General features: G+C 69.4%; 98 protein-coding genes, 1 tRNA gene and 1 other annotated feature (1 of these 100 running past the window's edge). Of the genes, 38 read left to right on the top strand and 61 right to left on the bottom strand.

Translation table 11 applies throughout. The features are described from left to right. The 6 genes from IBL26_RS03555 to IBL26_RS03580 all read left to right on the top strand — a co-directional run. Positions 1-194, top strand: a 194-nt coding sequence (locus IBL26_RS03555; protein WP_187783084.1) for a hypothetical protein, incomplete at its 5' end; no start/stop codon positions are given. Between the two features lie 161 nt (positions 195-355). Next, positions 356-859: a large-conductance mechanosensitive channel protein MscL gene (gene mscL, locus IBL26_RS03560; RefSeq protein ID WP_187783085.1), complete on the top strand. Its 504-nt coding sequence runs from the start codon at positions 356-358 to the stop codon at positions 857-859. Positions 860-949: 90 nt separating this feature from the next. After that, entirely contained in the window at positions 950-1,342 is a 393-nt protein-coding gene (locus IBL26_RS03565) for a metallopeptidase family protein (RefSeq protein WP_187783086.1), read from the top strand. Between the two features lie 5 nt (positions 1,343-1,347). Beyond that, complete coding sequence (locus IBL26_RS03570; protein WP_187783087.1) at positions 1,348-2,019, top strand: CDP-alcohol phosphatidyltransferase family protein; 672 nt, start codon at positions 1,348-1,350, stop codon at positions 2,017-2,019. After that, entirely contained in the window at positions 2,016-2,987 is a 972-nt protein-coding gene (locus IBL26_RS03575; RefSeq protein ID WP_187783088.1) for a phosphatidate cytidylyltransferase, read from the top strand. The genes IBL26_RS03570 and IBL26_RS03575 overlap by 4 nt, the downstream gene beginning before the upstream one ends. A 4-nt stretch (positions 2,988-2,991) precedes the next feature. Next, positions 2,992-3,702 (top strand): lysophospholipid acyltransferase family protein, encoded by a 711-nt coding sequence (locus IBL26_RS03580; RefSeq protein WP_187783089.1) that lies wholly within the window; start codon positions 2,992-2,994, stop codon positions 3,700-3,702. A gap of 277 nt (positions 3,703-3,979) precedes the next feature. Here IBL26_RS03580 and IBL26_RS03585 read toward each other — a convergent pair whose 3' ends face one another. From IBL26_RS03585 to IBL26_RS03605, 5 genes are all read right to left on the bottom strand, one after another. Continuing rightward, on the bottom strand, positions 3,980-4,597 hold the full coding sequence (locus IBL26_RS03585) for a uracil-DNA glycosylase family protein (RefSeq protein WP_187783090.1): 618 nt from the start codon (positions 4,595-4,597) through the stop codon (positions 3,980-3,982). A 263-nt stretch (positions 4,598-4,860) separates the two neighbouring features. Further along, positions 4,861-5,331, bottom strand: coding sequence for a copper chaperone PCu(A)C (locus tag IBL26_RS03590; RefSeq protein WP_367615363.1), 471 nt, complete (start codon positions 5,329-5,331; stop codon positions 4,861-4,863). A gap of 58 nt (positions 5,332-5,389) precedes the next feature. Then, positions 5,390-5,755 carry a hypothetical protein gene (locus IBL26_RS03595; RefSeq protein WP_187783091.1) on the bottom strand — a complete coding sequence of 122 codons (366 nt, stop codon included), beginning with the start codon at positions 5,753-5,755 and terminating at the stop codon, positions 5,390-5,392. A gap of 157 nt (positions 5,756-5,912) precedes the next feature. Further along, a complete protein-coding gene (gene thpR / locus IBL26_RS03600) occupies positions 5,913-6,482 on the bottom strand; it encodes an RNA 2',3'-cyclic phosphodiesterase (protein ID WP_187783092.1) in 570 nt (189 codons plus the stop codon). A 4-nt stretch (positions 6,483-6,486) separates the two neighbouring features. After that, positions 6,487-7,161 carry an arylesterase gene (locus IBL26_RS03605; RefSeq protein WP_241748972.1) on the bottom strand — a complete coding sequence of 225 codons (675 nt, stop codon included), beginning with the start codon at positions 7,159-7,161 and terminating at the stop codon, positions 6,487-6,489. Between IBL26_RS03605 and IBL26_RS03610 the strand changes: the two genes are divergently transcribed. The 4 genes from IBL26_RS03610 (at position 7,160) to mntP (ending at position 12,105) form a co-directional block, all read left to right on the top strand. Continuing rightward, positions 7,160-7,903: an ABC transporter ATP-binding protein gene (locus tag IBL26_RS03610; RefSeq protein WP_187783094.1), complete on the top strand. Its 744-nt coding sequence runs from the start codon at positions 7,160-7,162 to the stop codon at positions 7,901-7,903. The two genes, IBL26_RS03605 and IBL26_RS03610, sit on opposite strands and share 2 nt — an antisense overlap. Next, positions 7,900-10,422, top strand: a complete 2,523-nt coding sequence (locus IBL26_RS03615) for an ABC transporter permease (RefSeq protein WP_187783095.1) — start codon at positions 7,900-7,902, stop codon at positions 10,420-10,422. The genes IBL26_RS03610 and IBL26_RS03615 overlap by 4 nt, the downstream gene beginning before the upstream one ends. Before the next feature lie 129 nt (positions 10,423-10,551). After that, entirely contained in the window at positions 10,552-11,331 is a 780-nt protein-coding gene (locus IBL26_RS03620) for a Bax inhibitor-1/YccA family protein (RefSeq protein ID WP_187783096.1), read from the top strand. Between the two features lie 207 nt (positions 11,332-11,538). Further along, entirely contained in the window at positions 11,539-12,105 is a 567-nt protein-coding gene (gene mntP, locus IBL26_RS03625; protein WP_187783097.1) for a manganese efflux pump MntP, read from the top strand. Between the two features lie 341 nt (positions 12,106-12,446). On the opposite strand, the gene IBL26_RS03630 is transcribed toward mntP, so the two are convergent. The 5 genes from IBL26_RS03630 to IBL26_RS03650 all read right to left on the bottom strand — a co-directional run bounded on the left by IBL26_RS03630 (position 12,447) and on the right by IBL26_RS03650 (position 16,744). Continuing rightward, positions 12,447-13,115, bottom strand: a complete 669-nt coding sequence (locus tag IBL26_RS03630) for a CarD family transcriptional regulator (protein WP_187783098.1) — start codon at positions 13,113-13,115, stop codon at positions 12,447-12,449. A gap of 335 nt (positions 13,116-13,450) precedes the next feature. After that, positions 13,451-13,783 (bottom strand): ferredoxin FdxA, encoded by a 333-nt coding sequence (fdxA, locus tag IBL26_RS03635; RefSeq protein ID WP_187783099.1) that lies wholly within the window; start codon positions 13,781-13,783, stop codon positions 13,451-13,453. 150 nt (positions 13,784-13,933) lie between these two features. Then, entirely contained in the window at positions 13,934-15,322 is a 1,389-nt protein-coding gene (locus IBL26_RS03640) for an FAD/NAD(P)-dependent oxidoreductase (protein ID WP_187783100.1), read from the bottom strand. Further along, the gene (locus IBL26_RS03645; RefSeq protein ID WP_187783101.1) at positions 15,319-15,621 is read right to left on the bottom strand and encodes a (2Fe-2S)-binding protein; all 303 of its coding nucleotides are present in this window, start codon (positions 15,619-15,621) and stop codon (positions 15,319-15,321) included. The genes IBL26_RS03640 and IBL26_RS03645 overlap by 4 nt, the downstream gene beginning before the upstream one ends. Beyond that, a complete protein-coding gene (locus IBL26_RS03650; RefSeq protein WP_187783102.1) occupies positions 15,602-16,744 on the bottom strand; it encodes an NAD(P)/FAD-dependent oxidoreductase in 1,143 nt (380 codons plus the stop codon). Before IBL26_RS03650 ends, IBL26_RS03645 begins: the two co-directional genes overlap by 20 nt. A gap of 133 nt (positions 16,745-16,877) precedes the next feature. Here IBL26_RS03650 and IBL26_RS03655 point away from each other — a divergent pair, with 133 nt between their 5' ends. From IBL26_RS03655 to IBL26_RS03680, 6 genes are all read left to right on the top strand, one after another. Continuing rightward, entirely contained in the window at positions 16,878-18,125 is a 1,248-nt protein-coding gene (locus IBL26_RS03655; protein ID WP_187783103.1) for a D-amino acid dehydrogenase, read from the top strand. A gap of 76 nt (positions 18,126-18,201) precedes the next feature. Beyond that, entirely contained in the window at positions 18,202-19,098 is an 897-nt protein-coding gene (locus IBL26_RS03660; protein ID WP_206684131.1) for a transporter substrate-binding domain-containing protein, read from the top strand. A gap of 64 nt (positions 19,099-19,162) precedes the next feature. Continuing rightward, positions 19,163-19,831, top strand: coding sequence for an amino acid ABC transporter permease (locus IBL26_RS03665; RefSeq protein WP_194443486.1), 669 nt, complete (start codon positions 19,163-19,165; stop codon positions 19,829-19,831). 16 nt (positions 19,832-19,847) lie between these two features. Then, a complete protein-coding gene (locus IBL26_RS03670; RefSeq protein WP_241748973.1) occupies positions 19,848-20,519 on the top strand; it encodes an amino acid ABC transporter permease in 672 nt (223 codons plus the stop codon). Positions 20,520-20,530: 11 nt separating this feature from the next. Then, the gene (locus tag IBL26_RS03675; RefSeq protein WP_277817291.1) at positions 20,531-21,319 is read left to right on the top strand and encodes an amino acid ABC transporter ATP-binding protein; all 789 of its coding nucleotides are present in this window, start codon (positions 20,531-20,533) and stop codon (positions 21,317-21,319) included. A 72-nt stretch (positions 21,320-21,391) separates the two neighbouring features. Further along, positions 21,392-22,291 (top strand): MBL fold metallo-hydrolase, encoded by a 900-nt coding sequence (locus tag IBL26_RS03680; RefSeq protein WP_187783104.1) that lies wholly within the window; start codon positions 21,392-21,394, stop codon positions 22,289-22,291. Between the two features lie 40 nt (positions 22,292-22,331). Here IBL26_RS03680 and IBL26_RS03685 read toward each other — a convergent pair whose 3' ends face one another. After that, positions 22,332-23,930, bottom strand: a complete 1,599-nt coding sequence (locus IBL26_RS03685; protein ID WP_187783105.1) for an ABC transporter substrate-binding protein — start codon at positions 23,928-23,930, stop codon at positions 22,332-22,334. 211 nt (positions 23,931-24,141) lie between these two features. On the opposite strand from IBL26_RS03685, the gene IBL26_RS03690 reads away from it, so the two are divergent. The 3 genes from IBL26_RS03690 to IBL26_RS03700 all read left to right on the top strand — a co-directional run bounded on the left by IBL26_RS03690 (position 24,142) and on the right by IBL26_RS03700 (position 28,462). After that, a complete protein-coding gene (locus tag IBL26_RS03690) occupies positions 24,142-25,848 on the top strand; it encodes a Hint domain-containing protein (protein ID WP_187783106.1) in 1,707 nt (568 codons plus the stop codon). Positions 25,849-25,893: 45 nt separating this feature from the next. Continuing rightward, positions 25,894-26,475, top strand: coding sequence for a deoxycytidylate deaminase (locus IBL26_RS03695; RefSeq protein ID WP_187783107.1), 582 nt, complete (start codon positions 25,894-25,896; stop codon positions 26,473-26,475). Between the two features lie 388 nt (positions 26,476-26,863). Continuing rightward, on the top strand, positions 26,864-28,462 hold the full coding sequence (locus tag IBL26_RS03700) for a peptide chain release factor 3 (protein WP_187783240.1): 1,599 nt from the start codon (positions 26,864-26,866) through the stop codon (positions 28,460-28,462). A 120-nt stretch (positions 28,463-28,582) separates the two neighbouring features. Here IBL26_RS03700 and IBL26_RS03705 read toward each other — a convergent pair whose 3' ends face one another. The 7 genes from IBL26_RS03705 to IBL26_RS03735 all read right to left on the bottom strand — a co-directional run bounded on the left by IBL26_RS03705 (position 28,583) and on the right by IBL26_RS03735 (position 35,365). After that, positions 28,583-28,954: a hypothetical protein gene (locus IBL26_RS03705; protein ID WP_187783108.1), complete on the bottom strand. Its 372-nt coding sequence runs from the start codon at positions 28,952-28,954 to the stop codon at positions 28,583-28,585. Between the two features lie 106 nt (positions 28,955-29,060). Next, positions 29,061-30,536 carry a SulP family inorganic anion transporter gene (locus tag IBL26_RS03710; RefSeq protein ID WP_187783109.1) on the bottom strand — a complete coding sequence of 492 codons (1,476 nt, stop codon included), beginning with the start codon at positions 30,534-30,536 and terminating at the stop codon, positions 29,061-29,063. Between the two features lie 73 nt (positions 30,537-30,609). Beyond that, positions 30,610-30,665 (bottom strand) — a sequence feature (sul1 is cis-regulatory element that is thought to sense ions involved in sulfur or methionine metabolism; They are found in Alphaproteobacteria). 16 nt (positions 30,666-30,681) lie between these two features. Further along, positions 30,682-31,764, bottom strand: coding sequence for a DUF2955 domain-containing protein (locus IBL26_RS03715; RefSeq protein ID WP_187783110.1), 1,083 nt, complete (start codon positions 31,762-31,764; stop codon positions 30,682-30,684). Next, the gene (locus tag IBL26_RS03720; RefSeq protein WP_206684132.1) at positions 31,754-32,866 is read right to left on the bottom strand and encodes an HlyD family secretion protein; all 1,113 of its coding nucleotides are present in this window, start codon (positions 32,864-32,866) and stop codon (positions 31,754-31,756) included. Before IBL26_RS03720 ends, IBL26_RS03715 begins: the two co-directional genes overlap by 11 nt. Continuing rightward, positions 32,867-33,403, bottom strand: coding sequence for a transporter suffix domain-containing protein (locus IBL26_RS03725; protein ID WP_187783111.1), 537 nt, complete (start codon positions 33,401-33,403; stop codon positions 32,867-32,869). It abuts the gene before it with no gap. 226 nt (positions 33,404-33,629) lie between these two features. Further along, a complete protein-coding gene (locus tag IBL26_RS03730) occupies positions 33,630-34,490 on the bottom strand; it encodes a DMT family transporter (RefSeq protein ID WP_187783112.1) in 861 nt (286 codons plus the stop codon). Next, on the bottom strand, positions 34,487-35,365 hold the full coding sequence (locus tag IBL26_RS03735) for a DMT family transporter (RefSeq protein ID WP_241748974.1): 879 nt from the start codon (positions 35,363-35,365) through the stop codon (positions 34,487-34,489). Before IBL26_RS03735 ends, IBL26_RS03730 begins: the two co-directional genes overlap by 4 nt. A gap of 290 nt (positions 35,366-35,655) precedes the next feature. Here IBL26_RS03735 and IBL26_RS03740 point away from each other — a divergent pair, with 290 nt between their 5' ends. Then, a complete protein-coding gene (locus IBL26_RS03740) occupies positions 35,656-37,293 on the top strand; it encodes a Na+/H+ antiporter (protein WP_187783113.1) in 1,638 nt (545 codons plus the stop codon). Positions 37,294-37,375: 82 nt separating this feature from the next. Here the strand turns inward: IBL26_RS03740 and aidB are convergent, their stop codons facing one another. The 4 genes from aidB to acnA all read right to left on the bottom strand — a co-directional run bounded on the left by aidB (position 37,376) and on the right by acnA (position 43,159). Continuing rightward, positions 37,376-38,209 carry an AidB family quorum-quenching N-acyl homoserine lactonase gene (aidB, locus tag IBL26_RS03745; protein ID WP_187783114.1) on the bottom strand — a complete coding sequence of 278 codons (834 nt, stop codon included), beginning with the start codon at positions 38,207-38,209 and terminating at the stop codon, positions 37,376-37,378. An 88-nt stretch (positions 38,210-38,297) separates the two neighbouring features. Then, positions 38,298-39,149 (bottom strand): metallophosphoesterase family protein, encoded by an 852-nt coding sequence (locus IBL26_RS03750; protein WP_187783115.1) that lies wholly within the window; start codon positions 39,147-39,149, stop codon positions 38,298-38,300. After that, entirely contained in the window at positions 39,146-40,072 is a 927-nt protein-coding gene (locus tag IBL26_RS03755; RefSeq protein ID WP_187783116.1) for a diacylglycerol/lipid kinase family protein, read from the bottom strand. Before IBL26_RS03755 ends, IBL26_RS03750 begins: the two co-directional genes overlap by 4 nt. 381 nt (positions 40,073-40,453) lie before the next feature. Then, positions 40,454-43,159, bottom strand: coding sequence for an aconitate hydratase AcnA (gene acnA / locus IBL26_RS03760; protein ID WP_187783117.1), 2,706 nt, complete (start codon positions 43,157-43,159; stop codon positions 40,454-40,456). Between the two features lie 106 nt (positions 43,160-43,265). Between acnA and ccmA the strand changes: the two genes are divergently transcribed. The 3 genes from ccmA (at position 43,266) to IBL26_RS03775 (ending at position 46,382) form a co-directional block, all read left to right on the top strand. After that, on the top strand, positions 43,266-43,868 hold the full coding sequence (gene ccmA / locus IBL26_RS03765; RefSeq protein ID WP_187783118.1) for a heme ABC exporter ATP-binding protein CcmA: 603 nt from the start codon (positions 43,266-43,268) through the stop codon (positions 43,866-43,868). After that, the gene (gene ccmB / locus IBL26_RS03770; protein ID WP_187783119.1) at positions 43,865-44,515 is read left to right on the top strand and encodes a heme exporter protein CcmB; all 651 of its coding nucleotides are present in this window, start codon (positions 43,865-43,867) and stop codon (positions 44,513-44,515) included. Before ccmA ends, ccmB begins: the two co-directional genes overlap by 4 nt. A 292-nt stretch (positions 44,516-44,807) precedes the next feature. After that, the gene (locus IBL26_RS03775) at positions 44,808-46,382 is read left to right on the top strand and encodes an ABC transporter substrate-binding protein (RefSeq protein ID WP_187783120.1); all 1,575 of its coding nucleotides are present in this window, start codon (positions 44,808-44,810) and stop codon (positions 46,380-46,382) included. Positions 46,383-46,583: 201 nt separating this feature from the next. Here IBL26_RS03775 and IBL26_RS03780 read toward each other — a convergent pair whose 3' ends face one another. The 4 genes from IBL26_RS03780 to tsaD form a co-directional block, all read right to left on the bottom strand. Continuing rightward, the gene (locus tag IBL26_RS03780; protein ID WP_187783121.1) at positions 46,584-47,654 is read right to left on the bottom strand and encodes a GGDEF domain-containing protein; all 1,071 of its coding nucleotides are present in this window, start codon (positions 47,652-47,654) and stop codon (positions 46,584-46,586) included. A 164-nt stretch (positions 47,655-47,818) separates the two neighbouring features. Further along, on the bottom strand, positions 47,819-48,802 hold the full coding sequence (locus tag IBL26_RS03785) for an NAD(P)H-dependent glycerol-3-phosphate dehydrogenase (protein ID WP_187783122.1): 984 nt from the start codon (positions 48,800-48,802) through the stop codon (positions 47,819-47,821). Then, positions 48,799-49,626: a 23S rRNA (adenine(2030)-N(6))-methyltransferase RlmJ gene (locus IBL26_RS03790; RefSeq protein WP_187783123.1), complete on the bottom strand. Its 828-nt coding sequence runs from the start codon at positions 49,624-49,626 to the stop codon at positions 48,799-48,801. The genes IBL26_RS03785 and IBL26_RS03790 overlap by 4 nt, the downstream gene beginning before the upstream one ends. Beyond that, positions 49,623-50,663 (bottom strand): tRNA (adenosine(37)-N6)-threonylcarbamoyltransferase complex transferase subunit TsaD, encoded by a 1,041-nt coding sequence (tsaD, locus tag IBL26_RS03795; protein WP_187783124.1) that lies wholly within the window; start codon positions 50,661-50,663, stop codon positions 49,623-49,625. The genes IBL26_RS03790 and tsaD overlap by 4 nt, the downstream gene beginning before the upstream one ends. A gap of 219 nt (positions 50,664-50,882) precedes the next feature. On the opposite strand from tsaD, the gene hemC reads away from it, so the two are divergent. The 4 genes from hemC (at position 50,883) to IBL26_RS03815 (ending at position 55,916) form a co-directional block, all read left to right on the top strand. Next, positions 50,883-51,881, top strand: a complete 999-nt coding sequence (gene hemC, locus IBL26_RS03800; RefSeq protein ID WP_187783243.1) for a hydroxymethylbilane synthase — start codon at positions 50,883-50,885, stop codon at positions 51,879-51,881. 179 nt (positions 51,882-52,060) lie between these two features. Further along, positions 52,061-52,819 carry a uroporphyrinogen-III synthase gene (locus IBL26_RS03805; protein WP_187783125.1) on the top strand — a complete coding sequence of 253 codons (759 nt, stop codon included), beginning with the start codon at positions 52,061-52,063 and terminating at the stop codon, positions 52,817-52,819. Then, positions 52,816-54,645 carry a hypothetical protein gene (locus IBL26_RS03810; RefSeq protein WP_187783126.1) on the top strand — a complete coding sequence of 610 codons (1,830 nt, stop codon included), beginning with the start codon at positions 52,816-52,818 and terminating at the stop codon, positions 54,643-54,645. Before IBL26_RS03805 ends, IBL26_RS03810 begins: the two co-directional genes overlap by 4 nt. Further along, positions 54,645-55,916, top strand: a complete 1,272-nt coding sequence (locus tag IBL26_RS03815) for a heme biosynthesis HemY N-terminal domain-containing protein (protein ID WP_187783127.1) — start codon at positions 54,645-54,647, stop codon at positions 55,914-55,916. The genes IBL26_RS03810 and IBL26_RS03815 overlap by 1 nt, the downstream gene beginning before the upstream one ends. 264 nt (positions 55,917-56,180) lie before the next feature. Here the strand turns inward: IBL26_RS03815 and IBL26_RS03820 are convergent, their stop codons facing one another. Next, a complete protein-coding gene (locus IBL26_RS03820) occupies positions 56,181-56,621 on the bottom strand; it encodes a hypothetical protein (RefSeq protein WP_187783128.1) in 441 nt (146 codons plus the stop codon). Between the two features lie 87 nt (positions 56,622-56,708). After that, complete coding sequence (locus IBL26_RS26055) at positions 56,709-58,901, bottom strand: DUF4214 domain-containing protein (RefSeq protein ID WP_187783129.1); 2,193 nt, start codon at positions 58,899-58,901, stop codon at positions 56,709-56,711. Positions 58,902-59,080: 179 nt separating this feature from the next. Here IBL26_RS26055 and IBL26_RS03830 point away from each other — a divergent pair, with 179 nt between their 5' ends. Continuing rightward, positions 59,081-60,745, top strand: coding sequence for a methyl-accepting chemotaxis protein (locus tag IBL26_RS03830; RefSeq protein WP_187783130.1), 1,665 nt, complete (start codon positions 59,081-59,083; stop codon positions 60,743-60,745). 97 nt (positions 60,746-60,842) lie between these two features. Here IBL26_RS03830 and IBL26_RS03835 read toward each other — a convergent pair whose 3' ends face one another. Beyond that, positions 60,843-62,093: a CaiB/BaiF CoA transferase family protein gene (locus IBL26_RS03835; protein ID WP_206684133.1), complete on the bottom strand. Its 1,251-nt coding sequence runs from the start codon at positions 62,091-62,093 to the stop codon at positions 60,843-60,845. Between the two features lie 96 nt (positions 62,094-62,189). On the opposite strand from IBL26_RS03835, the gene IBL26_RS03840 reads away from it, so the two are divergent. After that, on the top strand, positions 62,190-62,762 hold the full coding sequence (locus tag IBL26_RS03840; RefSeq protein WP_187783131.1) for a GNAT family N-acetyltransferase: 573 nt from the start codon (positions 62,190-62,192) through the stop codon (positions 62,760-62,762). A 451-nt stretch (positions 62,763-63,213) separates the two neighbouring features. On the opposite strand, the gene IBL26_RS03845 is transcribed toward IBL26_RS03840, so the two are convergent. Further along, complete coding sequence (locus IBL26_RS03845) at positions 63,214-63,912, bottom strand: dienelactone hydrolase family protein (protein WP_187783132.1); 699 nt, start codon at positions 63,910-63,912, stop codon at positions 63,214-63,216. A gap of 129 nt (positions 63,913-64,041) precedes the next feature. On the opposite strand from IBL26_RS03845, the gene IBL26_RS03850 reads away from it, so the two are divergent. Then, the gene (locus IBL26_RS03850; RefSeq protein WP_187783133.1) at positions 64,042-64,536 is read left to right on the top strand and encodes a flavin reductase; all 495 of its coding nucleotides are present in this window, start codon (positions 64,042-64,044) and stop codon (positions 64,534-64,536) included. A gap of 253 nt (positions 64,537-64,789) precedes the next feature. On the opposite strand, the gene IBL26_RS03855 is transcribed toward IBL26_RS03850, so the two are convergent. The 5 genes from IBL26_RS03855 to IBL26_RS03875 form a co-directional block, all read right to left on the bottom strand. Then, entirely contained in the window at positions 64,790-65,962 is a 1,173-nt protein-coding gene (locus IBL26_RS03855) for a hypothetical protein (protein WP_187783134.1), read from the bottom strand. Then, positions 65,929-67,110 (bottom strand): glycosyltransferase, encoded by a 1,182-nt coding sequence (locus tag IBL26_RS03860; protein WP_187783135.1) that lies wholly within the window; start codon positions 67,108-67,110, stop codon positions 65,929-65,931. The genes IBL26_RS03855 and IBL26_RS03860 overlap by 34 nt, the downstream gene beginning before the upstream one ends. Then, positions 67,103-67,846: a hypothetical protein gene (locus tag IBL26_RS03865; RefSeq protein ID WP_187783136.1), complete on the bottom strand. Its 744-nt coding sequence runs from the start codon at positions 67,844-67,846 to the stop codon at positions 67,103-67,105. The genes IBL26_RS03860 and IBL26_RS03865 overlap by 8 nt, the downstream gene beginning before the upstream one ends. A 303-nt stretch (positions 67,847-68,149) precedes the next feature. Beyond that, positions 68,150-69,376 carry a polyhydroxyalkanoate depolymerase gene (locus IBL26_RS03870; protein WP_187783137.1) on the bottom strand — a complete coding sequence of 409 codons (1,227 nt, stop codon included), beginning with the start codon at positions 69,374-69,376 and terminating at the stop codon, positions 68,150-68,152. A gap of 314 nt (positions 69,377-69,690) precedes the next feature. Beyond that, entirely contained in the window at positions 69,691-70,869 is a 1,179-nt protein-coding gene (locus tag IBL26_RS03875) for a BaiN/RdsA family NAD(P)/FAD-dependent oxidoreductase (protein WP_187783138.1), read from the bottom strand. A 259-nt stretch (positions 70,870-71,128) separates the two neighbouring features. On the opposite strand from IBL26_RS03875, the gene IBL26_RS03880 reads away from it, so the two are divergent. The 4 genes from IBL26_RS03880 (at position 71,129) to IBL26_RS03895 (ending at position 79,723) form a co-directional block, all read left to right on the top strand. Next, on the top strand, positions 71,129-73,987 hold the full coding sequence (locus IBL26_RS03880; RefSeq protein WP_187783139.1) for a ribonucleoside-diphosphate reductase subunit alpha: 2,859 nt from the start codon (positions 71,129-71,131) through the stop codon (positions 73,985-73,987). A gap of 26 nt (positions 73,988-74,013) precedes the next feature. Beyond that, positions 74,014-75,135, top strand: a complete 1,122-nt coding sequence (locus IBL26_RS03885) for a ribonucleotide-diphosphate reductase subunit beta (RefSeq protein ID WP_187783140.1) — start codon at positions 74,014-74,016, stop codon at positions 75,133-75,135. 505 nt (positions 75,136-75,640) lie between these two features. Next, positions 75,641-77,797 (top strand): anthranilate synthase component I, encoded by a 2,157-nt coding sequence (locus tag IBL26_RS03890; RefSeq protein ID WP_187783141.1) that lies wholly within the window; start codon positions 75,641-75,643, stop codon positions 77,795-77,797. A gap of 333 nt (positions 77,798-78,130) precedes the next feature. Further along, on the top strand, positions 78,131-79,723 hold the full coding sequence (locus IBL26_RS03895) for an ABC transporter substrate-binding protein (RefSeq protein ID WP_187783142.1): 1,593 nt from the start codon (positions 78,131-78,133) through the stop codon (positions 79,721-79,723). Positions 79,724-80,095: 372 nt separating this feature from the next. On the opposite strand, the gene IBL26_RS03900 is transcribed toward IBL26_RS03895, so the two are convergent. The 9 genes from IBL26_RS03900 to IBL26_RS03940 form a co-directional block, all read right to left on the bottom strand. After that, complete coding sequence (locus IBL26_RS03900) at positions 80,096-81,079, bottom strand: Bug family tripartite tricarboxylate transporter substrate binding protein (RefSeq protein ID WP_187783143.1); 984 nt, start codon at positions 81,077-81,079, stop codon at positions 80,096-80,098. A gap of 106 nt (positions 81,080-81,185) precedes the next feature. Then, complete coding sequence (locus IBL26_RS03905) at positions 81,186-81,944, bottom strand: aspartate/glutamate racemase family protein (RefSeq protein WP_187783144.1); 759 nt, start codon at positions 81,942-81,944, stop codon at positions 81,186-81,188. 7 nt (positions 81,945-81,951) lie between these two features. After that, positions 81,952-82,992: an amino acid ABC transporter substrate-binding protein gene (locus IBL26_RS03910; RefSeq protein ID WP_187783145.1), complete on the bottom strand. Its 1,041-nt coding sequence runs from the start codon at positions 82,990-82,992 to the stop codon at positions 81,952-81,954. A gap of 173 nt (positions 82,993-83,165) precedes the next feature. Then, the gene (locus IBL26_RS03915) at positions 83,166-84,431 is read right to left on the bottom strand and encodes an NAD(P)/FAD-dependent oxidoreductase (protein ID WP_187783146.1); all 1,266 of its coding nucleotides are present in this window, start codon (positions 84,429-84,431) and stop codon (positions 83,166-83,168) included. After that, complete coding sequence (locus IBL26_RS03920) at positions 84,428-86,083, bottom strand: thiamine pyrophosphate-binding protein (protein WP_187783147.1); 1,656 nt, start codon at positions 86,081-86,083, stop codon at positions 84,428-84,430. Before IBL26_RS03920 ends, IBL26_RS03915 begins: the two co-directional genes overlap by 4 nt. Beyond that, a complete protein-coding gene (locus IBL26_RS03925) occupies positions 86,080-87,300 on the bottom strand; it encodes a pyridoxal phosphate-dependent aminotransferase (protein WP_187783148.1) in 1,221 nt (406 codons plus the stop codon). Before IBL26_RS03925 ends, IBL26_RS03920 begins: the two co-directional genes overlap by 4 nt. 10 nt (positions 87,301-87,310) lie before the next feature. Beyond that, positions 87,311-87,661 (bottom strand): RidA family protein, encoded by a 351-nt coding sequence (locus IBL26_RS03930; protein ID WP_187783149.1) that lies wholly within the window; start codon positions 87,659-87,661, stop codon positions 87,311-87,313. An 11-nt stretch (positions 87,662-87,672) separates the two neighbouring features. Next, on the bottom strand, positions 87,673-88,584 hold the full coding sequence (locus tag IBL26_RS03935; protein WP_187783150.1) for an NAD(P)-dependent oxidoreductase: 912 nt from the start codon (positions 88,582-88,584) through the stop codon (positions 87,673-87,675). A gap of 15 nt (positions 88,585-88,599) precedes the next feature. Then, positions 88,600-89,319: a GntR family transcriptional regulator gene (locus IBL26_RS03940; RefSeq protein WP_187783151.1), complete on the bottom strand. Its 720-nt coding sequence runs from the start codon at positions 89,317-89,319 to the stop codon at positions 88,600-88,602. Between the two features lie 377 nt (positions 89,320-89,696). On the opposite strand from IBL26_RS03940, the gene IBL26_RS03945 reads away from it, so the two are divergent. Continuing rightward, complete coding sequence (locus IBL26_RS03945) at positions 89,697-91,958, top strand: bifunctional diguanylate cyclase/phosphodiesterase (protein WP_241748992.1); 2,262 nt, start codon at positions 89,697-89,699, stop codon at positions 91,956-91,958. A gap of 531 nt (positions 91,959-92,489) precedes the next feature. On the opposite strand, the gene galE is transcribed toward IBL26_RS03945, so the two are convergent. Together galE and IBL26_RS03955 are read right to left on the bottom strand one after the other, a co-directional pair. Beyond that, positions 92,490-93,485, bottom strand: coding sequence for a UDP-glucose 4-epimerase GalE (galE, locus tag IBL26_RS03950; protein ID WP_187783153.1), 996 nt, complete (start codon positions 93,483-93,485; stop codon positions 92,490-92,492). Positions 93,486-93,841: 356 nt separating this feature from the next. Then, on the bottom strand, positions 93,842-95,065 hold the full coding sequence (locus IBL26_RS03955) for an MFS transporter (RefSeq protein WP_187783154.1): 1,224 nt from the start codon (positions 95,063-95,065) through the stop codon (positions 93,842-93,844). Positions 95,066-95,370: 305 nt separating this feature from the next. Between IBL26_RS03955 and allE the strand changes: the two genes are divergently transcribed. Further along, positions 95,371-96,168, top strand: a complete 798-nt coding sequence (gene allE, locus IBL26_RS03960) for a (S)-ureidoglycine aminohydrolase (protein ID WP_187783155.1) — start codon at positions 95,371-95,373, stop codon at positions 96,166-96,168. A gap of 300 nt (positions 96,169-96,468) precedes the next feature. Here the strand turns inward: allE and IBL26_RS03965 are convergent, their stop codons facing one another. The 6 genes from IBL26_RS03965 to IBL26_RS03990 all read right to left on the bottom strand — a co-directional run bounded on the left by IBL26_RS03965 (position 96,469) and on the right by IBL26_RS03990 (position 106,427). Then, the gene (locus IBL26_RS03965; protein ID WP_187783156.1) at positions 96,469-97,572 is read right to left on the bottom strand and encodes a Kelch repeat-containing protein; all 1,104 of its coding nucleotides are present in this window, start codon (positions 97,570-97,572) and stop codon (positions 96,469-96,471) included. Between the two features lie 157 nt (positions 97,573-97,729). Then, positions 97,730-99,508, bottom strand: a complete 1,779-nt coding sequence (locus tag IBL26_RS03970) for a GMC family oxidoreductase (RefSeq protein WP_187783157.1) — start codon at positions 99,506-99,508, stop codon at positions 97,730-97,732. A gap of 3 nt (positions 99,509-99,511) precedes the next feature. Continuing rightward, entirely contained in the window at positions 99,512-101,113 is a 1,602-nt protein-coding gene (locus IBL26_RS03975; protein ID WP_187783158.1) for an ABC transporter substrate-binding protein, read from the bottom strand. 76 nt (positions 101,114-101,189) lie between these two features. Next, positions 101,190-103,367, bottom strand: coding sequence for a N,N-dimethylformamidase beta subunit family domain-containing protein (locus IBL26_RS03980; RefSeq protein ID WP_241748976.1), 2,178 nt, complete (start codon positions 103,365-103,367; stop codon positions 101,190-101,192). Continuing rightward, on the bottom strand, positions 103,364-104,956 hold the full coding sequence (locus tag IBL26_RS03985) for an ABC transporter substrate-binding protein (protein ID WP_187783159.1): 1,593 nt from the start codon (positions 104,954-104,956) through the stop codon (positions 103,364-103,366). Before IBL26_RS03985 ends, IBL26_RS03980 begins: the two co-directional genes overlap by 4 nt. A gap of 88 nt (positions 104,957-105,044) precedes the next feature. Then, positions 105,045-106,427 (bottom strand): aminotransferase family protein, encoded by a 1,383-nt coding sequence (locus tag IBL26_RS03990; protein WP_187783160.1) that lies wholly within the window; start codon positions 106,425-106,427, stop codon positions 105,045-105,047. A 162-nt stretch (positions 106,428-106,589) separates the two neighbouring features. Here IBL26_RS03990 and IBL26_RS03995 point away from each other — a divergent pair, with 162 nt between their 5' ends. Next, a complete protein-coding gene (locus IBL26_RS03995) occupies positions 106,590-107,363 on the top strand; it encodes a TetR/AcrR family transcriptional regulator C-terminal domain-containing protein (RefSeq protein WP_187783161.1) in 774 nt (257 codons plus the stop codon). Positions 107,364-107,839: 476 nt separating this feature from the next. After that, positions 107,840-108,442: a DUF938 domain-containing protein gene (locus tag IBL26_RS04000; protein ID WP_187783162.1), complete on the top strand. Its 603-nt coding sequence runs from the start codon at positions 107,840-107,842 to the stop codon at positions 108,440-108,442. Between the two features lie 65 nt (positions 108,443-108,507). Here the strand turns inward: IBL26_RS04000 and IBL26_RS04005 are convergent. From IBL26_RS04005 to murA, 9 genes are all read right to left on the bottom strand, one after another. Beyond that, positions 108,508-108,583: transfer RNA gene (locus IBL26_RS04005), tRNA-Phe, on the bottom strand. A 109-nt stretch (positions 108,584-108,692) separates the two neighbouring features. Continuing rightward, entirely contained in the window at positions 108,693-108,866 is a 174-nt protein-coding gene (yacG, locus tag IBL26_RS04010; protein ID WP_187783163.1) for a DNA gyrase inhibitor YacG, read from the bottom strand. Next, a complete protein-coding gene (locus tag IBL26_RS04015; RefSeq protein ID WP_367615364.1) occupies positions 108,856-109,893 on the bottom strand; it encodes a ribonuclease E/G in 1,038 nt (345 codons plus the stop codon). Before IBL26_RS04015 ends, yacG begins: the two co-directional genes overlap by 11 nt. A 53-nt stretch (positions 109,894-109,946) precedes the next feature. Beyond that, positions 109,947-110,573 carry a Maf family protein gene (locus IBL26_RS04020; protein ID WP_408901893.1) on the bottom strand — a complete coding sequence of 209 codons (627 nt, stop codon included), beginning with the start codon at positions 110,571-110,573 and terminating at the stop codon, positions 109,947-109,949. Further along, complete coding sequence (infA, locus tag IBL26_RS04025; protein ID WP_007003972.1) at positions 110,570-110,788, bottom strand: translation initiation factor IF-1; 219 nt, start codon at positions 110,786-110,788, stop codon at positions 110,570-110,572. Before infA ends, IBL26_RS04020 begins: the two co-directional genes overlap by 4 nt. A gap of 158 nt (positions 110,789-110,946) precedes the next feature. Further along, positions 110,947-111,273 (bottom strand): hypothetical protein, encoded by a 327-nt coding sequence (locus IBL26_RS04030; RefSeq protein ID WP_187783164.1) that lies wholly within the window; start codon positions 111,271-111,273, stop codon positions 110,947-110,949. 71 nt (positions 111,274-111,344) lie between these two features. After that, the gene (gene hisD, locus IBL26_RS04035) at positions 111,345-112,637 is read right to left on the bottom strand and encodes a histidinol dehydrogenase (protein ID WP_187783165.1); all 1,293 of its coding nucleotides are present in this window, start codon (positions 112,635-112,637) and stop codon (positions 111,345-111,347) included. Next, entirely contained in the window at positions 112,634-113,341 is a 708-nt protein-coding gene (hisG, locus tag IBL26_RS04040) for an ATP phosphoribosyltransferase (RefSeq protein ID WP_187783166.1), read from the bottom strand. Before hisG ends, hisD begins: the two co-directional genes overlap by 4 nt. A gap of 36 nt (positions 113,342-113,377) precedes the next feature. After that, on the bottom strand, positions 113,378-114,035 hold the 3' portion of the coding sequence (murA, locus tag IBL26_RS04045; RefSeq protein ID WP_187783167.1) for a UDP-N-acetylglucosamine 1-carboxyvinyltransferase. The gene runs 602 nt beyond the window's last position; the window shows 658 of its 1,260 coding nt (coding positions 603-1,260); its start codon lies beyond the right edge, outside the window; it ends in the stop codon at positions 113,378-113,380.

The raw sequence follows: 114,035 nt of genomic DNA on the forward strand, positions 1-114,035 counted from the left end.
CCGCCGGGGCCGCGACGGGCGCCGGTGTCGGCGCGCTGGGCGGCCCGGTGGGCGCGGGCGTCGGTGCCCTCGTCGGCGGTGGCGCCGGTGCGGTGACCGGCGCGACCACATCCCCCAGCGACGTCAATCTCGGCCGCCCCGTCTGGCGCGACCCGGAAGTGCGCACGCCGCTGGATAGCGACCGCCGCCGCTAAACCACGCCGTCTGGTGGGCGATTCCGGGGCATCCCGGCATCGCCCCCATGGCCGGAACGGGCTTTTTCGATCAGATCGATCACGTAACCGTCGTGGTCCTGTTACTTTACGAAGGCTTGTGATATCGGCCAACGAAGCGGTCTGACCGCACGGAGGATCCGATGAAGCCACCCATTCCGATTCGTGAGCCTGCCTGGCTGAGCGAGTTCAAAGCCTTCATCATGCGTGGCAGCGTGGTGGACCTGGCCGTCGGTATCGTCATCGGTGCCGCCTTCACCGGCATCGTCAACTCGCTGGTGACGGACCTGATCAACCCGCTGATCGGCCTGCTCATCGGCGGCGTGGACTTCTCCAACATCTTCTTCGTGCTCAGTGGCGAGCGCGGTCCTTCGCTGGAATCCACCCGTAACTCGGGTGCCGCCGTGCTGGCCGTGGGCGTGTTCATCAACGCCATCATCAAGTTCCTTATCGTTGCCATGGCCATCTTCTGGCTGCTGCGGGTGCTGACCAAGCTGCGCGTCCGCCAGGATGCCAAGCCCTCCGGCCCCAGCGCGCAGGAGAAGCTGCTGATGGAAATCCGCGACGAGCTGAAGGCCGCCCGCCAGGGTGGCAGCGCCCCGGTGCCGCCGCGCGGCGCGCCCGGCGACGACGCACCCCTGGCCTGAGGGGCAATTCCGCGTGAAAGGGTGGGTCCATGGCCCGCCTGCCACGCGGCTGGCAGGTGTGAAGGCAGCGGTGCGCTGATAGACTGGGCCATGCGCTTCCATCACCCCCCCTCCATCGAAGACCTGCAGGAAATGGCGGAGACGGCCTTCGCCGCGATCCCCCAGGAATTGCGGGAAGCCGTGCGCGGTACCGCCATCCTCGTCGAGGACCTGCCGGACGAGGAAACGCTGGAAGCCCTGGAGATCGAGCATCCCTGGGAGCTGACCGGCCTGTATCGCGGCACGCCGCTGACCGAGAAGTCGACGCTGGACGTGCCCTCCGGCCCCGACACCATCTTCCTCTACCGCGAACCGATCCTCGTCGAGTGGATCGAGACCGGAGAGGACCTGTTCCGCCTGGTCCGCAACGTGCTGATCCATGAGATCGGCCACCATTTCGGCTTCTCCGACGACGAGATCGCCCGCCTGGAAGGAGAGGGCTGAGCCCCATGCCCGAGGACAGCCCCGCCGCATCCCCCGCGCCTGGTGACCGTCGCCCCATCGCGGCGCGGGAACTGGCGCTCACCGGCCGCGTCGCCGCCTGGCTGATCCGCCGCAAGGCGTCGCCGGACGGGATTTCCATTGCCGGCATGTTGGCGGGGCTGGGGGCGGGGCTGAGCTTCGCCGCCGTCTGGTGGTACCCGCCCGGCGCCCGGCTCTTCTGGTTGCTGGGCGCGGCGCTGGTGCAGACCCGGCTGCTGGCCAATCTGTTCGACGGCATGGTGGCCGTGGGGCGTGGCATCGCCTCTCCCCAGGGCGAGCTGTACAACGAGGTGCCGGACCGTGTCTCCGACACCGCCATCCTGCTCGGCCTCGGCGTGGCCGCCGGTGGCAATTGGGGCCTTGGCCTCGCCGCCGCGCTGGCGGCCATGGCCACCGCCTATATCCGTGCCGTCGGCAAGGCCGCCGGTGCGCCCAGCGACTTCTCCGGCCCCATGGCCAAGCAGCAGCGCATGGCGCTGGCGACGGCCCTGGGCGTCTGGTGCGCGCTGACGCCGCTCTCCTGGCAGGTAGCCTTCGGCTGGCACCTGGCCGCCTGGGTGCTGGCCGTCATCACCGTACTGGCCAGCGTCACCGCCTGGCGCCGCCTCTCCCACACCGCGAAGGCCCTGGCCCGATGAACGACGCGTTCGCCCACCCCGTCACGGTGGGCATCGTCGCCGCCACTGGCGCCGTGCTGTTGCTGGCCGCCCTCGTCATCGGCGGCATGACGCTGCTGGGGCGCGGCACCCCGGCCTTCCGGCGGGAGCTGTGGCTGCGCTACGGCTCCTGGCTGGTGCTGCTGCCCTTGATGTTCGGCCCGGTGCTGCTGGGCAAGGCCTGGACCATCGGTGCCGTCACCATCCTGGCGCTGCTCTGCCTCAGCGAGTTCGCCCGGGCCACCGGCCTGTTCCGCGAATACGTCACCACCGCCGTCGTCGCGCTGGGCATCCTGGCGGTGAACTTCGCCGCGCTGGACAACTGGTACCGTTTCTTCGTTGCGCTGTGGCCGCTGACGACCGTGATCCTGCTGGTGGCCACCATCCCGCTGGACCGGCCCGCCGGCTACATCCAGCGCAATGCCCTGGCGATCTTCGCCTTCATGCTGCTCGGCGTCGGGCTCGGGCATCTCGGCTACATGGCCAACGATCCCGGCTACCGCCCGCTGGTGCTGATGCTGCTGGCCGCCATCGCGCTGAACGACGTCGCCGCCTTCACCTGGGGCAAGCTGATCGGCGGCCGCAAGCTGCTGCCGAACACCAGCCCCAACAAGACCGTCTCCGGCGCCGTCGGCGCGCTGTGCACTACCACGGCGCTGGTGGCCTTCCTCGGCCACCTCATCTTCGCCGGCACCGCGATGGACCACTGGGCCCTGCTGCTGTTCCTCGGCGTGCTGGTCAGCGTCGCCGGGCAGTGCGGGGACCTGATGCTCTCCTCCATCAAGCGGGACATCGGCATCAAGGACATGGGTGCGGCGCTGCCCGGCCATGGTGGCATCATGGACCGCTTCAACAGCCTGCTGCTGGTGGCGCCCGCGGTGTTTCACCTGATCAACTACGTGGTCGGCATCGGTGAAGGCCAGCCCACCCGCGTCCTGACCGGCGGCTGAGCCCATGGACTGGCAGCTCCGCCCCGCCCGCGACACGGAGCTCTCTCCCGTCGCCCGCCTGCGCAGCCACTCGCGCGAGGTCGGGCTGGCCGGCGCGGTGGTGCAGGGCCTGTGGCGGCGCGGGGTGCGAAGCTACCTTCGGCTGTTCCACCAACTCGACGTCGTTGGCCGGGAAAACCTGCCCGCCGACACGCCGTACATCCTCATCGCCAACCATAGCAGCCACCTGGATGCGATGAGCCTGGGCGCCATGCTGCGCGGCCCGGCGGCGCGGCGGGCCTTCGCCCTGGCGGCGGGGGATGTGTTCTTCGGCTCCGTCCGCTCCTCCGCCTTCGCCGCCTGGGCGGTCAACGCCCTGCCGGTCTGGCGCAAGCGCACCAGCTCCAAGGACCTGAATGGCTTGCGGGAACGGCTTGAGCAGGACCAGTTGGTCTACATCCTGTTCCCCGAAGGCACCCGCAGCCGCAATGGCGAGATGGGCCGCTTCCTGCCCGGCATCGGCGCGCTGGTGGCCGCCGGCCCGGTGCCCGTGGTGCCCTGCTACCTGGAAGGTGCCTATGCCTGCTGGCCCGCCAGCCGCCGCTACCCACGCCCCGGCAAGCTGCGCCTGACCATCGGCGCGCCATTGGAATTCTCCGCCATCGCGAACGACAAGGCCGGTTGGATGGAGATCGCCCGCCAGTGCGAACAGGCGGTGCGGGGGCTGAAGGGCTAGGCTCTACGGCTGGTGGCTTTGAAGCGAGGCGGGAAGGCCGGGGAAGGAATTCCCCGGACCCCTTCTTTTATTTTTTCGAGTTTTCACGCGGGCCTGAAAGGATGCGCTTGAGCGACGGCTGGGTGCGCCGGAGGTCCTAGACCTCCGGCGACTGAGGGTTCAGCCCTTGTGGCCTTGAATTCAAAATCATCAGTTGGGCCCACTCTCGGTCCTGAAGTGCATCGCCAAACTCGGAGAAGAAAGATGGGGCCGGGGGAATTCCTTCCCCGGCCTGCCTTCATCCTTTCGTCGAACCTCCATCATCCCGCAACGCCTGCCCAACGGCCTGCCGCAACGCTGGCAGGATTTCCGCCTCGAACCAGGGCCGCCGCTCCGCCCAGCTTCGCGTGCGCCAGGAGGGGTGGGGCAGGGGGAAGCGTCCGTCGGCAAGGGGGGCCGCGAAGTTCTGCACGGTCTCGCCCAGCGCGGCGGCCGCCTTGCGGCCCAGATGGGCGCGGATGGCGTAGGTGCCGACCAGCAGGGTCAGCCGCACCTGCCGCATCGGCCTGATCAGCCGGTGGTGCCAGAGCGGCGCGCATTCCGGCCGGGGCGGGGCGTCTCCGCCGGCGGCCAGCCGGCCAGGGTAGCAGAGGCCGGAGGGCACGATGGCGAGCAGGCCGGAATCGTAGAACTGGCTGCGGTCCATCCCCAGCCAGTCGCGCAACCGGTCGCCGGATTTGTCGTGCCAGGGAATGCCGCTGAGATGCGCCTTGGTCCCCGGCGCCTGGCTGATGATCAGCACGCGGGCCGTCGGGCTGACCTGGAAGATGGGCCGCGGCCCGAGCGGCAGCACCGGGGCGCAGAGCGTGCAGCGGCTGGCGGCGGTGGCGGCTTGGTCCAGTGTCTCGGCAGGCATGGGGGAGAGATGGCGCCGGAATGGGCGGGCGGAAGCCCGGGCCGGCACGGCCCAGTCCGGCCCTTGGCGCATGGGACGCAGTGCCAGGCCAGGGAAGGCGTGGCGCTACAGCGATGCTTCCTGATCCCGCCGTTGGGTTCCGCCCACGGCCAGATGGCGCTTGGAGCAGACCTCCATCAGGTGGGATCACCTGATGGAGTAAAGATGCTGTTCAAGACAACAAGCGAGAGCATTTGGAGTGAGCCTGGGCGAACGCAGGATGCTCAGTGGTGCTGGTGCCCGCCGCCGCGTGCGCCGGCGGCTTCCACCGCCAGCTCCACCTGCACTTCGCCCGCCTTCTCGAACACCAGCGTCAGCGGTACGCGGTTGCCCTGCACCAGCGGCTGCTTCAGGCCGATCAGCATGATGTGGAAGCCGCCAGGGGCCAGCGCGACCTCGGCGCCCGCGGCGATCTCGATGGCCTCGACGGGACGCATCCGCATCACGCCGCCTTCCAGGCTGGCGGTGTGGATCTCCACCGCGCGGGCGATGTCGGCGCGGGCGCTCAGCAGCCGGTCGGCGGTGGCGCCCTTGTTGGTCAGGGTCAGGTAGCCGGCGCCGGTGACGCCGACAGGGGCGGCACGGCTCCAGGGGTGGCCGATCTCGATCTCCCCGGCCTTGTAGCTGTGCGCGAGGACGGGGGTGGCCAGGCTCAGCGCGGCCAGGCCGGCGAGCAGGAAGCGACGATGGATCACGGAAAGGCTCCGTTGGAAAAAAGACAGGCGACTGCGGCAGAGGGGACGAAGGTGTGGCTCAGCCTACGGGTGGCGCGCGGGCCGCGTAGGGACCGGCATCCCGGCCGGGCAAGGGCGCCGGCCCCGGCTGCCACCCGGGCGAGGCAGAGGCGACGACGAAGCCCGGCACCGGCAGTGCCAGGGCAAGCGGCACCGGCCCCTGCGGCGGGCTGTGGCAAATCGCGCAGCCATCGGCGCCCTGATGCGCCAGCGGATGGTCCGGCTCGGCGGAAGGGCCGTAGCGCAGGCCATCGCCGCCGGTGCAGATTGGCGTCGCCGTGGCGCGGGCCAGCCGCTCCAGGCAATGCGCGGGCGCGGCCACGCCCTGCGTGATCAGCAGGAAGGCCAGCAGGCGCAACAGGAACAGGTGCAGGCGGCGAATCATGGCGTTGCGCGCAGTGATGCGGGAAGGTCGCCCCGACCGCAAGCTGCCGATGCATGGCGAAGGTCGCGCTGCGGGCCATCCGGGCGAAAACGCCGGGTTGCGGCCACGGAAGAACCGCCGGGGAGGCGCGCCCCGGCGTCACGCCGGATGAGGCCGGCTATTCGTCCTCCGCCCGCACCGGCGCCAGCGCGCCCTCCAAGGCGTAGTCAACCTCCGGCACGTAATGCGCCTGCTCCTTCCCAAGGCGGGAGGAGAACAGGCAGAAATGGTCCATCCGCTCGGCCGGTGCGCGGAACAGGTTATGCGCCTGGACGAAGGCGATCAGCTTGTCCGGCGCTGCCTTGTCGGTCCGCGCCAGGGTGACGTGCGGGGCGAATTTCTTCCGCTCCGGCGGCAGGCCGGCGCGTTGCAAAGCAGTCTCCACCTTCGATTGCAGGTGCAGCAGCCGCTCGCAGCGCTCGACGCCGACATAAAGCGAGTGGATGCGCCCGGCCTTCTCGAACACATCCAGCCCGCGCAGGGTCAGGTCGAACGGCTTGGCGCGGATGGTGGCCAGCGCCTCGTCCAGTTCGTCGGCCAGCACGTTCTCCACCTCGCCGATGAAGCGCAGGGTCAGGTGGTAGTTCTCGGGCGGTACCCAGCGCGCGCCGGGGATGCCGCCGGCCAGCCCGGCCAGTTGTTCCTTTAGGCCCTCGCCGATCGGCAGGGCGACGAACAGACGCACCATGGCATCACGCTCCCCGCGTCTTGCTGAGCAATTCCCGCACCGCCGGCATCATGCGGCGGACCATCTCCGCCACGCCGTCCGGATTGGGGTGGATGCGGTCGGCTTGGTTGAGCGCCTGCTCCCCGGCCACGCCCTCCAGCAGGAAGGGGTAGAACACGATCTCGGGATGCTTCTTCGCCAGGTTCTGGAAGGTCGCGGCGAAATCCCGGCCGTAATCGGCCCCTAGGTTCGGCGGCGCCAGCATGCCGGCCAGCAGCACCGGCAGGTTCTTGGCCTTCAGCCGGGTCAGGATATCGTCCAGGTTGGCCTCGCTCGTGGCGGGCGGCAGGCCGCGCAGCCCGTCATTGCCGCCCAGCGCCACGATCACCGCATCCGGCGCATCGGCCAGCGCCCAGTCCAGCCGCGCCTTGCCGCCGGCGGTGGTGTCGCCGGAGACGCCGGCGCCGATCACGCGCACCGACTGGCCGGCTGCCTTCAGCGCGGCTTCCAGCTTCACCGGCCAGGCCTCGGCCTCCGGCAGGCCGTAGCCCGCCGTGATCGAGTCGCCCAGGATCATCAGCTTGAGCGGCGCGGGCTGCGCCTGGGCAGGCCCGCGCGGTGCCGTGGCGGCGGAAAGTAATATTCCGATACCGAAAGCGGCCTTTTGCAGCGCGGCACGGCGGCCCACCTTGTGGTTCATGTCCATCGCCACGAACCCCATCCGAACCTCCTCCGCCAGACACGATGGCGCCCCGCCACTCATCCGCGCACGGGACCTCTCCCTCAAGGTGGTCGCCGCAGGGGGGGAGGTCAACATCCTCCGCGGCATCGATCTCGACGTGGGGAAGGGGGAGGCGGTGGGCATCGTCGGTCCCTCCGGTTCCGGCAAGACGTCGCTGCTGATGCTGCTGGCGGGGCTGGAACGGCCGACGGGCGGCAGCCTCTCGGTCGCCGGCGCCGAGCTGCCGAAGCTGGACGAGGATTCGCTGGCGCGCTTCCGGCGGGACCAATTGGGCATCGTCTTCCAGGCCTTCCACCTGATCCCGACCATGACGGCGCTGGAGAACGTGGCGGTGCCGCTGGAATTCGCCGGCCGCAAGGATGCGTTCGAACGTGCGGGCAAGGCGCTGGCGCGAGTCGGGCTCGGCCACCGGCTGGACCATTACCCCGGCCAGCTTTCGGGCGGCGAGCAACAGCGCGTCGCCCTGGCCCGCGCCGTGGTGGCCGAACCCTCCCTGCTGCTGGCCGATGAGCCGACCGGCAACCTGGACCGCGCCACCGGCCTGATGGTGATGGACCTGCTGTTCGAGATCCGAGCCCAACTCGGCACCACCCTGCTGCTCATTACCCACGACCCCGCCTTGGCGGATCGCTGCGAGCGGCAGCTTTCCATGGCCGACGGGCTGGTCACCGGTGACAGCCGCGTGGCCGACGCGGCATGAGCAGCCATCTCTCGCTGGGTCTGCGCTTCGCGCGGCGGGAGCTGCGGGGCGGTCTGAAGGGCCTGCGCATCGTTCTGGCCTGCCTGGCACTGGGCGTGGCGGCCATTGCCGCCGTCGGCGCGCTGCGCGCCGCCACCGAGGCCAGCCTGTCCGAGGACGGCGCCCGCATCCTGGGCGGCGACCTCTCCGTCCGCGTTACCTACCGGCCGATGCCGCAGGAGGCGCGGGACTGGATCACCCGCCACGGCGGCCGCCTCTCCGAGATCGTCGAGATGCGCGCCATGGCCATCGCGCCCAATGGCGAGCGCACCCTGGTGGAGCTGAAGGCGGCCGACGCGGCCTACCCGCTCTACGGCGCGCTGGAGCTGGACCCGCCCAATGCCGCCCTGACGCCCGAGGCCCCCGGCACCCCCGCCGGCGTGGCGCTCGAGCCGCTGGTGGCGGAGCGGCTGGGCCTGAAGGTGGGCGAGCGCCTGCGCATCGGCGAGGAGAGTTTTGTCCTGGCCGCGCTGATCCGCGTGGAGCCGGACAAGGTGGCGACGCCCGCCCTGCTGGGCCCGCGCGCGCTGATCCCGCTGGGCGCGCTGCCGGCCACCGGGCTGATCCAGCCGGGCAGCCTGGTGCAGTACGAATACCGCATCGCCCTGCCGCCCGGCGTGGCGCCGCGCAGCTTCGCGCGCGACTTCCAGGCCGCGCATGACGATGGCGGCTGGCGCGTGCGCGACGCTACCCAGGCCGCCCCCGGCGTGAACCGGATGCTGGACCGCGTGGCCTCCTTCCTCATCCTAGCCGGGCTGACGGCGCTGCTGGTCGGCGGCATCGGCGTGGCCACCGGCGTGCGCAGCTGGCTGGACCAGCGCGCCCGTACCATCGCCACGCTGCGCTGCCTGGGCGCGCCGGCCGGCACGGTGTTCGCCACCTACCTGATCCAGGTGCTTGGGCTCTCCGTGCTCGGCATCATCCTTGGCCTGGCGATCGGGCAGGGACTGGCGGTGCTGGCGGCGCAGATGCTGGCCGCCGCCCTGCCGGTGCCGCCGCGCCTGGGCTTCTACCCGGCGCCGCTGGCCCTGGCGGCGCTGTACGGGCTGCTGACGGCGCTGTCCTTCTCGCTCTGGCCGCTGGGCCGTGCGCGGGAGATCCCGGGCGCCGCCCTGTTCCGCGACACGGTGCAGCCGCGCACCGGCCGCCCGCGCCTGTCGCTGCTGCTGGTGAACGGCCTGGCGGTGCTGGCCCTGGTGGCCCTGGTGGTCGGCACGGCCGAGCAGCCCTTCTTCGCCCTGGCCTTCTGCGGCGCGGCGGCGGCGACGCTGCTGCTGTTCCGCCTGGGTGCCAGCGCCCTGATGGGGCTGGCCAAGCGGGTGAAGGCGGGGCAGCGGCCGGCACTGCGGCTGGGCCTGGCCAACCTGCACCGCCCTGGCGCGCCGACGGCGCTGCTGCTGGTGGCGCTGGGCATCGGCCTGACCACGCTCTCCGCCCTCGCCTTGATCGAGGGCAATCTGCGCCAGCAGATCAGCAACCAGATCCCGTCCCAGGCGCCGAACTTCTTCTTCATCGACATCCAGTCCGACCAGGTGACGCAGTTCGACCGCCTGACCACCGGCCTGCCGGGGGTGGAGGAAGTGAAGCGCGTACCCTCCCTCCGCGCCCGCATCGTCTCGGTGAAGGGTGTGCCGGCGGACCAGGTGCAGACCACGGGCGACAGCTCCTGGGCACTGCGGGGCGACCGCGGGCTGACCTATGCCGCGACTCCGCCGGACGGCACCCGCGTGGTGGCCGGGCAGTGGTGGGCGCCGGATTATAGCGGCCCGCCGCTGGTCTCGCTGGACGCCAACCTCGCCCAGGGCTGGGGCGTCGGCCTGGGCGACGAGATCGTCGTCAACGTGCTGGGAAGGGACATCCCGCTGAAGATCGCCAGCCTGCGGCAGATCGAGTGGCAGGGGCTGGGCATCAATTTCGTCCTCGTCGCCTCGCCTGGCCTGCTCTCCTCCGCGCCGCACACGCATATCGCCACCCTGCGCGGCGACGTGGCGCAGGACGCGGCCGTGCTGCGCGCGGTGACGGATGCCTTCCCCAATGTCTCCGGCATCCGGGTGCGGGATGCGCTGGATGCGGTCTCGGCGCTGATGGAGCGGCTGGGCACGGCGATCTCGGCGGTGGCGGGCGTCACGCTGCTGGCGGGCGGGCTGGTGCTGGCCGGGGCCATGGCCGCCGGGCAGCGCCGCAGGGTGCGCGATGCGGTGGTCCTGAAGGTGATCGGCGCCACGCGGGCGCAGATCCGCAAGGCCTGGATGGTGGAGTTCGGCCTGCTCGGCTTCACCGCCGGCACGCTGGCCGCTGCCATCGGTACCGCCGCCAGTTGGGGCGTGGCACGATTTGTCATGAAGACGGAGTGGGTATTCCTGCCGTGGACCCTGGCTATCACCGTGCTGGGCTGTACGGTGCTGACCCTGGCGCTGGGTTATGCCGGCACCGCGCTGGCCTTGCGGGTGCGGCCGGCCCCCCTGCTACGTAACGAATGAGTAAATTCGGCCGGATAGGGTAGGGAAAGAGCAAGGCTCCCGCACGAATCCGATTGAACGACATTACGGATAGTCCATATTGGATCATCATGCGGGCCCTTAGCCCGCGTTGGAGGAGTTATCGCCGCTATGGCCTTTGGTAACGATTACCGTACCACGGGCGCGCCTGGCTGGGGCCGCGCCGCGACCACCGATGCCGCTGCCCTGGATGCCGGGCTGCGGGCCTACATGCTGCGCGTCTACAACTGGATGGCCTCCGGCCTTCTGGTGACCGCGATCGTGTCCTACGTGATCGCCAATACCAGCCTGTCCGAGCTGTTCTTCAACGTCGTGCGCACCCCGCGCGGCCTGGCGACGCAGCCGACGATGCTGGGCCTGGTCGCCATGTTCGCGCCGCTCGCCTTCGTGCTCGTGCTCTCCTTCGGTGTGAACCGGATGAGCAAGACGTCGGTGCAGGCGCTGTTCTGGGTATTCTGCGCCACGATGGGCGCCAGCATGGCGAACATCTTCGTCGTCTATGTCGGCGCCTCGGTGGCCAGCACCTTCGCCGTCACGGCCGGCATGTTCGCGGCTGTCAGCCTGTACGGCTACACCACGAAGACCGACCTGACGAAGATGGGCAGCTTCATGATGATGGGCCTGATCGGCATCATCATCGCCGGCGTCGTCAACATGTTCATCGGCAGCGGCCCGCTGGCCCTGGCGATCAGCATCATCGGCGTCATCGTCTTCGTCGGCCTGACCGCCTACGACACCCAGCGCATCAAGGCGGACTACATCGAGTACGCCTATGCCGAGGGCACCGACGGCGCCGCCAAGCGCAGCGTGTTCGACGCGCTTGGCCTGTACCTGAACTTCATCAACCTGTTCCAGTTGATGCTGCAGTTCATGGGCGTCCGCCGCGACTGATCCCGCACCAGCGGAACCGAGACGAGCCCCGGGGAGCAATCCCCGGGGCTTTTTCATGCCTGCCGCCCACCAAAACACTTGAACAGTTGTTCAAGTGTTGTAGATATCGCGCCGCCGGCCCAGCCGGATCATTCCTTGGCAGGCCTGGGGGAGAGCGTGCGGCAGGCCCAGCCGCCACGCCCACCCCGTGCGGGAGAGACCAGCGCCATGACCCCTATCGCCACCCTCGTCCTCGCCTTTGGCATGTCGGTCGATGCCTTCGCCGCCGCCATCGGCAAAGGCGCCGCGCTGCACCGCCCCCGCTGGTCGGAAGCCCTGCGCACCGGGCTGATCTTCGGTGCGGTGGAAACCCTGACGCCGGTCCTCGGCTGGGCACTGGGGCTGGCCGCCGCCTCCTATGTCGATGCCGTGGACCACTGGCTGGCCTTCGTCATCCTCGGCGCCGTCGGCGGGCGGATGGTCATCGGCGCCCTGCGCACGCCACGCCCGGTGGAGGAACGCCCCCAGCGCCACTCCCTCTGGCTGCTGCTGGCCACCGCCTTTGGCACCAGCATCGATGCCGCGGCCGTCGGCGTCACCCTGGCCTTCATCGGTGCTGATATCGCCCGCACCGCCCTGGCCATCGGCGCCGCCACCTTCCTGATGGCCACCACCGGCATGTTGATCGGCCGCTACCTGGGCGTGCGCCTGGGCCGCGTGGCGGAAGGCCTGGGCGGAATGGGGCTGATCCTGCTGGGGGCGAAGATCCTGGCGGAGCATACGTTGCTGGGGTGAGGGCGGCCGGTTTGGCCGGGAGAAGGAAGGCCGGGGAAGGAATTCCCCGGGCCCCTTCTTTTCTTTTTCGAGTCTGTCGGGCGTGGCTGTTGATAGGGTGGGCCTGGGAACCGGCTGGGTGCGCCGGAGGTCCAGGACCTCCGGCGGCTGTGGGTTCAGCTCTGGTGGCCCATTAAAATCATCAACGGGCGTCCGCTCTCAGTCCTGCAGCGCCGTCCCAAACTCGCAGAAAAAAGAAGGGGCCCGGGGAATTCCTTCCCCGGCCTTCCTCGCCAGCGCCCACGAAAAAGCCCGGCACACCATTCGGTGGCCGGGCTTTTCTGTCGGTGCAGCGGGGTGGTTCAGCCCTGCTTCAGGTAGTCCAGCAGCTTGTTCATCGCGGCTGTCTTGTCGGTGCGGTCCAGCGCGGCCACTTCGGCGGCCAGGCGGTCCATGGCCAGTTCGTAGATCTGGCGTTCGCTGAACGACTGGTCCGGCTGCCCGGCGTTGCGGTGCAGGTCGCGCACCACTTCGGCGATCTGCACGGGGTCGCCGCTGTTGATCTTCTGCTCGTATTCCTGCGCGCGGCGGGACCACATGGTGCGCTTGATGCGGGCACGGCCTTTCAGCGTGTCCAGCGCCTCGCCCATCATGTCCTTATTGGCCAGCATGCGCAGGCCGGCGCTGGCCGCCTTGCCCAGCGGCACGCGCAGGGTCATGCGGTTCTCTTCGAAGGTGACGACGATCACCTTCAGCTCCAGCCCGGCGGCCGACATCGTCTCGATGCCCTGCACCTGGCCGACGCCATGGGTCGGGTAGACCACGTGGTCGCCCGCCTTGAAGTCCGAGCCCTTATTGCCGAGCGGCTTGGGCGGCGGCGCGGGGCGGGACGGACCGGGGGCGACGGAGGGCTCGGGCGCCGCGGCCTGGTCCTCGGCCATGCCGGGGCGGCGGGCAGCGGCAGGGGTCTTGGCGGCCACGGGGGGCTCGGGTTGCGGGGAGGTGGATTTCGCGCCGGCCGGTGGCTTCATCCGAGCAATCTTCTCCTGCGAAGCACATGGGGCGGGGTCGGGGCGGTCACGGCGGGCCGTGACGGCTTCGGGCTCCGCATCCCATGGCAGTAATGGCGGGGGCAGCGCACGCACGCCCGCTCATCCCGCCCAGCCCACAGGCATAGCACGAATTTACCGCAAAGTCACCCGCGGCCGGCCATCCGCCCAAGGAAGCGGCAGGGCAGGCGTGTACTTGGCCAAAAAGCCCGAAGCTGTGGCAGATGGCCACGAGGCGGGAACACGGCCTGAAGAGGGCCCAGTGGCACCCAGCGAGCCGGCCAGGGCTGCGGCGGGAAGGCTGAAGCCCGTTCGCCTCAGGGCTTGCCGGGGGCGGGGTCGAACAGCCCCTTCTTGTCCGGCTTGCCGTTCCATTCCTCGGCATCCGGCGGCGCATCGCCCTTGCGGGTGATGTTGGGCCAGGACTGCGCGTAGTCGCGGTTCAGCTCGGCCCAGTCGGTGGCGCGGTCGTCGCTATCGGGGAAGATGGCCTCGGCCGGGCATTCGGGTTCGCACACGCCGCAGTCGATGCACTCATCCGGGTGGATGACGAGCATGTTCTCGCCGACATAGAAGCAGTCCACGGGACACACTTCCACGCAGTCCATGTACTTGCAGCGGATGCAGTTCTCGGTGACGACGTAAGCCACGGCCCATAGTTCCTTTCGCGCGGCCGAGAGATGGACCGGCAGGCCCGTTCGTGCAAGCCGCGTTTGCGGGATGCTCCCGCGCAGCCGTTTCATTCCGCACGGCCTTGTCGTCGCGATTGGCAGCGTGCCGCCGGTGACGGCGACGCTGCCTCAGCCCGCCGGCAGGTCCGCCAGCTCTCCCACCGTGATGGGCTTGAAGGGCGCGCGTGGCCGCAGCGCCCCGGCCTCGGCGATCGGGATGCCGCGCGCCTGCGCGATCACCGCCGCCACCGTGGTGCCGCACATCCGGCCCTGGCAGGGGCCCATGCCGGTGCGCAGATAAGCCTTGGCCTGGTTCGGCCCCGTGGCGCCCAGCGCAGCGGCGGCACGCACCTGGCCGGCGGTCACTTCCTCGCAGCGGCAGACGATGGTGTCGTCATCGGCCGGGGCCAGCACGCCGGGGGCGGGGGCGTAGAGCCGGTCCAGGAACGGCCGCAGCGCCAGCATCCGGCGCAACAGGTGGCGGTGCGGTACCGCGCGGCTGTCCCGCGCATGCTCGGGCAGGCGGCCCAGCCGGCACGCGGCATCCAGCGCCGCCAGGGCCCCGGTGGCGGTGGCTGCCTGCCAGCCGCCGATGCCGGCGCCATCGCCGGCCACCGCCAGCAACGGATTCGGCGTGGCGCCCCAGGCATCCACTTCGGGGCGCCAGCACAGCTGTGTCTCGTCCCACTGATGCGGCAGGCCCAGCGCGCGGGAGACATGGGTGGAGGGGATGACACCCTCGTGCAGCAGCAGTGTGTCGGCTTCCGTGCTGCCGCCGCCATCCCAGGTGATGCGCTGCAGCCGGCCCTCGCCCTCCGCCCGCAGGCCGGTCACGTGGGAGATGACCCGCATGCCGGCCCGGCGGGATGCCGCCATCAGCGTGGCGCCCTTCGCCAGCATGGCGCGGCCGCGCCAGAAGCCGGCGCCGGCAAGCCCGGCCGGCAGCGCCTGGCGCAGGGCGCCGCGCGGCGTCGTCTCCAGCAGCAGGGCAGGGGTGGCGCCGGCCTTGGCCAGCTGGTCCGCCAGCAGCCACAGCAGCGGCCCCTGGCCGGCCAGCACGGTGCGGCCCCGCGGCACGGCGCCGGCCTGCTTCAGCAGGATCTGCGCCGCGCCGGCGGTCAGCACGTTGGGCAGCGTCCAGCCGGGAATCGGCACCGGACGTTCCTGCGCGCCCGTCGCCAGCAGGACACGCTGGGCAACGAGGCTACCTGTACCGCTCTCGCCGCGCAGGGAGAGCACGCCGCCCACCGTATCCAGGTGCCACAGCGTGGTGGACGCGCGGTAGTCGATGCCGCCGGCCTGGATGGCGGCGCGGAAGCGGCGGACCAGCGCGGCGCCGTCACTGCCATACTCACCCGCCAGGGCCGGGTCCGAGGATGCGCGCTCGACATTGCGGAAGATCTGGCCGCCGGGAGCAGGCTGCTCGTCGATGACGGTGACGGAGAGGCCGAGCGAAGCGGCCTCGATCGCCGCCGCGAGGCCGGCCGGGCCGGCACCGATGATGGCGAGGTCGGTCATGCCGACATCCTCGCGGCGCGGGCGCCATGCTGGGGCGCGATGCGCATGCCAGGTCGCACCGTCACCATGCAGGCCTGGCGGTTGGCCACGCCGTCGATCTCGGCCAGGCAGTCGAAGCAGATGCCCATCATGCAATAGGGCAGGCGCGGGCTGCCATTCACTGGCGTCTCGCGGATGGCGGGCAGGCCGGCCAGCATCACGGCGGCGGCGGCGGTGCTGCCTTCCGGCACGCGCAGCGCGGCATCGCCGACGAAGACTTCCACGGTGGCGGGGCGCGGGTCAGGCCGCTGTGCGAACATCGAAGCGCCTCGCGCTGAACAGGGACATCTCAGGGACCAGCGCACCGGCGGCGATCATCGGCGCCAGCCGGTTGGCGTGGGTGCCGGCGAGGGTGACGCCGGAATGGCAATTGGCGGTGAAGGCGCCGGGGAAGCGCTCCGACTGGTCGTAGATCGGCAGCCCGTCCGGCGCCATCACGCGCAGGGCGGACCAGGCGCGGACGATGTTCAGTTCAGCGATCCAGGGGAAGCAGCGCACGGCGCGGCGCGCCATCGTCTTCATGATCTCGGGCGACTGCGTCACGGTATCCAGCCCGGCATCCTCCTTGCTGTCGCCGATCATCAGGCTGCCCTCGGCGGTCTGGCGCAGGCTGACGGTGGGCATGGGCAACAGGTTCTGCGTGCGCTCCGTCACCAGGATCTGGCCGCGTTCCGGCACGACCGGCGCCTCCAGCCCGAAGCGCGGCGCCAGTGCGGCGTTGCCCAGCCCCGCGGCCAGCACCACACGCGGCGCGGTGAAGCGCTGCCCGGCGGCGGAGACGCTGAAATCGCCCGGAGCCGCCGTGCTCTCCGTCACGCCGGCATTCGGCAGGTAGGTGCCGCCCAGGCCGGTGAAGCCGGTGTGCAGCGCGCGTAGCAAATGCAGCGGGCTGGCGTGGCCGTCATAGGGCGTCCAGCTGACGCCGGTGACCTCGGGGCCGATGCCCGGCAGCATGTCCCGCGCCTCGGCGGCGCGGATCATGCGGTACTCGAAGCCGAAATTGCCGGCCTCCGCCTGCATCCGCGCCATGTACTCGCCGCGCGCCGCGAATTCTTCCTCGCCCAGGCAGAAGGTGACGCCGCCGGGCTGGTGGCGGCGCGGGTCGATGCCGGTGCGGGTATGCAGATCATCCGCCAGCGCCGGCCATTCCTCGGCCGACCCGCGTGTCCACCGCTGGTAGTGCGGGTTGCCGAGGCCCTTCGACTGCACCCAGATCAGGCCGAAATTGCCCCGGCTGGCGCGGTGGGCGATGTCGCCCTCGTCCAGCAGCAGGGTGGCCAGGCCCTGGCGCTGCAGGCCGTAGCCGATGGCGGCACCGACCAGGCCACCGCCGATGACGATGGCGTCGTAGGCGGTCCTGGCGGCGGGGGAAGGGTTTGGCATGGTCCATCTTCGATAGAGCAGCGTTGCCATCCGCGCCAGAGGGTGCCCCGGCGGCGGCGGATGGGGTGGGTGGGCTCTTGCAATCCGTGCGCCAAGGCGCTGCCATCCCGCCTTTCTCGCGGGGGTTTGGCAGATGCGGATCATTGTCCTGGGTGCCGGCGTCATCGGCGTCACCAGTGCCTACTGGCTGCATCAGGCCGGCCACGACGTGCAGGTGGTGGAGCGGCGGGAAGAAGCGGGGCTGGAGACGAGCTGGGGCAACGGCGCCATCATCCATGTCAGCTCCGTGCAGCCCTGGGCGGCGCCGGGCGTGCCGGCGAAGGTGCTGAAGTGGCTGGGCAAGGAGGACGCGCCGATGCTGCTGCGGCCTTCCGCCGTGCCGCGGATGTGGCGCTGGGGCCTGGGCTTCCTGCGCGCCGCGCGCCCGGCCCAGTACCGCGCCGGCAGCCTGGCGAACCTGAAGCTGGCGCTGGAGAGCGCCGCCTGCATGGCGGAGATCCGGGAGGCCACCGGCGTGCAGTACGACTATGCCGGCAACGCCGTCATCAAGCTGTTCCCGGACCAGGGCAGCCTGGATGTCGCCGCCGCCGAGCACTTGGCGCTCGCCCCCGACGGCCTGCAGACCGAGGTGCTGAGCCGCGACGAGTGCATTGCGCGTGAGCCAGCGCTGGGCCCGGTGGTGGAGCGCTTCGCCGGCGGCCTCGGCTTCCCGCAGGACGAGATCGGCGATTGCAACAAGTTCAGCCAGGGGCTGGCGGCGTGGCTGGCCGGGCAGGGCGTGCGCTTCCACTACAACACCACGGTGGAGGACGTGATCCGCAAGGGTGGCCGGGTGGCGGCGGTGCGTGTCTCCGGCTCCTCCGGCAATGCGGACATGGCGACCGATGCCGTCGTCGTCGCCATGGCCAGCCAGAGCGTTCCGCTGCTGCGCAGCGTCGGAGTCGCCATGCCGATCTTCCCGGTGAAGGGCCTCTCCGTCACGCTGCCGCGCTCCGTATGGCCGGAAGGGCCGCGCGTCGCGGTTATGGACGACGCCCGGAAGTTCGTGATCACTCCGTTGGGGGACCGCTACCGCATCGTCGGTTCGGCCGAGGTGGGCGACACCACCACCACCCCGTCGCCGCAGCGGATTCGCGCGGTGACGCAGGGGCTGGCGCAGCTGTTCCCCCAGCTTGCGGATTGCGAGAACTTCCCCGGCGCCGTCTCCTGGGCCGGGCTGCGGCCGATGGTGCCGGATGGCCAGCCGCGCATCGGCCCCACCAGGGTGCCGGGCCTCTGGACCAATACCGGCCACGGCCATACGGGCTGGACCATGGCGGCCGGTTCCGGCCGCCGGTTGGCGGCGCTGATGGCGCGCAACGACTTCGCAGGTGCCGCGTGACCTTTGGCCGGTTTCTTGCTGTGCTTCGCCCGTAACGGTGCACCCGCGTCGGGCGCGCCCGTGGGGGCTGATAACGATGGATGAGCAGAACACTACATCCGGTCTGGTGCGGCGCGGGCTGTTTGGCCTGACGGCTGCTGGCGCCGCGGTGGGGGCCGCCGCGCAATTGCTCACGCCTTCGGCGGCACTTGCACAGACGGTCGGCAAGAGCCGGCTGCAGGTGATCAAGGAACGCGGCCGGCTGATCGTCGGCACCGGCAGCACCAACCCGCCCTGGCACTTCGAAGATGCCAACGGCAAGCTGCAGGGCATGGATATCGACATGGCCCGCCTGCTGGCCAAGAACCTGTTCGATGACCCGGAGAAGGTGGAATTCGTCCTGCAGGGCTCCGACGCCCGCATCCCCAGCCTGATCACGGACAAGGTGGACATCGTCGTCCAGTGGATGACCGTGACGGCCGGCCGCGCGCAGCAGGTTGAATTCACCGTCCCCTACTATCGGGAGGGCGTCAGCCTGATGCTGCTGGCCCGTGGCGGCAAGTTCAAGAACTTCGACGAGCTGAAGGCAGCCGGTGCGGGCGTGACCGTCGGCGGCATGCAGAACGTGTTCCTGGAGGAATGGGTCCGCAAGGCGCTGCCCCAGGCGAAGGTGGATGCGTTCGAGAGCCCGGACGCGGTGCTGCAGGCGCTGAACGCCCGCCGCATCGATGCCTACATGTCCGATCAGTCGGCCATGCGCTGGCTGATGCAGCAGGCGCCCGGCCGCTTCGTCGATGCCGGCTATGGCTGGATGCCGAATTCCTATGCCTCCGCCGTCAAGCCGGGGGACCCGATCTGGCTGAACTGGGTCAACACCGTCTACCGGGAAGCGATGATGGGCGTCGATTTCGACAGCTTCGCCGCGTCCTACAAGAAGTGGTTCGGCATCGAGGTGGCGACGCCGAAGGTGGGCTTCCCCAACGAATTCGCCTGAGTGACGTGCGGCGCCCCGCGACGATGCGGGGCGCCGACCTTCCCGCGCACGACAGGCAGGATTCATGATCCAATACTATTTCGACTGGTCCGTGATCTGGCGGAGCTGGGACAAGTTCATGGCGGCGCTGGGCCTCGGCCTGACGCTGGCGGTGATCTCCCTGGCGGCCGGTACGGTCATCGGCCTCGCCTGCGCCATGGCGCGGGTCTACGGGCCGCGCTGGCTGTCCTGGCCGGTGTGGCTGTATGTGGAATTCATCCGCAACGTGCCGCTGCTGCTGCTGATCTTCTTCGTCTATTTCGGCTTGCCGGAGCTGGATATCAGCTACCTGGACAAGACCCAGTCCTTCATCCTGACGCTGTCCCTCTACGCCGGCGCCTACATGACCGAGGTGTTCCGCGCGGGCCTTGCCTCCATTCCCCGCCAGTACATGGAAGCGGCCAAGGCCATCGGCATGCGCCCCTGGCAGCGGCAGCGCTACGTCATCATGCCGGTGATGTTCCGCATCACCCTGCCGGCCTTCAGCAACAATCTGATCTCGCTGTTCAAGGACACCTCGCTCGCCGCCGCCATCGCGGTGCCGGAGCTGACCTTCGTGGCGCGGCAGATCAACGCCAACACCTTCCGGGTGATGGAATCCTGGCTGACCGCCAGCGCGCTGTACCTCATCACCTGCTACGTCATCGCCACGGCCCTGCGGTTGCTCGAGCGCCGCTACGCCAGCATCCGCTGAGGGAAGGGCAACAGACATGACCCTGGAACCCGGCACTTTCCTGTTCGAGGCCTGGACCGCCCGCTTCGCCCTGATGAACGGGCTGTGGGTGACCATGACCTCCTCCTTCTTCAGCATCGTGCTCGCCACGCTGGCGGGGCTGCTGATGGGCGTGGTGCTGAGCTATGCCTGGTGGCCACTGCGGCTGCTGGCCCGCGCCTATGTGGACTTCATGCGCGGCATGCCCGTGCTGGTCTTGATCCTGTTCACCTATTACGGGCTGGCGATGTTCCGCATCAACGTACCGCCCTACTGGGCGGGCGTGATCGCGCTGGCCGCCTTCGCCACGGCGCATGTGGCGGAGAACCTGCGCGGCGCGGTGCAATCCGTGCCCGCCGGGCAGATGGAGGCCGCCAAGGCGATCGGCCTGAACTTCCCGAAGCGCATCTGGTACGTCATCGTCCCACAGGCGGTGCGGCGCGTGCTGCCGCCCTGGGTGAATACCTGCCTGGAGATCGTGAAGGGCACCACGCTGCTTTCCGTCATCGGCGTGGTTGAACTGCTGCTGGCCAGCCAGCAGGTGATCGCCCGCAACTACATGGTGATCGATTTCTACCTGATGGCGGCCATGATCTACATCGTCGTCAACTTCTCCATCGCCCAGCTCGGCGCGTTGCTGGAGCGGCGCTTTTCCTACATCCGGTATTGAGAGGCGCACCCATGAGCGATCAGGTGCTGTTGCAGGCCCGCGGCGTCCGCAAGAGCTTTGGAACGGTGGAGGTGCTGAAGGGCATCGACCTCGATGTGCGCCAGGGGCAGGTGGTCTCACTGATCGGCGCCTCCGGCTCCGGCAAGACAACCTTCCTGCGCTGCGTGAACCTGCTGGAGGAACACGATGGCGGCGACATCCTGCTGGATGGCGACCCCATCGGCTACCGCGTGGCGGACGGCAGGCGAAAGCGGCTGAGCGAGACCAAGGTCTCCGCCCAGCGCGCCCGCATTGGCATGGTATTCCAGAGCTTCAACCTGTTTCCGCACCTGACGGCGGAAGGCAACGTCATGCTGGGCCTGACCAAGGTGTTGGGAAAGGGCAAGGCTGAAGCACGCGACATCGCCGGCCACTGGCTGGACCGGGTGGGCCTCGGCGCCCGGCGGGGCCACTACCCCTATCAGCTCTCCGGCGGCCAGCAGCAGCGCGTGGCCATCGCCCGCGCCGTGGCCATGCAGCCCCGCCTGCTGCTGTTCGACGAGGTGACCAGCGCCCTGGACCCGGAACTGGTGGCCGAGGTGCTGGGCGTGATGCAGAAGCTGGCGGAGGAAGGCATGACCATGCTGGTGGTCAGCCACGAGATGCTGTTCGTGCGTGAGGTTTCCCACCACGTGGTGTTCATGGACCAGGGCCGCGTCGCCCAGGCGGGCAGCCCCGCCGAGATCTTCGACCGGCCGGAGAACGAGCGGCTGAAGGGCTTCCTGGGCCGCTTCCACGCCATGTTCGGCCAAGCGGTCTGAGCCGCCGGCCGCAACCACGCCCGGCGACGGGCGGTTCCTCCGGCAGGCTCAATGCTCCGGAGGACCGTCCCCATGGCCGAACAGATCCCGCTCTCCCCCGATGCCAGCGCTATCTTCGCCGCGCTGGATGACAACCGCGACGACCTGACGCATGAGATCTCGCCAGGGCTGGCCTATCGCCGGCTGGCACTGGTCAATGTCGTCTTCGTCGGCCTCCCCGGTGGTGGGGACCGCGGCTGGGTGCTGGTCGATGCCGGTATCCCCGGCAGCAAGGGCTTCATCCAGCGCGCCGCCGAGGCCCGCTTCGGCGCCGGGGCCCGGCCCGCCGCCATCGTCATGACGCATGGCCATTTCGATCATGTCGGCGTGCTGCTGGACCTGGCCGAGGAATGGGACGTGCCGGTCTACGCCCACCCGTTGGAAGCGCCCTACCTGAACGGCACCGCCGCCTACCCGCCCGGCGAGCCCGCGGTGGGCGGCGGGCTGATGGCGCTGATGGCGCCGCTCTACCCCCGCAGTCCGGTCGACCTCGGCGCGCGGCTGCGCCTGTTGCCGGAAGATGGCAGCATCCCCGACATGCCAGGCTGGCGCTGGCTCCACACGCCCGGCCACAGCGTCGGCCACGTGTCCTTCTGGCGGGAAGCGGACCGCGCCCTGATCGCCGGTGACGCCTTCATCACCACCGGGCAGGAATCCGCCTATGCCGTGGCGGTGCAGCGTGCCGAGATGCACGGGCCGCCAGCCTATTTCACGGTGGATTGGGCCGCGTCCCGCGCCTCGGTACGGGCGCTGGCGGCACTGGAGCCGGAAGTGGTGATCACCGGCCACGGCCAGGCGATGCGCGGCGCGGAGATGCGCCAGGCCCTGCAGACATTGGCGGAGGAATTCTCACGCATCGCGGTGCCCAGGCGTAGCCGCTACCTGGAACATCCGGCCCGTGCCGAGGACCGCAGCGCCTATCCAGCGCCGTAAATCGATGGGGCGGCGCCGGTGGCGCCGCCCCGCTCCGGTCTCAGGCCTTCTTGACGCTCATCGACAGCGTCAGCTCGTCCGCGCGCGCCTCGTATTTCAGCGCGCCACGCAGAGCCCAGATGTTCTTCTGCATGTGCAGCGTGATCAGCGCCACGTCCTCCATCGCCACCTTCATGGCTTCCTGGAAGATGCTGTCGCGCTTCTCGTCATCGGCGGTGCGCAGCCCTTCCATCGTCAGCTCGTCCACCTTGGCGTTGGAGTAGCCGCTGAAGTTGGTCGTGCCGAAGCCCTTGTCGATGATGCGCGTGGTCAGCACGCCCTTCAGCGCGGTGGAGGGCTCGCCGCTCGTCGCCCAGCCGATCAGCATGGCGGACATGTCGTTGCGCGCCTGCCGCTGCGCCAGCACGGAGAACGGCACGGCATCCACCGTCGTCGTCACGCCGATGCGCTGCCACATCTGGCCGATGGCCTGGATGATCTGCGCGTCGTTGACGTAGCGGTTGTTCGGGCCGAGCAGGGAGATCTTGAAGCCGTTGGGGTAGCCGGCCTCGGCCAGCAGCTTCTTCGCCCCCTCCACGTCGAAGGCCGGCACGGGGATGCTGGGGTTATAGCCCAGCGCGCCGGGCGGCATCATCTGCCCGGCCGGCGTGCCGACGCCCTGCATCACGCGATCGACGATGCCCTGGCGGTTGATGCCCATGCTCAGCGCCCGGCGCACCCGCAGGTCCCGCAACGGGTTCTTGCCCAGCGGCTTGCCGTCATTGTCGGTGATGTACGGGGAGTTGTCGTGCTCCACGTCCAGCTTCAGGTAGATGCAGCGCAGGCTGGGGATCTCGGAGAAGGAGATACCCTGGGTGGAGCGCAGGCGCGGCGTATCGGAGGGCGGCACCACGTCGATCATCTGCACGTCGCCGGAGAGCAGGGCCGCGACCCGCACGCCGTTATTGGTGATGAAGCGGTACGTCACCTGCGGGAAGTCCGGCTTCTCGCCCCAATAGGCGTCGTTCCGGGTCATGACCAGGCGGTCGTCGGGGGTGTAGGACTGCAGGCGGAACGGGCCGGTGCCGATCATCGCCTTGCCGTTGTTGAAGTCGCCCGTGGCGACGTTGTCGCCCACCGCCTTGCACAGGATGAAGATGTTGTTCAGGTCGTAGGGCAGCAGCGGGTACACTTCCGCCGTCTTCAGCAGGATGGTGTGCGGGTCGACAATCTCGGTCTGGATCACCGCACGGGTGTACATGCTGAAGCTGCCCGGGCTGTTCACCACGTTGGGCACCCGCTTCAAGGTGAACACCACGTCCTCGGCGGTGAAGTCATCGCCGTTGCTGAACTTCACGCCCTTGCGCAGCTTGAATTCCCAGGTGGTGTCATCCACCAGGCGCCAGGATTCCGCCAGGCCGGGGCGCAGCTTGGCCGCGGCGTCGCGGTCCACCAGCTTGTCGAAGAAATGCGCCGCGACGGCATTGTTGGGCGAGAGCGTGTGGTAATGCGGGTCGAGCGATGTCGGCGGCGCCGCGACGGCCAAGTTGAGCGCCGTACCCTGGGCCCGGGCCTTGAAGGCACCGCCGCTCAGCAAGGCGACGGAGGGAATGGCGGCGAGGGCGGCGCGGCGTGTCAGCCTGATGCTGTTGCGGTCCAAAGTGGAAGTCTCCGTACACGTGTTGCCGTGAATGGCGCGAAGTATCCCTGTGCGGCCACCTGTTCCGGCGGTTCCGCTGGGTGGAATGTCCTATGCGCTGCGGACAAGGTCAACGGGTTCGTGAGGATTGCGCTGCCGATCCGAAGATGTTGATGGATCGAACCGACAGCCCCGGCTACCGTAAAGCCGCAGCTGGGAGCCTAAGCCGGACATGTCGGGTTCTGTTACGCCACTCTCCACCCTCGACCGCAGGCCCGACGAGGACGAGGCCCCCAAGGACGACGCAAGCGGCGAGGCCGGCCTGCCCCCGGTGGAGGAGCCTGCGGTCGGCGCAGCCCAAGAGCATCAGGTCATCCTGGGTGATTCGGGCAACAACCACATCGAGTTCACCGGCTCAGCCATGGTCAATGGCTTGGATGGCGACGACACCATCGTCAACATGGGTGACGAGCCTTCCACGATCCTTGGAGGCCTCGGCAACGACACGCTGATCGGCGGCGGCGGCAACGACCAGATCGGAGACGATGAGGGCGAGAATTATGGCCGGAGCTTCTACGACGGCAGGGCTGGCGACGACACCATCATCGTCAATAACGGCGATGCCACGATCCTGGGCGGCGACGGCGACGACCTGATCTTCGGAGCCCGCCAGATCGATGTCGATGGCGGCCCTGGCGACGACACGATCGTCAACTGGTACGCGTTGGGAAGCGTGCAGGGTGGGGATGGCTACGACAGCCTGTACCTGTACGGCGAGGAAGGTTCCTACGAACGCTCCGACGCGCCCGAGGGCAGCGGGTTCGATTACGGCCTGACCCAGTATGGCGATACCATGCTGGTCGGCGGGATCGAAAAGGTCGTCTTCACCACCTCGCACGCCACCATCGGCGCGCTGTTCCCTTACGGCGCCGTCCCCTGCTACGTCCGTGGCACCCGCATCCTGACCCCATCCGGCGAAGTCCTCGTCGAAGCGCTGCGGGTGGGCGATGCGGTCCAGACCGCGCGTGGCGAAGCGCGCGAGATCCGCTGGATCGGCCAGCGCAGGGTCGCCCTGGCCCGCCACCCGCAGCCGCACCGCGCCCGCCCGGTCCGCATCCTGGCCGGTGCCCTGGCCGATGGTGTGCCGCGGCGGGACCTGCTGGTCAGCCCCGCGCACGCCATGATGCTGGATGGCCTGCTGTTCCGCGCCGGGCATCTGGTCAACGGCGCCACCATCCGCCAGGAAGCCTGGCCGGAGGTCGAGTATTTCCACCTCGAGCTGGATTCCCACGACATCCTGCTGGCCGAGGGCGCCCCAGCCGAGAGCTATCTCGATGACGACAACCGCTCCCTGTTCGGCGGCGCCGTCACCGCCCTGCATCCGGATTTCGGCGCACGAAAGGCCAGCGGTGCCTGCCTGCCCTTCGCGGCTGGCCTGGCGCAGACGCAGCCGGTGTTGGCCAGCCTTCAGGCCCGGGCGGAGGCGATGGGCTGGCGCCTGGATGACGCGCCCGGCCTGCACCTGCTGGCCGATGGGCAGCGTCTGCCGCCCCTGGCCGCCAATGCGCGGCTGTACCATTTCGCGCTGCCGGCGGGCCTCCGCAGCCTGCGCCTGTGCTCCGCCGATTTCCGCCCCTGCGTGACGGAACCGGGCAGTGAGGACGACCGCGTGCTGGGCGTCGCCCTGCGGCGCATCCTCCTCACCGCGCCCGGGCGGGAACGCGAGGTGCCGCTCTCCCATCCTGCTTTGGCCACCGGCTTCCACCCTGTCGAGTGCGACCGGGGCGGGCACTGGCGCTGGACGGATGGCAATGCCGATCTCACCGCCCTGCTGCCTCTCCTGCCTGCCGGCGGCGCGCGCCTGACGCTGCATCTGCGGGGTGCCTCCCGTGCCTGGCTGGAGCCTGGCCGGCAGCGTCACGCCGGACGCTTGTCATGATGCCACCGCCTCCCCAGTCTCGGGTGTAAGGACACGGGACAGGGCATGGACAACATCAACGCCTTCGACGGCCGGCCAGAGAAGCAGGCGAAGTGGGACAGCCGCTATCTCGGCCTCGCGCACTACATCGCGCAATGGTCCAAGGACCCGCGCGCCAAGGTCGGCGCGGTGCTGGTGAACCAGCGCTACGCCCGCGTGGTGGCCACCGGCTTCAACGGCTTCCCCTCGAATGTGGAGGACAGCGCGGAGCGGTTGGAGAACAAGACCCGCAAGCTGCAGATGATCCTGCATGCCGAGCAGAACGCCCTGCTGCATGCGGGGCGGGATGCGCGGGAATGCGATGCCTACGTGGTCGGCAAGCCGGTGTGCAATGTCTGCGCCACGCTGCTGATCCAGTCCGGCGTCCGCCGCGTGGTGGCGGCGGCGCCCCGGGCGAACACGAATTCCTACTGGGACAAGGTGGGCTTGCTGGCCATCGACATGCTGCGGGAGGCCGGCGTGGCCTTCACCCCCGTCACCGGCGACCAGCTGGATGCGCTGGGGCTGAACCGGGACGAGGCACGGGCATCGCAGGACCCGCTGGACCCGTTCCGCGAACACCAGCACGAGTTCAAGTTCGGGCCGTGAGAGGCGAGGGGGGATAGGCCAGGGGCGCTGCCCCTGGACCCCGCCGGGGTGGTTGAACCACCCCGGACCCCGACATCAGTTGGCAGTCGCCCGATCCATGTTTAGTAAAAATATCAATGTATTAAGAGAATTTCGGCCCGCGTTGCGTCCATGAATGCGGGGGCCTGGGGGCATTCAATGCCCCCAGCCGGGAAGGTCCGGAAGGGGCAGCGCCCCTTCTGGCCGCTACTGACGGACAACCCAGCCCCGACCCCGCATCAGTAGGTTTCCACGCCCCTACACGCTATAGGGCCGCACACCCTCGACGCCGCGCGGAGTACAGACCTTGCAGGACATTGAGACGCCCCAGGACCCGGCTCCCGCATCCGCCGGCCACAACCAGCCGCCGTTGAGCGAGACCGCGAGCGAGGCGCGCCGCCGTCGTACCTTCGCCATCATCGCCCACCCCGATGCCGGCAAGACGACGCTGACGGAGCAGTTGCTGCTGCTGGGCGGCGCCATCCAGATCGCCGGCCAGGTGCGCGCCAAGGGCGAACGCCGCCGCACCCGGTCCGACTGGATGAAGATCGAGCAGGACCGCGGCATCTCCGTCGCGACCTCCGTCATGACCTTCGAGTATGCCGGTCAGGTCTTCAACCTGCTCGACACGCCGGGCCACGAGGACTTCTCCGAGGACACCTACCGCACCCTCTCGGCCGTGGACGCGGCCGTGATGGTGATCGACGCCGCCAAGGGCATCGAGGCGCAGACCCGCAAGCTGTTCGAGGTCTGCCGCCTGCGCGACATCCCCATCGTCACCTTCATCAACAAGATGGACCGCGAGGCGCGGGAGCCGCTGGAGCTGCTCGACGAGATCGAGAAGACCCTGGCGCTGGACGTGACGCCCGCCACCTGGCCCATCGGCTCCGGTCGCCAGTTCGCCGGCGTGTACGACATGGCCCACTCCACCCTGCGCTTGCTGGGCGAAGGTGGGGAGCGGGACGAGCCGGTCTCCGGCCTGGACGACACCCGCATCGAGGCCTTGCTGGGCGACGAGCAGGCCCTCTCGCTGCGCGAGAGCGCCGAGATCGCCGCCGTCTACCCGGAGTTCGAGCTGGAGCCGTTCCGCGAAGGCCACCTGACGCCGATCTATTTCGGCTCCGCCCTGCGCGGCTTCGGCGTGAAGCACCTGCTGGACGGGTTGGCGCAATTCGCCCCGCCGCCTTCCGCCCGCCGCGCCGATACCCGCGTGGTGCAGCCGGAGGAGGAGAAGCTCTCCGGCTTCGTCTTCAAGATCCAGGCGAATACCGACCTGCAGCACCGGGACCGCGTGGCCTTCCTGCGCATCTGCTCCGGCAAGCTGAAGAAGGGCGCGCGGCTGAAGCAGGTCCGCACCGGCAAGAGCATCCCGGTCAACGCGCCGCTGTTCTTCTTCGCCAAGGAACGCCAGGTGGCGGAGGAGGCGTGGCCGGGCGACGTGGTCGGCATCGCCAACCACGGCGTGCTGCGCATCGGCGATACCCTGACGGATGGGGAGGAGCTGAACTTCCGCGGCGTCCCCAGCTTCGCGCCGGAAATCCTGCGCCGCGTCCGGCTGGATGACCCGATGCTGGCCAAGAAGCTGCGCAAGGCTTTGGACCAGCTGGCGGATGAGGGCGTGGTGCAGGTGTTCCGCCCGATGGATGGCAGCCAGCCGGTCGTGGGCGTCGTCGGCCAGCTGCAGCTGGACGTGCTGAGCAGCCGCTTGCAAGCCGAATACTCCGTGCCGGTGGCGTTCGACGGCACCTCCTGGTCCACCATGCGCTGGGTCTCCCTGGCCGCGGGGGTCGAGGACCGCGCAGTGCTGGAGCGGTTCATGCGCGCCGCCCCCAGCCAGGTGGCCGAGGACCACGACAACGAGGCCGTAGCCTTCTTCAGCTCCGACTGGAGCCGCAAGCGGGCGGAAGACGAATGGCCCCAGCTGCGCTTCCTGGCGCTGCGCGAGCAGCACGGGGTGGAGACCGCCTAAGGGCCTTTGCGGCAAATCCGCCGGCGGCCTGCCCAATGCCCCGCGACCAGCCGGCTTCGCCGTCGCGGTGGCACCGCCCACCCGGGCCGCGCCGTCAGCCGCCAGGCTGACGGACAACACTCAGGCGACCTTCATCTCCAGCAGCCGTGCGGCCTCCATCGCGGCGGCGCGGGAGGGGGGCAGGATGGCGGTGCAACGGTGGCTGACCAGCACGACGCTGACCACCCGGGCCACCCATTCCACGTACATGTCCCGCGTCATCCAGAACCATTCGTCCGGGTGGCCGGCGGCCAGGGCGGAATGGCGCCGTGCCTCGGCCACCAGGGCGCGCAGGCTGTCCGCCATGTCCTCCATCTGCATGGCGGCGCGGCATTCCTCCAGCGCCCGCTCGGCGCCCTGGAAGGCCATGCCTTCGCTGGGTTTGCGGTAGCGCAGGCGCACGTCTTCCAACGTGTCGTCCAGCAGCAGATTGAGGAAATCGCGGATCAGCATGGTGGCCTTCCCCGTCCGGTCCGGTGAAGCCTGGACCGGGCGGGGGCGGCGTTGCAAGCAGCATCGGTGCGCCGGTGCCATGCGGCCCGGCGCACCTGCCCCCGCCTCAGCCTTCCTGCATCAGCGGTGCGTGCCGGTCCACCAGGATGGCGCTGGCCTGGTTCAGGCCGATCACCTCCACGCGGATGCCGTGGCGGCGCATCTTGGTCACCACCCCTTCCAACGCGCCCACCGCTGTCACGTCCCACAGATGCGCGCCGGTCAGGTCGATCCGCACGGTCTTCGCGGTGTCCCGCAGGTCGAAGCTATCGGCCATCGCGTCGGCGCTGGCGAAGAACACCTGGCCGGAGATGGTGTAGGTGCGGGTGCCGGTGGCTTCATCGTAGCTCTCCCGCACGCTCATTAGTCGCATCACCTTGAAGGCGAAGAACACGCCGCTGAGCAGCACGCCCACCGCCACGCCCAGCGCCAGGTTATGCGTGATGACGGTGACCGCGACGGTCGCCAGCATGACGGTGGAGGACACCTTGGGGTGCCGCGCGATATCCTGCAGCGAGGACCAGGAGAAGGTCTCGATCGAGACCATGATCATGATCGCCACCAGCGCCGCCACCGGCACCTGCGCCACCCACGGGCGCAGCAGCACCATCAGGATCAGCAGGAACAACCCGGCGGTGAGTGTGGAGACGCGGCCACGCCCACCGAAGCGGACATTGCCCACCGTCTGCCCGATCATGCCGCAGCCGGCGATGCCGCCGAACATGCCGGCCGCCACGTTGGCGAGGCCGAGGCCGGTGCATTCGCGGGCCTTGGAACTGGTGGTCTCGGTCAGGTCGTCCACCACCGTGGCCGTCATCATCGATTCCAGCAGCCCCACCATGGCCATGGCCAGCGCGTAGGGGGCGACGATGCCCAGCGTCTCCAGGTTCAGCGGGACATCCGGCCATAGCAGGGTAGGCAGCGCTTCAGGCAACCGGCCGAGATCCGCCACGTCCCGCACCGGCATCGGCACCATCATGCAGAACACCGTCAGCACCACGATGCAGATGAGCGGGGAGGGCACCGCTGTGGTCAGCCGCGGCAGCAGGTAGATGATGCCGAGCCCGGCGGCGATCAGCGCATAGGTGTGCCAGGTGACGCCCAGCATCTGCGGCACCTGCGCCGAGAAGATCAGGATGGCCAGCGCGTTGACGAAGCCGGTACGCACCGATTTCGAGACGAAGCGCATCAGCACATCCAGCCGCAGCAGGCCGAAGACGATCTGGATCAGCCCGCAGAGCAGCGTGGCCATCAGCAGGTATTGCAGCCCGTGGCTGGCCACCAGGGCCGCCGCCACCAGCGCGACCGAGCCGGCGGCGCCCGAGATCATCGCCGGCCGCCCGCCCGTGAAGGCGATGACAAGGCCGATGATGAAGGAGGCGAACAACCCCACTTCCGGGTCCACGCCCGCGACGAAGGAAAAGGCGATGACCTCCGGGATCAGTGCGAAGGTGCCGACCATGCCGGCGAGGACGTCCCGGCGCAGGTCGTTGAAGCCGCTGAACCATTCGGTCCGGTAACGGGTAAGCGCGTGTTGTTCCATGTAGCATTCTGTCCGCAATAGGCGCACGGGGCCGGCGGCGACGATCGTCGTCCAGGCACGGTCGTGTCTTATGCGTTATCCGGCGGATTGGCGGCCGGAAGAGCCACCCGGGGTTTCACCGGGCTCCAGGGCGAATGGCCGTACGCTATCGCTCCGCATGCTGCGACGCAACTCCCCCCTCCGCCAGAGCCCTGGAACCAGGGGATGGCTGGGGAGAAGCGGCGATCCATGGCCGGCGCCAGAGCAATGTCGTCATGCAGAGCGCATAGGCTATCGCCAGGATCACGAAGCCGGTGCGGGTCGCGAAGCTCTCCGGTGCGGAAGCGGGCAGCGGTGAAAGGCCGGTGCCGAACAGGATCAGGAACGTCGTCAACGCCCCCCCATAAACCTTGCCGAGGCTCGACGAGCCGGCTGCGCGTCCGCCAAAAATCAATCCGACCATAAGGGTAACCAGGAACAACAGCAGCAAAGAAGGGCGTAGCTCCACGAGAGTGAAGGCCAGCGAAGCCACTACACCCCCAAGCAAATTGACGGCCACGAGCCCGAGCGCCGCCCGCGCGCTTTTGGCGAGGTCGAGCTGGAGCAACAGCGAAGCGACCGTGATCGGCAGCACCAGCGCCGAGGAAAACGCACTGTGGGTGAGGCAGAGCGTGACGGCGCCGAGCAGGATCGCCGTATTGGCAATGCCGCGCGCCAGCGGGCTTTCCAGAGCCGTCGCCGTTGCCGACGCATTGGCCGGGGCGCCACGATCAGGCAGCACCAGATGAGCGAGCCAGGACAGCCCGATGCCGCTGGCGACGCCATGCAGCAAGATCGTGACCATGGCCTGGTCGAGATCGGCATGCAGGAGGTCCAGCAGCGGCACCATGATCGCCACCACAAGGCAGAGAAACACCGCGGGACCGCCCTTGCCCCGCGCGTGAGCCGTGAAGCACAGCAGGTAGAACAGCCCGAGCAGCGCCAGCAACTGCAACGGACGGTCGCTGAAAAGGCCTGTCAGCAACTGGATGGCCTGCCCGACAACCAGGATCAGCCCGACCATGCCCAGTGCCTTGCCGAAAGGCAGTGGCCCGCCACCGAGCAGGAATTGCGTGGCGAAGACCGCGCCAAGAAAGGGGATCACCGCGCCCGTGCCGATGTCGAATGTCAGCCCGGCCGCAACCGCGAGCGCGACCCGCAGGCCAGCACTTCGCTGCCGCGCCCGGGCGGCGGCGGCCTCAGCTCGCATAGGTTAGGATCGAGATCAGCCGGATCCAGAAGGCGCCAAGTGCGTTCGCCACCGGGTTCCTGTCGGTATAGACGACGACATTGACCTGCGAACCGAAGCGGATGCCGCGTGGCGGCCCGTTTTCAAAGACCAGGCGCACCGGGAAGCGCTGAGGTTCGCGTACCCATCCGCTGTCACTGCGGATCGACGGCAGCCCCGTCGATGGATCGATGCCCCCCTGCGAGACACCCCAGCCGATGCTCTCGACACGGGCCGGGAACACCGAGCCTGGCAGCGAGTCGAAAACCACCTCGGCGTTGTCGAGGGTGGCCATGTACTCCAGGCTGTTCTCCTTGAAATTCGCGGAAACCCAGATCGAGCTCGCATCGATGAACGTAAGCGCGGCTTGTCCCGCGCCGATGTACTGGCCGGTCGCGAGGCGAAGATTGGTGACCACGCCGGGCGCCGGGGCAATGACCGACGTGTGCAGCAGGTTAAGCCGCGCACGCTCCAGCGCCGCCAGGGCTCCCTTGAGCTGAGGGTTGTCCGCGCCGCGCGGCCCAAGCTCCTCACGCGCCCTGGCAAGATCGGCCCCGGCGCCGCTGACCGCCGCGCGCGAGCCTTCCAACGCGGCCCGAGCCTCGTCGCCCTTCGCCTTGGAGAGGACGCCGCGTTGCACCAGCTCGAAGGTGCGCTGCGCCTGCGCCTGGATGTTGTCAAAATCGGCAGTAGCCTTGACCAGCTTGGCTTGCGCGGAATCCACCGCCGCGGTCGAGGCGCCGATGGTCTGCCCGATGCGCTCGACCTGCGCCTGCGCCTCGGTCACTGCGATCTCGAAGGGGCGCGCGTCGATACGGAACAGGACCGCGCCGGTCTCTACCCTTGCGTTGTCGGTGACGTTGACCTCGATAACCCGGCCGGAGACGTCGGGCGCCATCTGCACGACATAGGCCTGAACCACCGCCTGCGATGAGGACGGGGTCAGGCGCTCCATCACGATGGACATCCCGAACAGCAGCACGACCGCCAGCACGACGAACAGCGCGACCCGCCGCAGCGGGTTGGCGGGTATCACGACCGGGGCGGCGGCCTTCCCGGCCTCGCTGGCGACCTCTCGATCCATTCAGGCACCGGCGGCCGTACCGGTGTCGCTGCTGTCCACGACCTTGGCCGTGCGAATGAACAGCGCGCGGATTTTACTCCAGAAATCCCCGCCAAGGACGAAGAAGCTCGCCAGCAGCATCAGGTCGCCCAGCGCCTGGAGTTGCCAGATATTCGGCCGCAAGCCCGGCCAGAACTGGTCGACATAGGGTTCCAGCATGGCCGAGATCAGCGGCAGGGAGAACATCACAAGCCCGACGAAGTGGCGCGCCGGGCCGATCGGGCCGGCTGGCGCCAATCCCTTGGCGTAGCCGAAGACCAGGGACTTCAGCTGTTGGAAGCCCGCCTTGCCCATGACCGCGATGCAGGTGAACAGCAGCACCTTGTTGGCGACGAAGATGGCCCCAGTCATCCCGGCTATGCGCGCCGTCGTGGCACCTTGCGAGGCCGCAAGCGGAATCAGCAGCCACAGCGCGAATGCCAGGATAAAAATGCCAATGCCGAGCTTGAAGCGCCAGTTGCTCGCCGCGGGCACAGCCGTGATTTCGGATGTGGACATTACCCACCCCCAGTTGCTCCCGGAACGATGCCCGCTGCCGGATCAAGTGCAGATCCCACGGGCATGGCCCAGAGACATGGCGTCGCGTTCCACCTGAACCTGCGCTTCACGCCGCACTCTGTCGAGCGATATCCAAATCGAAAACGTAACATTTTCGGTGCCGCGTTTGCTTGCTGGCATCCATGGCCGGGATGGTCTGGGTTCTGGATCACTGTCTGGCGGTCCGCTATGCGTTCCGCCGCGCCTTCGCCGCGCCCCGCTTGGTGATGTAGATGGCGCTGCCGATGATCAACGTGGCGCCGGCGATCAGCCAGCCGTCGATCGCTTCGTTGAACAGCACCACCCCCGCCGTCGCCGCGAAGACCAGCCGGACATAGGAGATCGGCGCCAGGGCGGAGGCATCGGCCAGCCGGAGGGAAGTGATCCACAGATGCATCCCCGCCGGGCCCAACAACGCCATCGCGGCCAGCAGCAGCGAATTCTCCCACCCATGCCAGGCCAGGCCGCCCCAGGCGAAGGGCAGGGTGCCCGCCGTGGTGAACAGGCCGATATAGAGCATGATGGTGCCGGTCCGCTCCGTCCGCGCCAGCTTGCGGGTGGTGATGGCGATGCCGGCGCTGAACAGCGCGGAGAGCAGGGAGGCCAGCAACGGCCAGCCGATTTGCAAGGTGCCCGGCCGCGCCACCAGCAGCACGCCGGCGAAGCCCACCAGCGTCGCGCTCCAGCGCCGCCAGCCCACCTGCTCCCCCAGCAGCGGCCCGGCCAGGGCGGTGATGAACAGGACCGAGGTGAAGGCCAGCACCGTCGCCGTCGCCAGCGTCAGGTGCAGGAATCCGATATAGTACAGCCCCCAGCAGATGATGGAGAGCAGGCCGCGCAGCGCCTGCATCGGCATCTGCCTGGTGCGGAACAGGTCCGGCCCGGTGGCCAACAGCAGCGGCGCCACCCAGGCCAACTGGCCGACGGAGCGCGCCAGCACGATGGTGGCCACCGGCACGCCATCCATCAGCTTGACCAGCGTGGTCTCCAGGTTGAACAGGAAGGCGGCGGCGATGGCCAGCAGCACCGCCCGCAGCATCGGGTTCATCGCCGCGCCCGGGCTTCCGCGGTGGAGACCAGCGCGGCGCCGGCCAGGATGATGCCGGCGCCCAGCCAGGACATGCCGTCCGGCGCCTCGGCGTAGATGATCCAGCCCGTCACCGCCATCACCGGCAGCCGCAGGTACTGGAACGGCCCGACGGCCGAGGCCTCGCCATACCGGAAGGCCTCCGTCATCAGGTAGATGATGGCCGGGCTGAACACCGCGAACACCACCAGCAGCCCGAGATCCGCCAGCCCGATCGGCTGCCAGCCCCAGATCGCCGCCGGCAGCACGCCGAGCGAGGTCACCAGCCCGACCCAGCCGAGGATGGTGCCGGTGCTCTCGGTGCGCGTCAGCAGGCGGGTGGTCAGAGTCAGCCCGCACCAGGTGATGGAGGAACCCAGCGCCGCCGCCACGCCGATCGGCGCCATCGCCATCAGCCCGGCGCCTTCCCACGGCCGCAGCATGACGCAGACGCCGGCGAAGCCCGCCATCACCCCTGCCCAGCGCACCAGCCCCACCTTCTCCCGCAGCACCGGCCCGGCCAGTAGCGTGGTGGCCATGACGTTGGTGAAGGACAGGGCGGTGGCGGTCGCCAGGCTCAGCTTGCCCAGGGAGAAATAATACAGCGCCCAGGTGGCGAGGGAGCAGAGCCCGCGCAGCACATGCATCGGCGCGTGCTGCGTCCGCAGCAATCCCCAGCCACCGGAAGCCAGCAGCGGCATCACCCATAGCAACTGGCCACAGGCGCGGAACAGCAGTTGCGTCGTCACCGGCACGCCACGCACCGTCAGCCAGCGGACAAACAGCGCCTCGGCCGAGAACACCATGGCGGCGCCGGCCATCAGCGCGGCGCCGCGCAGGTTGTCGGGCGCCGGCATCGCGCCGGCTCCCGCGGAACTCTTGCCGCTCATGCGCAGGGTGCGTGCATCGTGTGGGGGCGCATCGGGTTTGTACCGATCATGCGGTCGGGGCCTGCATCGCGCTCATGCGCCATGGCAGGGTGCAGGTCGGCGCGGCATGGATGGTTCGACTCCCCGGTCTCTCCCCGTCAGGGTGCGGCCGGAGCGGAGCAGCGGCAAGGGCATCGCGGCCGATTCCGTGGCCCCGCGTTGCGCGCTGGCGAAGCCGGCTCTACCCGTTTTGCGGCGCAGCAGAGAGGAGCACCCCGATGGAAACCGTGACGATGGTGCTGGTGCTGCTGCTGGCGGTGGTTGCCAGCGGCTTCATGGTCCGCCTCTCGCCCATCCCTCTGCCGTTGCCGATCCTGCAGATCGGCCTGGGGGCGCTGTTGGCCTACGGCACGCATTTCCAGGTGGAACTGCAGCCGGAGCTCTTCTTCCTGCTGTTCCTGCCGCCGCTGCTGTTCCTCGATGGCTGGCGCATCCCCAAGCGCGGCCTGTTCCGGGATGGCGCCACGATCGTCGAGCTGGCGCTGGGGCTGGTGATCTTCACCGTGCTCGGCGTCGGCGTCCTCATCCACTGGATGATCCCCGAGATGCCGCTGGCGGTGGCCTTCGCCCTGGCCGCCGTGCTCTCGCCCACCGACCCCATCGCCGTCTCCGCCGTCGCGGCCCGCGTGCCCATCCCGCACCGGCTGATGCACATCCTGGAAGGCGAGAGCCTGCTGAACGACGCCTCCGGCCTGGTCTGCCTGCGCTTCGCGGTGGCGGCGGCGCTGACCGGCAGCTTCTCGCTCTCTTCCGCCGCGCTTACCTTCGTCTCGCTTGCACTGGGCGGCATCGCGCTGGGCATCGCCGTGACGTGGGTGGTGATGTGGGGCCTTGGCCGTCTGGTGCGCCGCATCGGCGAGGACCCGGGGCTACAGACGCTGGTCAGCCTGCTGATCCCCTTCGGTGCCTACCTGGCGGCCGAGCATTTCCACTTCTCCGGCATCCTCGCCGCCGTCGCCGCCGGCGTGACGATGAACTACGCCGAGATCTTCGGCCAGGCACTGGCCGCCACCCGCATGCGCCGCACCGCGGTGTGGGATACGGTGCAGTTCGCCGCCAACGGCATCATCTTCGTCCTGCTGGGCGAGCAGCTTCCCGGCATCCTGGACCGCGCCACCCTCCAAGGGACCGAGCCCTGGACGCTGCTGGCCTATGTCATGGTCATCGCGCTCTCGCTCGGCCTGCTGCGGCTGTTCTGGGTGTGGGCCTCGCTGCAATTCACCCTCTACAAGGCGCGGCGGAAAGGGCAGCCGCGCCCGCCGGTCCATTGGCGCGTGCTGGTCGCGGCCTCCCTGGCCGGGGTGCGCGGCGCCATCACCCTGGCCGGCGTGCTGACCCTGCCGCTGGTGATGGAGGATGGCTCCCCCTTCCCGGCGCGGGACCTGGCGATCTTCCTGGCCATGGGCGTCATTCTGGTGTCGCTGGCCGGTGCCAGCATCCTGCTGCCGCCCGTGCTGCGCGGGCTGGAACTGCCGCCCGAGGCGCATGAGGCGCAGGAGCAGGACCGCGCCCGCCGCGCCGCCGCCGACGCCGCGGTGACCGAGATCGAACGCCTGCAACACGAACTCGCCGCCGGCAAATCCGATGCCGACCTGTATGCCGAGGCCGCGACGCTCAGCATGGAACCTTACCGCCGGCAGGTGGACGGCGCCCAGCTGGCGCCCGAGGAAGCCGACCGCCACGCCCGCATCGCCGCCATCGAACGCCGCCTGCGCCTGGCCGGGCTGAAGGCGGAGCGCGACGCGCTCTACCGCCTGCGCCGCGCCCGGCAGATCGAGGACACCACCCTGGCCCGCATGGTGCGCGAGATCGACCTGGCCGAGGCACGCTACGCCGATGGCGGGCGGGCGGTCTGACCGCTTCGCCCTGCGCGGCATCGGGAGGAAGGACGGGGAATTCCTTCCCCGGCCTTCCTTCTTTCCCCGGAAGCGCCCGCGTTCAGGCCGGCACCACCCGATACCCGGCCCCCGCCGCTTCCAGCACGCCGAAGCCCGGTACATGCGCCCCGGCCACCACCCAGCCTTCGGCGGCGGCGCGGGCCAGGGTGGCATGGCGGCTCTGGGCGGCCAGGGTGGGGTCGATGTCGTAGGACAGGCCGGCATCCGGGTCGGCGGCCTGGGCGGTGAACAGGTGCAGCAGGTCGGCCCACAGTAGGAGGCTGTGAGGCGTGCCGTGCAGCAGGTAGCCGGTATGGCCGGGCGTGTGGCCGGGCAGGGGCACCGCCTCGATCCCCGGGAAGGCGGCGATGGGCCCGCTGGGGATGGGGCGGATGCGGCCTTCATAGGCGCGTAGCAGCTTGGCGGTGATGTCGAAGGCCCCATGCCGCGCCACGGGCAATGCCGCGCGGGCGGCGGGGTCGGTGAAGAAGTGCAGGTCGGCCTCGGGCACCAGGATCTCGGCACGGGGCAGCCAGGCGGATGCACCGTCCGCGCCTTGCAGCAGCCCCAGGGCGTGGTCGCCATGCAGGTGGGTCAGCAGTACCCGCGCCACCTGTTCCGGTGCCACGCCGGCCTGCTGCAGGGCGGCGCGGGCATGGCCCAGCTGCGGGCCCCAGGCATCGCCGGTGCCGGCATCGACCAGCGCGATGCCGTCCGGCCCGCGCAGCAGGAAGCAGTTCACGTCCATCCGCAGCGTCGGCCCGGCCTGGTCGATCAGCGCCTGCCGGGCCGCCGGCCCGCCCGGGTGCAGAAGGACGTCGGAGGACGGCTCGAACACCCCATCCAGCAGATGCACCACGCTGTACGCGCCGAATTGCCGCACGCTGCCCGTCATTGCCCGAGGCCTCCAAGCCACAAGATGCGCCTTGGCCATACGCCCGGGCCGGGGCCGGGGGAAGCGCGCCGGCAGCGTGGCAGCACCGCTACTCGGCGGCGCCACGGGCCGCCATGTCGGTCACCCGCTCCTGCGGCCAGGCGGGGGCGGGGGCGGGCACCCAGGCGGTGCCGTTCCAGCGCCGCGGCTCGATGCGGGCGGTGCCCTGCTCGATGATGATGCGGTTGAAGGCATTGGGGTCGCCACGCAGCCGGGTGGAGATGGCGGAGCCCGCCTGCACCACCATCAGGTCCGGCTGCTGCCGGCGCAGCAGGCCGGTGCGCGGGCCGGCGGCACCGCGATGCAGCCGCACATATTCGCGGTGCAGGTGGCCGGAGAGGATCAGCCGCACCCCCGCCTTGGCCAGCCGTTCCAGCGCCGGGGCGGCGTGCTTGGCCAGCGGGGTTTCCGGCTGCTCCTCCGGCGCCAGGAAGGGATGGTGGGCGACGACGATGCGGAACAGGTTGCTGGGCAGCGCCTCCAGCCGCTCCAGCAACTTCTCCAGCCCGTGCTTGCCGACGCGGCCGCCTTCCCAGGAGAGGTGCAGCCCGCCGCGGATGACGGTGTTCAGCCCGATCACCGCGATCTCGTCATCCTGCCATAGCGGCTCGGTCTCCGGCGCCACATGGGCCCGCCAGCGGCCGAACGGGTCCATGAACCGCTCCCACGGATAGAAGGCGGTGATGTCGTGGTTGCCCGGCACCGCGATCATCGGCGCCTTCAGCCGCCCCAGCCAGGCGGCGGCGGCGCGGTACTCGCGGTTGCGCGCCCGCATGGTCAGGTCGCCACTGACGGCGACCAGGTGTGCCGGATGGTCGTTCAGCTCAGTGACCAGCGCCTCCGCCGCCAGGGCATCGATCCGGTCGAAATGCAGGTCGGAAATATGGTCGATCACCCTCATGCCGCATCCTCTCCCCGGCCATCCGCCTGGGGGGCGGGGGCCAGTACACGCAACGCGCCGGGGCGGATGACGTAACGCAGGGGGGTTTCCAGCAGCATCGCCTCACCATCATTCATCACCCGCACATGGCGGCTGCGGCTGACGATCTCCAGGGCCGTGGCCTCGCGGGAGATCAGGTCATCGTGCCGGCGCCAGCGCCCCATGGCCATCGCGGCCAGCAGCCGCACCGCCCACCAGACGCCGAAACCCCTGGCGGCATGCAGGTTCAGTACGCCCTCATCCAGCCTTGGGCGATGGAACAGCCGGCCCGGCGCCTCGACATACCGGTTGTTCACGATGGAGAGCGCGCGGGTCCAGATGCGCTGCATCGGCGCGCCGTCGCAGCGCAGGCCCATCCGCTTCGGTGGGTAGCGCCACAGTGCCCGGGCGAAGGCCAGTGCCACCCGCCAGCGGCTGGCCAGCCCGTCCTTGCCGCGCACCTTTTCCCGGTGCAGGCCCATGCGGTTGGGCAGGCCGATGACGGACTGGCAGAGGAACACCTCGCCATTCACCTCGGCCACGTCGATGGCGCGTAGCGTCGCCCGGCCCAGCGCGCGCGCGGCTTCCTCCGGCTCCAGCGGCATGCCGAGATCGCGCGCCAGCAGGTTGAGCGTGCCCAGCGGCAGCACCGCCAGCGCCACCTTACCACCCGCCAGCCGGGCGGCGACCGAGCGCACGGTGCCGTCGCCGCCGCCCACCACCAGCACATCGGGGTGGAGCGCCAGCGCGGCGTCCAGCTTGGCGGCCAGGTCCTTCCCGGCTTCGTCGCCGATCTCGGTAATCTCCAATCCGGCCTGCCGGAGTGCGGCGGGCAGCTGGGTCAGCAACTCCGGCCGGTCGAGCATCGTGCCGGCACGAGGGTTGAGCAGCAGGGCGGCGCGCAAGGGCAGGGTCCAGTCATGCAGGCGCCCCGCCAACGCCCTGGCAAGGCCGAGGTTGCGATTGGTCCATGTGTCTAAATTTTTAGGGGCGATTCAGGACGCGTTCATTATTAGCGCCGATATTGAGTCTACGGACATCAAACAGGAGAAGTCCCGATGAACTCGAACCCCAAGGCTCCCATCAGCACCCTGCAATCCCTGATCGACCTGCCCTGGTGCGCCCCGCTGTTCGGCACCCTGCCTTCCCCGCTGCCACGGAAGCCCTGACAGGCGGCGTTCCCACCGACCCACCGAGTGCCCACGAAAAAGGGCGCGGCCCGTGAACCGGACCGCGCCCTTTTCGTATGCCCGGCCCCGGTAAGGGGGGGCCGGAGCGGTTCAGCCTCAGGCGGCGGACTTGTTGCCGGCCATGTTGCGCAGCACGTAGTGCAGGATGCCGCCGTTCTTGTAGTACTCGACCTCATCGGCCGTATCGACGCGGCACTGCACTTCCGTGCGGGTGACGCTGCCATCCGGGCGGTGGATCACCAGGCCGAGGACCATGCGGGCCTTCAGGTCTTCCAGACCCTCGATGTCGATGATCTCCTCGCCGGTGATGCCGAGGGTCTTGCGATCCTCGCCCGGCTTGAAGACCAGCGGCAGCACGCCCATGCCGACGAGGTTGGAGCGGTGGATGCGCTCGAAGCTCTCGACGATGACGGCCTTCACGCCCAGCAGGAAGGTGCCCTTGGCCGCCCAGTCGCGGGAGGAGCCGGTGCCGTATTCCTTGCCGCCGAACATGACCAGGGGACGCCCCTCGGCCTTGTAGCGCATGGCGGCGTCGTAGATCGGCATGACCTCGCCCGAAGGCTGGTGCTTGGTGATGCCGCCCTCGATGCCGGGGACCATCTCGTTCTTGATGCGGATATTGGCGAAGGTGCCGCGCATCATGACTTCGTGGTTGCCGCGGCGGGAGCCGTAGCCGTTGAAGTCCGCCTGGCGCACCTGGTGCTCAAGCAGGTACTCGCCGGCGGGCGAGGCCTTCTTGATGTTGCCGGCGGGCGAGATGTGGTCGGTCGTGATGCTGTCGCCCAGCACGCCCAGGACGCGCGCGCCGTGCACCGAGGCAATCGGCTCCGGCACCGGCTGGATGTCCTCGAAGTAGGGCGGGTTCTGCACGTAGGTGGAGCCGCTGTTCCACTTGTACGTCTCGGACTCTGCATCCACGCGGATGGCCTGCCACTGCTGCGGACCCTTGAAGACGTCCGAGTAGCGCTCCTGGAACATCTCGCGCGTCACGACGGAGGCGACGGTGTCCGCCACTTCCTTCGTGGAGGGCCAGATGTCCTTCAGGTAGACCGGCTGGCCGTCCTTGCCGGTGCCGATCGGCTCCTTCGTGACGTCCAGGTTGATGGTGCCGGCCAGCGCGTACAGCACCACCAGCGGCGGGGAGGCGAGGTAGTTGGCGCGCACGTTCTGATGCACGCGGCCCTCGAAGTTACGGTTGCCGGAGAGCACCGACACCGCGACCAGCTTGTTGCCTTCGATGGCGTCCACGATCGGGTCCGGCAGCGGGCCGGAATTGCCGATGCAAGTGGTGCAGCCATAGCCGACCGTCTGGAAGCCCAGCGCGTCCAGGTGCGGCGTCAGCCCCGCCTGGTTCAGGTAGTCGGTGACGACCTGGGAGCCGGGGGCCAGGGAGGTCTTCACCCACGGCTTGGCGGTCAGGCCCTTCTCGTTCGCCTTCTTCGCCACCAGGCCGGCGGCGATCATGACATACGGGTTGGACGTGTTGGTGCAGGAGGTGATCGCGGCGATCACCACGTCCCCGTGGCCGAGGTCGTAGTTGGCGCCGGCCACCGGCACGCGCAGGTCGGCCTTGTCGCCGGGCACGCCGAGGTTGCCGGACGCCAGTTCCTTGCCGAAGGCAGGGCCGGCATTGTCCAGCGCCACGCGGTCCTGCGGACGCTTCGGGCCGGCCATGGACGGCACGACGGTCGAGAGGTCCAGCTCCAGCGTGTCGGTGAACACGGGGTCCGGGGTGTTCTCGTCGCGGAACATGCCCTGGGCCTTGTAGTACTCGCGGACCAGGTTGATGCGGTGCTCGTCGCGGCCGGAGAGGCGCAGGTAGCCCAGCGTCACTTCGTCGACCGGGAAGATGCCGCAGGTGGCGCCGTATTCCGGGGCCATGTTGCCGATGGTCGCACGGTCCGCCAACGGCATCTCGGCCAGGCCGGGGCCGTAGAACTCGACGAACTTGCCGACCACGCCCTTCTTGCGCAGCATCTGCGTCACCGTCAGCACCATGTCGGTGGCGGTGATGCCCTCACGCACCTTGCCGATCAGCTTGAAGCCGATGACGTCGGGGATGAGCATGGCGATCGGCTGGCCGAGCATCGCGGCCTCGGCCTCGATGCCGCCCACGCCCCAGCCCAGCACGCCCAGGCCGTTCACCATGGTGGTGTGGCTGTCGGTGCCGTAGCAGGAGTCAGGGTAGGCGTAGGTGTCGCCGGCGTCGGTGGAGGTCCACACGCCCTGCGCCAGGTATTCCAGGTTCACCTGATGGCAAATTCCGGTGCCGGGCGGGACAACGCGGAAATTGTTGAAGGCTTCCTGGCCCCAGCGGAGGAACTCGTAGCGCTCCCCGTTCCGCTCGAACTCGATGTCGACGTTCTTCTGCAGCGAGGAGGCGCTGCCGGAGACGTCCACCATCACGGAGTGGTCGATGACCAGGTCGACGGGCACCAGCGGGTTCACTTGGCGCGGGTCGCCGCCCAGCTTCAGGATGCCGTCGCGCATCGCGGCCAGGTCGACCACGGCGGGAACGCCGGTGAAATCCTGCATCAGGATGCGGGCGGGGCGGAAGGGAACTTCCTGCTCGCTCTTGCCGGCCTTCAGCCAGTCGGCAATCGCCTGCGCATCCTTGGTGAAGTAGGAACGGCCGTCCTCGAACCGAAGAACATTCTCCAGCAACACCTTCAGGCTGTAGGGCAGCCGGGTGATGTCGCCGATGCTCTTCGCGGCTTCGGGCAGGCTGAAATAGTGGTAGGTCTTGCCATCAACCGCCAGGGTGCGGCGCGTTTTGAGGCTATCCTGCCCGATCAAGCGCATGGTTGGGGTACCCCACGTCATATTGCTGCGAACGCTGCCGCTTATTACACGCTTGCCTCCCTTGGTCCATCGGCGCCGGGGACCCTGGGGAGCCTCACGCCACATCATGTTGGAAGCGCACGAACTGGCCGCAATACGGGGCGAAAGGGTGGTCTTCGCCGGACTGTCCTTTTCCTTGTCGCCAGGAGAAGCCTTGTTGCTGACCGGGGCGAACGGCGCCGGCAAGTCCACGCTGCTGCGGCTGCTGGCGGGGCTGGTGCCGCCGGCGGAAGGTTCCTTGCTGTGGCATGGCAGCGATGCCCTGGCGGACGGCCCCGCCCACGCCGCCCGCCTGCGCTACCTGGCGCATGCCGATGCGCTGAAGCCCGGCCTGACGCTGGAGGAGAATCTGGCCTTCTGGGCCCGGCTCTGGGGCGGCGGCGTCGGCTCCGCGCTGGCGGCGGTGGGGCTGGAAGGGCTTGGCCACCTGCCGGCACGCATGCTCTCCGCCGGGCAGAAGCGGCGGGGGGCCCTGGCGAGGCTGGCGCTGACGCCGGTGCCGCTCTGGCTGCTGGATGAACCGAGCGTCGGGCTGGACGCCGCCTCCATCACTCGCTTCGGTACCCTGCTGGCGGCGCACCGGGAGGCCGGCGGCATGGTGGTGGCTGCCACGCATGTGGACCTGCCGCTGCCCGGCGCCCGCGCCCTGCGCCTGGGCGGGGCGGCATGATCGCCCTGCTGAAGCGCGAATGGCTGCTGGCCGCCCGCCACCCGGGCGACACCCTGGCCGCCATGCTGTTCTTCCTGCTGGTGACGGCGCTGTTCCCCTTCGGCGTCGGCCCGGCGCCGGAGACCCTGGCCCGCATCGCGCCCGGCGCGCTGCTCTCCGCCGCGCTGCTGGCGGCGCTGCTGCCGCTGGACCGGCTGTTCGCGGCGGAGGCCGAGGACGGCTCGCTGGATCAACTGCTGCTCTCCGGCCTCTCCGGCGCGCAGATCGCCCTGGTCAAGGCGCTGGCGCACTGGCTGACCACGGGCGGGCCGCTGCTGCTGGCCAGCCCGGTGGCCGCCGCCATGCTGAACCTGCCGGTCGGGGCCTGGGGCGTCGCCGCCCTGGTGCTGGGGCTGGCGACGCTGTTCCTCTCCCTGCTCGGCACCGCCGGGGCGGCGCTGACGCTGGGGGCGCGGCGCGGCGGCGTGCTGCTGCCGCTGCTGGTGCTGCCGCTGGCCATCCCCGCCATGATCTTCGGTGCCGCCGGCATCGAGGCCGCGGCCAGCGGCGTCGCCTGGCGGCCCTTCGTTCTGTTGCTGGCGGCACTGACGGCGGCGGCCCTGCCGCTGGCGCCGATCGCGGCCGGGGCGGCGCTGCGGGCGGAATAGTCCGGGCGCGGCCTGCGCCGCCGGGCAGGAGTGCGCTAACTCCCACCTGCATGCATTAATGCTATATTCCACGCGTAATTAAACCGAACCATCTTTTCAAAACGTAACTAAAGCGTGTATCTAACGAAGAACACACTTCGTGAGTGGAATCATGCTGCCGCCCGCCTGCCGAACCCTGCCCAACCACAGCGCCGTACCCGGCGCGGCAGGTGCGGGTGCGCGATGTCGCGGGATGGTCCAGCCCGAACGGCCAACCCGCCCTCCCGTATTCCCTGCCTGAACGGAGCCTTCCGTGATCTCTCATCGTCTGTTGCTGGCGGCGCCGCTGGGCGCCCTGCTGGGCCTTGCGGCCGCCCTACCGGTGGCCGCGCAGCGCACGACCGTCACCATCGCCGGGGCGTCCCCGGTGGCGTCGGTGGACCCGCACATCACCAACACCGCTTCCTACAACGCCCTTGGCCTGCATGTGTTCGACCGGCTGGTGCTGCAGGATGCCAGCGGCGCGCTGCGGCCGGGCCTGGCAGCCGAATGGAAGGCCGTCTCGGACACCGTCTGGGAATTCCGGCTGCGCCCGGGCGTCAAGTGGCATGACGGGCGGGACTTCACCGCCGACGACGTGCTGTTTACCTTCGAGCGGCTGCCGAGCGCCGCCGGCGGCTTCGTCAGCGCCATCCGCCCGGTGGCGAAGACCGAGGTGGTGGATGCGCTGACCCTGCGGCTGGAAACCCGCCAGCCCTACCCGCTACTGCCGAACGACCTGGCCAACGTAGCCATCATCGCCCGCCACGCCGCCCAGGGCGCCGCGCCGGAGGACTGGAACAACCTGCGCGCCGCCATTGGCACCGGCCCCTACCGCTACGCCGCCTTCCAGTCCGGCGACCGGGCCGAGCTGGTACGGAACGAACAGTATTGGGGCGGCGCCGAGCCCTGGACACGGGTGAACTACCGCTTCATCGGCAATGACGGCGCCCGCACCGCCGCCCTGCTGGCCGGCGATGTCGACCTGATCGACCAGGTGCCCAGCGCCGACCTGCAGCGCCTGAAGCGGGACCAGCGCCTCAGCGTCACGCAATCCGAAGGCGTGCGGCTGATCTACCTGCAGACTGACTTCTCCCGCCAGGAAGCTCCGCCGGGCGTGGCGGCCGCCGACGGCAAGCCCTTGTCCCGCAACCCGTTCCAGGACCAGCGGGTACGCCGGGCCCTGACCCTGGCCATCGACCGGCAGGCGCTGGCCGAGCGCGTGATGGAAGGCACCGCCAACCCCACCGGGCAATGGCTGCCGCCCGGCACCTATTCCTACAACCCCGCCATCCCGGTCCCGGCCGCGGACCTCGATGCCGCCCGCCGGCTGCTGGCCGAGGCCGGCTTCCCGGACGGGCTGCGCGTCACCCTCAGCACGCCGAACGACCGTTACCCCAACGATGCCCGCGTCTCCCAGGCCGTGGCGCAGATGTGGACGCGCATCGGCGTGCGGACGCAGGTGGAGGCGGTGCCCTGGTCCGTCTACCTGACGCGCGGTCAGCAGCAGGCCTACGGCATCCGCCTGGGCGGCTGGGGCAGCACCACGGGGGAGGCGTCCTACCTGCTGCGCAACGTGCTCTCCACCTTCTCGCAGGGCCGTGGCTCGGCCAATTTCAGCCGCTACAGCAATCCGGCGCTGGATGCGCTGACCGAGCGCGCGGTGGTGACATTGGACGACACGGCGCGGGAGAAGATCCTGCAAGAAGCCACGCAGGTGGCGATCGACGATGTCGGGCTGATCCCGCTGTTCCTGCTAGGCAATAGCTGGGCCAGCCGGCGAGGGCTGCACTACGAACCGCGCCGGGATGAATACACCCTGGCCCGCAGCCTGCGCCCGGCGGACTAGGGCATGACGGCGTGAGGTAACATCGCCAAAGGCATCGAACATGCTGTGCGAACGAATGGGAACGCATCGCGCTCCAGGCGAGCACGGCAGGGCAGGGGCCGCGCCTCTGCCCGAGGCTGGGCGACAGCCTGCTGCGTCCGTCATCGCAAGGCGCCCTGGCAAGCCTTCCGGCGGCAACCCAGCCCGCCGATCCGCCGCCTCTCAGGCGGCCAGGCGCGTCGGCTGCTGTATCACCACCCGGTTCCGCCCCTGCGCCTTGGCGGCGTAGAGCGCGGCATCCGCCTGGGCGAGCGCGGCGTTCATGCCGCCGCCGCCATCCCATAGCGCCACACCCAGGCTGATGGTGACCTGCCCGGCCACCGGGTGGCTCTCCGCCTCCACCGCCTGGCGCAGCCGCTCGGCGGTCTCCAGCGTGCTGGCCACGTTGCCGTCCAGCACGACGACGAGGAATTCCTCGCCGCCCCAGCGGCCGGCGCGCTCATGCGGCAGCAGGCACAGCTTCATCCGCCGCGCCAGCATCACCAGCAGTTCGTCGCCGATCAGGTGGCCGAAGCGGTCGTTGACGCTTTTGAAGTGGTCGAAATCCAGCAGGATCAGCCCGACGCTGCGGCCGCCCTCGGCGCCGACGCCGCGCAGCAGGTGCTCCAGCCCGCGCCGGTTGGCGATGCCGGTCAGCATGTCCGTCTGCGCGATGCTCGTCATGTGGCGCGCCTGGCGGGACACCCGCTCATAGCCTTCATACAGCGCGGTGATCAGCGTCAGCGTCGCCAGCAGCACGAAATTGGCGGCATAGGCGTTCAGCAGCAGCAGCCCCGTTTCCGTCCCCAGCCCGGTGCCCAGCCACAGCATGGAGAGAATAGGCGGGATGACCGAGACGGCGAAGACGCAGGCGGCGGCGATCCGCGCCACGCTGCGCCGGAACACCACGAAGGCGACGACATACAGGAACGGCAGCCACTGCAGGATGGACGCGGTGGCGTAGATGGACCGGTCCGAGCCACCGAGCACGATGGCGGTGAGATGCACGGCGAAGTAGCCGGCGACGGCGGCATAGGCCACCAGCTCGATCACCGGCCGATGGCGCGGCAGGAAGCGGAACAGCACCGGCACGGCGGTATAGACGGCGACCATGGCCGGATAGGCCACCCGGTCCACCGGCGTGATCACCCCGCCATAGGTCTCCAGCCCCCACATCAGCATGGCGGCGATCAGGCCGGCGATGAACAGGCCGTTCACCACGGTGTCCCGGTACCGCTTCAGCGAAGCATCCATCCAGCCTCCGGTGTCTCGCCTCCACGCCGCCACGGTCCATGCCGTTGCGGTCAGGTTACGGCTTTATAGCCTGGAGAGAGCGGGGCTGAATACGGCGCAAAAACAGTGGCTGTCGGCGGCGTTTACGCTTCGCCGAGGCGGCGCCCGATCATCGGGCAGCCGCCTCAATCCACCCCTTCGTGCCGGCGCGGGCGGGCCAGCAGGCTATCCATCGCACCGGCCAGATCCACCTCGCCGGCCAGCACGGCGCTGACGGCGGCGGTGATGGGCATCTCCACCCCGGCCCGCGCCGCGCGCGCCAGCATGGCGGGGGCGGTGGCCACGCCCTCGGTCACGCTGGTCCGCTCGGCCAGGATGTCCGCCAGCTTGCGCCGCTGCCCCAGCGCCAGGCCGAGGGAGAAATTGCGGCTGCCCGCGCCGGTGCAGGTCAGCAGCAGGTCCCCCAGGCCGGACAGCCCCGCCACGGTATCCGCCCGCCCACCCAGCGCCACGGCCAGCCGGGCGATCTCGGCCAGGCCGCGCGTCACCAGCGCCGCGCGGGCATTCTCGCCTAGCCCGGCGCCGATGACAGCCCCGGCGGCAATGGCGATGACGTTCTTGGCCGCGCCGCCGACCTCGACACCCACCGGGTCATCCTGCCCATAGAGCCTGAAGGTCGCGGTGGAGAGCCGGTGCGCCGCATCCTCCCGGAAGGCCTCGTCCGTGCTGGCCACCACGGCGGCGGCGGGCAGCCCGGCCGCCACTTCCCGCGCGAAATTGGGGCCGGAGAGCACGCCGACGGGAATGCCCGGCCGCATCTCGGCGAAGATCTCCAGCGGCAGCCGCAGCGTCCCCAGCTCGACCCCCTTGGCGGCGATCAGCGTCGGCGGCAGCGCCGGCAGCCCGGCCAGCACGCCCGCCATGTGCTGAGACGGCACCACCATCAGCGCCAGCGCCGCACCCTCCAGCGCCGCCCCGGCATCGGCGGTGACGCGCAGATTGGGCGGGAAGGCCTGGCCGGGCAGGTGGGCGGCATTCTCCCGCACCGCGTGCATCGCGGCGGCGCGGCCGGCATCCCGCGCCCACAGCACCGCCTCGTCCCCCGCGCGGGCGGCCTGCAGGGCGAGCGCCGTGCCCCAGGCGCCGGCGCCGATGATGGCGACCTTCATTCGTCGGCCAGCCGGGTCACGGCGAAGCCCTGGCCGGGCTCGCCATCGCCCAGATGCTCCATCAGCGCGGCGAGGATGTCCCGCGCCTCTTCCTCGAACTTCCAGGGCGGGTTCACCACCGCGACGCCGCAGCCATTCAGCCGCTGCGGGTTGGTCGGCTCGCGCAGCCAGAACTCGCAGGCGATGATGTCGCGCACGCCGCTCTCGGCCAGCGCGGTATGGAAGGCGCGCACGGGGGTGCGGTGCTTGATGGGGTACCACGCCGCCTGCACGGCGGCGCGGAAGCGGTGGGCGACGGCGGCCATGCCCTCCGCCATCCGCTCGAACTCGCCTTCCTGCTCGAAGGGCGGGTCGATCAGGATCAGGCCGCGCTTTTCCAGGAAGGGGGTCAGGGCGGTCAGCGCCTCCCACCCGTCGCGCTTGTGCACGGCCACTTGCGGGTCGCCGCGGAACAGGGTGCGCAGCGTGGCGTGGTCCTGCTCATGCAGCTCGCACAGCACCAGCCGGTCGTTCGGCCGCAGCACCATGCGGGCAAGCATCGGGCTGCCGGGATAGGCCGGCGGGAACCCGGCACGGCGCAGCAGGGAGAGCCACTCGACCAGCGGCCCCTCCTGGATGTCCATCAACCGGCCGACGCCGCGTTCCCACTCGCCGGTGCGCTCGGCCTCGCTGGCGGTCAGGTCGTAGGCGCCGATGCCGGCATGGGTGTCCAGCACGCGGAAGGGGGCTTCCTTCACCTCCAGGCGGCGCAGCAGGCGCAGCAGCAGGGCGTGCTTGACGCAATCGGCGAAGTTGCCGGCGTGGAAGGCGTGGCGGTAATTCATGCAGTCAGCTCCGCGAGCGGCCAGCGGGGCCGGGGGGCGTGGTCCAGGGGGTCGGAGAGGCCGGCGCGCAAACGCTCGATCCCCGCCCAGGCGATCATCACGGCATTGTCCGTGCACAGCCGGATCGGCGGCGCCACCAGCGGCAGCGCGTGCTTCTCCGCCACCAGCGCCAGCGAGGCCCGCACCGCCTTGTTGGCGGCGACGCCGCCGGCCACGACGATGGCGGTGGGGCCCTCCATCATGGCGATGGCGTTTTTCGCCCGGTCCGCCAGCACGGCGGCGACAACGGACTGGAAGGATGCGGCCAGGTCCGCGCGGTCCTGCTCCGTCTTCAGCTTGGGGATGCTCTGCGCCACGGCGGTCTTGAGCCCGCTGAAGGAGAAGTCGCAGCCCGGCCGCCCCAGCATAGGCCGGGGCAGGGGGAAGGTCTTCGGGTTGCCGGTCTCGGCCAGCTTCTCCAGCGCGGGCCCGCCGGGCCAGGGCAGCCCCATCAGCTTGGCGGATTTGTCGAAGGCCTCGCCCACCGCGTCATCCAGCGTCGAGCCCAGGCGGCGGTAGCGGCCCAGCCCCTCCACCGCCACGCACTGGCAATGCCCGCCGGAAAGCAGCAGCAGCAGGTACGGGAAGGCCACGCCGCCTTCCATCAGCCCCGGCAGCCGCGCCGTCAGCGCATGGCCTTCAAGGTGGTTCACCGCGACGAAGGGCAGGCCATGCGCGATGGCCATGCCCTTGCCGAAGGTGGCACCGACGATCAGCCCGCCGATCAGCCCGGGGCCGGAGGTGGCGGCGATGCCACCCAATTGCTCCGGCCGCAGCCCCGCCTGCTGCAGCACCTGGCGCGTCAGCGCCGGCAGATGCGCCAGATGCGCCCGCGCCGCGATCTCCGGCACCACGCCGCCAAACGGGGTGTGCTCGGCCAGCTGGCTGCGGACGGCCTCGGCCAGCACGGTGCCGTCCGGCGCCAGGATGGCGGCGGCGGTTTCATCGCAACTGGCTTCCAAACCCAAAACCGGCCCGCTGATCGGCACAGCCTGCATCCCTATTCTGCCTTCCCCAACGGTTGCGACGGTTCTATGACGCGCGCCATGTCCCTTGCCCACCCCGCTTCGCGGTCTGCCACCGCGGGCGCCTTCGCATATCCGCAAGCCGGCGCCGCCCCCGCCGATATGCGGGCTGGGGCCGCGACGGCCCATCCCGGGGCGCCGCATGCCGGGAATGCGCATGCGGCTGGCGGGGGCGTGCCCCTGGCCGCCGGCATGGCGGCGAAGCCCGGTTCCGGCACCGCCACCAAGCCGCATGCCCGCCGCCCGCTGCCGCTCCGCGTCGGTACGCGCGGCTCGCCGCTGGCTTTGTGGCAGACGCGCACCTTCCTGGATCTGGTGACGCGCTTCTGCCCCGTGCTGCGGAATGTCAATGCGTTCGAGGAACATGTCATCGCCACCTCCGGCGACCAGATCCAGGACCGGCGGCTGGCGGATATCGGCGGCAAGGGCCTGTTCGCCAAGGAAATCCACGAAGCACTGCTGGACGGGCGGATCGACTTCGCCGTGCACAGCCTGAAGGACCTGGAGACCGAGCTGCCGCCCGGCATCGTGCTCGCCTGCACGCTGAAGCGGGAGGATGCGCGGGATGCGCTGATCCTCGGCCCCAATTGCGGCGCGGTGGACCCGGCGGACCCATTCTCCGGCCTCGCCTCCGGCGCGCTGGTGGGCACGGCCAGCCTGCGGCGGCAGGCGCAGCTGCTGCACGCGCGGCCGGACCTGCGGGTGGGGATGATCCGCGGCAATGTCGGCTCCCGCCTCGCCAAGCTGGCGGCGGGGGATGCCGATGCCACGCTGCTGGCGCTGGCCGGGCTGAAGCGGCTGGAGATGGCCGACCGCGCCTCCGTCATCCTGGATGCCGAGGCGATGGTGCCGGCCGCCGGCCAGGGCATCGTCGGCGTTACCGTCCGCGCCGCCGACCTGGAATTGCACGAATTGCTTTCCGGCATCGAGGACCGGGAGGCCCGCGCCGTCTCCCGTGCCGAGCGGGCCTTGCTGGCGGCGCTGGACGGCTCCTGCCGCACGCCGATCGGCGGCCATGCGCGGCTGCTGCCGAATGGCGAGCTGCACCTGACCGGCCTGGTGGCCCGCCCGGATGGCAGCTTCCTGCTGAAGCGCAGCCTGCACGGTGCCGCGACGGATGCAGAGCGGATCGGCCTGGAACTGGGCGACAGCCTGCGCGCCGACAGCCCGGCCGATATTTTCATCAGTTAGCTCGTGCCGGCCAGCGACGCCTGACGCCACTTCTGGCACGCAGCCAGGCCAGCACCCATATACGCCAAGGTCACGATTGGCCGCCAAGGACAGGATCGCCACAGGCGTGAGGCACACGCTGGCATACTTACCGGAAGGACGGTCCATGAAGGCTTGCGAATGGATCGGGCACTGAGGCCATGGCGCTTCCGCCCGCCGTCCTGATCACCCGGCCGGAGCCTGGCGCGGCCGAGACCGCCGCCGCCGTCGCCGCCATGGGCTGGCGGCCGGTCCTGGCCCCGGCACTGGTGCTGGCGCCGCTGCCGCCGCCCGCCGACCTGGCGCAACCCGTCCAGGCCGTGTTGTTGCCCAGCCGCGCCGCCGCCCGCGCCTTGCCGGGCCTGCCACGCGCCACCCGCGTGCTGGCCGTCGGCCAGGGCACGGCGGAGGAAGCCCGCGCCGCCGGCTTTACCCGTATCATGGCGGCCGAGGGGGACGCGGTGTCCCTGGTGGCGCAAGCCGTGGCGGTGCTGGACCCGGGGGCGGGGCCGCTGCTGCTGGCGGTGGGGCGGGGTTACAGTCTGGAACTCGCCGCCCGTCTGCGGGAGCATGGTTTCGTGGTACGCCGCCGCGTCGTCTACGCCGCCCGCCCGGCCGATTCGCTGCCGCCGGCTGCCGTGGAAGCGCTGCGGGCTGGGGAGGTCCGCGCGGCGCTGTTCTATTCGCCACGCTCGGCCAGCGTGAGCGTGACATTGCTACGGCAAGCGGGATTGGCCGAAACCGTGGCGCCTGTGGCCGCGTTCGCGCTGTCAGGGCGTATAGCGAAGGCACTGGCGGGCCTGCCTTGGGGGGCGATCCATGCTACCCCGGCGCCCGAACCGATGGCGCTACTGGCCCTGCTGGGCCAGGCGCCGCACACGGCCGCGATGGCCACAGAGCAAGGGGCAGGACAGAGATGAGCGACACGCCAAAAGGAAGCCCCGGCTCCACCTCCGGCAAGGGCGGCCAGGACCTCCGGCGCAACAAGGGCCGCAGCGGCATTCCCGTGCCGCCCCCGCGTGCGTTACAAGGCGCCACGCCGGCCACCGATGTGACGGAGACGCCGGCGCGGACCGATGCGCCCATGGCACCGGGTGCTGCGCCTGGTCCCAGCGCCGCCTCTACTGTCGGCACACCGGCAACCAGCCCGGCCGCCGCGGGGAGCACCACGTCCGGCAGCGCCACGCCTGGCAACCCCGCGTCCAACACCGCTGCGCCCGTCTCTGGTCTGTCTGGTAGCGGTACGGTCGGCACCTCGACCTCCAGCACCGCCACGCCCGGCGCCACCGGTACGGCCACGTCCGGGACGGCGCCGTCCGTCCCCGCGACCCCTGTTGGCGCCACGTCCAGTACCTCCGCCGGCACCGTCCCGGCCGTCACCACGCCGGCCAGCACCCCGTCCTCCAGCCCCGCATCGGCGTCCGCCGGTTCGGCGGCGGGCACCACGGCCACGCCGGCTGGTAGCACGGCCGCTTCCCAGGCCAGCCAGGCGGCCGGTGCCACGGCTTCTGCTAGCCCGACCGGTGCTGCCCCGGCCGCATCGCCCGCGAAGCCATCCGATTCCCGGCCCGGCACGCCCGCCGTGCCGCCGGGCGGCCATGGCCCCTCCGGCCCCCGGCCGCCCGGGCCCACCCCGCCAAGCCCGCCGCCTGCCGCCGCACCGCGCCGCGATCGTGACCGCTGGATCCTGCCCATCGCCGCCGGCGGTGGCGTGGTGGTCCTGCTGGTCGCGTGGATGATCGTCGCCAACCGCCCCGGCCCCGCTATCGACCCGGCGCGTGTGGACGCGCTGGAAACCCGCATCGCCGCGCTCGCGCCGCTGCCGGACCGCATCGGCCGCGTCGAGGGCCAGGGCGCCGCGTTGCAGCAGGCCAACCAGCGCCTCGGCGCGCTGGAAACGGCGCTGCGCGAGCGTGAGCCGATCTCGCTGGAGGCGCTGAACACCCTGCGCAGCCGTCTGGACCGCCAGGAAGGCACCCTGGCCGACCAGCAGCGCCGGACCGAGGCGCAGATCGCCGAGACGGAGAACGCGTTCTCCCAACGGATCACCGGGGCCGAGGCGCAACTGGCGCAGCGCGTCGCCGCCGCCGAGGCCGCGCTGGCGCCGAAGCTGGCCTCGCTGGAAACCACCTTGCAGCAGCGCCTGGCCGCAGCCGAGCAGGCGGCCCGCCAGCAGGCCGAGACGCAGCAGCAGCAGATCAACGCCCGCTTCGCCACGCTGGAGCAGCGGGAGGCCCGCATCGTCGCCGCCGAGCAGCGGCTGAACCGGCTGGTGGCCTCCACCGCGCTGACCACGGCGCTGGAAGCCGGCAAGCCGCTGGGCGCCGCCCTGGCCGGGCTGCCCGGCACTCCGCCCGCCGCCCTGACCCGCTACAGCGACACCGCGCCGCCGACCATGGCCGCGCTGCGCCTGTCCTTCGAGGACGCCGCCCGCGCCGCCCGTGCGGCGGCCGAGCCCGCGACCGAGGGCCAGGGCGTGCTGGAGGCCGCAGCGACGCGCTTGTCCAACCTCGTCACCATCCGCCGCGGTGAATCCGTGGTGTGGGGCGATGCTGTCAGCGGGGAGCTGGAAGGCGCCCGCCAGGCGCTGAATGCCGGCGACGTCGCCGCCGCCGTGCAGAAGGTCGAGGCACTGCCCGAGGCCGTCCGTGCGCCGATGGCCGGCTGGCTGGCCCAGGCCAAGGGCCTGCTGGAGGCCCGCAACGCCCTGGGCGAGTTGATGGCCGCGCCGCGAGGGCAGGGCTGATGCGCCGCGCCCTCTGGCTGCTGCTGCTCTGCGTCGTTACGGTTGGCGTCGCCTGGGGCCTGATGCGCCTGGGCGGCACGGTGGAGGTGCGCGTCGGCGATACCTTCATCGGGCTGGACTTGCCGGTGCTGCTGGTGGCCCTGGCGGTGCTGTTCCTGGTGCTGACCACGCTGATGGCGATCTGGCGCTGGTTCCGCAACTGGCCGGCCCGTGCCCGCGCCAGGCGCGAAGCACGGGACCGGGAGAAGGGCGAGGCGGCGCTGACGCGTGCCCTGGTGGCCCTGGCCGCCGGTACCGCCGACACCGCCCGGCTGGAAGTGCGCCGCGCTCGCAAGCTGCTGGGCGACAAGCCGCAGATCCTGCTGCTTTCCGCCGAGGCCGAGCGCCTCTCCGGCAGCGAGGAAGGCGCCGCCGAAGCCTTCCGTGCGCTGGCTGAGCGTGATGACGCCCGCTTCCTCGGCCTGCGCGGCCTGTTGCGGCAGGCCATCCAGAAGCAGGACTGGCCCGCTGCGCAGAAGCTGGCGCGGGAGGCCGAGGCCGCCCAGCCCGGCGCCGCCTGGGTGCGCGAGGAACGCGCCATCCTGGCCCTGAAGACGCAGGACTGGCGGGAAGCCCTGGCCCTGGCCGCGCCGCAATCCCCCCGCGCGCCGTTGGCCCTGGCCGCCGCGCAGCAGGATGCCGACCCGGCCAATGCCGCCGACCTGGAACGCCAGGCCTTCCAGGCCGACCACAGCTTCGCCCCTGCCGTCATCGCCCACGCCGCCCGGCTGAAGGCCGCCGGCGCCGACCGTAAGGCGCGTGGCGTGCTGGAGCAGGGCTGGACCGCCGCGCCGCATCCCGACATCGCCGCCGCCTATCTGGGTGACGAGGCCGACCCGCTGACCCGCGTGAAGCAGGCCGAGCACTTGGTGCAGGCAACCCGTACCCACCCGGAAAGCCGCCTGCTGCTGGCCCGTACCGCCCTGGCCGCCTCCCTGACCGGCCGCGCTAGGCAGGAGCTGGAAGCCCTGGTGGCCGACGGCACCGCCGACGCCCGCGCCTACCTGCTGCTCGTGGAACTGGAGCAGGAAGAGCACGGCGACAGCGCCATCGGCCGCGCTGCCGAGGCCAAGTGGCTGCGCGCCGCCACCGCCGCCCCGTCCGAGCCCCGCTGGCGCTGTGGCCATTGCGGCAAGGTGCATGCACGCTGGGTGCCGGTGTGCGACGGCTGCGGCACGCCTGGTGAAGTCTCCTGGCAACCCGGACCGGCGCAGATCCTGCCGCGCGGTTGAGAACAGAAAGGGGGCTTCGGCCCCCTTTTTCATGCGATGCTGGGAACAGGAAGGCTGGGGGAAGGAATTCCCCAGGCCCTTCTTTTTTCGGGTCTGCGTGGGTTCAATCAGGCGAAGCCTGGACGATGTGTCGGTGACGAAGGCTGAGCCTTCGTTCTCCCGAAGTTGTTTCCAAGGCCTTGAGCAACGGTCCCTTCAAGGCATCTCAAACTCGCAGATAGAAAGAAGGGGCCTGGGGAATTCCTCCCCCAGCCTTCTCCATCTTCAGCGCAGGGGATTGGACAGGATCAGCCCCGCCCGCCGGAAGGAAATGCCGATCGAGATGGCGTAGCTCATGGCGGCATAGGCGGGGCCCGGCGGCATCAGGCGCAGGAAGGCGGCGAGGGCTTCCCGCCGCGGGCCGCGCTGGGCGAGCGAGAAGGCCAGCAGCAGCGCCGGTTCCTCACCCGTCAGCCGGGCGTGCAGGGGGCAGGCGATGGCGAATCGGTGTTCGCCGCGCGCGCGCAGCACGCCGTCCAGCAGGTAGGCGGTGTCGCCTACATCCTCGGCGATCAGGGGTGGTTGGGTGGCCGGCATGGGCAGCGTGCCGCGCCGTGCGGCGCAGGACCAGCGGCGCATCGCCTCCAGCAACAGCGCCTCGGGTGGTGGCAGGCTTTCAATCTCGGCATCGGTCCAGGGCCAGGTGGGAAGGCCGTGAGTTGCCATGGCAGGGGTGCTCCCTGGTGGAAGGTTCCCCCAGGCTGCCGAAAATGAGAATAAGTCGCAAGTAATTCAATGTACGATGCCGCCGGGTCATCCCAGGAAGGCATCGCCCACCGGATGCCGGGCGAAGCTCTCCTGCTGCTCCGGGGAGAGGCCGATCATCATCACCACGTCGATCCGGTCCAGGGCGTGGGATGCCAAGTGCTGCACCCAGTAGGCCACGCCCGCCGGCTCCGGCTCCCGCTCCAGCGCGCTGCGGTAGATGGAGGCGACATACTGGTCGTCGCTCTCCTGCGCGTGGCGGGCCTGGAACTCGGCACTGCCGGCGATGGATTGGATGAGGTCCCGGGTCCCCAACTGGCCACTGGCCAGCTTGGACGTCCAGAAGGCCAGGCCGTCACGGTCGGGCGGGCGGTCGAAGACGGCGTCGTAGGCCATGCCCACCATGGTGGCGTAGCTGTCGGCGACCCAGACCCCGGCCGGGTGCTTCGCCTCGAAATTACGCGCGGCCTCGGGGCTTTGTACGAAGTTGGCGATGATCTGGCCGCGGTCCTGCCCGGCATCGAGGCGGGCGAGATGGTAGGCCAGCCCGCCGGCCTCCGGCTCCCGCCCCAGCGCCTCCCGATACAGGCTGATCACCAGTGCCTGGTGGCTGAGTCCGCCAAAGCGAGCGATGAATTCCGGGCTGTCGAAGAAGCTCTCAGACACCTCGGCCACGGTCATGCCCTTCTGCATGTGCTCGACCCAGTAGGTCAGACCTTTGGCCTCCGGCTCTCGGCCCAGAATCGTACCGTAGACGCGGACCACCTCTGCCGTCTGAGACTGGCCGGAAAAATCGATGTGGCCGTTCTGGAATTCGATGCGCGCCACGGGCGGGATCCAGACAGTCTCGCCACCCGGGAACTGGACCTTGGTCATGTTCTTGGCATCGGTGGCGATGCTCTCGGCATTCCAGACGAAATGCACCGACTGAACGACATCGGCCGAGACCTGCGTGAAGCCATGCTTGGTTTCACCCAACAGCAACGGGACAGCGACCGGTTCCGGCGGCGGCGGAGATACCACGGGCGGTGACACCACAGGCGGTGACACCACAGGCGGCGACACGACCGGGGGCGACACGATCGGTGGCACGACAACCGGCGGCGAGACAATCGGGGGGGATATGACCGGCGGTGACACCACAGGCGGGGACACGACCGGTGGGGACACAATGGGTGGCGAGACAACGGGAGGGGAGACGACAGGCGGCGACGCCACTGGCGGTGAAACGACCGGCGGCGAGACCACAGGCGGGGACACGACCGGTGGGGACACAATGGGTGGCGAGACAACGGGAGGGGATACGACTGGTGGCGACACCACCGGTGGTGAGACGACCGGTGGCGAGACCACAGGCGGGGACACGACCGGTGGGGACACAATGGGCGGCGAGACAACGGGAGGGGATACGACTGGTGGCGAGACCACTGGCGGTGAAATGACCGGAGGTGAGACCACAGGCGGTGACACGACCGGTGGAGACACGATGGGTGGCGAGACAACGGGAGGGGACACGATCGGTGGCGACACCACTGGCGGTGAAATGACCGGTGGCGAGACCACAGGCGGCGATACAACCGGCGGTACCAACACCGGTGGCGGCGCCGGCAGGTCGTCCTCGCTGGTCACGTTCAGCACCTTGACCGCCAGGGCGAAGGCCGCGCTCTGCTTGCCGTCCGAGACCTCGATCAGCACCTCACGCGTCGTGCCGCCTTCCCGCAGCAGGTCCACGCCGTCCCGCAGCTTCAGCGTCCGCCCCACCAGCTCAAACCACGCCGAATCCGGCCAGATCACGCTGTAGGTCAGCGAGACTGTGCTGGTATCCGGGTCGGTGGCCTGGATCATGCCGATCTCGGCACCGATATCGGTCTCCAGCACCGTGCCACCCGAAGTGAAGGCCAGCGTGCGGGGCGGCGCATCGTCCACCCCCTGCAGGCTGACCGACCAGGTCTGCCCGACATCCTGCCACCCGCCAGGCAGCTTCACCGACAGGCCGAAGGTGAAGACCGGCGCGGTGGTGGAGGAGAACGCCTCCCGGTCCAGGCTCAACGCCGGCACGATGGTGACGACGCCGCTGCGCTTGTCCAGCGTGGCGGTGAACAGCGCGGCGAAGGTGCCGGTCAATGCCACGTCCAGCGCCCCGGTGGCGCCCGAGAGCACCAGGGTGGCCGACCAGTCGCCCGGCTGGTTGTTCTCCAGGATGGTCGCCGGCACCGTTCCGCTGGCTTGCACACTCGCCACTGCCACGCCCCTTTTGTCGTCGCGGAGGGCAGTCTTGGGCGGCGCGGTGTGAAGAAAGCCTGACCTTTGTGCCGTCCTCCCAGCCAGCCCGGCCTGGCGATTCTTCCGCGGCTGGCAACGAAGTCTTAGCCTCGTGGTGGCATGGTCCGCGGGCTTTAACGCCCGGGAATCGCCGTTCCATGACTCTGCGCATGCGCATCGCTGCCTCTCTCGCCATCCTGCTCGTCAGCTTCCTCGGCCTGGGCGGCTTCGCGCTGCAGCGGCTGGGTGGGGTGCAAAGCGTGGCGGAGACCCTGAGCGGCAACGCTCTGCGCGGTGCCGGGCTGACCGCCGAGCTGACAGACCTGTCCCAGCGCTACCGAACCGACCTACTGGCCCGAATCCTGCGCCCCCAGCCCGCCAGCCCCGGCGCACTGGAAACCGAGGTCCTGCGCGGCAGGATGGAAGGCGCACTGGACACCTACCGCCCGTTGATCGACAGCGCGCGGGAGCAGGCTCTGTTCGCCGAGGTCGCGGCCGCATGGCAGGGCTATGCCGAACTCGCCGGCAGCCAGCTGCGCCTCGCTGGCGCCGGCCGTGCGGCGGAGGCCCTGGCCAGCTTCGATGCCGATGCCGGCCGCAGCTTTGCCCGGCTGCAGGCGTCGCTGGAATCCCTGCGGCGCTACATCATCAGTGACGCGGATGCCGCTGTCGCCCAGTCCTCTGACGTCTACCGGCAGGCGGCTTGGTTGATCGGCGTCCTGCTGGCGCTGGGCAGCGCGCTGGCCATCGCCACCGGCCTGTCCCTGGTCTCGACCATCAGCCAGCCCGTGCTGCGCCTGGCCAAGGTGATGGATCGCATGACGCAGGGCGAGCTGGACGTGGCGGTGGCGGACCAGCACCGCAAGGACGAGATCGGCACCATGGCCCGTGCCCTGGAGGTGTTCCGCGCCAAGGTGGGGGAGGGCGAGCGCCTGGCCGCCGAGCAGGCGGCGCTGGACCAGGTGCAGAAGGAGCGTGCCCGCCGCCTGGATGCGCTGGTCGATGGCTTCGGCAGCGATACGCGGCAGGTGCTGGACAGCGTCCGCCGCTCCGCCGAGCGGCTGAGCGGTACCGCCACCGAGATGAACGACGCGGCGGTGGAGGGCGCGCGGCTGACCGGCAATCTGGTTAGCGTCTCCGAAGGTGCCTCCGGCAACGCGCAGACAGCCGCGGCGGCGACGGAGGAACTGGCGGCCTCGATCGGCGAGATCAACCGGCAGGTCGGCCGCTCCGCCGAAGTGTCGCGCCGCGCGGTGGAGGAGACGGAGCGGACCGACCGCACGGTGCGCGAACTGGCCGATACGGCCAGCAAAATCGGCGACGTGGTGCGGCTGATCGCCGACATCGCCGGGCAGACCAACCTGCTGGCGCTGAACGCCACCATCGAGGCCGCCCGCGCCGGCGAGGCCGGCAAGGGCTTCGCCGTGGTGGCCAGCGAGGTCAAGAACCTGGCCAGCCAGACCGCCAAGGCGACCGAGGAAATCGGCCAGCAGGTCGCCGCCATCCAGGGCGCCACCGGCCAGGCGGTGGAGGCCATCCGTGGCATCGGCCTGGTGGTGGCGGAAATCGACCAGACGGCCTCGGCCATCGCGGCCGCGGTGGAACAGCAAGGCGCGGCCACGCAGGAAATCGCCCGCAACATCGCCGGCACGGCGGAAGCGGCCTCGGTGGTGTCACGGGATACGGCGGCGGCTCGCCACGCGGCGGATAGCAGCGGGCAGGCGGCACAACAGGTGCGCACGGCTTCCCAGGAACTGAACGACCACGCCAACAGCCTGCGCGCCAAGGTAGACCGCTTCCTCGGGCTGGTTCGCGCTGCCTGATGCGCCAGCCCCAAGCGGGTGGCGGGCACTTGGGCGAGGGTACGTGGCGGGAAGGCCGGAGAATTCCTTCCCCGGCCTTCTTCCCCCAAGCCGGGCGCTACCGGCGCTGCTCCACCACCGTCCCGCTCTGCTTCAGCGCCTCGATCTCCTCGGCCGAGAAGCCGTGGCGGGTGAGGACGTCGTCGCCATGCTGGTTGAAGCGCGGCGGCGCCGCCCGTGTGCCGCCCGGGGTGCGGGAGAGCTTGATGGGCGTGCCCAGCGCACGGAAGTCGCCCAGCTCCGTCACCATCTCGCGGTGCGCGGTGTGCGGCTGGGCCAGGGCCTCGTCCACATGCAGCACGGGGCCGGCCGGCAGGCCGATGGCCAGCAGGCGGTCGCAGAAGGGGTGGCCGTCCTCGTCCTTCAGCTTGGCTTCCAGAATGGCGGTCAGCGCATCGCGGTTCACCACCCGGTCCCCATTGGTCAGGAAGCGCGGGTCGCTCGGCAGGTCCGGCAGTTCCAGGAAGGCGCAGAACTTACGGAAGGCGGGGTCGTTGCCGCAGGCGACGAAGATCTCGCAGGTCGCGGTGCGGAACTTGGAATAGGGCGAGATATTCGGGTGCGGATTGCCCGTCGCCTTCGGCCGCTTGCCGTTCAACAGGAAGTTGGCCGCCTGCGGGTGCAACAGCGCCATGCCGCAATCATGCAGCGTCATGTCCACATACTGCCCCTGGCCGGAGCGTGCGCGCTCCTGCAAGGCCATCAGGATGCCGATGGCCGAATACAGCCCGGTGGCCAGGTCGACGATCGGCGTCGCCATGCGCGTCGGCCCGCTTTCCGGCGTGCCGTTGATGGACATCAGCCCGACCATCGCCTGGATGATGGCATCGTAGCCCGGCAGGCCGCCGCGCGGCCCATCCGCCCCGAAGCCGGAAACCCGGCAATGCACCAGGGTGGGGAAGCGGTGCTTCAGCACCTCCTCATACCCCATGCCCCACTTTTCCATGGCGCCCGGCTTGTAGTTTTCCACCAGCACGTCGGCATCTTCCAGCAGACGCAGAAGCACGTCGCGGCCAGCGGGCTTGGAGAGGTCGAGCGCGATGGATTGCTTGTTGCGGTTCACGCCGATGAAGTAGCTGGCGGCACCATCCAGGAACGGTGGGCCCCATTCGCGCACCTCGTCGCCCTGCGGCGGCTCGATCTTGATGACCTCAGCCCCGTGGTCGGAAAGGATCATGGTGCAGTAGGGGCCACCCAGCACGCGGGTGAGGTCGATGACCTTCAGCCCCGCCAGCGCCCCGGGGGAACGCGCCAGGCCCTTGCCTTCGGGGGCGTCCACGGTGCCGGATGGAAGCGGGCTGTCATTCATGGGTCATTGTCCTCCTGCCGCCCAGCATAGCCCGATCCGCCACGGGCGCGAGAGGGGGGGCTGGCCCCTGGCGGCCGGCGCGGTAACATGCGCCGCATGTCGCACGAGCCCCTGACCCTGCAAGGCCCCCGCATCCGCCTGCGCCCGTGGCGGGAGGAAGACCGCGCCGCCTTCGCCGCCATGAACGCGGATGCCGAGGTGATGCGCTACTTCGCCAGCCCGCTGGACCGTGCCGGATCGGACGGCTTCATGGACCGCATCAACGCGCACCAGGCCGAGCACGGCTTCAGCTTCTGGGCCATCGAGCGGCATGCGGAACCCGGCGCCATCGGCCTGTGCGGCCTGGCGCGCGTGCCGTGGGAGGAGCGCTTCACCCCCGCGGTCGAGATCGGCTGGCGCTTGGCTACGGCGCATCAGCGCCAGGGCTATGCGGAGGAAGCGGCCCGCATCACCCTGGCACACGGCTTCGGCCCGCTGGAACTGCCGGAGATCGTCGCCTTCACCGTGGCGGACAATCTACGCTCCTGGGGGCTGATGGAGCGGCTGGGCATGAAGCGCGATGGCGGCTTCGAACACCCCCGGCTGCCGGAGGGCCACCCGAAGCGGCCCCACATGCTCTACCGCCTGACACGCCGGGACTGGATCGACGCCCGCCTCGGCGGCGGCTGAGGCGCCGGGAAGGGACATCTTCCCTCTGGCGAATTGGGGAGCTCCGGTCCCCCCCTGGCGCTTGGGGCCGATCGACATTCGGCTGAGGGCGGGAGGGAAGGTCAGGGGAAAGAATCCCGCTGCTTAAACGTATACGTTTACACCACCTTTTTCTGTCAGTTGGCGTAGGTCTTGATGACCGGTAGCTGCGCCCGTGAGACAGATCACAGGCCACCTCAGCTCAACCATCAGCCTCCGGTGTGACTCTGTTCTTGGCCTGGAAAGGCCAACGCCGCATCGCCCACACCCGAAATACTTACAGAAGAAAGAAGGGGTCCGGGGAATTCCTTCCCCGGCCTTTCCTGTCCAAGCCCGAATGCCGATCCTTATCACCGGGAAGCTTGAATCGAGCGATCGAACGGCGAGGCAGAGCATGGTGCGTGGACGACTGTGCACGCACCATGCGCCAGGTTCAGCCCAGCACGCGCGCCAGCAATTCAGCCGTGCGGCCATTGGCGATGGTCGCCGCCCTTCCGTCCCAGGAATGGCCGCCCATGCGGGCAAAGGCGTGGTCCACGCCCGGGTAGACATGCACAGCCACGTCCGGCTTGCCCGCCAGCCCGGCGACGATCTTCTCCCGCGCCTCGGCCGGCACGAAGCGGTCGCGCTCGGCGATATGCACCAGCAGCGGTGCCTTGATGGCGCCGGCCCCGTCCAGCAGCCCGTCCAGCCCGACGCCGTAGTAGGAGATGTTAACGTCGGCGTCCGATTGCGTGGCCATCATGAAGGCCAGGCGGCCGCCCAGGCAGAAGCCCATCGTGCCCACCTTGCCGTTGCTGCCGGGCAGGGTACGCGCCACCTCGACCGTGGCCTTCAGGTCCTCGATGCCCTTGGCCTGGTCGAAGGCATTCATCAGCGCGAAGGCCTGGTCCCATTCCTCCTTGCTGCCGTCGGTCAGCTGCACGCCCGGCTCCAGGCGCCAGAACAGGTCGGGCGAGATGGCGATGAAGCCCATATCCGCCACCCAGTCGGACAGCGCGCGCATGGCGTGGTTCACGCCGAAAATCTCCTGGATCATCACCACCACGCCCGCGGGCACGCCCTTGGGGGTGGCGACGTAGGCGCTGAAGCTGCCGCTGCCATCGCTGGCGGAAATCGTGATCTCGGGCATGCCGGGTCCTCCTGACAGGGTGTCAGGGGAAGATAAGGCCCCGGGCGCCGTGTGCCAGCCGGGTTGGACGGTTTGCAACGGCCCGGGCACCGACTATGTGATGAGACCGGATTTCCGTGAGGCCGACCCATGCCCGTCACCCAGCAGCAATTCCGCGACGCGATGGCCCGCTTGGGCGCCGCCGTGAACGTGATCACCAGCGACGGCCCCGCCGGCCGCGCCGGGCTGACGGCCAGCGCCGTGTGCAGCGTATCGGACGATCCGCCGACCCTGCTGGTCTGCATCAACCGCAGCAGCGAGCAGAACGCCGTTATCAAGACCAATGGCGTGCTGTGCGTGAACGTGCTGTCGGCCGGGCAGCAGGGCCTGTCCAACATCTTCGCCGGCGCCACCAAGTGCACGGTGGCCGAGCGCTTCATGACCGGCCAGTGGGACCTGCTGGATACCGGCGCCCCGGTGCTGGCCGATGCCGCCGTGTCCTTCGACTGCGTGGTGGACGAGGTGGTGGAGAAGGGGACGCACAGCGTGTTCTTCGCCCACATCCAGGCCGTGCGCGTCGGCAGCAACGGCCCGGCGCTGATGTGGTGGAGCCGCCAGTACCATCCGCTCGGCACGGTGGCCTGAGGGCGGCCACTGTCAGGTCGGGGGCGCTGCGCACGTCATCGGCGCGGATAAAGGGCCGCGGGACACGGCGTAGCCGGCGGCCAGGGCCGGGCCAGTAAGCGCTGAACTGGCTGGCCTGCGGCGGCAGGCGGATTTTGCGCTAGAGGCTGTTATGGACCTGCATACAAGCGCTTGATTGCACTGCATTTCGATGTGGCGCGGCCAAAAAAATTTTGAACGAAATCAGCTGTTTATGAGTGGTCCATAACAGCCTCTAGACGTCCGGCCGGTACTGGCGCGCCGAGATATCCGTATCGACCTGATTGTAGCCCCAGAAGCTCTTCAGGGCGATGCGGGTGCGGTTGGGCTTGACCGGCAGGCTGGCGGGCTTGACCGGGGCACCCCGCAAGCCAGGGAAGTCGAGCCCTTCGAGCAGATCCGCCCAGAACGCCCGGCCGAAATAGGCATCCTTGACCGAGTAATACGAGTCGAATCCGGGCCTGAACGTGTCGCCCGCATAGAAGATATCGAAGGGCGACTTGAACAGGAACTCTGCGTCCTTCAGGAAATACTTGGCTTCCGTGCTGGTGCTGGAGCTGAGCGAAATGACGCGGTTCAGGTTCTCGCAGCACAGCAGTTCGTAGAAATTCGCCGTGGTCAGGCCGCAGGTGCGGACGGAGGCCATGATGATCCGCAGATGCGGATTATTCGGCTCGATCGGATGCGGCTTCAGCATCACCGGCCCGTCGAAGACCTGCTGCTCGAAGGCCTGGACCAGGAAATCGGAAAAGCCGACGAAGCGGCCATCGCGGATCTGCGTCTTGTCATGCTGCGTCTGCATCAACACCAGGTTGGTGCCCGGCCGCATGCCGATATTGGAAAGCCGCCCGGCCGTGGCCCGCACGATGCCGGCGGCCAGGTAGATCTCCTCCTCATCGACGGCATGGTGCGCCAGCACCTGGTTCAGGCGCGGCTCCGAGCTCTGCACGCCGAAGAAGATATCGTCGTGGAAGCGCACGGGGTGGATGATGAAGTCGATGAACGGATTGCCGTTGGCCAGCAGGAAATGCTTGAGGTAGGGCGGGATCTCGAAGCCGATCACCAGCGCGTCACGGAACCGGTCGGCCAGCATCGCCTGAATGTCGCGCGGCAGGTAGGGCAGGTCGTACAGCGCGGCCCAGCCATCCATCGATTTCGGCAGGCCGCAGGCTTCGTACAGCTTCGCGATATCCTCGCCCTGCAACTGGCCCCGCGTGACGCCGGCGTGGTTCCACGCCACATACCCGATCTCGGCCGAGACGATGCGGGAGAGGGTGCCGATGAACAGGTCGTGCAACCAGCGGATATTGTAGTGCTGCGTCGGGCGCCACGTCGCGGCGCTGGGGCGGGCGAAATCCCCGCTGAAGATGATGTTCATGCCGGCAGCACGCTCCGCGACCTGATCCATCCCGACGCACCCTTCGCCAATTGCCGCAGGGTGGAGAAGAAGGGAAGGCACTCGGCATCCGCCTGATAGGCTTCCAGGATCTCCCGCCGCTGCAGGATCAGCGTCTCGGCGGAGTACGTTTTCTGGCTGACCTCGCAGACATGGTCGAAGAACTCCTGGCGGGAACGGGCGATATACAGGCCGGGCCCGGCGAACTGCTCCACGCCCCGCGCCCCTTCCGCGCTGGCGATCAGCGGCAGGCCGGCCCACAAGGCTTCCAGGCTCTTGATCTTGAGGCCACCACCGAAATACACCGGATTGATGGCGACGCCGAAATCCTTGTAGATATCAGCCACGTTCTCGACGATCCCATGCACATGCAACCGCTCGCTGGCCTGGACCGAACGGCCAACATCGCCGTAGACGGACAGCGTGATGTCCTGCGGCAGGTAGGGAAACACGCTCCTGACGAACCATTGCAGCGCCGTGGCATTTGCCGGCGAATTCGCCCCGGCGAACACCAGCCGCTTGGTCGAGCTGCCGACCGGGGAGGGCAGGTCGCCCACCAGCGGCATGAAGGGCAGGAACACCGCCGAGCCCGGGCGCACGAAGCGCCGCAGCCACTCATAGTCGGGTTGGGAGATGGCCAGGACGAAGGTGTAGCTCTCCATCAGCGCCACCTCCTCATCCAGGGAGATATGCGCGCCCGAATTCTCCCCGAAGGCGTAGAAGGAGATGCCGCGCAGGGAGACGATGTCGTGGCTGTCCAGGATCGTGATGATATCGGGGCTGATCTCGCGGACCAGGTACTGCATCCGCAGATATTCCGTCACGACGACGGCGGGGCCTGCTTCCTCGATGAAGTGGTGGAACGCCTCGTGCCACGAATGCGCATACCACTTGCGCAGCGAGGCATGGATGTTCTCTGCCTTGGTGTGCAGCTTGCCCCGGAACTTCTTCTCGTACGGCTTGTAGGACACGATCTCGAAACCGTAGTTCCGCTCGTCGATGATCGCCTGGATCTTCCTGGTGATCGTCTTGAACACGAACACCTTGACGGTGAAGAACTTCGAGAAGGCCTGGCAGATCTGCTCGATCCGGCGATGGCTGCCATAGCCGGGATTCCAGAACGCGATATCCGTGGCGATGACCGCGACCGGCTTAGTCATCCTGACCGCCGAGGATTTCCAGGTAGCCGATCCCATAGCCCAGCGTGCGCGTCTCCGCCGAGGACGGCTTGGTATGCGTCCGGATATCGAATTGCAGCACCCACCAGGGGAAGGTGTTCATCTGCGTATCAGTCGCGAGGTCGGCGGGGATTTCCAGGCGGATATCGAGGTTGCCCGCCAGCTTCCTGTCGGAGAGGATCTTCAGCGACGTCCCGTTCAGCTTGATATCCAGCTCGGAATCCTGCGCCGAGACGCTGGAACGGCCGATCAGCCGGATCATCCGCATGTCGCGCAGCACCGGCAGCATGATGCCGGATTGCGGCCCCGGCCCCATCCAGCGCCAGGCGTCGCATCCATAGGCTGCCTCGGCCCCATGCCAGTTGTAGCCGAGGAAGTTCTCCCGCAGGTCGATCTGCACCGGCGGCTGGATGGTGTTCAACGACCGCTGCCGCTGCAGCAGCTGCAGAACCGGCGAGACGTTCTTCTCGTAGAAGGAGAGCGGGTCCGTGCGGCGGATATCCGCGGGGCCGGTCAGCAGGTCCAGCCGCCGGTACAGGTCCATCACCAGCCCATGCAGCGCGACTTCGGACGGGGACGCATCCGGCGAGAGGCCGATCTGGGCGAGGTGCCGGCGCACGAGACCGTGGGGGAACTGGGAAAGCGCCAGCCTCTGCCGCTCGATCACCGCTTCTGCGTCAAAATCGTCAGGCGGCAGCTCAAGCCGGTCCTCGGTCAAATTCCGCTCTCCATCCAACTTCGGCGCAGGGGCGCATCTTAAGCGTCGGTGTCCTGCAAGAGAAGGCGTCTCGAGCGCGGCTGTCTGGCCGCGCGCCCGTCATCCTGGGATAGCGCCGATACTTTACGAAAAACGTCAATAAAATGCGTTTGGCGAGGACCATGCGCCCGTCGCAACACCGAGGCCCGGTGCAGCATTGGCAAGGATCCGACCCACAGGCGCGCAGCGGGCAGCGCCAGAACGCGACCGGGCCCGTTGTGAAGCTGGGCCCGGCTGTCGGCAATGCTGTCGGGGGGGGGCGCCTCAGGCCGGCGCGCGGCCCGGCTGGATGATGTCGCGCACCAGGGGGTAGATCTCGCTGGCCCAGCGGCGGCCGTTGAAGACGCCGTAATGGCCCACATCGGCCTGGAGGTGATACACCTTCATCTCCTCCGGCAAGCCGGAGCAGAGCGCCGCCGCCGCCTGGGTCTGCCCGACCGAGCAGATGTCGTCCTTGCCGGCTTCCACCACCAGCAGGCGGGTGTCGGTGATCATCTCGGGCTTCACCGCCCGGCCACGCCAGGTTGCCTTGCCCAGTGCCAGGTCGTGGTCCTGGAAGACGCTCTTCACCGTCTCCAGGTAGAATTCCGCCGGCAGGTCCATCACCGCCAGGTACTCGTCGTAGAACTTGCGGTGCGCATCGGCGCGGACGGAATCGCCGCCCATCACGTTGCGGTACTGGTCCGCATGCGCCTTCACATGCCGGTCCAGGTTCATGGAGATGAAGGCGCCGATCTGTGTGATGCCCGGATAGACCTTCCGCCCGCCGCCCTGGAAGCGCCAGGGCACGGTGTCGATCAGGTTCTGCTCGAACCACTTCACGTCATGCTCCAGCGCTAGGGCATTGACCTGGGTGGGGCGGATGCGGGTGTCGATCGGCCCGGCCATCAGCGTCATGCTGGCGGGGGTGGCGGGGTCCTTGTCCTCGGCCATCAGCGCCACGGCGGCGAGCACCGGCACGGCCGGCTGGCACACCGCCAGCACGTGGCTGTCCGGCCCCAGCACGCGCTGGAAGCGCATCACGTGGTCGGTAAACTCATCCATGCCGAAGCGGCCGGCGGAGGCCGGGATATCCCGCGCATTGGCCCAGTCGGTGATGTAGACGTCGTTATCCGGCAGCAGCACCTGCACGGTGCCGCGCAGCAGAGTCGCGAAGTGGCCGGACATCGGCGCCACCACCAACACCTTGGGCTGCGGGACCTCCGTGTCCTTCCGGAAGTGCAGCAGGTTGCCAAAGGGGGTGGAGTCCGCCACCACCTCCTCGACCTTCACTTCCTGGTTGCCCACCATCACCGTGGTGAAGCCGAAAGGGGGGCGCATATGGGTCAGGCCGCCACCGGCCATCAGCTCCAGCGTCGCAGCCGCCTGGCGCACGCCGAAGGTCTCCGGCCCGCCATTGTCGAACTGCCGCAGCACCCCACCGAAGCCCCGCGCGGCGGCCCGGAAGGGCGCCATCAGGTCGGCCTGGTTCTGGTAGAGCTGGTAATACATGCGTCAGAGACTCCTGGATTGCCGCCGATGGCATGCCCAGGGGCACGCCCTTCAGCCTGGCCGCGTCCTGCCGCCCATTCGTAAGGTACTCCCGCAGCACCTTAACCGCGAGCGAATGTTGGGCGGCGAGCCGTGACCAAATGGTAAACTGGTGTGACCCACCCGGGGTTGCCAGCGCGGGCCTGGCCCTGGCCCAACGCGGGGCCGGGCGCTCCCTGGCGGCCCGCCACGGATGAACGCGGCGAACATGCGCTAACGATTTGTTCGCGCGTCTCTTTCATCCGGCGGTTGGCCGGCCGCGCGGCGATCGAGCCCTAGGCGGCCTCGCCGGCGCACCAGCCGCTGGCCCAGGCCCACTGGAAGTTGTAGCCGCCCAGCCAGCCGGTCACGTCCACCGCCTCGCCGATCACGAACAGCCCGGGCACGTCATTGGCCTGCATGTCGCGGGAGGACAGGGCAGCGGTATCTACCCCGCCCAGCATCACCTCGGCCTTCGCGTAGCCTTCCGTCCCGGCGGGGGAGAGCGGCATGGCCCGCAGCCGGTCCGCCAGGGCGCGCAGGCCCTTATCCGGCTGGTTGGCCATCTCCATGGGCGGCAGGTAGGCCTCGGCCAGGGCCTGGGCCAGGCGCTGCGGCAGGAACTCGCCCAGCACAGTGCGCGCTTCCGCTTTCGGCCGCGCCTGCTTGCGGGCCAGCAGCAGCGCCGTCGGGTCCTGCCCCGGCAGCAGATTCAACGAGATCGGCTGCCCCGGCCGCCAGTAGGAGGAGATCTGCAGGATCGCCGGGCCAGAGAGGCCGCGATGAGTGAACAGCACCGCCTCCGGAAAGCGTGGCCCCTCCGCCGCCCGGGCGATGGCCGGCAGCGCCACGCCGGAGAGCGGGCGCATCATCTCCAGCGCCTCGCCCTCGAAGGTCATCGGCACCAGCCCCGGCCGGGTCTCGACCAGTTTCAGCCCGAAGCGGCGGGCCAGGTCCAGCGAGAAGCCGGTCGCACCCATCTTGGGGATGGAAAGCCCGCCGGTGGCCAGCACCAGGGACTCGGATTCGATGGTCCCGCGTTCCGTCACTGTCTGGAAGCGGCCGGGCTTGGTCACCTCCGTCACCCGCGCGCCGGTACGGACCACTACGCCGGCGGCGGCACATTCCGCCAGCAGCATGGCCACGATATCCCGGGCCGAGCGGTCGCAGAACAACTGCCCCAGCGTTTTCTCGTGCCACGGGATGCGGTGCTTCTCCACCAGTTCCAAAAAGTCCTTGGGCCGGTAGCGGGAGAGGGCGGAGCGGGCGAATCGCGGGTTGGCCGAGACAAAGCGGTCCGGTGCCGTGCCTGTGTTGGTGAAGTTGCACCGGCCGCCGCCGGAGATGAGGATCTTGGAACCGACCTGCGGCGCATGGTCCAGCACCAGCACCCGGCGGCCCCGGCGCCCGGCACTGATGGCGCACATGAGCCCGGCCGCGCCGGCACCCAGAATGACGGCGTCGAAGGTTTCCATGGGGGCGGGGTGTACCCACCCGGCCACGCCCCGGCAACGGCTGATCCGGGTGAATTCGGCCATTCCCAACGAGTCGGAGGGCAGGCAAGCGGAATCTCTCAAAAAGCGATATCTAGTTGTTGTGGATAAGCGGGACACTAGATGTTGACAGGGGAGGGGGTGCGAACGGCATAGTCGGGCCAACGAATTGAGAATGCGTGCGTTAACATTCTCAACTACGGCCGCCCAGTCAGGCCGCATTCAGCACAGGTTTTGTCCCATGTCCGCATCGCAGCTCTCCGAGCCTTCCCTCAGCCGCGCCGCCACGCCCCCGGCGTTGCAGGTCATCCGCCGCGACGGCAAGCCGGCCGGCTTCGACCCGGGCAAGATCACCCGCGCCATGACCAAGGCCTTCCTGGCCGTCGAGGGCGCTTCCGCCGCCGCCTCCCACCGGATCCATGAGGTGGTCGAGGATCTGACGGTGCAGGTGGTGGGCGGGCTGACCCGTCATGCCGGCGCCGGCCATATCCTGCATATCGAGGATATCCAGGACCAGGTGGAGCTGGCGCTGATGCGCGGCGGCCACCACAAGGTCGCCCGCGCCTACGTGCTGTACCGCGAGGACCGGGCGCGGGAGCGTGCGGCCAATGCCGCCGCCCAGACCACCGCCCCCGTGGTGCCGACCCTGCAGGTGAAGGGCAGCGACGGCACGCTGCGCCCGCTGGACGGCGCCGTGCTGCAGCGCCTGGTGACCGAGGCCTGCGACGGCCTGGCCGATGTCTCGCCCGAGCCGGTGCTGACCGAGGCCCGCCGCAACCTGTATGACGGCATCAGCAGCGACGAGCTCTCCCAGGCGCTGATCCTGGCCGCCCGCACGCTGATCGAGCACGAGCCGAACTACTCCTACGTCTCTGCCCGCCTGCTGCTGGCCGTGGCGCGGCGCGAGGCCACCAGCTTCGTCCAGGGCGTCGGCGTGCAGTCCCAGGCCGAGATGGCCACCGCCTATCCGGACTACTTCGCCGCTTATGTCGGCAAGGGCATCGAGGCCCAGCTGCTGAACCCGGAGCTGGCGCGCTTCGACATCGCCCGGCTGGGCGCGGCGCTGAAGCCGGAGCGGGACCTGCAGTTCCAGTATCTCGGCTTCCAGACGCTGTATGATCGCTACCTGCTGCAGACCAAGGGCGTGCGGTTCGAGATGCCGCAGGCCTTCTTCATGCGCGTCGCCATGGGCCTGGCGCTGAACGAGATCGACCGCGAGGCGCGGGCCATCGAGTTCTACGACCTGATCTCCTCCTTCGACTTCATGTGCTCGACGCCGACGCTGTTCAACAGCGGCACGCGCCATTCGCAGCTCTCCTCCTGCTTCCTGACCAGCGTGCCGGATGACCTGGATGGCATCTTCGGGTCCATCAAGGACAACGCGCTGCTGGCCAAGTACTCGGGTGGCATCGGCAATTCCTGGTCCCGCGTGCGTGGCCTCGGCGCGCATATCCGCGGCACCAACGGCCAGTCCCAGGGCATCGTGCCCTTCCTGAAGGTGGCGAACGACACCGCCATTGCGGTGAACCAGGGCGGCAAGCGCAAGGGCGCCGTCTGCGCCTATCTGGAAAGCTGGCACATCGACGTCGAGGAATTCCTCGACCTGCGGAAGAACACCGGCGACGACCGCCGCCGCACCCACGACATGAACACCGCCAACTGGGTGCCGGACCTGTTCATGCAGCGCGTCGAGCAGGACGGCGAATGGACGCTGTTCTCCCCGGACGAGGTGCCGGACCTGCACGACCTCTACGGCATCCCGTTCCGCGAGGCCTATGAGCGCTACGAGGCCAAGGCGCGCGCCGGCGAGCTGACGGTCCACAAGACCATCCGCGCCGTCGATCTGTGGCGCCGCATGCTGACCATGTTGTTCGAGACCGGCCATCCCTGGATGACCTTCAAGGACCCCTGCAACCTGCGCTCGCCGCAGCGCCATGCCGGCGTCGTCCACTCGTCCAATCTGTGCACCGAGATCACGCTCAACACCTCGGATTCCGAAGTCGCGGTGTGCAACCTAGGTTCCATCAATCTCGGCCGCCACATCACGGAAAAGGGGCTGGACCGGGATCGCCTGGCCCGCACCGTCCGCACCGCCATGCGGATGCTGGACAACGTCATCGACGTGAACTTCTACACCATCCCGCAGGCCCGCCGCTCCAACCTGCGCCACCGGCCGATCGGCATGGGCCTGATGGGCTTCCAGGACGCGCTGCACGCCCTGCGCCTGCCGCTGGCCTCGGATGAGGCCGTACGCTTCGCCGATGAGAGCATGGAGCTGATCAGCTACCACGCCATCGAGGCCTCCGTGGACCTCGCCGCCGAGCGTGGCGCCTACGCCTCCTTCCCGGGCTCGCTGTGGAGCCAGGGCATCCTGCCGGTGGACAGCATCAGGTACGTGGCCGAAGCGCGCGGCGAGACGCTGGACCAGTCCACCACGCTGGACTGGGAACCCCTACGCGAGCGGGTGAAGACCATCGGCATGCGCAACAGCAACACCATGGCCATCGCGCCGACGGCGACGATCTCCAACATCGTCGGCGCCACCCAGTCCATCGAGCCGACCTTCCGCAATCTGTACGTGAAGGCCAACATGTCCGGCGACTTCACGGTGGTGAACCCGGCCCTGGTGGCGGACCTCAAGGCCCGCGGCCTGTGGGACAGCGTGATGGTCAGCGACCTGAAGTATTACGATGGCAGCCTAGGCCCGATCGACCGCATCCCGGACGACTTGAAGGACCTCTACGCCACCGCCTTCGAGGTCGACGCTTCCTGGCTGATCGAGGCCGCCGCCCGCCGGCAGAAATGGATCGACCAGGCGCAATCCCTCAACCTGTACCTGGCCAACCCGAATGGCCGGAAGCTGGACCAGCTGTACCGCCTGGCCTGGAAGCGCGGCCTGAAGACCACCTACTACCTGCGCACCCAGTCCGCGACGCATGTGGAAAAGTCCACCACGAAGAAGAGCGACGGCAAGCTGAACGCGGTGAAGATCGCGCCCCAGCCCCAGCCCGCACCGCAGCCTGCCTTCGAGGCCGACTCCACCTTCGAGGCGCCCAAGGTCTGCCTGCTGGACGACCCCACCTGCGAAGCCTGCCAGTGAAGCCTGCCAGTAAGGAATAGCCTGTCATGGACAACAACGTTCTGAGCTGGGGCAACGACGAAGCCCGCAAGGATGCATCCCCGCTGCCGGTGGCCGACGCCACCGGCCTCGGCGAGATCGCCGAAGGCGCCGCGCGCGTTTCGGTTGACGACAAGGCGATGATCAATTGCCGCGCCGACGTGAACCAGCTGCTGCCGCTGAAGTATCACTGGGCGTGGGAGAAGTACCTCGCCGGCTGCAACAACCACTGGATGCCGACCGAGATCTCCATGCAGGCGGATATCGCCCTGTGGAAGTCCCGCGACGGGCTGACGGAGGATGAGCGCCGCTCGATCAAGCGCAACCTCGGGTTCTTCGCCACCAGCGAATCCCTGGTCGCCAACAACATCGTCCTGGCCGTGTACCGCCACCTGACCAACCCGGAATGCCGCCAGTACCTGCTGCGCCAGTCTTTCGAGGAAGCGGTGCACACGCACACCTTCCAGTACATCGTGGAAAGCCTCGGCCTGGATGAGGGCGAGCTGTTCAACATGTACCGGGAAGTGCCGTCCATCACCGGCAAGGCCGCCTGGGCGCTGAAATACACGCAGAGCCTTTCCGACCCCAATTTCCAGACCGGCACGCCGGATGCGGATCGCGCCTTCCTGCGCGACCTCATCGCCTTCTACGTCGTGTTCGAAGGCATGTGGTTCTACACCGGCTTCGCGCAGATCCTCTCGCTGGGCCGGCGTGGCCGCATGGTCGGCGTGGCCGAACAGTACCAGTACATCCTGCGCGACGAGAGCATCCACCTGAACTTCGGCATCGACGTCATCAACCAGATCCGTGCGGAAAACCCGCATCTCTGGACGAAGGACTTCGCCGACGAAGTGCGCACCATGCTGCGCGAGGCCTGCGAGCTGGAAGTGGCCTATGGCCGCGACACCATGCCGCGCGGCTTCCTCGGCCTGAATGCCCAGCTGTGCGAACAGTACATGCACTTCATCACCAACCGCCGCTGCGCCCAGCTCGGCTTGGCGCCATTGTTCCCGGAGACGGAGAACCCATTCCCGTGGATGTCCGAGGTGATGGACCTGAAGAAGGAAAAGAACTTCTTCGAGACGCGCGTCATCGAGTACCAGAATGGCGGTGCGCTGAGCTGGGATTGACGAAGGAAGGCCGGGGAAGGAATTCCCCGGACCCCTTCTTTTCTTTCTTCGAGAAAGAAATGGGCCCTCAGCCGCCGAAGAGCGCCGCTGATTATATCATTTCAGCAGCGCAGGCTGAACCCTCAGTCGCCGGAGGTCCAGGACCTCCGGAGCGCCCCAGCCTTGGCCTGACAGCACACCCTCTCCAGCCGCCCACCCGCAAACTGAGAGAAAAGAAGAAGGGGGCTGGGGAATTCTTTCCCCAGCCTTCGGCGCCCGCCCCGCCGTCCCGTTCCGAATTATCAACGAATCTGCAACGACCCCCTTGCGGCGCCTTCCGGGTTGGGTATAGGCTCCCCTCATGATCACGCATGTCCAACCTGCAATCTGGTGGTGGCCCCTTTCATAAGGCGGCCAGCGTGATTTCTTACCTTCATGGCCGCCTCGGATCTCCGGGCGGCCATTTTCATGTTCTGACATCCCAGAACCCCCCGGATATCCCAGGCAGCCCAGCCCGGAGCGTCCGATGCAGAGCGGTTCTCACCAGTCCAGCTACCAGACCCAAGGCGGCCTGACCGTCCGGCGCGAGGTGCTGGACCTCCCTTATGGCCAGGGCACCGAAACCCTGGCGCGCCGGCTGGACCGGCAACGGGGCGTGCTCCTCTCGTCTTCCTTCGAGTTCCCCGGCCGCTATTCCCGCTGGGATCTGGGCTTCGTGAACCCGCCGCTGATGATCACCTCCCGCGGCCGGCGGATGGAGCTGCGGGCGCTGAACACGCGCGGCAAGCTGCTGCTGGGCTGCATCGCCCCCGCCCTGAAAGCGATGGAGGAGGTGGAGGCGCTGCACATCAAGCCCGGCCGCCTGGTTGCGCAGATCCGCGCCTCGACGGAGCACTTCGCGGAGGAGGAACGTAGCCGCCAGCCCTCCGTGTTCTCGGTCCTACGCCAGTTGCGAGACCTGTTCGGCAGCCCGGAGGACCCGCATCTCGGCCTCTACGGCGCCTTCGGCTACGACCTGGTCTTTCAGTTCGAGCCAGTGACGCTGCGCCTGCCGCGCGCCGAGGACCAGCGCGACCTCGTGCTCTACCTGCCGGATGAGGTGCTGGTGGTGGACCACATGGCCGGCAACGCCACGCTGCACCGCTATGACTTCGTGGTGGACGGCCATTCCACCGAAAGTCTGCCGCACGACACGCCCGCCGACCCGTTTCGGCCCGGATCGAACGCTCAACCGGCCGAAAGCGACTACGCCCCCGGCGAATACGCCGCGATGGTCGAACGCGCCCGCCAGGCCTTCGAGCGTGGCGACCTGTTCGAGGTCGTGCTCGGCCAGACTTTTGCGAGTACCTGCGCCGATGCCCCCAGCGCGGTGTTCGACCGGCTGCGGAAGGTGAACCCGGCTCCCTACGGCGCGCTGATGAACCTGGGGGATGGCGAATTCCTCGTGGCCGCATCGCCCGAGATGTTCGTGCGCGTCGAGGGCAAGCGCATCGAAACCTGCCCCATCAGCGGCACCATCCGCCGCGGCGCCGATGCGCTGGAGGATGCGGAGAACATCCGCACCCTGCTCAACTCCGCCAAGGAGGAGAGCGAGCTGACTATGTGCACCGACGTGGACCGCAACGACAAATCCCGCGTCTGCGTCCCCGGCACGGTCAAGATTATCGGCCGGCGGCAGATCGAGATGTATTCCCGCCTGATCCATACGGTGGACCATGTGGAAGGTACGCTGCTGCCGGGCCGCGATGCGCTGGATGGCTTCCTCTCCCACGCCTGGGCCGTCACCGTCACCGGGGCGCCGAAAAGCTGGGCCATCCGCCATGTGGAGGCGGAGGAACGCTCCGCCCGCCGCTGGTATGGCGGCGCCATCGGCCGCATGGGCTTCGATGGCAACATGAACACCGGCCTGACGCTGCGGACCATCCGCCTGAAGGACGGCATCGCCGAGGTGCGCGCCGGCGCCACCCTGTTGCATGACAGCGACCCGGCGGCGGAAGAAGCCGAGACCCGCCTGAAGGCCAGCGCCATGTTCGCCGCCATCAAGGGGGAGGCGCCCACCGCCCGCACCGCCCCCGCCACGCCGCGCGGCAGCGCCGCCCATGTCCTGCTGATCGATCACGAGGATAGCTTCGTCCATACCCTGGCCAGCTACCTGCGCGCTTCCGGCGCCAGCGTCCGCACCCTGCGGCCGGAGATGGCGCGGGCGGAATTGCGGGAAGGGGCGGCGGCGGACCTGGTGCTGCTCTCCCCCGGCCCGGGCCGCCCGGCAGATTTCGCCATGTCGGAAACGCTGGACCTGATCATCCGCCGCAACCTGCCGGGCTTCGGCGTCTGCCTCGGCCTGCAAGGCATGGTGGAGCATTTCGGCGGCGCGCTGGATGTGCTGGCGCAGCCGATGCATGGCAAGCCCTCCGTGGTGCGCAACCTCGGTGGCCGCCTGCTGGCCGGGTTGCCGGACCGCTTCACGGTCGGCCGCTACCACTCCCTGCACGCCCGCCGCGTCGCCCTGCCGGCGGAGCTGTTGGCGACGGCGGAGACCGAGGACGGCACCATCATGGCGATCGAACACCGCCATCTGCCGCTCTCCGCCGTGCAGTTCCACCCGGAATCGCTGATGACAGACCCCACCCGCATCGGCCTGCCGCTGCTGGCGGCGGCACTGCGGCAACCCGTGGCGGCTTGAGGGGGCGCCATACTCGGCTCAGGGGCAGGAAGGCCGGGGAATTCTTTCCCCTGACCTTCTTCCTCACTTCCTGAATGCCGGCTGGCCCCAGCGCAGCGCGATCGCTCCACCAGGGGTAGGCAATGCCCTTATCTTGGGCAAAACTCCCAGCAAGGAATCGTGAGTGTTGCCGCCTTATGCGGACTGCCTGTTTTCGGTCACCGGCTGAGGCCAGGCACGCTGCCCCGGCGGACTTCACGCAGCATGGCGGGCCACCACGGCACCGCCCAAGCCCCGACAAACGGGGCAGCGCCAGCTCCAGGGACCGCAGCACCCTTGCCCGGATACTGAGACATGCTTCGACGCGACCTGCTGAAGACGAGCGCCCTGTTGCTGGGCGGCGGCAGCCTTGCCATGCCCGGCGTCGCCCGCGCCCAGGGCAACAAGGTGCTGAACTTCATCCCCTATGCCGACGTGGCGGTGGTCGACCCGACCTTTTCCACCGCCTACACCACCCGCACCCACGCCCTGGCGGTGTACGACACGCTGTTCGGCACGGACGAGAACCTGCAACCGCAGCCGCAGATGGTCGCCGGCCATGTGCTGGAGGATGACGGCCTTACCTGGAAACTCACCCTGCGCGACGGCCTGCAATTCCACGACGGCAGCAAGGTGCTGGCGCGGGATTGCGTCGCCAGCCTGAAGCGCTGGGGCGCGCGCGATGCCTTCGGCCAAGTGGTGATGGACGTCACCAACGAGCTCTCCGCGCCGGACGACAAGACCATCGTCTTCCGCCTGAAGCGGCCATTCCCGCTGCTGCCGCTCGCCCTCGGCCGCGCCAGCAGCCTGGTGCCGGCCATCATGCCGGAGCGGCTGGCGAACACCGACCCGTTCAAGCAGGTCACGGAGGTCATCGGCAGCGGCCCGTTCCGCTTCGTAGCCGATGAACGCGTGCCGGGCGCCCGCGTCGTCTATGCCCGCCACACGGGCTACGTACCGCGCGCGGACGGCACCCCCAGCTACACCGCCGGCCCGCGTACGCCGAACGTGGACCGCATCGTCTTCAACGTCATTACCGACCCGGCCACCGCCGCCGCCGCGCTGCAGACTGGCGATGCCGACTGGGTGGAACAGCCGCTGATCGACCTGCTGCCCATGCTCACCCGCAATCGCGACATCGCGGTGGAGATCAAGGACAAGACCGGCATGGTCGGTTGCTTCCGCTTCAACCACCTGCAACCGCCCTTCAACAACCCCGCCATCCGCCGCGTCGTGCTGCAGGCGGTGAACCAGGCCGATTGCATGACCGCCGTGGCCGGCGCCGCGCCCGACTACTGGCAGGGCGAGGTCGGCTACTTCCCGCCCGGCTCCCCCATGGCCACCAGGCCCGGCTTCGGCAAGACGGACGCCGCCAAACTCGCCCAGCTCCGCACCGCGTTGACGGAAGCCGGCTACAAGGGCGAACGCGTCGTCTTCCTCTCCGGCGCCGACGTGCCCCGCATCAGCGCGGTGTGCGAGGTGATGCGCGATGCCCTGGTGCAGATCGGCATGAATGTCGATTTCGTCGCCGCGGACTGGGGCACCGTCGTCAGTCGCATCAACAGCCGCAACCCGGTGAATGAAGGCGGGTGGAGCTGCTACTGCACCTACTGGTCCGGCATGGACCAATGGATGCCGCCCTCCCACACCTTCCTGCGCGCCAGCGGCACCCGTGGCGCCACCGGATGGCCGGACAGCCCGGACCTGGAAGCCCTGCGCGCCCAGTGGCTGCTGGCGGATGGCGAGGCTGCACAAAAAGCGATCGCCGCCCAACTGCAGACGACGGCCGAACGCGACGTCCCCTACATCCCGCTCGGCCTCTTCAAGCAACCCATCGCCTACCGGAAGAACATCACCGGCATCCTGAATGGGGCGCCGGTCTTCACCAATCTTCGCAAGGAAGGCTGAGGCGGGGAAAGGCCAGGGGAAGGAATTCCCCTGGCCCCCTTCTTTCTTCTGCGAGTTCTGGCTTCGGGCGGAAGGCAGGCGTTGACGCTGTTGGATTCAGCCTTGGCGCCGCAGGCATGAATTCCATCAAGCAGGAAATGCCGGGACTGCGTCCGTCAAGATGCAGGGCCAATAGGCCCTCGGTCCATGTCAAACCAACGACATGCGCCCAACGGCTGACATCTGATCAGAGTAATCCAACACCAGGCCTGACCCCTGGCAGGCGACAACGCCTACACTGACAGACAGGTGCCGCAAAAAGCGCACCCCAAACACCGCAGAAAGAAAAGAAGGGGGGTCTGGGGGGAATTCATTCCCCCCAGTTCCAGCCTCTCAATCCACCGTCGCGCCCGACTGCCGCACAACCTCCGCCCAGCGCCCCATATCCGCCTCGTGCACACGGCGGAACGCCGCGGGCGAGGGGTCTTCGGCCGGCGTGATGCCCTGGCTCGTTACCAGCCACTGGCGGAATTCCGGCTGGCTGATGATGCGGATGACCTCCTGGCTGACCCGCGCCTGGATCGGCGCCGGCAGGTTCGGCGGTGCCAGCAGCCCGTACCAGGTGCTGCTGGAGAAGCCGGGCAGCCCGCAGGCCTCGGCCACGGTCGGCACGTCCGGCAGGGCGGGCAGGCGGGCGGGGGTGCTCACGGCCAGGGCGCGCACCTGGCCCTGCTGCACGGCGCCGATGCTGGGGCCGCTCTGGTTGAAGAAGAACGCCACCTCGCCGGCCAGCAGCGCCGCCATGGCCGGGCCCTGGCCGCGATACGGCACATGCACCACGTCCAGCCCCGCCGCGCTGGCCAACTGCACGCCGGCCAGGTGGGTGGAGGCGCCATTGCCGGTGGAGCTGTAGTTCAGCCGACCCGGCTGCGCCTTTGCCATGGCGATCAGGTCCTGGCAGGTGGCCAGGCCCGGATACTTCACCGGGTTCACCAGCAGCACGTTGGGCACGTCACCCAGCAGAGCGATATGCGTCACGTCCCGGAACGGGTCGAAGGTCAGGCTGCGATACAGCGCGGCATTGATGGCGTGGGTGCCGGCGGTGGCCAGCAGGAAGCTGTAGCCATCCGGCCGCGCCTTCGCCACCAGCTCGGACGCGATGTTGCCGCCGGCGCCGGTGCGCGGCTCGACGACGACGGGCACGCCCAGCGCCTGGCTCAGCGGCTCGGCGATCTTACGGGCATAGATGTCGGTGCCGGCGCCACTGGGGAAGCCGCCATAGATGGTGATGGCGCGGCTCGGCCAGTTATCCTGGGCCTGGGCGGTGGAGATGGCCGGCACCAGCAGGGCCAGCAGCGGAAGGGCGAAGCGAAGCATCCAGACTGTTCCTTCTCAAAAGGCAGCAGTGCCGACGCGAACAGGCAAGTCCCGGTCTTTTCTTGTCATGCGGCGCGGGGGTCGTTGCCCCCGGCCGTAGGCACGCTCAGGGGTTCGGAAAGCTGCGCGGGCGGATGCCCGCGTGGAAGTAGCTGACCATCGAGTAGATGTCGTACACCGGCAGCCCCAGCTCCCGCTGCAGCGCGGCGGCGTAGGGCGGCATGTTGGTGCATTCCAGCACGATCGCGCCGACCTCCGGGTGCTTCGCCACCAGCGCGCGCCCGGCTTCCAGGATGTCCTGCTCGGCCAGGTCGACATCCATGTCGTCCTTCTCGGCCTTGATCAGAACACGGAAGAATTCACGCCCGTTCTCCGTCCCCACCACCGGGGTGTCCAGCGGCACGCCGGCGGCTTCCAGGTGCCGTGGCGTCAGCGTGGCGCCGCTGACGGTGACGAGGCCGACGCGCTTGCCCGGCGGCAGCATCGCCTGCACCCAGGGCACCTGCATCAGGCTGCTGGTGGCGACCGGCACGCCCACATGCGCCGCGATTTCCTTCTGGAACAGGGAGAGGAAGCCGCAATTGGTGGTGATGGCCTCCGCCCCCTGGCGGACCAGGTCCTCCGCCGCGTCCAGGAAGTCCTGCAACAGCCCGTTGGCGCCGTTCAGCACCACCTTCTCCGGACTGGCGCCGCGCACCACCTTGTAGAGCACCGGGAAGGGCCAGGTGGTGCCGTTGCCCATGTCGCCCGGAATGCGCGGGAAGCGCGCCTCCAGCATCAGGATGCCCAGCGGCGCGCCGTAGACGGCCTTGCCGCCCTTGGCGACGCCACGGCGGGGGGAGGGGTTGGTAGGGCTCACGGTCATGGCAGCCTCAGCGGACCGGCGGCGCGTATTGCAGGCCACCCTGGGTGTAGAGCTGGTTGCGGCCGCGCGGCAGGCCCATCGGCGCCACGTTGCGGTCCCAGATCTCGGCGTAATTGCCGACCTGGCGCAGGATGTTCGCGGCCCACTGGGCGGAGACGCCCATGTCCTTGCCGAAATCGCCGCCCGCCACGCCCAGCAGGCGCTGCACGTCCGGGCGCGGGTCGCTCATCATCTGCTCGATATTGGCGCGGGTGATGCCGAACTCCTCGCCCAGATGCATGGCATTCTGCGTCCAGCGCACCAGGTCGAAGAAGCGGTCGTCGCCCTTGCGCACCACCGGCCCCAGCGGCTCCTTGCTGATCAGCTCCGGCAACACCACGAAGTCATCGCCGCGCGCACCCAACCCTGCCCGGAACGCGGCGAGAGTGGACGTGCCGACGGTGAAGGCATCGCACCGCCCGCCGATCATCGCGTTGCGGATTTCCTCGACGCTCTCGATGATCACCGGGTTCAGCCGCATATTGTTGGCGCGGAAGAAGTCGGCCAGGTTCTTTTCGGTCGTGGTGCCCGGCTGCACGCAGACGCTGGCACCATCCAGCTCCTTGATGGACTGCACGCCGAGCTTCTTGTTCACCATGAAGCCCTGGCCGTCGTAGAACAGGACGCCGGTGAACATCAGCCCCAGCGCCGCCTCCCGCGGCTGCGTCCAGGTGGTGTTGGAGGAGAGGATGTCGATCTCCCCCGTCTGCAACGCCGTCAGCCGGTTGGCATAGGTGGTGGTGACGAAGCGCACCTTGGTGGCATCCCCCAGCACCGCCGCCGCGATGGCGCGGCAGAAATCGGTATAGAGGCCGGTGTATTCGCCGCGTTCGTTCAGTACCGCGAAGCCCGGCAGGTCGGCGGAAGTGCCGCAGACCAGCGCCCCCCGCGCCCGGATGGCATCGATGGTGGCGGAGCCACTGGGCGCCTGCGCCTGGGCCGGCCCGGCGAAGGCCGCGAGGGCGAGGCCGGCACAGCCGGCAAGAAGGGAGAGAAGGCGACGCGTCATCGAAGTTCCTGACCAGATCCTGGGAATCGTCTCGGAAGCCGTGTGCAGCCCGCCGCGTGGTCGCGGCTTGGTCTTGTCGTCTCCCGGGGCCACGGTCCCGGGCTCTTTCGCCGCGCCCGACGCCCGGAGCGCGGCGGCCTAAGGCGGCATCGCCGAAAAGCCCGCACCGCGCCCTAGTGGAAGCGGGACGGCCTGAACGGCTCGATCGGGATCTCCGGCGTCTGGCCGGAGATCAGCTGGGCGACGATGCGTCCGGTGCGCGGCCCCGCCACCAGCCCGACATGGCCATGGCCGAAGGCGTGGATGATGTCGGCAGAGGCACTGGAACGGCCGAGGCAGGGCATGCCGTCCGGCATGCTCGGCCGGTGGCCCATCCAGGTCGTGACCTTGTCCGCCGGATACGGATTCGGCAGGCCAGGGAAGCAACGCTGCAAATGGTCGCGCAGGATGTCGGCCCGCTTCCAGTTCGGCGCGGCGTCCAGTCCGGCGATCTCCACCTGGCCGGCGGCGCGCAGCCCGTCCGCCATGTGGTTCACCACCATCTTGGCGCCGGCCAGCGCGGCGGAATGCCTTGGCCCCTGCTCGGCGCCATGGAACATCACGTGATAGCCGCGCTCGGTCTCCAACGGCACATGGTCGCCGGCCCGGGCAGCCAGGGGGCGGGACCGCGCGCCGCAGCACAGCACGGCGGCATCGCATTCCAGCAGGCCGCCATCGGCCAGCGTCACGCCCTTCAGCACCTGCACATCCACCTTGAAGCCGGTGGCCGCCGCCTTGCGCAGCGTGGCGCCCCGCCGCACCGCATGTGCCACCAGCGCCGCGACGTAGCGGCCCGGCGCGAGGCAGCGCCCCGCCTCATGCACCATCACCGCGAAGGTGAAGGACGGCGCCAGATCCGGCTCCATCGCCCGCAACGCCTCGCCCTCGACCTCGGACCAGGTGACGCCCACCGCCTGGCGGATGCGCCAGCCCATGGCCTCCGCCTCGAAGCTGGCGCGGTTGGGGTGAACGTCCAGCAGGCCCTTGTGCTCGATCAACTCCGGCACCCCGGCCTCGCGGGCCAGCGCGCCGTGCAGCACGGGCGAGTCCTTCAGCAGCGGCCGCAGCGCCTGTGCGGTCCGCAGCACCTTCGCCTCCGTCCAGCCCGCCAGCAGGTAGCGCGTCAGCCAGGGCAGCACCTTGGGGAAATACTGCCAGCGGATGGCCAGCGGCCCCAGCGGGTCCCGCAGGAAGCCCGGCACCTTCTTCCACAGCCCGGGCCCGCTGGGCGGCACCACGGACATGGAGGACAGCCAGCCGGCATTGCCGAAGCTGGCCGCCTGGTCGCCGCCCGGCTCGCCGGGCTCCAGGATGGTCACCCGGTGCCCGGCGCGCAGCAGCTCGATGGCGCTGCACGCGCCCTCGATGCCCGCGCCGATGACGACGACATGCTTGCTCACAAGGGCGCGCCTTCCGGCATGTCCTTGCCCACGGAGAGCGCGCGCGGGTCGAGGAAGCAATGCAGGATCGCCGGCTTGCCGGAGGCCACGGCGCGCTGGAAGGCGGGCGCGAACTCCTCTGTCCGCCGCACCGTCTCGCCATGGCCGCCGAAGGCGGTGGCATAGGCGGCGAAGTCCGGGTTCCGCAGCTTGGTGGCGGAGACGCGGCCGGGATAGTCGCGCTCCTGGTGCATGCGGATGGTGCCGTACATGCCGTTGTCGATCACCAGGATCACCAGCGGGATGTCATGCTGCACGGCGGTCGCGAATTCCTGGCCGTTCATCAGGAAGTCGCCGTCGCCGGCAATCACCACCACCGTGCTCTCCGGCTTCTGGCGCTTCGCCATCACGCCGGCCGGCACGCCATAGCCCATGGAGCCCGAGGTCGGCGCCAGCTGGGTACCAAGCTGCGAGAAGCGCCAGTGCCGGTGCATCCAGCCGGCGAAATTGCCGGCGCCATTGCACAGCACCGTGTCGCCCGGCAGGTTCTCGTTCAGCCAGCGCACCACTTCACCGTACTGGAACTCGCCCGGCAGCGTGCGCGGCTTGCCGGAGACGTCCAGATACGCGGCATGGGCCGGCGCCACGCTCTCCGCCCAGGCCGGCGTGCCCTTCGGCGCCAGGCCGGACAGCGCGGCCACGAAGCTGCGCGGCGAGACCTGGATGGCCAGCGTCGGCGCATAGACGCGGCCGAGTTCCTCGGCACCCGGATGCACATGCACCAGCGTCTGCTTCGGCACCGGGATGTTCAGCATGGTGTAGGAGCTGGAGGGCATCTCCGACATGCGGCCACCCACCAGCAACAGCAGGTCGGCCTCCTTCACCAGGCCCGACAGCTTGGCGGAGGGGCCGATGCCGAGGTCGCCGACATAGCAGGGATGGTCCCAGCGGAACCGGTCCGCGCGGCGGAAGGAGGTGCAGACCGGCAGCGACCAGCGCGTGGCGAACTCGCCCATCGCGTCCACCGCCGCCTGGTCCCAGCCCGAGCCGCCAAGGATCACCACCGGCTGCTTCGCCTGCGCCAGCAGCCCTTCCAGGGAGGCGAGGTCGGCGGCGGAGGGCGCGGGCTGCGCCGGCTCCACCCGCGGCACATCCTGCACCTCGGCCATCGCCACCAGCATCTCTTCCGGCAGCGCGATCACCACCGGGCCGGGGCGGCCCTGCATGGCGACGCGGAAGGCGCGGCCGACGAGCTCCGGAATCCGGTCCGGCGTGTCGATCTCGGTGGTCCACTTGGTCATGGAGCCGAAGACGGCGCGGTAATCCAGTTCCTGGAACGCCTCGCGCTCCCGCATGCCGACCTCGATCTGGCCGACGAACAGGATCATCGGCGTCGAATCCTGCATGGCGATGTGCACGCCATGGCTGGCATTGGTGGCGCCGGGGCCGCGCGTGACGAAGCACACGCCGGGCCGCCCGGTCAGCTTGCCATAGGCCTCCGCCATGATGGCCGCGCCGCCTTCCTGGCGGCAGGTCAGCACGTCGATCTTGGCATCGTGCAGCGCGTCCAGCACGGCGAGGTAGCTCTCGCCCGGCACGCAGGTCACGCGCTCCACGCCCTGCGCGAGCAGCTGGTCGACCAGGATCTGGCCTCCGGTGCGGGCGGCGCTCACGACAGCGCCTCCACCGCGCCGGCGATGCGCGTCATCGCGGTGCGGAGTTCCGCCTCCGCCGTGGCGTAGGAAATACGGAAATACGGCGCGAGGCCAAAGATCGAACCCGGGACGACAGCCACGTCATGTTCCTCCAGCAAATATCGGCAGAAATCGGCATCGCTCTCCAGCACCTGGCCGGATGGGGTCTTGCGCCCCATCACTCCGGCACAGCTGGCAAAGGTATAGAAGGCGCCTTCCGGCTTGCGGCAGGTGATGCCGGGAATGGCGTTCAGCGCCTTCACCACCAGGTCCCGCCGCCGCTCGAAGGACGCGCGGCGCTCCTTCAGGATCTCCTGCGGCCCGTTCAGCGCCTCTACGGCAGCGGCCTGGGAGATGGAGGCGGGGTTGGTCGTGCTCTGGCTCTGCACCACCGCCATGGCAGCGATCAGCGGCCGCGGCCCGGCACCGTAGCCGATGCGCCAGCCCGTCATGGCATAGCTCTTGGATACGCCGTTAACGATCAGCGACCGTTCCTTCAGCGCCGGCTCCACCGCCACCGGGCTGGTGCAGATGAAGTTGCCGTAGGCCAGATGCTCGTAGATCTCGTCCGACATCAGCCACACCTGCGGGTGGCGCAGCAGCACGTCGCAGATCGGCCGCAGATCGGCGGGGCTGTAGGCCGCGCCGGTCGGGTTGCTGGGGGAGTTCAGCATCAGCCAGCGGGTGCGCGGCGTGATGGCGGCCTCCAGGTCGGCGGCATCCAGGCGGAAGCCGTTCTCCTCCCGCCCCACCACCGGCACGGGCACGCCGCCGGCGATGATCACCATGTCGGCGTAGGAGGTCCAGAACGGCGCGGCGATCACCACCTCGTCGCCCTCGTCCAGCGAGGCCATCAGCGCGTTGTGGATGACCTGCTTGGCCCCGGCGCCGACCGTGATCTCGTTGGCGGCGTAGTCCAGCTGGTTCTCCCGCCGCAGCTTGGCCACGATGGCGTCCTTCAACTCCGCCGTGCCGTCCAGCGTCGTGTACTTGGTCGCCCCCGCCTTGATGGCGGCGATGGCGGCGTCCTTGATGTTGTCCGGCGTATCGAAATCCGGCTCGCCGGCGCCGAGTACGATGACGGGCCGCCCCTCCCGCTTCAACTGCGCCGCGCGGGCGCCGATCTTCAGGATCTCCGACACGCCGATATGGGCGATGCGCCGGGCCGGGCGGAAGGCGAGGGGGGCGGTGTCCATCGTCGTGACCTCAGCGCGCCGCGACGGCCATGATTTCGACGCGGATCTCCGGCAGTGCCAGCTTCACCTCGCCACAGCACCGCGCGGGCGTGTGGCCCTGCACCACCCACGCATCGTACACCTCGTTCATGGCCGCGAAGTCCTTCATGTCGGCCAGCCAGATGGTGATGTTCAGCAGCTTGGATTTGTCGCTGCCGGCGGCGGCCAGCATCTCGTCGATCTTGGCCAGCACCTGGCGCGTCTGCCCGGCGGCGTCCGCCGCGCGGTCATCGGCCGTGTGGCCGGCCAGGTAGATGGTATCCCCATGCACCACGGCGCGGGAGCGGCGGGCGTTCTGGTCCAGGCGGGTGATCTCGGTCATCTCAGGCTCTTTCAGGCGGCGGCGATGCGGCGGCAGTGGTTCAGCGCCGCCTCGATCAGGTTGTCGCTGGCTTCCGGCGTGCGGAAGGCGGAATGCGCCGCCAGCGTGGCGTTCTCGACCTTGGCGAAGAAGTGGCCGGCCGGCAGCGGCTCCTCGGCATAGACGTCGAGGCCGATATGCCGCAGCGCGCCGCTCTCCGCCGCCTTGGCCAGCGCCGCCTCATCCGTGATGGCGCCACGCGCGGTGTTCAGGAAGATCGCGCCCTTGCGCATCTTGCCGATCTTCTCGGCGGAGATGAAGCCGCGCGTCTCGTCACTCAGCAGCATGTGCAGGGAGATGACGTGGCTCTCCGCCAGCAGGGTATCGAGGTCGACGAAGGTGACGCCGGCAGCCTCGCGCTTCGTGCGGTTCCAGGCCAGCACCTTCATGCCGGCACCGGCGCAGAGCCGCGCCATCTCCGCCCCGATGCCGCCGAAGCCGATCAGGCCGACGGTCTTGCCGGTCAGCTCCACGCCATCGGTCCGGTTCCACTGCCCGGCACGGATGCCGCGGTCCATGAAGGCCAGCCCCTTGGCCGAGGCCCACATCAGCGCGAAGGCCATCTCGGCCACGGCGGTGTCGCCATAGCCCTTGATGATGTGCACCTCGATGCCGGCCGCCGCCAGCTCGTCCGGGTTCATGTAGCTGCGCGCGCCGGTGCCGAGGAACACGACGTGCTTCAGCCCCTTGCACTGCTTGGCGATGTCGGTCGGCAGGTGGGTGTGGTCGATGATGACGATCTCGGCATCGCCCAGCAACGCCGGCAGCTCGGCGGACTTCACGTCCGGGTTGCGGTTGACCTGGACCGGGATGTCGGTCGCCTGGTGCAGCCGCTCGGCCACCTCGGCCAGGGTCGGGTTGGCGTCAACGAAGATGGCGCGCATCTCAGGGCCCTTTCTTTATGCCACTTCGCCCATGGCCTTCGCGGCCAGGGCATTGCCGGTATAGATCTCCGCGAAGCCGGCCCGGATCATGTCGGTGATCTGGTCCAGCCGGCGCGCGATATGCGTCTGCATCAGCGCCGCCGCCGCATCGGCATCCCGCGCCCGCAGGTGGCGCAGGATCATCAGATGCTCGTCCTGGGTGGAGGAACGGCGGCCCTTGCGCATGTCGATCCAGCGGATGAAGCGCACCCGCTCGTTCAACGAGCGCAGGGAACGCACCATCTCCTCGTTGTCGGACAGGCGCGCGAGGCTCTCGTGGAACTGCTCGTCCAGCGTCAGTAGCTCCAGCGCGTGCTCGTCGTCGTCCGGCTCGTCCCGGCTGCGGGCGGCGAAGGCGGCCAGCGCATCCAGAGCCTCGTCGGAAGCCCGCTCGCAGGCCAGGCGCAGCGCGCCCACTTCCAGCATGGCGCGGTACTCGTACAGCGTCAGCACCCGCTTCGGGTCCAGCGGCCGGACCGAGTAGCCGCGGTTGACCGTGGCGATCAGGAAGCCCTCGGCCGCCAGCCGGTTCAGCGCCTCCCGCAGCGGCGTACGGCTCACGCCGAGGCTGCGGGCCAGTTCCACCTCGTTCACACGTTCGCCAGGACGCAGCCGATAGGTGACGGCCATGGCCTTCACTTGGTCATAAACCCGGTCCGCTGAGCGGGAAGGGGGGGTCTGCGGCTCGTCATTCATCTGGACGCAGATGTGAATACACTTCTAGCAAGGCGTCAAGACGGCTCCGGTCCAGCCTTCACCAAGAATTTTTATCAAATACCGATGAGAATAACCCCAAACGGAACGCAACTTCGCTTCCCGAGGGAAGTGAACAGGTCAATACAACCAGAGAGGGTAATGTAGAGAATATGCACACGTAGTAATGTCGTCCGGTAAAACTTTTCGTGCACAGGGCTTTGCAGAACTTCCTTTAAGTCCTTTTGTTATTGCTCTGCACAAAAAACCTGACTCGGGCGGATGGGATGGATTTGATCTGGAATTGCTTGCAGGGGCCGCATGACGGGCGCGTTCTGGCTGGCGCGGCTGCCATTTGTGTCGTTGCGTGCTTGACCAGCATGGTCCTGGCAGGGCTGGGCCGCTCCATCGGCCTGCCGCGCCTGGCGTTCGGGCTGGCCGTCATGGTGGCCGGCCTGGGCGCGTGGTCGGCGCATTTCATGGCGCTGCTGGCCTATAATTTCCCCTATCCGCTGGGGTTCGACCTGCCGGTGACGATGTTCTCGGCCTCTATCGGCCTCGTCTTCGCCGCCATCGCCTTCACGCTGCGCACGCGCTCGCCCCGCCTGCTGTGGCAGGCCGCCAGCGGCGGCGTGCTCGGCCTCGGCATCGTCCTCATGCACTATGTCGGTACCTCGGCCCTGCAACTGCCGGGCGAGTTGTTCTACGACCCGGCGCTGATCGCCGCCTCCGCCCTGCTGGGCTCGGGCCTCGGTGCGCTGTCCTTCATCGCGCTCGGGCGTTCGGGGCGGATGCCGCGCATCCTCGCCGCCGCCTCCATCCTGTCCCTCGGCATCATCGGCCTGCATATCACCGGCATCGCCTCGGCCTTCATGCTGCCCAACGGCAATCCGGTGCGGACGGATGGCGCCACGTCCCGCCTCTGGCTGGCGGCGCTGATGGCGTCGGTGATGGCGGCATTGCTGGTCTCCGCCCTCACCACGCTGCTGGTCGGGCTGCGCCTGAAGAAGCAGGTGATGGCCGAGACCACCCGCCTGCGCAGCCTGTCCGATGCCGCGTTCGAGGCCATCGCCATCTGCGACTCACGCGGCCGCATCGTCGACGTCAACACCATGCTCAGCCAGTTGCTCGCCACGGCGCCGGAAGCCCTGGTCGGCACGCCGGTGAAGCTGCTGTTCCGCGATACCTCGCAGGACCTGATGGTGAAGGGCGGCCGCATCGTCACCGCCCTGGCCGCCGGCACGCCGGTGGAATTGCTGACCCGCCCGGTCCACACCGCCGTCGGCCCGCGCCTCGTCGTCGCCGTGCGGGACCTGCGCGGGCGGCTGGAGGTGGAGCGCCGCATGCTGCACCTGGCGCGGCACGACCCGCTAACCGGCCTGCCCAACCGCGCCTTTCTGAATGAGCGCCTGACGCTGGAACTGGCGCAGGCCCGCGCCGGCGGCCCCGGCTTCGCCCTGATGTGCCTGGACCTGGACCGCTTCAAGGCGGTGAACGACACGCATGGCCACGCGGCCGGCGACATCGTGCTGCGGGAAGCCGCCCGCCGCCTGCGCGCCGCCACCCGGCAGGACGATTTCGTCGCCCGGCTGGGCGGCGACGAATTCGTCGTCATCCGCATCAACGACGGCAGCGCCGATTCCTCCGCCCTGATGGCTGCCCGTATCTGCGAGTACCTGTCCGAGCCCTACGATCTCGGCAACGGTGCGCGGGGCGACATTTCCGCCTCCATCGGCATCGCCCGCTGCCCGCAGGACACGGACGAGGCGGAGGAACTGCAGCGCTGCGCCGACGTGGCGCTGTACAGCGTGAAGCGGGACGGCCGGAACGGCACCGCCTTCTACAGCCGCAGCATGGACGAGGTCGCCCGCCAGCGCTCGGCGCTGGAGAACGACCTGCGCCTGGCCACGCCGCGCGGCGAACTGGAACTGTATTGGCAGCCGCAGCGCCTCGTGGCCGACGATACGCTGATCGGCTTCGAGGCCCTGCTGCGCTGGCACCGCCCCGGCCGGGGCGACATGCCACCGGAGGATTTCGTCCCCACTGCTGAGAGCAGCGGCGCCATCCTGCCCATCGGCGCCTGGGTGCTGCGCACGGCGTGTACGGAGGCCGCGAAGTGGCCGCGCCCGCTGCGCGTCTCGGTCAACATCTCCGTCGTACAACTGCAGCAGAAGGATTTCGTCGAGCAGATTCAGGCCGTGCTGAAGGATGCCGGCCTGCCGGCCGCCCGGCTGGAACTGGAAATCCGCGAGGGCGTGCTGCTGTCTGAGCAGGAAGACGCCATCCTGGCCCTGAAGACGGTGCAGGGGCTGGGCGTGCGGGTGGCGCTGGATGATTTCGGCAGCGGCCATGCCGCCCTCGGCATGCTGCGCTCCTTCTCCTTCGACCGGCTGCATATCGGCCGCTCGGTGGTGAAGGACATGTCGCGCGACGCCGGCTCCCTGGCCATGATGCGCGCCATCATGGGGCTGGGGCGCGGGCTGAAGATGCCGGTGCTGGCGGAAGGCGTCGAGAGCCCGGACCAGTTGAAGGCGCTGCGGCTGGAGGGCTGCGAATTGTACCAGGGCTACCTGGGTGGCCGCCCGGAACCGGTGGCCGCCTACCGCCGCCTGCTGCAACCGGCGCACAGCCCCGCCTGCTAGGGGTGATGGCTTGCGCGGCTGAAGGTCCGTATCGGATCACGCTTCCGGCTGATCCAGCCTGGCTGAGGACGGGCCGATCGGCATCTGGCGGGGGGCGGAGGGACGGTCAGGGGAAGGAATTCCCCTGAAACCCCATCTTCTTTTTGCCAGTTGGCTTTTGGACCGGCTGGCGGGGCGATTGCGAAATTAAGGACGGCTTCTGAAGTCTGCGGGCTGCGGGCTGCGGGCGGGGTAGGGATTATTTGCGTAGCGCAGAGGCGCCCTGGCCAAATGCAGGGACACTGCACAAGCCGCCGACAAAGCTGGGACACAGAGAGGCTGAGACGCCCGACCCGGCAGGCTCCACGAGCTGCCGAGGCTGCACCGTCCGTCACCAGCCGCCGGCACGGCCCCGGCGTGAAGAACCAGAGTTTCCACAGGCACAACCAGGAAACGCGCAGCAGAAAAGAAGGGGTCCGGGGAACTCTTTCCCCGGTCTTCCCGCCACACGTCGAATGTCGGCCAGCCCGCGCCCGCCCGCCTCGGCCGCCGTCAGCCGGCCCGCCCAAACCCCTGCGGGTTGGCGGCACGCCACGCCCAGGCGGTGCGGACAATCTCTTCCAGCGAATCATGCTGCGGGCTCCACCCCGTCTCCCGCCGCAGCAAGGCGTTGGAGGCGATGAGCACCGCCGGGTCACCCGCCCGCCTCGGCCCCTCGCTATACGGCACCGCGCGGCCGCTGACCGCGCTGACCGTGTCGATCACCTGCCGCACCGAATAGCCGGTGCCGTTGCCGACATTGTAGCGGACGCTCGGCCCGCTCCCCAGCCGGTCCAGCACCCGCAGATGCGCGTCCGCCAGGTCGGTCACGTGCACATAGTCGCGGATGCAGGTGCCGTCCGGCGTGTCGTAGTCGGTGCCATACACCGTCAGGGCGGGGCCGCTGCCCAGGGCGGCGTTGATGGCCAGCGGGATCAGGTGGGTCTCCGGGTCGTGGTCCTCGCCCAGCCGCCCCTGCGGATCGGCGCCGGCGGCATTGAAGTAGCGCAGGCTGGCGGAGCGCATGCCATGCACCCGGTCCGCCCATTCCAGCCCGCGTTCCGCCATCAGCTTGGACTCGCCATAGGCCGAGACCGGCGCGAACCCCGCCGTCTCGTCGATCGGGATGCTCTCCGGCAGCCCGAACAGCGCGGCGGTGGAGGACAGCACGAAGCGCCGGCAATCCGCCTTCACCGCCGCCTCCGCCAGCCACAGCGTGTTGGAGAGGTTCTCGGCGATGTAGCGCAGCGGCTCCCGCATGGATTCGCCGACCAGGGAGAGCGCGGCGAAATGCAGCACGCCATCGAAGCGCCAGCGGCCGAACACCTCGGCCACCTTGGCACGGTCGGCCAGGTCGGCCACCACCAGCTCGGCGCCCGGGGCCACGGCCTGACTGTGCCCCTGGCGCAGGTCGTCGATCACCACGACCTCGTCGCCGCGTTCCCGCAACGCCAGGACGACATGGCTGCCGACATAACCAGCGCCGCCCGTCACCAGAAATCGTGCCATCGTACCGACCTCGCCTGGACCCGGTGGCTGGAGCGCCAGCCGGGTCACCATCCCCATTGCACCCACAACTGCGGCCATACCGCGGCGGGGGCGGGCCCCTGTTAGCCGTGAAGCCCCCGCCCGGCAAACGCCTGGACCCGCGGGAAGGCCCCATCACGCGCCATCCTGCTGCGGCGCACCGTGGCGGGCATGGGCCGGTTGCCACGGTGAACACCGCGTGGCCCAGGCCGCCTTCGCAGCCAGCCGGGACCCGTCAGTGCCCGACCGTGGCCCTAGCCTGCCTCCACACCGCGCCGCTGCATGCCCGGGCCCCGCCAGCCAGCAAAGAGCCAAGGCGCCCCCGCTACGCCCATACGCTAGTGAGACGGCGCCCCTTTCCCCGCACCCTCCCGCATCGGCGGCAGGAACCACGCCAGCAGGCCGATGGCCGGCAGGAAGGCGCAGATCCGGTACACCGCCTCGATACCCACGCGGTCGGCGAACTCACCCAGGATGGCCGCCGCCACCCCGCCCAGGCCGAAGGACAGCCCGTAGAACAACCCGCCGATCAGCCCGATCCGCCCCGGCAGCAACTCCATCGCGTAGATCAGGATGGCGGCGAAGGCGCTGGACATGATCAGGTTGATCACCACCGTCAGCACCCCGGTCCAGAACAGGTTGGCGAAGGGCAGCATCAGCGTGAAGGGCAGGGCGCCCAGGATGGAAAACCAGATGATCTTGTTGCGGCCGATCCGGTCGCCCAGGATGCCGCCACCCAGCGCCCCCGCCGCCGAAGCGCCCAGGAACAGGAACAGCATGACCTGCGAGGCCTGCACGGACACGCCGAATTTCTCGATCAGGTAGAAGGTGTAGAACGAGCTGAAGCTGGACGTGTACGCGTTCTTGGAAAACAGCAGCACCACCAGGATCGAGATCGAGACGACGATGGTCCCGGTCGGGTAGGCCGAGCGCGTGACGGGCGTGAACCCCGCCGCGCGCGGCTTGGCCGCCTGCTGCCGCTGGAAGCGGGCATAGCGCCCGGCGGTCCACACCATCAGTATCATCGCCAGCAGCGCGGCCAGCGAGAACCACGCCAGGCTGCCCTGGCCGCGCGGCACGATGATGAAAGCGGCCAGCAATGGCCCCATCGCCCCGCCGGTCTGCCCGCCCACCTGGAAGATGCCCTGCGCCAGCCCGTGTTGCCCGCCGGAGGCATTGCGCGCCATCCGCGTCGCCTCCGGGTGGAAGATCGAGGACCCCAGCCCGACGCAGCCCGCCGCCGCCAGCAGCAGCGCATAGCTGCCCGCGTAAGCCAGTCCGATCAGCCCGGCCAGGGTGAAGCCCATGCCGACCACCATGGAGTACGGCATCGGCCGCTTGTCCGTGTAGTACCCCACCGCCGGCTGCAGCAGGGACGCGGTGATCTGGAAGGTCAGCGTGATCAGCCCGATCTGCCGGAAATCCAGCGCATAGGCATCCTTGATGATCGGGTAGATCGCCGGGATCAGCGACTGAATCATGTCGTTCAGCAGATGCGTCGTACTGAGCGCGATCAGGACCGGCATCACGGCACGCTGGGCGGCAGGGCTGTTCAGGTTCATGGACGTGCTCTCATCCCGCCCCCTGTGCACGGCACGGCGGCGGCCACTGGCTTGTTACGCTTGCCGCCACAAGCGGCCAGTCCGGCCGATTCCGCAAGCCCCCACGCCGCATGGCCGCCCCACGCCCTGCAAGGGCATAGCCGCCTGTGGCCAACGCCGCCGCGTCGTGCTGCGATGCCGGCCTCACCCCGGCGCATGACGCGTTCGCATCGTTCACGCACCATGCTCGCCGTCTTTGTTCGATCGCGTGGCCCAGGCTTCGAGCTGACACGCTTCGAGCCAGCACGCTTCAAGGGACTCGGCCCATGCATCCTCACGCGCTCAACCTGCCCCAGGGCCGCATGCTGCCAGGAGCCGTCGGCCACAACCGCGGCGTCGTGCGGCCCAACTACGCCTTCCTGCCACCGGAAGGCGTGCTGAAAAGCCGCCTGCCGCACTACGAGGCCACCGCCGCCCGCTTCCTGGCGGCCCCGGCGCTCGGCGCCCGCTTCGCCCAGTTCGTGCTGGAGATCGAACCCGGCGGCGGCACTCGCGCCCCCACGGCCGAGCCCGGCATCCAGCAATTCCACTACGTCCTTTCCGGCAGCGTGGTCGCGCAGGTGGGCGACTCCGCCGCGGCCGAACTGACCGCCGGCGGCTTCCTCTACGCCCCGCCCGGCGTGCCGGTCTCGCTCCGCAACCAGGGCAGCAGGCAGGCGCGGGTGCTGGGCCTGCGCAAGCGCTACGAGTCCATCGGCCTGCCGCCGCCCCAGCCCATCCTCTCCCACCAGGACCAGGTGCCCCGCACCAACCACACCGGGCTGGAAGGGCGCGGCTTCCAACACCTGCTTCCCTTCGGCGACCTCGCCTTCGATTTTGAGATGAACCTGATGTGGTTCGCCCCCGGTACCTTCTTCCCCGCCATCGAAACCCACATCATGGAACACGGGCTCTACATGCTGCACGGCCAGGGCCTGTACCTGCTCGGCACCGAATGGCACGAGATCTGGGCGGAAGACTTCATCTGGATGGGCGCCTACTGCCCGCAGCAATTCTACCCGACCGGGCCGGATGAAGCGGCCTACCTGCTGTACAAGGACGTCAACCGCGACGTGGCGCTCTGACGGAGCTCGCTGACCGTTGCACGCAGTTCAGGGAAGGCCGGGGAAAGAATTCCCCGGACCCCTTCTTTTTCTTTTTCGAGTTCTTCTGGGTGTGGCTGCCGAGGGCGTGGTCCTGAGAGACGGCTGGCTGCGCCGGAAGTCCTAGACCTCCGGCGACTGAAGGTTCAGCCCGCGCGGCCTGTATTTAAAATCATCACGGGGCATCCGCTCTCAGCCTTGAAGCGCCACGCCAAACTCGAAGAAAAAAGAAGGGGTCTGGGGAATTCATTCCCCAGCCTTCCCGCTTCGCCACACCCGCCATCACCCCGGAATGAACGCCTCGTGGGTCGAGGTCTGGATGCCGCCGCCCACCACTGGTCCGCCGCCGGCCACGTAGATGCGTTCGCCGATGGCCACGGCGCCCAGCCCGTGCCGTGGCGTCGGCATCGGGGCGTGGCTTTGCCAACGGTCGGTGGCCGGGTCGTAGCTTTCCAGCTGGCCGTGCACGGTGCCGGTCAGGGTGTTGTTCTCGAAGCGCCCGGTCTCGCCGCCCATGGCCCAGAAGCGGCCGGCCAGCAGCACCATGCCGTGGCCGGAGCGTGTGGTCGGCATCGGCGCGCGTTCCAGCCAGATGTCGCGCCCGGGCACGTAGAAATGGTGCAGGGGCGTGTTGTACTCGAAGGTGTTGAAGCGGCCACCGACGATGTGGATGCCGCCGCCATAGGCCAGCACCCCGGCATGGTCCCGCGCGCCGGGCAGCGGCTTGCGGCGTTCCCAGCGGTCGGTGCGCGGGTCGTACACCTCGTGCCAGCCGACGCTGGCGCGCTCGCCGGACGGGTCCGTCGCGCCGCCGATCAGGTAGACCAGGCCATCCAGCACCGCCACCGCGGCGGCGCCACGGGCGCGGGGCAGCGGCGCGATCTCCTGCCAGCGGTCGGTCGCCACGTCATAGACATAGGCGCCGTCATGCGCCGCGCGGTTCTGCTCGGTGAAGCCGCCCAGCGCGTAGATGCGCCCGGCATCGGCCACCACGGCCACATGATTGGCGCCGCGCGGCAGCGGTGCCGCCGTGCTCCAGCGGTCGGCGGCGGCGTCGTAGACATGGTGGTAGGGCCGGTCCACCCGTTGCTCGGCATAGCCGCCCAGCACATGCATCTTGCCATTCCAGGCGGTAGCCCAGGCCATCTCGCTACGCGGTAGCGGCAGCGGCGCGCGGGGTTCCCAGCGGCCGGGCGCACCGGCCGGGGCGGGGCTGTCGACGGATCGTTGCGCCAGTTGCTCCGGCGTCAGCGTCACCGGCCCGGCCCCGCGCAGGGGTGACATCTGCTCGGACGGCACGGGCATGCCGTGATGCGGCATCTGGGCAAGGGCCGGCGCCGCCAACAACGCGGCGGCCGAGCCGGACAGAACAGAGCGGCGGCGCATGGGCTGGATTCCTCCCAGGGATTGACCCGATCTTGCCCGTCATCGCCACGCCCGGCCAAGCGCAAGTTGCAGGCGCCGCCGGTGGCTTCGGGCACGCGCACCGGCTCATGGCGCGGGTCGCATGCCGTCGGTCCATGCCCGCGTGACTGCCGCCGCCTCAGGCGGCCGTGGCGCCCGCCACTGGCCCGCCTGCCGCCGCCCGCCCGGCGGCACGCACCCCATCCGCCATCTTCTCGGCGATCATGATGACCGGCACGTTCAGGTTGGCGCAGGGAATGGTCGGCATGACGGAGGCATCGCACACCATCAGCCCCTCCACCCCGATCACGCGGCCATCGGGGTCGCACACCGCCATCGGGTCATCCGCCGCGCCCAGGCGGCAGGTACCGCAGGGGTGCCAGACACCGCCGACATGCCGCCGCAGGTGCAGCCGCAGCGCCTCCTCGTCCTGGCACAGCACGTCCAGCGGCGCGTTGCCCTCCTGCGCCATGGCCAGGATGCGGGAACGCACCATCGGCACCCGGTCCATCACCGGTCCGGCCAGCGCCGTCAGCACGCCGTTCTGCCAGGATGGCTGCAGCAGCTTCTTCACCTGGGCGGAGTAGGTGGAGGGAAACGCCTCCAGCACCACACCCGCCATGGCGGGGGCGCGCAGCACGCCCGCCGCCAGCCGGAAGGCCTGGGCCAGCCGCACCAGGTCCCGCTCATCCGACAGCATGCGGAAATCCACCGCCGGCCGCACGCCCGGGTCGGGCGAGGCGAGGGTGACGCTGCCCTGCGAGTAGGATTTGTTCACCCAGTTGAACAGCGTGGCGATGCGGTGCCCCACCGCGTGCCAGCCGGAGCGTGTGTTGACCGCCAGGTGCATGTCCCCCGGCGGCGTTCCCTCCAGCCCCGAGGACCAGCGCAGGATGGATTGGATATGGTAGTGCTCGCCGCCCGGCAGCCGCGTATCCGGCCGGATGAAGGCGGAAACGCCGATGGAGGGATGCTCCAGCAGGTTCCGCCCCACGCCCTCCCGCGCCGCCACCACGGGAATCCCCAGCTGCTGCAACGCCCGCCCGGGCCCGACGCCGCTGCGCAACAGCAACGCCGGCGAATGCAGCGCCCCGTTGCTGACGATCACCAGCCCCGCCGCCACGTCGATGACGCGGCCATCCCGCCGCAGCCGCGCGCCCACGGCGCGCCGGCCCTGGAACAGCACCCGCTCGGCTTCCGTGCCGGTCCACAGTGTCAGGTTCGGCCGCGCCCGCACCGAAGTGGTCAGGTACACGGTGGCGGTGGAGGTGCGCCGGCCTTCCCGGTCCAGGTTGACGGTGATGGGGAAGACGCCGTCCTCCCACCGCCCGTTCTGGTCCTCGCGCGAGGCATGGCCCTGCCGGCCCAGCTCCGCCTCCACCTGGCGGGCGAAGGGCGTGTGCCGGGCGCGCGGCACGCGCTGGATCGGCAGCGGGCCGTCCTGCCCGTGCAGGTCGGTCTCCGCGCCCAGCTCCAGATCGTGTTCCAGCTTGCGGAAGTAAGGCAGCACATCCGCCCAGCCCCAGCCTGTCGCCCCCTCCGCCGCCCACTCCGCGTAATCATGCGGGGAGCCTCGGTTGGCGCCGATGCCGTTGATGGAGGAACCGCCGCCCAGGATGCGCGCCTGCTCATACGGCCGGATGGTGGCGTCGCCGGTATTGGAAGGGTCCTTGCCCATGCCGACGCGCAGCCCCGGCCAGGTCCAGTCCGTGTTGAAATACGCCCGGCCGGGATAGGGGGAAGCGATGTCCGCCGGCATCTCCCCCGGGCGCAGGTCCTGCCCGGCCTCCACCAGCAGCACGCTGCGGGATGCTTCCTCGCTCAGCCGCGCCGCCAGCACGCACCCGGCCGAGCCGCCGCCCAGGATCACCACGTCGAAACGGGCGGCATCGGCGGCGAGGGATGGTTGCTCCGTCATCTCTCAGCCCTTCCGCACATTCCAGAAGAACGCGGCGGAACCTGGCAGCACGCCCGTCACATTGTCCCGGAACGCGGTGCGGGAGAAATACTGGCCCAGCGGCAGGCTCGGCACGTCGTCGAACGCCACGCGCTGGATCTGGTCCATCAGGCGCCGGTTATCCTCGGGCGTCGCCGCGTCCAGCCATTGCAGGGTCAGGCGCTCCATCTCCGCGCTCTCATACCACCCGGTCCAGCCGGTGCTGCCCTGGCCGCGGATGGTGGCGTTCATCGCCGGGTTGGCGATGGACACGCTCGGCCAGTTGGTGTGGTAGACGCTCCAGCCACCCTTCTCCACCGGCTCGCGGGAGAGGCGCCGCTGCAGCACCGTGCCCCAGTCCATCTCCTGCAGGTCCACCTTGAGGCCGAGCTGCCGCAGCAGCTCCGCCGTCAGCAGCCCGTGCGGGGAGATGGAGGGATAATCGGCCGGGTTCAGCACCACCGCCAACTCGCCGTTGTAGCCGGAGGCCTTCACCGCCGCGCGGGCGGCATCCAGGTTGGTCGGCTGCGGCATGTCCGCCACCCCGGCCTCGGTCACGTCCGGCAGGCCGCAGGGGAACATCGCTCGGCACAGCTTCCAGGAATCGGCATCGCCGCCGACGATCGACTGCATGTAATCCTCCTGCCGCAGGGCGGAGAGGACGGCGCGGCGCAGCTTCACGTTGTTGAAGGGCGGCTGCAGATGGTTGAAGCGCGCGTGGGAGATGAAGCCATACGGGTCCTGCCGCTGCACCGTGATGCCGCGCCGCCGCGTCAGCGTCGGCACCAGGTCCGGCAGCGCCTGTTCCCACCAATCGATCTCGCCAGCCTGCAACGCCCCGGCGGCCGTCGCCGGGTCCGGCATCACGATCCATTCCAGCCGGTCCAGATGCGCCTGCTTGCCGCCGGCCGTCCATTCCGGCGCGCCCTCTCGCGGCTGGTAGCCATCGAAGCGCGCATAGACGGCGCGGCTGCCGGAGACGAACTCATCCGCCACGAAGCGGAAGGGGCCGGAGCCGACCATCTCTGTCACCGGCTTGTTCGGGTCCGTCATCGCCAGCCGCTCCGGCATGATGAAGGCGGGCGAGGAATGCGGCTTGCCGATCGCCTCCAGCAGGCGCGGGAAGGGGCGCTTCAGGCGGATGCGGATGGTGCGGTCATCCGCCGCCTCGAACGCCTCCACCGCCGCGCCGAGCGTCTGGCCGAACGTGTCACGCTTGCTCCAGCGCAGCAGGCTGGCGGCGCAATCCTGCGCCCGCACCGGCGCGCCGTCATGGAAGCGCAGGCCGTCCCGCAGCGTGATCAGCCAGGTCAGCCGGTCGTCGGAAACGCTGGCACCCGCGGCCATCTGCGGCTGCGGCCGCATCTGCCCATCGACACCGTAGAGCGTGTCGAACACGCAGTAGCCATGGGTGATGGTCACCGCCGCCGTGGTCCACACCGGATCCAGCGAGGAGAGATTGGCCTGCGGCACGAAGCGCAGGGTGGATGCGCTGGCGGCGCGTGCCAGCCGGGGCGCCGCCAGCGGCAGCAGCGCCGCCCCGGAAGCCTGCAACAGCCTGCGGCGTTCAATACCGGTCGATGTCATCGCGGCGGTGCCCCTCTCTGATGGGTGGAAGGCGGTTGGCCCGGCCCCTTCTGATCGTCGGGGCCAGGAAGGCACGCTACGGCGCGGCCGCGAAACGGCGCACCACATTCTCCAGCATGCGGGAGGCCGGGCCATCGAAGGCGGCCCCGTTCCACAGGCTGCCGCAGAAGGTGATGGAGCCGACGGCGAAGACCGCGCCGCCGCCCGGTACGTCGAAATAGATGATCTCCGCCCGCTTCAGCGCCTCCGGGCTCTCCCCGGTGACGGTGGCGATGTGGGAGAGCAATTCCTCCGGCACCGTCACGAAGGAAGCCGGCGGCACCGCTGAACGCGCCAGGATCACGGTGCCCGGCGGCGTGCCCAGGCGCGGGTCGGCGCGATCCAGCTCGAACCCCGCCGCGCCACCGCCGGAGAGGCCGTAATCGCCGATCACCTCCGGCACGCCGTCAAAGATCCAGGCGTGGCGCGGATCTTCGGAGGCCGGCAGGCGGCGGTAATAGGTGCCCTCGAACAGCCCCTGCGCGCTGAAGCCCAGCCCGACCAGCGCCTGCGGCGGCCGCCGGTTGCGCCGCCACAGCCCGCCCAGCGCACCATCCAACTGGTGGTAGTACTCGCCCGCCTCGGCCGCCCAGGCGCGGATGCCACCCTCCGCCCGGCGGATCTCGATCAGATGCGGCCGCGCCGGGTCCCGCGCGATGCGCCAGTAGAAGCCGTTGCCGCCGAGGTAGCAGAGCCGCCCGCCATGGTCCCGGTACGCCATCAGCGCATCCAGCATCCGCTCGGTATGATACTCGGGGTGCGAACCGGTCAGCACGACGCGGTAGGGTGAAAGGACCACCTCGCCTTCGTCGTCCAGATCCTCGTCGGTGATGATGTCGAAGGCGATGCCGCGCGCTTCCAGCCACGCCAGCAGGTGCGAATCCGCCGGGTAGTGCCGCAGGCCGGAACCCTTGGCGTCGTTGAAGGTCAGGAAGCCCGGCCGCATCGTCAGGATCGGCCGCAGGCGGGAGGAGAGCGAGATGCCGCTGCCATCCGGGTGGCGGTTATAGGTGGAGTGGCTGAAGCCCGGCACGTCATCCGGGTTGTGCGGATAGGCACCCCAGGCCACCACGCGTTCCTTGTACGCCGCATCCGCGTTGCCGCGCGCATGGTTGGCGTAGGCCTGATACGTGAAGGTGGAAGCCAGTACCGCCACCGCCGCATGCGGCCCATTCCGCGCGGGCAGCACGTAGAAGGGCAGCCAGTCCTCGCCCTCCGCGCAGGTCAGGTGGAAGGCATAGGCGCCGCTGCGCAGCTCCGCCGGCACCTCGAAGGTGAAGGAGGGTGCCCAGCCGCAATCGTCCAGGTCGTCCGCGTGGAAATGGATCGCGCCGTACTCGGCGGGCGCGTGCCGCCAGCAGGTTTCCCGCCCGCTCCATGCCGCGCCGACCACGCCGCGCGTCGGGGCGTTCAGCACGCGGCCATGCAGCCCGCCCGGACCCCGGTCGGCGATGCCGTCGCCCATGATGTCGTCGGAAAAATCCCACCGCGCCGCCAGCGTCTGCGCCGGCAAGGGCAGGATCAGCGGGTCCGGCCAGGACTCCACAAAGCCCGCCGCCACCAGCGGGTCCTCCAGCTTGCCGGTGAAGTGGTCCCTGGGCGCCGCCGCATCCCGCGCGGCGAAGGTGATGGCGCTGACGGGCGCCACACGCGCCACCGGCGTCGTCGCACTGGCAGTGGCGCCATCCGCGAGGCCCAGCGCCTGCTGGCCCAGCACGGCGCGGCCGGTGGCAGGGTCATGCGCCAGCCACAGCCGGTACCACACCATCGGGCGCAGCGGCCTCTCCGTCCGCAGCCGCGTCACGGTCCCGCCGAGGCTGATCTCCGCCTCCACCCCCGCCGCGCCGGCGCGGAGCACGATGCCATCCGCGCCGCCCTCCGCCGCCAGCACCGTGGCGGCCGGCAACTCGGCCAGCACCTGCACCAGCACCGCCCAGCTACGCGCCTGCGATGCCGCCAGGGCGGGCGTGCCGCGCACGACGCCGCTGGAGCCCAGCCGCACCGGCTGGTGCACGCCCTCGAACCCATAGTCGAACGGCACCGGGCGCAGATCCAGCCCCGGCCCGGCCGGGTTAGGGTCGGCCGAGACCACCCGCACCAGCCGCGCGCGGCAGGCGCCCGGGTTGCGCAGGCTGACATAAGCGGTGATCCGCTCGCCCGGGCGGCGGGAGAGGCGATCGAGGTAACCGGTGACCGGCGGCAACATCCCCGTCATACCCGGCGCAGGTTCCAGGGCACCGGGCGTGGCCCTTCCAGCATGCCGGTCAGTGACTTGCGGTAGGCGGTGCGGATGAAGAACTGCCCCAGCGGCACCGTCGGCACATCGCGGAAGGCCAGGTCCTGCATCTGCGCGCCAAGGCGCATCCGTTCCGCCTCATCGGCGGCGGACAGCCAGCGGTCGTTCATCGCTTCCATCTCCTTGCTCTCGTACCAGCCGGTCCAGCCGCCATCGCCCTGGCCACGGATCAGCGCGTTCTGGCTGGGGGTGACGATGCCCATGCCGCTCCACCACACCGGAAAGAGGTTCCAGCCGCCCTCAGCCGGTGGCTTGCGACTGACGATGCGGCTGAGCACGCTGCCCCAATCCGTGGCGATGAGGTCGACATTGAAGCCGATGCGCGTCAGCAGGTCGTGCGCGATCAGCCCGAAGGGCGCGATGGAAGCGAAGTCGGACGGGTTCAGCAGCACGATGCGCTCCCCCGCATAGCCGCTTTCCTTCAGCAGGGCGCGGGCGCGGTCCAGGTTCGCCTCCGCCATCGGGTCCGGGCTGGGCGCGCGGCCATACGGCGTCGTACAGGGGAAGAAGGCGTGGCAGACATTGTAGGCGGTGTCATCGCTGTTGGTGACGGCGCCCATGAAGTCCGGCTGGCTCACCGCCGCCAGCACCGCCTGCCGCGCCTTGGGGTTGTTGAAGGGCGGATGCAGGTGGTTGAAGCGCAGCACGCCCATGTAGCCGGCCGGGTCGCCATTCGCGATGGTGATGTCCCGGTTGCGGCGCAGCAGCGGGATCAGATCCGCGCCCACCTGTTCCCACCAATCCACCTCGCCCGCCTGCAGCGCGGCGGCGGCGGTGGCCTGGTCCGGCATCATCATCCACTCGACGCGGTCGAAGTTGACCACCTTGCCGCCGGAGGTCCATTCCGGCGCCTCCTGCCGCGGCACGTAGCGCTCGAACTTGCGATACGCGGCGCGGCTGCCCGGCACGAACTCATCCGCCGCGAAGCGATAGGGGCCGGAGCCGATGACCTCGGAGAGCGGCTTCGTCGCCTCCGTATTCCCGATCCGCTCCGGCATGATGAAGGCAGGGCTGGTGCCGGGCTTCGCCATCGCCTCCAGCAACAGCGGGAAGGGGCGGGTGAGCTGGATGACCAGCGTGCGATCATCCGGCGCCTTCCATTCGGCGACGGCGGCGCCCAGCGTGCGGCCGAACGTATCCCGGCTGCACCAGCGGCGCAGGCTGGCGGCGCAGTCGCGGGACCGCACCGGCTCCCCATCATGGAAGAACAGGCCTTCGCGCAGGCGGATCGTCCAGGTCAGCCCGTCGGCGGAGGTCGTGTGCCCCTCCGCCATTTGCGGCTTCACGCGCATCTGCGCGTCCAGCCCATACAGCGTGTCATACACATAGAAGCCGTGATTGACCGCGACGCCGGCCAGCGATGCGATCGGATCGGTGATCGACAGCGCCGCCTGCGGCACGAAGCGCAACACGCGCGGGTCGGCCCGCTGCGCGCGGGAGAGGGATGGCGCCGCGAGCGTCGCGCCGCCGAGCAGGAGTGCGCCTCGGCGCGTGATCTTCTGACGCATAGCCTGTTCCCCTATGTGCGAGAGATGCTGTTGGAGCCCGCATGTCCGGCCACGCCTGGCCCGTGGCCTCCGCCAGCATCGACGATGTTCAGTGCAGGATGCCGTCCGCCCGCAGCTCGGCGGCGTAGTCGTCCAGAACGGCGCCGAGCCGCTCTGCAAGAATGCCGATCTCCTCGGCGGTGACGGTGAGGGGTGGGGAGAGCATCAGCCAGTCCCCATACGCGCCGCGCGAGGTACGCCGGCAATACAGTGCCAGTCCGTGCCGCAGCGCCAATTGCTGCACCCGCGCCGGCGCTACCTTCTCCAGCGGGATCATCGCCTTGCTGTGCTTGTCCGCCACCAGCTCCACTGCCAGCAACAGGCCCTTGCCGCGAATGTCGCCGACCAGCGGGCTGTGCGCCGCCAGCGCCTGCAGCTTGCCGAGCAGCAGCTCGCCCATGCGGGCGGCATTGCCCACCAGGTCGGCGTCCTCCACCTCCCGCAACACGGCGGCGCCCACGGCGCAGCTCATGACATGGGCGTTGTAGGTAAAGCCGTGCATGAAGCCGCCGGCCTCCGCCACCACACGCACCATCTCGGCCGAGACCAGTGCGGCGCCGAGCGGCGCGTAGCCGGCGGAAAGTCCCTTGGCCAGCACGGCAATGTCCGGCCGCGCATCCGGCCAGTGGTCGGCGGCCAGGAAGCGGCCGGTGCGCCCGGCGCCGCTCATCACCTCGTCATAGATCAGCTTCACGCCGTGGCGGGTGCAGATCTGCCGCACCGTGGCGTAGTAGGAATCGGGCGCCACCAACGCGCCGGTCGCCAGGCCGCCCACCGGCTCCATGATGAAGGCCAGCACCGTCTCCGGCCCCTCGCGGAGGATGGCGTCCTCCAGCGCCTGGGCACAGGCGCGTGCATGGCTTTCCACCGTGTGGTTGGGCGGCAGCCGGTAGCTCAGCGGCGCCGGCACGCGCGGCACGGCGCGCAGCAGTGGCCCGAACACCTCATGCGCATGCTCATCGCCCGAGACGGCGAGCGCGCCGAGCGTGTTGCCATGATAGCCCGGCTGCCGCCCGATCACCTTCCAGCGCGAGGCCTCGCCCGTGGCGACGGCGTGCTGCCGCGCGAACTTGATGGCGCTCTCCACCGCTTCCGAGCCGCCGGAGACGATGAAGGACCGGTCCAGCCCCGGCCCGGCCAGCCGGCCCAGGCGCTCTGCGAATTCCAGGTTGGCGGCGCTCTCGAACTGGCTGGGATAGGCGAACACGGCCTGCCGCGCCTGCGCCTCCATCGCCGCCAGGATGCGCGGATGCCCATGGCCCAGATTGCTGGCCACCGGGCCGGAGGACGCGTCGAAATAACGTTTGCCCTCGGTATCGATCAGCCACACGCCCTCGCCACGCGCGATGCGGGGCAGGGGCGGCGCGCCGGGCGGGCGCGTGAAGGCCTGCTGGCCAAAGCCGATCTCGGGGGAAGTCCGTGCGCCGTCCATGAGAGCCTCGCATCCGAACCTGTTGTCACCGGCGCGGATCGTTTCGCTTCGGTTGCCACGAGTTGATAACAGTCTTGAGCGCTGCGCAAGAGGCTTCCTCCAGCCCCGCGCAGTTGATATGAGGACGCTGCGCGAGGGGATGCGGGGAAGGTCAGGAACAGCGTGGCAAGAAAGCCCCCGTCACCCCGGGCGTCCCCGAAGACGTCGCCCACCAGGGCCAGCGCCACACGCCGCTCCCGCGCCGCGCCGGTCGCCGTCGGGCTGAGCCGGGACGCGATCCTGGACGCCGCGCTGGCCGAGATCGACGGCAAGGGCCTGGCCGCCTTCAGCCTGCGCGGGCTGGCCCGCAGCCTCGGCGTCAATGCCAGCGTCATCGTCTGGCATATCGGCAACCGCGACGCGGTGGTGGCCGAGGTCATCAGCCTGGTGTTGCGGGACGTGGTGCCGCCGCGCCTGCCGGGGCAGCGCTGGCAGGCCTGGCTGCGCAGCCTGTTCGCCCGCTTCCGCGACGCCGTGCGGCGCCACCCCAACACCGCGCCGCTGATCGGCGCCGACACCGTCTCCAACCTCCGCCCGGATCTCGCGCTGGTCGAGGCCATCCTGTCCGTGCTGGTGGAAGCCGGCGTGCCGGATGCGCGGCTGTGCGAGAGCTACAACGCCGTGCAGGCCGCGCTGGTCGGCTTCGTCACGCAGGAACTGGCGCAGATGCCGACGGAGGACCTGCCCTCCTGGCAATCCGGCATCCAGGCCAACCTCGCCGCGGCCGACGCCGCGCGCTACCCGCAGATCGCCCGCCTGCTGCCCGGCCTGGCCAACCGCGCCTTCATCCTGCGCTGGCAGAACGGCGCCACGGCCCCGATGGATGGCAGCTTCGAACTGTTCGTGGACTTCATCGTGGCGGGGCTGGAAGCGTCGCTGCCGGGGGCTTCGGCCTGACCTGAGTCGTTGGTGGGGGAGAAGGCCGGGGAAGGAATTCCCCGGACCCCTTCTTTCTTTTCTGCAAGTTTGGCGTGACGCTTCAGGACTGAGAACGGACGCTGCTAGATTTTAGTAATGGGCCATGCTGGCTGAACCGTCAGTCGCCAGAGGTCTATGACCCCTGGTGCACCCAGCCGTCCCCCAAGACCGCCTTTCCAACAGCCACACCGCCAAAACTCGAAAAAGGAAAAGAAGGGGCCCGGGGAATTCTTTCCCCGGCCTTCCTGCCCCATCGCCTTCGATGCCGGTGCACAGACGTCCCAGCGGTGCCCCGGCCAATCAGAAGCCCATGTCATTCCGATGTAAGAGGCATCGAGCCTGGCTGGGGGACAGCGCTCCGCAGGGCTGGACGCTACCGGCCGGCGGAAGTGCGTATCCCGGACTGCGTGGGTGACGCCGATGGCGCCCCGCCCGGCGCGGTGCGATGAAGGGGCATGACCGATGACGCCCGCCGCAGCGCCCCCGCCGCCGCCCGCAACCGTGACCCGATCCTGCAAGCGCTGAAGCCGCATCTGCCGCCCAGCGGCCTAGTGCTGGAGGTGGCCAGTGGCACCGGGGAGCACATCCTGCACTTGGCGCAGGCGCTACCCGGCCTGCGGTGGCAGCCGACAGAGCCGCAGCCGGAGGGCCGCGCCAGCATCGACGCCTGGGCTGCCGGCCTGCCGAACGTGCTGCCCGCCCTGCCGCTGGATGCCGCCGGTGACGACTGGCCGGTGCTGCGGGCCGACGTGGTGCTGTGCATCAACATGATCCACATCGCGCCCTGGGCGGCGGCGGAGGGCCTGTTTGCCGGCGCGGCGCGGCTGCTGGGCCCCGGCGGGCTGCTGGCGCTGTACGGGCCTTACCACCGCAAGGGCCAGAAGCTGGAACCCGGCAATGCCGCCTTCGATGCCGAGCTGCGGCAGCGCGACCCGGCCTGGGGCCTGCGGGAGGTGGGGGAGGTCGCGGCGCTTGCCGGGCGCTGCGGCTTCGGGGCGCCGGAGGTGGTGGAGATGCCGGCCAACAACCTGATGCTGCTGTTCCGGCGCGAGGGCTGAGGGCGCGCAACGCAAAACGGCAGGCCAATGGCCTGCCGTTAAACCCTTCGGATCGAAGGAAAAGATGGTGCCCAGAAGTGGAATCGAACCACCGACACTGCGATTTTCAGTCGCATGCTCTACCAACTGAGCTATCTGGGCCCAGACAGTTCATGACCGTTCCGGCCAATCCCTGCGAACGAGGCGGAAATATCCGAAGCCATGGGGCCTGTCCAGTGCTCCATGCCGGTTATTTCCGTCGCGCGACGTTTCAGCTCTTCTCCTCGTCTTCCTCGGCCAGCGGCGGGCCGGGGATGACATAGTCGCCCTTCAGCCAGCGGCCGAGATCGACTTGGCGGCAGCGGGCGGAGCAGAATGGGCGGTGCTCGGCCACGGTCGGCTTGCCGCAGATGGGGCAGGTGGCGAGTTTGGGCTTAGCCGGCATGGATATCCTCCCTTCCGGATGGGCAAAGCGGGTCGGCCTGGAATGTCAGCGGCCCGGCGGCCTGGGTGAAGGCGTCCAGCGCACCGGGGCAATCGCGCAGCGCCTGCCACACGGCCGGGTGCGCCGTCAGCACAAGCGGCGCCCCGGGGCGCGCCTGGGCCTGCCGCACGCCCCGCCGCAGCGCCGCCAGCCCGCGCGTCAATGCGCTGGGCGGCTGGCCCAGCACCTCGTGCAACGGGGTATGGACACGGCGGCGTTGCAACTCGATCAACCCAAGCCCGGTGATGCCAACGACGCGAAGATGCGGGTCGGCCGCCGCCGCCTGCTGCATGGCGGGCAGCAGCGCCTTGCGGCGGGCCATCGGCATGCCGGCCAGGTCCAGCAGGATGGCGCCGGCCAAGTGGCGCAGCCGGATCTGCCGCGCCGCCTCGGCCAGCGTGGCCTGGTTCAGGCTGAGATGCGCGGCGGCATCCCGCCCGCCGGCCACGCCGCCGGCATCGACATCGATGGCCACCAGGGCGGGGGTCGGGTGGATGGTCAGGCGGCCGCCGCCTTGCAGGGCGACCTCGTGCCCTGCCAACTCCTCGAACACGGCTTCCAGCGCGTCGTCGAACACCGGGCGGGGGGAGAAGCTGACACGTTCGCCCAGCATGGGGCGCAGGCGGGCGGCGGCGGCGGCGCTGTCGGTCTGCACCAGGGCGTCCGGATGCTGCGCGGCGAGGCGCAGAGCGGCGTCCGGGCCGCGGGAGAGCAGGCGGGGCGGGCCAGTGATGGCTTCGGGCGCCGGGCGGTGGGCGAGACGGGGGCCTTTGCCGCCTTGCGCGGCGCGGGTGATGGCCACGCGCAGCCACTCGCCCTCGGTCCGGCCCTTGGCGCCGTCGGAATCGGGCAGGAAGCCGGTCTCGCCGCCGGCCAGCGCCACGAAGGCGCCGGCCATGGCGGGCGCGCGGGCGGCGAGGCGGCCGACATGCAGGTCCCCCACGCCTTCGGGGTGGGACGGGCGCTCGACGAAGGCGGCTTCCAGCACCCCGTCGGCCAGGAGCGCGGTGCGCTGCTCGCCGGGGGAGACGCTGAGCAGGATCAGGGACGCAGCCAGCCGATGCCTCGCAGCAATTGCGCCGTCTCGTGCAGCGGCAGGCCGACCACGTTGGAATGGCTGCCGGAGAGGAAGCGGACGAAGACTTCCGCCGATTGGTGCAGGGCGTAGCCACCGGCCTTGCCGTGCCACTCGCCGCTGGCGATGTAGGCGTCCATCTGCTGCTGGGTCAGCCGCTGGAAGGTGACCACGCTCTCCACCAGCCGGGTCAGCACCCGGCCATCCGGCACGGCCAGCGCCACGCCGGTATAGACCCGGTGGCGGCGGCCGGAGAGCAGGTCGAGGCAGGAGCGTGCCTCGGCTTCCGTCTCGGCCTTGGGCAGGATGCGGCGGCCGACGCCGACCACCGTATCGGCGGCCAGGACCAGGCTGCCTTCGGCCAGCGGCACCACGGCCATGGCCTTGGCGCGGGAGAGGCGGGCGGCCAGCTGCCGGGGCAGCTCGTCCTTCCGCGGCGTCTCGTCGATGTCCGAGGGCAGGATGCGATCCGGCACGATGCCGATGCGGGCCAGCAGGTCGACCCGTCGCGGGCTGCCACTGGCCAGGACCAGCGGCGGGCGGGCGGGTGCGGTCAGCGGAGCGGGCCGATCCTGGGAAACGGCTGAACTCACTTGAAGCGGAAGGTGATGCGGCCCTTGGTCAGGTCATACGGCGTCATCTCGACATTGACGCGGTCACCAGCCAGCACGCGGATGCGGTTCTTGCGCATCTTACCGCTGGTGTGGGCCAGGACCATGTGCTCGTTGTCGAGCTTCACGCGGAACATCGCGTTGGGCAGCAGTTCAACGACCTGGCCGCTGAACTCAATCATATCTTCTTTAGACATCAGACCTCTTTGTTGCCGTCAGTGGCATGGTGAGCAGGAGGAAGGGCGATCCGACATGGACACGCCGCGACGGCCGCCCATCAGGACGGACCGGTGAATTCGTGGGCAGAACATGATCGCGGCGCCGCCCCTGGTCAAGGAGAGGCTGTCCTGCCAGGTCAATCGGAGCTGCCCCCGCCGCCATCGCCGCCGCCGCCGCCGCTGTCACCACCGCCGTCGCCGGAACCGCTGTCGTCGCTGGAACAATGGGAGTCATAGCCACCGTCACCGCCGCTGCCATCCGCGGTGGTGCTGTTGCCGCGCCTGACCTGCCGGCCTTGCCCGGCGCGCAGCACGGCCAGGACGAAGCCGGCAGTGACGAACACCAGGAACAGGGGCGGCAGCAGGTACCAGAGGCCCATGATCGCCAGGATGGGGAAGCAGCCGGCCAGGGCCAGTAGCAGGCCTTGCAGCCAGCGGTGGCGGGACCTGGTCACGGCGGCCATGCGGGCGGCTCAGCCTTGGCCGCCCGGCATGGCGGCGGGGGGCACCCGCGGCGGGGCAGGCGGGGTGTGCCTCAGGGGTCCAGCCTCATGGCGATGCTGCGGGCGTGGGCGCCGAGGCCCTCGGCCTCCGCCAGCAGCACCGCATCCGGGCCGATGGCTTGCAGGCCGCGCTGATCCGCCTCGATCCAGGTGGTGCGCTTCAGGAAGTCGAAGATCGACAGGCCGGAGGCGAAGCGGGCGGTGCGGCCGGTGGGCAGCACGTGGTTGGGGCCGGCGATGTAGTCGCCCAGCGCTTCCGGGCAGAAACCGCCGAGGAAGGCGGCGCCGGCATGGCGGATGCGGGCGAACAGGGCGCGCGGGTCCTCCACCAGCAGCTCCAGGTGCTCGGGCGCCAGGCGGTCCGTCAGGGCGGCGGCTTCTTCCAGGCTGCGGGTGAGGATGATGGCGCCGTTGCGGGCCCAGCTCTCGCCGGCGATGGCGGCGCGGGGCAGGGTGGCCAGCGCGTCCTGCACCGCCCGCTCGACCGCTCCGGCCAGGGTGGCGCTGTCGGTGATCAGGATGGACTGGGCGCTTTCGTCGTGCTCGGCCTGGGCCAGCAGGTCCATGGCGACGCGCGCCGGGTCCTGCGCCCAGTCGGCGATGACGACGACCTCGGACGGGCCGGCGATCGAGTCGATGCCGACGCGGCCGAAGACCTGCCGCTTGGCTTCCGCCACATAGGCATTGCCGGGGCCGGCGACGCGGTCCACCGGCGCGATGCTGCCGGTGCCCCAGGCGAGGGCGGCGATGGCCTGGGCGCCGCCGATGCGCCAGATCTCCGTCACGCCCGCCCGGCGGGCGGCCGCGAGGACCAGCGGGTTCAGCACGCCATCCGGCGTCGGCACGCACATGGCGACGCGACCGACGCCGGCGACGCGGGCCGGGATGGCGTTCATCAGCACGGAGGACGGGTAGGCCGCCTTACCGCCGGGGACGTAGATGCCCACGGCGTCGATGGCGCCCCAGCGCATGCCGAGGGTCAGCCCGGCCGGGTCGTCCAGCCGGATATCGGCGGGAAGCTGGGCGCGGTGGAAGGCTTCGATGCGAGTGGCGGCGTGGTCGACGGCCGCGATGAGCGCGGGGTCGCACTGGGTGACGGCTGCGTCGATCTCGGCTTCCGTCACGCGCAGCGCGGCGGCATCGGCGGGCTGCCAGCGGTCGAACCGGGCGGTCAGGTCCAGCAGCGCGGCGTCGCCATCACGGCGGATGGCGGCGATGATGTCGGCTACGACGCCGTCGACGCGGGTGGTCGTCTCGCGTGCCTGGTTCAGGAGGTGAGCGAAACCGGCGTCGAAATCGTCGTCGCGCGTGTCGAGGCGGATCATGCGGCCTCCAGCGCCGCGCGGAAGCGGGCCAGCCAGGCGCCGATGGCCTCGGGCTGGGTCTTGAGCGCGGTGCGGTTGACGATGAGGCGGGAGGTGACGTGGGCGATCACCTCCGTCTCCGCCAGGCCGTTGGCCTTCAGGGTGGAGCCGGTCTGCACCAGGTCCACGATCAGGTTGGAGAGGCCGAGGGCGGGGGCCAGCTCCATGGCGCCGTTCAGGTGCACCACCTCCGCCTGGATGCCGCGGGCGGCGAAGTGGCGGCGGGCGATGTTGGGGTACTTGGAGGCGACGGCGACGCGGGAGAGCCGGGCGCGCTCGGCGGCGGCCTGGGCGGCGTTCTCCACCGGCTCGGCCACGCTGACGCGGCAGCGGCCGATGCCGAGGTCGAGCGGCGCGTAGATCTCGGGGTAGTCGAATTCCATCAGCACGTCGGCGCCGCAGATGCCGATCTGCGCAGCGCCGAAGGCCACGAAGGTCGCCACGTCGAACGACCGGACCCGCACCACGTCCAGGGTGGGGTTGTTGGTCTCGAACCGCAGGCGGCGGCTGCCTTCGTCATGGAAATCGGCGGCGGGGACGATGCCGGTGCGTGCCAGCAGGGGCCCCAGCTCCTTCAGGATCCGGCCCTTGGGCAGGGCGAGGACGAGGGGAGCATCGGGGGAGATGGCCTGTTCCAGGCCGGTGGTGTTGGTGGGCTGGTCCATGACGGGTTCTAGCATCGCTCCGGTTGCGGAGTCATGTCAGTCTCGCAGACGTTCAATGTCGGCGCCGACGCCCGCCAGCTTCTCCTCCACCCGCTCATAGCCGCGATCCAGGTGGTAGACGCGGTTGACGACCGTGTCCCCCTGGGCGGCGAGGCCGGCGATGATGAGGGAGACGGAGGCGCGCAGGTCGGTCGCCATCACCGGGGCGCCGGTCAGGCGGGAGACGCCGCGGATGATGGCCGACGAGCCGTGGGCGTTGATGCGGGCGCCCATGCGGGACAGTTCCGGCACGTGCATGAAGCGATTCTCGAAGATCGTCTCGGTGATCATCGAGGCGCCTTCGGCGACCGCCATCAGCGCCATGAACTGGGCCTGCATGTCGGTGGCGAAGCCGGGGAAGGGCTCGGTGACCGCATCGACGCCGCGCAGGCCATCGACGCGGGCGACGCGGAGGCCGGCCTCTTCCTGGGTCAGCTCCACGCCGGCATCGCGCAGGTTGGCGGAGACGGAGCCGAAGATGTCCAGGCGGACGCCTTGCAGCAGGACCTCGCCGCCGGTGATGGCGGCGGCACACGCGAAGGTACCGGCCTCGATGCGGTCGGGCAGGATGGGGTGGTGGGTGCCGTGCAGGCTGTCCACGCCCTCGATGACCAGGCGGTCGGAGCCGATTCCGTCGATCTGCGCACCCATGGAG

It is taken from the genome of Teichococcus aerophilus (assembly GCF_014490485.1).
GTDB classification, from domain to species: domain Bacteria; phylum Pseudomonadota; class Alphaproteobacteria; order Acetobacterales; family Acetobacteraceae; genus Pseudoroseomonas; species Pseudoroseomonas aerophila.

Excerpts from the sequence above, each read along its gene's own strand:
- IBL26_RS03665 (WP_194443486.1), top strand. The coding sequence starts at position 19,163 with ATGATCCAATACTATTTCGACTGGTCCGTGATCTGGCGGAGCTGGGAC.
- aidB (WP_187783114.1), bottom strand. The coding sequence starts at position 38,209 with ATGACGGGCAGCGTGCGGCAATTCGGCGCGTACAGCGTGGTGCATCTG.
- IBL26_RS03970 (WP_187783157.1), bottom strand. The coding sequence starts at position 99,508 with ATGACGGAGCAACCATCCCTCGCCGCCGATGCCGCCCGTTTCGACGTG.
- IBL26_RS03850 (WP_187783133.1), top strand. The coding sequence starts at position 64,042 with ATGCCCGTCACCCAGCAGCAATTCCGCGACGCGATGGCCCGCTTGGGC.
- IBL26_RS03985 (WP_187783159.1), bottom strand. The coding sequence starts at position 104,956 with ATGCGTCAGAAGATCACGCGCCGAGGCGCACTCCTGCTCGGCGGCGCG.
- IBL26_RS03690 (WP_187783106.1), top strand. The coding sequence starts at position 24,142 with ATGTCGGGTTCTGTTACGCCACTCTCCACCCTCGACCGCAGGCCCGAC.
- yacG (WP_187783163.1), bottom strand. The coding sequence starts at position 108,866 with ATGCCGGCTAAGCCCAAACTCGCCACCTGCCCCATCTGCGGCAAGCCG.
- IBL26_RS03660 (WP_206684131.1), top strand. The coding sequence starts at position 18,202 with ATGGATGAGCAGAACACTACATCCGGTCTGGTGCGGCGCGGGCTGTTT.
- infA (WP_007003972.1), bottom strand. The coding sequence starts at position 110,788 with ATGTCTAAAGAAGATATGATTGAGTTCAGCGGCCAGGTCGTTGAACTG.
- ccmA (WP_187783118.1), top strand. The coding sequence starts at position 43,266 with ATGTTGGAAGCGCACGAACTGGCCGCAATACGGGGCGAAAGGGTGGTC.
- IBL26_RS03965 (WP_187783156.1), bottom strand. The coding sequence starts at position 97,572 with ATGCGCCGCCGCTCTGTTCTGTCCGGCTCGGCCGCCGCGTTGTTGGCG.
- mntP (WP_187783097.1), top strand. The coding sequence starts at position 11,539 with ATGACCCCTATCGCCACCCTCGTCCTCGCCTTTGGCATGTCGGTCGAT.
- IBL26_RS03575 (WP_187783088.1), top strand. The coding sequence starts at position 2,016 with ATGAACGACGCGTTCGCCCACCCCGTCACGGTGGGCATCGTCGCCGCC.
- thpR (WP_187783092.1), bottom strand. The coding sequence starts at position 6,482 with ATGGTGCGTCTGTTCGTCGCCCTGCCGATCGGCGAGGGCCTAAAGGAA.
- IBL26_RS03845 (WP_187783132.1), bottom strand. The coding sequence starts at position 63,912 with ATGCCCGAGATCACGATTTCCGCCAGCGATGGCAGCGGCAGCTTCAGC.
- IBL26_RS03945 (WP_241748992.1), top strand. The coding sequence starts at position 89,697 with ATGGTCCTGGCAGGGCTGGGCCGCTCCATCGGCCTGCCGCGCCTGGCG.
- IBL26_RS03905 (WP_187783144.1), bottom strand. The coding sequence starts at position 81,944 with ATGACCGTGAGCCCTACCAACCCCTCCCCCCGCCGTGGCGTCGCCAAG.
- IBL26_RS03910 (WP_187783145.1), bottom strand. The coding sequence starts at position 82,992 with ATGACGCGTCGCCTTCTCTCCCTTCTTGCCGGCTGTGCCGGCCTCGCC.
- IBL26_RS03830 (WP_187783130.1), top strand. The coding sequence starts at position 59,081 with ATGACTCTGCGCATGCGCATCGCTGCCTCTCTCGCCATCCTGCTCGTC.
- IBL26_RS03885 (WP_187783140.1), top strand. The coding sequence starts at position 74,014 with ATGGACAACAACGTTCTGAGCTGGGGCAACGACGAAGCCCGCAAGGAT.
- IBL26_RS03875 (WP_187783138.1), bottom strand. The coding sequence starts at position 70,869 with ATGGAAACCTTCGACGCCGTCATTCTGGGTGCCGGCGCGGCCGGGCTC.
- IBL26_RS03975 (WP_187783158.1), bottom strand. The coding sequence starts at position 101,113 with ATGACATCGACCGGTATTGAACGCCGCAGGCTGTTGCAGGCTTCCGGG.
- IBL26_RS03855 (WP_187783134.1), bottom strand. The coding sequence starts at position 65,962 with ATGGATCAGGTCGCGGAGCGTGCTGCCGGCATGAACATCATCTTCAGC.
- IBL26_RS03780 (WP_187783121.1), bottom strand. The coding sequence starts at position 47,654 with ATGGATGCTTCGCTGAAGCGGTACCGGGACACCGTGGTGAACGGCCTG.
- IBL26_RS03930 (WP_187783149.1), bottom strand. The coding sequence starts at position 87,661 with ATGACCGAGATCACCCGCCTGGACCAGAACGCCCGCCGCTCCCGCGCC.
- IBL26_RS03805 (WP_187783125.1), top strand. The coding sequence starts at position 52,061 with ATGGCGCTTCCGCCCGCCGTCCTGATCACCCGGCCGGAGCCTGGCGCG.
- IBL26_RS03620 (WP_187783096.1), top strand. The coding sequence starts at position 10,552 with ATGGCCTTTGGTAACGATTACCGTACCACGGGCGCGCCTGGCTGGGGC.
- IBL26_RS03820 (WP_187783128.1), bottom strand. The coding sequence starts at position 56,621 with ATGGCAACTCACGGCCTTCCCACCTGGCCCTGGACCGATGCCGAGATT.
- IBL26_RS03740 (WP_187783113.1), top strand. The coding sequence starts at position 35,656 with ATGGAAACCGTGACGATGGTGCTGGTGCTGCTGCTGGCGGTGGTTGCC.
- IBL26_RS03890 (WP_187783141.1), top strand. The coding sequence starts at position 75,641 with ATGCAGAGCGGTTCTCACCAGTCCAGCTACCAGACCCAAGGCGGCCTG.
- IBL26_RS03860 (WP_187783135.1), bottom strand. The coding sequence starts at position 67,110 with ATGACTAAGCCGGTCGCGGTCATCGCCACGGATATCGCGTTCTGGAAT.
- IBL26_RS03595 (WP_187783091.1), bottom strand. The coding sequence starts at position 5,755 with ATGATTCGCCGCCTGCACCTGTTCCTGTTGCGCCTGCTGGCCTTCCTG.
- IBL26_RS03750 (WP_187783115.1), bottom strand. The coding sequence starts at position 39,149 with ATGAGGGTGATCGACCATATTTCCGACCTGCATTTCGACCGGATCGAT.
- allE (WP_187783155.1), top strand. The coding sequence starts at position 95,371 with ATGCATCCTCACGCGCTCAACCTGCCCCAGGGCCGCATGCTGCCAGGA.
- IBL26_RS03725 (WP_187783111.1), bottom strand. The coding sequence starts at position 33,403 with ATGTCCACATCCGAAATCACGGCTGTGCCCGCGGCGAGCAACTGGCGC.
- IBL26_RS03980 (WP_241748976.1), bottom strand. The coding sequence starts at position 103,367 with ATGACGGGGATGTTGCCGCCGGTCACCGGTTACCTCGATCGCCTCTCC.
- IBL26_RS03645 (WP_187783101.1), bottom strand. The coding sequence starts at position 15,621 with ATGTTCGCACAGCGGCCTGACCCGCGCCCCGCCACCGTGGAAGTCTTC.
- IBL26_RS03720 (WP_206684132.1), bottom strand. The coding sequence starts at position 32,866 with ATGGATCGAGAGGTCGCCAGCGAGGCCGGGAAGGCCGCCGCCCCGGTC.
- IBL26_RS03935 (WP_187783150.1), bottom strand. The coding sequence starts at position 88,584 with ATGCGCGCCATCTTCGTTGACGCCAACCCGACCCTGGCCGAGGTGGCC.
- IBL26_RS03810 (WP_187783126.1), top strand. The coding sequence starts at position 52,816 with ATGAGCGACACGCCAAAAGGAAGCCCCGGCTCCACCTCCGGCAAGGGC.
- ccmB (WP_187783119.1), top strand. The coding sequence starts at position 43,865 with ATGATCGCCCTGCTGAAGCGCGAATGGCTGCTGGCCGCCCGCCACCCG.
- hemC (WP_187783243.1), top strand. The coding sequence starts at position 50,883 with ATGGCGGCGAAGCCCGGTTCCGGCACCGCCACCAAGCCGCATGCCCGC.
- mscL (WP_187783085.1), top strand. The coding sequence starts at position 356 with ATGAAGCCACCCATTCCGATTCGTGAGCCTGCCTGGCTGAGCGAGTTC.
- acnA (WP_187783117.1), bottom strand. The coding sequence starts at position 43,159 with ATGCGCTTGATCGGGCAGGATAGCCTCAAAACGCGCCGCACCCTGGCG.
- IBL26_RS03715 (WP_187783110.1), bottom strand. The coding sequence starts at position 31,764 with ATGCGAGCTGAGGCCGCCGCCGCCCGGGCGCGGCAGCGAAGTGCTGGC.
- hisG (WP_187783166.1), bottom strand. The coding sequence starts at position 113,341 with ATGGACCAGCCCACCAACACCACCGGCCTGGAACAGGCCATCTCCCCC.
- IBL26_RS03610 (WP_187783094.1), top strand. The coding sequence starts at position 7,160 with ATGTCCATCGCCACGAACCCCATCCGAACCTCCTCCGCCAGACACGAT.
- IBL26_RS03655 (WP_187783103.1), top strand. The coding sequence starts at position 16,878 with ATGCGGATCATTGTCCTGGGTGCCGGCGTCATCGGCGTCACCAGTGCC.
- IBL26_RS03695 (WP_187783107.1), top strand. The coding sequence starts at position 25,894 with ATGGACAACATCAACGCCTTCGACGGCCGGCCAGAGAAGCAGGCGAAG.
- IBL26_RS03790 (WP_187783123.1), bottom strand. The coding sequence starts at position 49,626 with ATGAATTACCGCCACGCCTTCCACGCCGGCAACTTCGCCGATTGCGTC.
- IBL26_RS04030 (WP_187783164.1), bottom strand. The coding sequence starts at position 111,273 with ATGGCCGCCGTGACCAGGTCCCGCCACCGCTGGCTGCAAGGCCTGCTA.
- tsaD (WP_187783124.1), bottom strand. The coding sequence starts at position 50,663 with ATGCAGGCTGTGCCGATCAGCGGGCCGGTTTTGGGTTTGGAAGCCAGT.
- IBL26_RS03565 (WP_187783086.1), top strand. The coding sequence starts at position 950 with ATGCGCTTCCATCACCCCCCCTCCATCGAAGACCTGCAGGAAATGGCG.
- IBL26_RS03615 (WP_187783095.1), top strand. The coding sequence starts at position 7,900 with ATGAGCAGCCATCTCTCGCTGGGTCTGCGCTTCGCGCGGCGGGAGCTG.
- galE (WP_187783153.1), bottom strand. The coding sequence starts at position 93,485 with ATGGCACGATTTCTGGTGACGGGCGGCGCTGGTTATGTCGGCAGCCAT.
- IBL26_RS03680 (WP_187783104.1), top strand. The coding sequence starts at position 21,392 with ATGGCCGAACAGATCCCGCTCTCCCCCGATGCCAGCGCTATCTTCGCC.
- IBL26_RS03880 (WP_187783139.1), top strand. The coding sequence starts at position 71,129 with ATGTCCGCATCGCAGCTCTCCGAGCCTTCCCTCAGCCGCGCCGCCACG.
- IBL26_RS03640 (WP_187783100.1), bottom strand. The coding sequence starts at position 15,322 with ATGACCGACCTCGCCATCATCGGTGCCGGCCCGGCCGGCCTCGCGGCG.
- IBL26_RS03895 (WP_187783142.1), top strand. The coding sequence starts at position 78,131 with ATGCTTCGACGCGACCTGCTGAAGACGAGCGCCCTGTTGCTGGGCGGC.
- IBL26_RS03990 (WP_187783160.1), bottom strand. The coding sequence starts at position 106,427 with ATGGACGGCGCACGGACTTCCCCCGAGATCGGCTTTGGCCAGCAGGCC.
- IBL26_RS03870 (WP_187783137.1), bottom strand. The coding sequence starts at position 69,376 with ATGTATTACCAGCTCTACCAGAACCAGGCCGACCTGATGGCGCCCTTC.
- IBL26_RS04000 (WP_187783162.1), top strand. The coding sequence starts at position 107,840 with ATGACCGATGACGCCCGCCGCAGCGCCCCCGCCGCCGCCCGCAACCGT.
- IBL26_RS03710 (WP_187783109.1), bottom strand. The coding sequence starts at position 30,536 with ATGGAACAACACGCGCTTACCCGTTACCGGACCGAATGGTTCAGCGGC.
- IBL26_RS03900 (WP_187783143.1), bottom strand. The coding sequence starts at position 81,079 with ATGCTTCGCTTCGCCCTTCCGCTGCTGGCCCTGCTGGTGCCGGCCATC.
- IBL26_RS03570 (WP_187783087.1), top strand. The coding sequence starts at position 1,348 with ATGCCCGAGGACAGCCCCGCCGCATCCCCCGCGCCTGGTGACCGTCGC.
- hisD (WP_187783165.1), bottom strand. The coding sequence starts at position 112,637 with ATGATCCGCCTCGACACGCGCGACGACGATTTCGACGCCGGTTTCGCT.
- IBL26_RS03630 (WP_187783098.1), bottom strand. The coding sequence starts at position 13,115 with ATGAAGCCACCGGCCGGCGCGAAATCCACCTCCCCGCAACCCGAGCCC.
- IBL26_RS03940 (WP_187783151.1), bottom strand. The coding sequence starts at position 89,319 with ATGAATGACGAGCCGCAGACCCCCCCTTCCCGCTCAGCGGACCGGGTT.
- IBL26_RS03675 (WP_277817291.1), top strand. The coding sequence starts at position 20,531 with ATGAGCGATCAGGTGCTGTTGCAGGCCCGCGGCGTCCGCAAGAGCTTT.
- IBL26_RS03605 (WP_241748972.1), bottom strand. The coding sequence starts at position 7,161 with ATGAACCACAAGGTGGGCCGCCGTGCCGCGCTGCAAAAGGCCGCTTTC.
- IBL26_RS03670 (WP_241748973.1), top strand. The coding sequence starts at position 19,848 with ATGACCCTGGAACCCGGCACTTTCCTGTTCGAGGCCTGGACCGCCCGC.
- IBL26_RS03585 (WP_187783090.1), bottom strand. The coding sequence starts at position 4,597 with ATGCCTGCCGAGACACTGGACCAAGCCGCCACCGCCGCCAGCCGCTGC.
- IBL26_RS03835 (WP_206684133.1), bottom strand. The coding sequence starts at position 62,093 with ATGAATGACAGCCCGCTTCCATCCGGCACCGTGGACGCCCCCGAAGGC.
- IBL26_RS03705 (WP_187783108.1), bottom strand. The coding sequence starts at position 28,954 with ATGCTGATCCGCGATTTCCTCAATCTGCTGCTGGACGACACGTTGGAA.
- IBL26_RS03650 (WP_187783102.1), bottom strand. The coding sequence starts at position 16,744 with ATGCCAAACCCTTCCCCCGCCGCCAGGACCGCCTACGACGCCATCGTC.
- IBL26_RS03815 (WP_187783127.1), top strand. The coding sequence starts at position 54,645 with ATGCGCCGCGCCCTCTGGCTGCTGCTGCTCTGCGTCGTTACGGTTGGC.
- IBL26_RS03785 (WP_187783122.1), bottom strand. The coding sequence starts at position 48,802 with ATGAAGGTCGCCATCATCGGCGCCGGCGCCTGGGGCACGGCGCTCGCC.
- IBL26_RS03840 (WP_187783131.1), top strand. The coding sequence starts at position 62,190 with ATGTCGCACGAGCCCCTGACCCTGCAAGGCCCCCGCATCCGCCTGCGC.
- IBL26_RS03735 (WP_241748974.1), bottom strand. The coding sequence starts at position 35,365 with ATGCCGGCGCCCGACAACCTGCGCGGCGCCGCGCTGATGGCCGGCGCC.
- IBL26_RS03955 (WP_187783154.1), bottom strand. The coding sequence starts at position 95,065 with ATGAACCTGAACAGCCCTGCCGCCCAGCGTGCCGTGATGCCGGTCCTG.
- IBL26_RS03730 (WP_187783112.1), bottom strand. The coding sequence starts at position 34,490 with ATGAACCCGATGCTGCGGGCGGTGCTGCTGGCCATCGCCGCCGCCTTC.
- IBL26_RS03580 (WP_187783089.1), top strand. The coding sequence starts at position 2,992 with ATGGACTGGCAGCTCCGCCCCGCCCGCGACACGGAGCTCTCTCCCGTC.
- IBL26_RS03925 (WP_187783148.1), bottom strand. The coding sequence starts at position 87,300 with ATGGACACCGCCCCCCTCGCCTTCCGCCCGGCCCGGCGCATCGCCCAT.